General features: G+C 73.2%; 100 protein-coding genes and 1 pseudogene (2 of these 101 only partly in view). 48 read left to right on the top strand and 53 right to left on the bottom strand.

Going from position 1 to position 113451, the window contains the following annotated elements; all coding sequences use genetic code 11:
• A protein-coding gene (gene rlmC / locus AC3RJ8_RS01060) for a 23S rRNA (uracil(747)-C(5))-methyltransferase RlmC (RefSeq protein WP_489714127.1) crosses the window boundary here: on the top strand, positions 1–1068 show its 3' portion. Its footprint begins 216 nt before the window's first position; 1068 of the gene's 1284 nt are visible here — the last part of the coding sequence; the start codon falls outside the window, past its left edge; its stop codon occupies positions 1066–1068.
• Between the two features lie 4 nt (positions 1069–1072).
• On the opposite strand, the gene AC3RJ8_RS01055 is transcribed toward rlmC, so the two are convergent.
• The 3 genes from AC3RJ8_RS01055 to ddaH all read right to left on the bottom strand — a co-directional run bounded on the left by AC3RJ8_RS01055 (position 1073) and on the right by ddaH (position 4709).
• The gene (locus AC3RJ8_RS01055; RefSeq protein WP_489714126.1) at positions 1073–2533 is read right to left on the bottom strand and encodes a zf-HC2 domain-containing protein; all 1461 of its coding nucleotides are present in this window, start codon (positions 2531–2533) and stop codon (positions 1073–1075) included.
• 134 nt (positions 2534–2667) lie between these two features.
• Entirely contained in the window at positions 2668–3735 is a 1068-nt protein-coding gene (gene ocd / locus AC3RJ8_RS01050) for an ornithine cyclodeaminase (protein ID WP_489714125.1), read from the bottom strand.
• A 2-nt stretch (positions 3736–3737) separates the two neighbouring features.
• Positions 3738–4709: a dimethylargininase gene (ddaH, locus tag AC3RJ8_RS01045; RefSeq protein ID WP_489714124.1), complete on the bottom strand. Its 972-nt coding sequence runs from the start codon at positions 4707–4709 to the stop codon at positions 3738–3740.
• Positions 4710–4832: 123 nt separating this feature from the next.
• On the opposite strand from ddaH, the gene AC3RJ8_RS01040 reads away from it, so the two are divergent.
• Together AC3RJ8_RS01040 and AC3RJ8_RS01035 are read left to right on the top strand one after the other, a co-directional pair.
• Positions 4833–5288 carry an Lrp/AsnC family transcriptional regulator gene (locus AC3RJ8_RS01040; RefSeq protein WP_489714123.1) on the top strand — a complete coding sequence of 152 codons (456 nt, stop codon included), beginning with the start codon at positions 4833–4835 and terminating at the stop codon, positions 5286–5288.
• On the top strand, positions 5285–6256 hold the full coding sequence (locus AC3RJ8_RS01035; protein ID WP_489714122.1) for a hypothetical protein: 972 nt from the start codon (positions 5285–5287) through the stop codon (positions 6254–6256). The genes AC3RJ8_RS01040 and AC3RJ8_RS01035 overlap by 4 nt, the downstream gene beginning before the upstream one ends.
• 89 nt (positions 6257–6345) lie before the next feature.
• On the opposite strand, the gene AC3RJ8_RS01030 is transcribed toward AC3RJ8_RS01035, so the two are convergent.
• Complete coding sequence (locus tag AC3RJ8_RS01030; RefSeq protein WP_489714121.1) at positions 6346–8646, bottom strand: 5'-nucleotidase C-terminal domain-containing protein; 2301 nt, start codon at positions 8644–8646, stop codon at positions 6346–6348.
• An 81-nt stretch (positions 8647–8727) separates the two neighbouring features.
• Positions 8728–9129 carry a DUF3817 domain-containing protein gene (locus AC3RJ8_RS01025; protein WP_489714120.1) on the bottom strand — a complete coding sequence of 134 codons (402 nt, stop codon included), beginning with the start codon at positions 9127–9129 and terminating at the stop codon, positions 8728–8730.
• 172 nt (positions 9130–9301) lie between these two features.
• On the opposite strand from AC3RJ8_RS01025, the gene AC3RJ8_RS01020 reads away from it, so the two are divergent.
• Entirely contained in the window at positions 9302–9991 is a 690-nt protein-coding gene (locus AC3RJ8_RS01020; protein ID WP_489714119.1) for a GH25 family lysozyme, read from the top strand.
• Positions 9992–10016: 25 nt separating this feature from the next.
• On the opposite strand, the gene AC3RJ8_RS01015 is transcribed toward AC3RJ8_RS01020, so the two are convergent.
• The 3 genes from AC3RJ8_RS01015 to AC3RJ8_RS01005 form a co-directional block, all read right to left on the bottom strand.
• Positions 10017–12005, bottom strand: a complete 1989-nt coding sequence (locus AC3RJ8_RS01015; protein WP_489714118.1) for a thioredoxin domain-containing protein — start codon at positions 12003–12005, stop codon at positions 10017–10019.
• 46 nt (positions 12006–12051) lie between these two features.
• Positions 12052–12774, bottom strand: coding sequence for a spermidine synthase (locus AC3RJ8_RS01010; protein WP_489714117.1), 723 nt, complete (start codon positions 12772–12774; stop codon positions 12052–12054).
• Between the two features lie 281 nt (positions 12775–13055).
• On the bottom strand, positions 13056–13502 hold the full coding sequence (locus tag AC3RJ8_RS01005; RefSeq protein WP_489714116.1) for a methylglyoxal synthase: 447 nt from the start codon (positions 13500–13502) through the stop codon (positions 13056–13058).
• Positions 13503–13613: 111 nt separating this feature from the next.
• On the opposite strand from AC3RJ8_RS01005, the gene AC3RJ8_RS01000 reads away from it, so the two are divergent.
• The gene (locus tag AC3RJ8_RS01000; protein WP_489714115.1) at positions 13614–14183 is read left to right on the top strand and encodes a GNAT family N-acetyltransferase; all 570 of its coding nucleotides are present in this window, start codon (positions 13614–13616) and stop codon (positions 14181–14183) included.
• Between the two features lie 12 nt (positions 14184–14195).
• On the opposite strand, the gene AC3RJ8_RS00995 is transcribed toward AC3RJ8_RS01000, so the two are convergent.
• Positions 14196–14606 carry a nitroreductase/quinone reductase family protein gene (locus AC3RJ8_RS00995; protein ID WP_489714114.1) on the bottom strand — a complete coding sequence of 137 codons (411 nt, stop codon included), beginning with the start codon at positions 14604–14606 and terminating at the stop codon, positions 14196–14198.
• An 81-nt stretch (positions 14607–14687) separates the two neighbouring features.
• Here AC3RJ8_RS00995 and AC3RJ8_RS00990 point away from each other — a divergent pair, with 81 nt between their 5' ends.
• From AC3RJ8_RS00990 to AC3RJ8_RS00970, 5 genes are all read left to right on the top strand, one after another.
• Positions 14688–15914 (top strand): MFS transporter, encoded by a 1227-nt coding sequence (locus AC3RJ8_RS00990; protein ID WP_489714113.1) that lies wholly within the window; start codon positions 14688–14690, stop codon positions 15912–15914.
• 17 nt (positions 15915–15931) lie between these two features.
• Positions 15932–16324, top strand: a complete 393-nt coding sequence (locus tag AC3RJ8_RS00985) for a YchJ family protein (protein WP_489714112.1) — start codon at positions 15932–15934, stop codon at positions 16322–16324.
• A gap of 118 nt (positions 16325–16442) precedes the next feature.
• Complete coding sequence (locus tag AC3RJ8_RS00980) at positions 16443–18284, top strand: DUF3352 domain-containing protein (protein ID WP_489714111.1); 1842 nt, start codon at positions 16443–16445, stop codon at positions 18282–18284.
• Positions 18285–18356: 72 nt separating this feature from the next.
• Complete coding sequence (locus AC3RJ8_RS00975) at positions 18357–19736, top strand: NAD(P)-binding protein (protein ID WP_489714110.1); 1380 nt, start codon at positions 18357–18359, stop codon at positions 19734–19736.
• Positions 19737–19855: 119 nt separating this feature from the next.
• Complete coding sequence (locus tag AC3RJ8_RS00970) at positions 19856–21109, top strand: ATP-binding protein (protein ID WP_489714109.1); 1254 nt, start codon at positions 19856–19858, stop codon at positions 21107–21109.
• 116 nt (positions 21110–21225) lie between these two features.
• On the opposite strand, the gene AC3RJ8_RS00965 is transcribed toward AC3RJ8_RS00970, so the two are convergent.
• On the bottom strand, positions 21226–22173 hold the full coding sequence (locus AC3RJ8_RS00965; protein ID WP_489712824.1) for a transposase: 948 nt from the start codon (positions 22171–22173) through the stop codon (positions 21226–21228).
• A complete protein-coding gene (locus AC3RJ8_RS00960; RefSeq protein WP_489712823.1) occupies positions 22170–22487 on the bottom strand; it encodes a transposase in 318 nt (105 codons plus the stop codon). The genes AC3RJ8_RS00965 and AC3RJ8_RS00960 overlap by 4 nt, the downstream gene beginning before the upstream one ends.
• Positions 22488–22815: 328 nt before the next feature.
• Between AC3RJ8_RS00960 and AC3RJ8_RS00955 the strand changes: the two genes are divergently transcribed.
• A complete protein-coding gene (locus AC3RJ8_RS00955; protein ID WP_489714108.1) occupies positions 22816–23664 on the top strand; it encodes a Fic family protein in 849 nt (282 codons plus the stop codon).
• A 117-nt stretch (positions 23665–23781) separates the two neighbouring features.
• Complete coding sequence (locus tag AC3RJ8_RS00950; RefSeq protein ID WP_489714107.1) at positions 23782–24198, top strand: hypothetical protein; 417 nt, start codon at positions 23782–23784, stop codon at positions 24196–24198.
• On the opposite strand, the gene AC3RJ8_RS00945 is transcribed toward AC3RJ8_RS00950, so the two are convergent.
• Complete coding sequence (locus AC3RJ8_RS00945) at positions 24171–24743, bottom strand: hypothetical protein (RefSeq protein WP_489714106.1); 573 nt, start codon at positions 24741–24743, stop codon at positions 24171–24173. The two genes, AC3RJ8_RS00950 and AC3RJ8_RS00945, sit on opposite strands and share 28 nt — an antisense overlap.
• A 104-nt stretch (positions 24744–24847) precedes the next feature.
• Here AC3RJ8_RS00945 and AC3RJ8_RS00940 point away from each other — a divergent pair, with 104 nt between their 5' ends.
• Both AC3RJ8_RS00940 and AC3RJ8_RS00935 read left to right on the top strand, forming a co-directional pair.
• Positions 24848–25150, top strand: a complete 303-nt coding sequence (locus AC3RJ8_RS00940) for a putative quinol monooxygenase (RefSeq protein ID WP_489714105.1) — start codon at positions 24848–24850, stop codon at positions 25148–25150.
• An 81-nt stretch (positions 25151–25231) separates the two neighbouring features.
• Entirely contained in the window at positions 25232–26482 is a 1251-nt protein-coding gene (locus AC3RJ8_RS00935) for an endonuclease/exonuclease/phosphatase family protein (protein WP_489714104.1), read from the top strand.
• A 61-nt stretch (positions 26483–26543) separates the two neighbouring features.
• On the opposite strand, the gene AC3RJ8_RS00930 is transcribed toward AC3RJ8_RS00935, so the two are convergent.
• On the bottom strand, positions 26544–27059 hold the full coding sequence (locus AC3RJ8_RS00930) for a GNAT family N-acetyltransferase (protein ID WP_489714103.1): 516 nt from the start codon (positions 27057–27059) through the stop codon (positions 26544–26546).
• Positions 27060–27275: 216 nt separating this feature from the next.
• Between AC3RJ8_RS00930 and AC3RJ8_RS00925 the strand changes: the two genes are divergently transcribed.
• Complete coding sequence (locus tag AC3RJ8_RS00925; protein ID WP_489714102.1) at positions 27276–28088, top strand: hypothetical protein; 813 nt, start codon at positions 27276–27278, stop codon at positions 28086–28088.
• A gap of 21 nt (positions 28089–28109) precedes the next feature.
• On the opposite strand, the gene AC3RJ8_RS00920 is transcribed toward AC3RJ8_RS00925, so the two are convergent.
• The 3 genes from AC3RJ8_RS00920 to AC3RJ8_RS00910 are packed head-to-tail and all read right to left on the bottom strand — an operon-like array spanning position 28110 to position 33030.
• A complete protein-coding gene (locus AC3RJ8_RS00920; protein ID WP_489714101.1) occupies positions 28110–29222 on the bottom strand; it encodes an NAD-dependent epimerase/dehydratase family protein in 1113 nt (370 codons plus the stop codon).
• Positions 29219–32014 carry an alpha/beta fold hydrolase gene (locus tag AC3RJ8_RS00915; protein ID WP_489714100.1) on the bottom strand — a complete coding sequence of 932 codons (2796 nt, stop codon included), beginning with the start codon at positions 32012–32014 and terminating at the stop codon, positions 29219–29221. Before AC3RJ8_RS00915 ends, AC3RJ8_RS00920 begins: the two co-directional genes overlap by 4 nt.
• On the bottom strand, positions 32008–33030 hold the full coding sequence (locus AC3RJ8_RS00910; RefSeq protein ID WP_489714099.1) for a 3-oxoacyl-ACP synthase III: 1023 nt from the start codon (positions 33028–33030) through the stop codon (positions 32008–32010). The genes AC3RJ8_RS00915 and AC3RJ8_RS00910 overlap by 7 nt, the downstream gene beginning before the upstream one ends.
• A 194-nt stretch (positions 33031–33224) precedes the next feature.
• Here AC3RJ8_RS00910 and AC3RJ8_RS00905 point away from each other — a divergent pair, with 194 nt between their 5' ends.
• The 3 genes from AC3RJ8_RS00905 to AC3RJ8_RS00895 all read left to right on the top strand — a co-directional run bounded on the left by AC3RJ8_RS00905 (position 33225) and on the right by AC3RJ8_RS00895 (position 36229).
• Complete coding sequence (locus AC3RJ8_RS00905) at positions 33225–34448, top strand: threonine aldolase family protein (RefSeq protein WP_489714098.1); 1224 nt, start codon at positions 33225–33227, stop codon at positions 34446–34448.
• 102 nt (positions 34449–34550) lie between these two features.
• The gene (locus AC3RJ8_RS00900; protein WP_489714097.1) at positions 34551–34997 is read left to right on the top strand and encodes an SRPBCC family protein; all 447 of its coding nucleotides are present in this window, start codon (positions 34551–34553) and stop codon (positions 34995–34997) included.
• On the top strand, positions 34994–36229 hold the full coding sequence (locus tag AC3RJ8_RS00895) for a glycoside hydrolase family 3 N-terminal domain-containing protein (protein WP_489714096.1): 1236 nt from the start codon (positions 34994–34996) through the stop codon (positions 36227–36229). Before AC3RJ8_RS00900 ends, AC3RJ8_RS00895 begins: the two co-directional genes overlap by 4 nt.
• A 72-nt stretch (positions 36230–36301) precedes the next feature.
• On the opposite strand, the gene AC3RJ8_RS00890 is transcribed toward AC3RJ8_RS00895, so the two are convergent.
• The 3 genes from AC3RJ8_RS00890 to AC3RJ8_RS00880 all read right to left on the bottom strand — a co-directional run bounded on the left by AC3RJ8_RS00890 (position 36302) and on the right by AC3RJ8_RS00880 (position 38734).
• Positions 36302–36583, bottom strand: coding sequence for a hypothetical protein (locus AC3RJ8_RS00890; protein WP_489714095.1), 282 nt, complete (start codon positions 36581–36583; stop codon positions 36302–36304).
• Positions 36580–37848 carry an inorganic phosphate transporter gene (locus AC3RJ8_RS00885; protein WP_489714094.1) on the bottom strand — a complete coding sequence of 423 codons (1269 nt, stop codon included), beginning with the start codon at positions 37846–37848 and terminating at the stop codon, positions 36580–36582. The genes AC3RJ8_RS00890 and AC3RJ8_RS00885 overlap by 4 nt, the downstream gene beginning before the upstream one ends.
• Before the next feature lie 130 nt (positions 37849–37978).
• The gene (locus AC3RJ8_RS00880) at positions 37979–38734 is read right to left on the bottom strand and encodes an NUDIX hydrolase (protein WP_489714093.1); all 756 of its coding nucleotides are present in this window, start codon (positions 38732–38734) and stop codon (positions 37979–37981) included.
• A 108-nt stretch (positions 38735–38842) separates the two neighbouring features.
• On the opposite strand from AC3RJ8_RS00880, the gene AC3RJ8_RS00875 reads away from it, so the two are divergent.
• On the top strand, positions 38843–39859 hold the full coding sequence (locus AC3RJ8_RS00875; protein ID WP_489714092.1) for an SPFH domain-containing protein: 1017 nt from the start codon (positions 38843–38845) through the stop codon (positions 39857–39859).
• Positions 39859–40803, top strand: coding sequence for a hypothetical protein (locus tag AC3RJ8_RS00870; RefSeq protein WP_489714091.1), 945 nt, complete (start codon positions 39859–39861; stop codon positions 40801–40803). Before AC3RJ8_RS00875 ends, AC3RJ8_RS00870 begins: the two co-directional genes overlap by 1 nt.
• A gap of 13 nt (positions 40804–40816) precedes the next feature.
• Here AC3RJ8_RS00870 and AC3RJ8_RS00865 read toward each other — a convergent pair whose 3' ends face one another.
• Positions 40817–43102 carry a S9 family peptidase gene (locus tag AC3RJ8_RS00865; RefSeq protein WP_489714090.1) on the bottom strand — a complete coding sequence of 762 codons (2286 nt, stop codon included), beginning with the start codon at positions 43100–43102 and terminating at the stop codon, positions 40817–40819.
• 319 nt (positions 43103–43421) lie between these two features.
• Here AC3RJ8_RS00865 and AC3RJ8_RS00860 point away from each other — a divergent pair, with 319 nt between their 5' ends.
• From AC3RJ8_RS00860 to AC3RJ8_RS00840, 5 genes and pseudogenes are all read left to right on the top strand, one after another.
• On the top strand, positions 43422–44846 hold the full coding sequence (locus AC3RJ8_RS00860) for a branched-chain amino acid ABC transporter permease (protein WP_489714089.1): 1425 nt from the start codon (positions 43422–43424) through the stop codon (positions 44844–44846).
• Positions 44847–44859: 13 nt separating this feature from the next.
• The gene (locus tag AC3RJ8_RS00855; RefSeq protein WP_489714088.1) at positions 44860–45861 is read left to right on the top strand and encodes a branched-chain amino acid ABC transporter permease; all 1002 of its coding nucleotides are present in this window, start codon (positions 44860–44862) and stop codon (positions 45859–45861) included.
• Positions 45851–46762, top strand: a complete 912-nt coding sequence (locus tag AC3RJ8_RS00850) for an ABC transporter ATP-binding protein (RefSeq protein WP_489714087.1) — start codon at positions 45851–45853, stop codon at positions 46760–46762. The genes AC3RJ8_RS00855 and AC3RJ8_RS00850 overlap by 11 nt, the downstream gene beginning before the upstream one ends.
• Positions 46759–47541: pseudogene (locus tag AC3RJ8_RS00845) on the top strand (ABC transporter ATP-binding protein); the annotation flags it as partial. The gene AC3RJ8_RS00850 and the pseudogene AC3RJ8_RS00845, both read left to right, overlap by 4 nt.
• A 457-nt stretch (positions 47542–47998) precedes the next feature.
• Positions 47999–48964: a type IV toxin-antitoxin system AbiEi family antitoxin domain-containing protein gene (locus tag AC3RJ8_RS00840; protein WP_489714086.1), complete on the top strand. Its 966-nt coding sequence runs from the start codon at positions 47999–48001 to the stop codon at positions 48962–48964.
• A gap of 164 nt (positions 48965–49128) precedes the next feature.
• On the opposite strand, the gene AC3RJ8_RS00835 is transcribed toward AC3RJ8_RS00840, so the two are convergent.
• Positions 49129–50430, bottom strand: coding sequence for an ABC transporter substrate-binding protein (locus tag AC3RJ8_RS00835; protein WP_489714085.1), 1302 nt, complete (start codon positions 50428–50430; stop codon positions 49129–49131).
• 187 nt (positions 50431–50617) lie between these two features.
• Entirely contained in the window at positions 50618–51463 is an 846-nt protein-coding gene (locus tag AC3RJ8_RS00830) for an aldo/keto reductase (protein WP_489714084.1), read from the bottom strand.
• Between the two features lie 232 nt (positions 51464–51695).
• Between AC3RJ8_RS00830 and cspE the strand changes: the two genes are divergently transcribed.
• Both cspE and AC3RJ8_RS00820 read left to right on the top strand, forming a co-directional pair.
• Entirely contained in the window at positions 51696–51899 is a 204-nt protein-coding gene (gene cspE / locus AC3RJ8_RS00825) for a transcription antiterminator/RNA stability regulator CspE (RefSeq protein WP_407320086.1), read from the top strand.
• Between the two features lie 218 nt (positions 51900–52117).
• Complete coding sequence (locus tag AC3RJ8_RS00820; RefSeq protein ID WP_489714083.1) at positions 52118–52834, top strand: hypothetical protein; 717 nt, start codon at positions 52118–52120, stop codon at positions 52832–52834.
• Positions 52835–52838: 4 nt separating this feature from the next.
• Here the strand turns inward: AC3RJ8_RS00820 and AC3RJ8_RS00815 are convergent, their stop codons facing one another.
• The gene (locus AC3RJ8_RS00815) at positions 52839–56522 is read right to left on the bottom strand and encodes a TM0106 family RecB-like putative nuclease (RefSeq protein ID WP_489714082.1); all 3684 of its coding nucleotides are present in this window, start codon (positions 56520–56522) and stop codon (positions 52839–52841) included.
• Between the two features lie 85 nt (positions 56523–56607).
• On the opposite strand from AC3RJ8_RS00815, the gene AC3RJ8_RS00810 reads away from it, so the two are divergent.
• Positions 56608–57564, top strand: coding sequence for an excalibur calcium-binding domain-containing protein (locus tag AC3RJ8_RS00810; RefSeq protein ID WP_489714081.1), 957 nt, complete (start codon positions 56608–56610; stop codon positions 57562–57564).
• A 60-nt stretch (positions 57565–57624) separates the two neighbouring features.
• Positions 57625–58311 carry a hypothetical protein gene (locus AC3RJ8_RS00805; protein WP_489714080.1) on the top strand — a complete coding sequence of 229 codons (687 nt, stop codon included), beginning with the start codon at positions 57625–57627 and terminating at the stop codon, positions 58309–58311.
• Between the two features lie 9 nt (positions 58312–58320).
• Here AC3RJ8_RS00805 and AC3RJ8_RS00800 read toward each other — a convergent pair whose 3' ends face one another.
• The 3 genes from AC3RJ8_RS00800 to AC3RJ8_RS00790 form a co-directional block, all read right to left on the bottom strand.
• The gene (locus AC3RJ8_RS00800) at positions 58321–58794 is read right to left on the bottom strand and encodes a hypothetical protein (protein ID WP_489714079.1); all 474 of its coding nucleotides are present in this window, start codon (positions 58792–58794) and stop codon (positions 58321–58323) included.
• Positions 58795–58952: 158 nt separating this feature from the next.
• Positions 58953–59390 carry a type II toxin-antitoxin system VapC family toxin gene (locus tag AC3RJ8_RS00795; RefSeq protein ID WP_489714078.1) on the bottom strand — a complete coding sequence of 146 codons (438 nt, stop codon included), beginning with the start codon at positions 59388–59390 and terminating at the stop codon, positions 58953–58955.
• Positions 59387–59704, bottom strand: coding sequence for a FitA-like ribbon-helix-helix domain-containing protein (locus AC3RJ8_RS00790; RefSeq protein ID WP_489714077.1), 318 nt, complete (start codon positions 59702–59704; stop codon positions 59387–59389). Before AC3RJ8_RS00790 ends, AC3RJ8_RS00795 begins: the two co-directional genes overlap by 4 nt.
• Before the next feature lie 119 nt (positions 59705–59823).
• On the opposite strand from AC3RJ8_RS00790, the gene AC3RJ8_RS00785 reads away from it, so the two are divergent.
• Positions 59824–60561, top strand: coding sequence for a response regulator (locus tag AC3RJ8_RS00785; protein WP_489714076.1), 738 nt, complete (start codon positions 59824–59826; stop codon positions 60559–60561).
• Positions 60558–61571, top strand: coding sequence for a sensor histidine kinase (locus tag AC3RJ8_RS00780; protein ID WP_489714075.1), 1014 nt, complete (start codon positions 60558–60560; stop codon positions 61569–61571). The genes AC3RJ8_RS00785 and AC3RJ8_RS00780 overlap by 4 nt, the downstream gene beginning before the upstream one ends.
• A gap of 35 nt (positions 61572–61606) precedes the next feature.
• Here the strand turns inward: AC3RJ8_RS00780 and AC3RJ8_RS00775 are convergent, their stop codons facing one another.
• A complete protein-coding gene (locus tag AC3RJ8_RS00775) occupies positions 61607–62392 on the bottom strand; it encodes a hypothetical protein (protein ID WP_489714074.1) in 786 nt (261 codons plus the stop codon).
• The gene (locus tag AC3RJ8_RS00770; RefSeq protein WP_489714073.1) at positions 62389–62931 is read right to left on the bottom strand and encodes an RNA polymerase sigma factor; all 543 of its coding nucleotides are present in this window, start codon (positions 62929–62931) and stop codon (positions 62389–62391) included. The genes AC3RJ8_RS00775 and AC3RJ8_RS00770 overlap by 4 nt, the downstream gene beginning before the upstream one ends.
• A gap of 202 nt (positions 62932–63133) precedes the next feature.
• Between AC3RJ8_RS00770 and AC3RJ8_RS00765 the strand changes: the two genes are divergently transcribed.
• Positions 63134–63883, top strand: coding sequence for a hypothetical protein (locus AC3RJ8_RS00765; RefSeq protein WP_489714072.1), 750 nt, complete (start codon positions 63134–63136; stop codon positions 63881–63883).
• A 16-nt stretch (positions 63884–63899) separates the two neighbouring features.
• Here AC3RJ8_RS00765 and AC3RJ8_RS00760 read toward each other — a convergent pair whose 3' ends face one another.
• From AC3RJ8_RS00760 to AC3RJ8_RS00715, 10 genes are all read right to left on the bottom strand, one after another.
• Positions 63900–64667 carry an amino acid ABC transporter ATP-binding protein gene (locus AC3RJ8_RS00760; RefSeq protein ID WP_489715544.1) on the bottom strand — a complete coding sequence of 256 codons (768 nt, stop codon included), beginning with the start codon at positions 64665–64667 and terminating at the stop codon, positions 63900–63902.
• Between the two features lie 44 nt (positions 64668–64711).
• Entirely contained in the window at positions 64712–65704 is a 993-nt protein-coding gene (locus tag AC3RJ8_RS00755; RefSeq protein WP_489714071.1) for an amino acid ABC transporter permease, read from the bottom strand.
• Between the two features lies 1 nt (position 65705).
• Positions 65706–66644 carry a transporter substrate-binding domain-containing protein gene (locus tag AC3RJ8_RS00750; protein WP_489714070.1) on the bottom strand — a complete coding sequence of 313 codons (939 nt, stop codon included), beginning with the start codon at positions 66642–66644 and terminating at the stop codon, positions 65706–65708.
• Positions 66645–66889: 245 nt separating this feature from the next.
• Positions 66890–67057 (bottom strand): methionine/alanine import family NSS transporter small subunit, encoded by a 168-nt coding sequence (locus AC3RJ8_RS00745; protein ID WP_489714069.1) that lies wholly within the window; start codon positions 67055–67057, stop codon positions 66890–66892.
• Complete coding sequence (locus AC3RJ8_RS00740) at positions 67054–68631, bottom strand: sodium-dependent transporter (protein WP_489714068.1); 1578 nt, start codon at positions 68629–68631, stop codon at positions 67054–67056. The genes AC3RJ8_RS00745 and AC3RJ8_RS00740 overlap by 4 nt, the downstream gene beginning before the upstream one ends.
• A 233-nt stretch (positions 68632–68864) precedes the next feature.
• Complete coding sequence (locus tag AC3RJ8_RS00735; protein WP_489714067.1) at positions 68865–70118, bottom strand: FAD-binding protein; 1254 nt, start codon at positions 70116–70118, stop codon at positions 68865–68867.
• A 4-nt stretch (positions 70119–70122) separates the two neighbouring features.
• Positions 70123–71280 (bottom strand): winged helix DNA-binding domain-containing protein, encoded by a 1158-nt coding sequence (locus tag AC3RJ8_RS00730; protein WP_489714066.1) that lies wholly within the window; start codon positions 71278–71280, stop codon positions 70123–70125.
• A 115-nt stretch (positions 71281–71395) separates the two neighbouring features.
• Complete coding sequence (locus AC3RJ8_RS00725) at positions 71396–71767, bottom strand: STAS domain-containing protein (protein WP_489714065.1); 372 nt, start codon at positions 71765–71767, stop codon at positions 71396–71398.
• Between the two features lie 131 nt (positions 71768–71898).
• Positions 71899–72393, bottom strand: coding sequence for an aminoacyl-tRNA deacylase (locus tag AC3RJ8_RS00720; protein WP_489714064.1), 495 nt, complete (start codon positions 72391–72393; stop codon positions 71899–71901).
• 28 nt (positions 72394–72421) lie between these two features.
• Positions 72422–74728 carry a D-alanyl-D-alanine carboxypeptidase family protein gene (locus AC3RJ8_RS00715; protein ID WP_489714063.1) on the bottom strand — a complete coding sequence of 769 codons (2307 nt, stop codon included), beginning with the start codon at positions 74726–74728 and terminating at the stop codon, positions 72422–72424.
• A 178-nt stretch (positions 74729–74906) separates the two neighbouring features.
• Here AC3RJ8_RS00715 and AC3RJ8_RS00710 point away from each other — a divergent pair, with 178 nt between their 5' ends.
• The 3 genes from AC3RJ8_RS00710 (at position 74907) to AC3RJ8_RS00700 (ending at position 77886) form a co-directional block, all read left to right on the top strand.
• Positions 74907–75692, top strand: coding sequence for a LamB/YcsF family protein (locus AC3RJ8_RS00710; protein WP_489714062.1), 786 nt, complete (start codon positions 74907–74909; stop codon positions 75690–75692).
• Positions 75689–77341 carry a 5-oxoprolinase subunit B/C family protein gene (locus tag AC3RJ8_RS00705; RefSeq protein WP_489714061.1) on the top strand — a complete coding sequence of 551 codons (1653 nt, stop codon included), beginning with the start codon at positions 75689–75691 and terminating at the stop codon, positions 77339–77341. Before AC3RJ8_RS00710 ends, AC3RJ8_RS00705 begins: the two co-directional genes overlap by 4 nt.
• Positions 77342–77415: 74 nt before the next feature.
• On the top strand, positions 77416–77886 hold the full coding sequence (locus AC3RJ8_RS00700; protein ID WP_489714060.1) for a hypothetical protein: 471 nt from the start codon (positions 77416–77418) through the stop codon (positions 77884–77886).
• A 3-nt stretch (positions 77887–77889) separates the two neighbouring features.
• On the opposite strand, the gene AC3RJ8_RS00695 is transcribed toward AC3RJ8_RS00700, so the two are convergent.
• Positions 77890–79161, bottom strand: coding sequence for an amidohydrolase (locus tag AC3RJ8_RS00695; RefSeq protein ID WP_489714059.1), 1272 nt, complete (start codon positions 79159–79161; stop codon positions 77890–77892).
• A gap of 57 nt (positions 79162–79218) precedes the next feature.
• Here AC3RJ8_RS00695 and AC3RJ8_RS00690 point away from each other — a divergent pair, with 57 nt between their 5' ends.
• The 3 genes from AC3RJ8_RS00690 (at position 79219) to AC3RJ8_RS00680 (ending at position 81528) form a co-directional block, all read left to right on the top strand.
• Positions 79219–79497 (top strand): YrhK family protein, encoded by a 279-nt coding sequence (locus AC3RJ8_RS00690; RefSeq protein WP_489714058.1) that lies wholly within the window; start codon positions 79219–79221, stop codon positions 79495–79497.
• A gap of 131 nt (positions 79498–79628) precedes the next feature.
• Positions 79629–80057, top strand: coding sequence for an Hsp20/alpha crystallin family protein (locus AC3RJ8_RS00685; RefSeq protein WP_489714057.1), 429 nt, complete (start codon positions 79629–79631; stop codon positions 80055–80057).
• Positions 80058–80229: 172 nt separating this feature from the next.
• Entirely contained in the window at positions 80230–81528 is a 1299-nt protein-coding gene (locus AC3RJ8_RS00680; protein ID WP_489714056.1) for an ABC transporter substrate-binding protein, read from the top strand.
• Positions 81529–81600: 72 nt separating this feature from the next.
• Here AC3RJ8_RS00680 and AC3RJ8_RS00675 read toward each other — a convergent pair whose 3' ends face one another.
• Positions 81601–82962, bottom strand: a complete 1362-nt coding sequence (locus AC3RJ8_RS00675) for a M20 family metallopeptidase (RefSeq protein WP_489714055.1) — start codon at positions 82960–82962, stop codon at positions 81601–81603.
• A 142-nt stretch (positions 82963–83104) separates the two neighbouring features.
• Here AC3RJ8_RS00675 and AC3RJ8_RS00670 point away from each other — a divergent pair, with 142 nt between their 5' ends.
• Complete coding sequence (locus tag AC3RJ8_RS00670; protein WP_489714054.1) at positions 83105–83893, top strand: class I SAM-dependent methyltransferase; 789 nt, start codon at positions 83105–83107, stop codon at positions 83891–83893.
• A gap of 15 nt (positions 83894–83908) precedes the next feature.
• On the opposite strand, the gene AC3RJ8_RS00665 is transcribed toward AC3RJ8_RS00670, so the two are convergent.
• Complete coding sequence (locus tag AC3RJ8_RS00665) at positions 83909–84763, bottom strand: VOC family protein (protein ID WP_489714053.1); 855 nt, start codon at positions 84761–84763, stop codon at positions 83909–83911.
• Between the two features lie 33 nt (positions 84764–84796).
• Positions 84797–85645 carry a siderophore-interacting protein gene (locus AC3RJ8_RS00660; protein WP_489714052.1) on the bottom strand — a complete coding sequence of 283 codons (849 nt, stop codon included), beginning with the start codon at positions 85643–85645 and terminating at the stop codon, positions 84797–84799.
• 81 nt (positions 85646–85726) lie between these two features.
• Between AC3RJ8_RS00660 and AC3RJ8_RS00655 the strand changes: the two genes are divergently transcribed.
• On the top strand, positions 85727–86242 hold the full coding sequence (locus AC3RJ8_RS00655; RefSeq protein ID WP_489714051.1) for a DUF4190 domain-containing protein: 516 nt from the start codon (positions 85727–85729) through the stop codon (positions 86240–86242).
• 67 nt (positions 86243–86309) lie between these two features.
• Here AC3RJ8_RS00655 and AC3RJ8_RS00650 read toward each other — a convergent pair whose 3' ends face one another.
• Positions 86310–87437 (bottom strand): epoxide hydrolase family protein, encoded by a 1128-nt coding sequence (locus AC3RJ8_RS00650; RefSeq protein ID WP_489714050.1) that lies wholly within the window; start codon positions 87435–87437, stop codon positions 86310–86312.
• A 121-nt stretch (positions 87438–87558) separates the two neighbouring features.
• On the opposite strand from AC3RJ8_RS00650, the gene AC3RJ8_RS00645 reads away from it, so the two are divergent.
• On the top strand, positions 87559–88515 hold the full coding sequence (locus tag AC3RJ8_RS00645; protein ID WP_489714049.1) for a helix-turn-helix transcriptional regulator: 957 nt from the start codon (positions 87559–87561) through the stop codon (positions 88513–88515).
• Here the strand turns inward: AC3RJ8_RS00645 and AC3RJ8_RS00640 are convergent.
• Entirely contained in the window at positions 88485–89387 is a 903-nt protein-coding gene (locus AC3RJ8_RS00640; RefSeq protein WP_489714048.1) for a DMT family transporter, read from the bottom strand. The genes AC3RJ8_RS00645 and AC3RJ8_RS00640 overlap by 31 nt on opposite strands.
• A gap of 68 nt (positions 89388–89455) precedes the next feature.
• Between AC3RJ8_RS00640 and AC3RJ8_RS00635 the strand changes: the two genes are divergently transcribed.
• The 4 genes from AC3RJ8_RS00635 to AC3RJ8_RS00620 all read left to right on the top strand — a co-directional run bounded on the left by AC3RJ8_RS00635 (position 89456) and on the right by AC3RJ8_RS00620 (position 95835).
• Positions 89456–90067, top strand: a complete 612-nt coding sequence (locus tag AC3RJ8_RS00635) for a TetR/AcrR family transcriptional regulator (RefSeq protein WP_489714047.1) — start codon at positions 89456–89458, stop codon at positions 90065–90067.
• 29 nt (positions 90068–90096) lie between these two features.
• Entirely contained in the window at positions 90097–94827 is a 4731-nt protein-coding gene (hrpA, locus tag AC3RJ8_RS00630; protein WP_489714046.1) for an ATP-dependent RNA helicase HrpA, read from the top strand.
• A gap of 107 nt (positions 94828–94934) precedes the next feature.
• Positions 94935–95498: a DUF421 domain-containing protein gene (locus AC3RJ8_RS00625; protein ID WP_489714045.1), complete on the top strand. Its 564-nt coding sequence runs from the start codon at positions 94935–94937 to the stop codon at positions 95496–95498.
• A gap of 112 nt (positions 95499–95610) precedes the next feature.
• Positions 95611–95835 (top strand): PspC domain-containing protein, encoded by a 225-nt coding sequence (locus AC3RJ8_RS00620; protein ID WP_489714044.1) that lies wholly within the window; start codon positions 95611–95613, stop codon positions 95833–95835.
• Positions 95836–95883: 48 nt separating this feature from the next.
• Here AC3RJ8_RS00620 and kduI read toward each other — a convergent pair whose 3' ends face one another.
• The 8 genes from kduI to AC3RJ8_RS00580 all read right to left on the bottom strand — a co-directional run bounded on the left by kduI (position 95884) and on the right by AC3RJ8_RS00580 (position 104941).
• Positions 95884–96702, bottom strand: a complete 819-nt coding sequence (gene kduI, locus AC3RJ8_RS00615; RefSeq protein ID WP_489714043.1) for a 5-dehydro-4-deoxy-D-glucuronate isomerase — start codon at positions 96700–96702, stop codon at positions 95884–95886.
• A 47-nt stretch (positions 96703–96749) separates the two neighbouring features.
• Positions 96750–97514, bottom strand: a complete 765-nt coding sequence (gene kduD, locus AC3RJ8_RS00610; protein WP_489714042.1) for a 2-dehydro-3-deoxy-D-gluconate 5-dehydrogenase KduD — start codon at positions 97512–97514, stop codon at positions 96750–96752.
• On the bottom strand, positions 97511–98773 hold the full coding sequence (locus AC3RJ8_RS00605; protein ID WP_489714041.1) for a glycoside hydrolase family 88 protein: 1263 nt from the start codon (positions 98771–98773) through the stop codon (positions 97511–97513). Before AC3RJ8_RS00605 ends, kduD begins: the two co-directional genes overlap by 4 nt.
• Before the next feature lie 47 nt (positions 98774–98820).
• A complete protein-coding gene (locus AC3RJ8_RS00600) occupies positions 98821–99531 on the bottom strand; it encodes a ferredoxin-NADPH reductase (RefSeq protein ID WP_489714040.1) in 711 nt (236 codons plus the stop codon).
• A gap of 176 nt (positions 99532–99707) precedes the next feature.
• Positions 99708–100598: a carbohydrate ABC transporter permease gene (locus AC3RJ8_RS00595; protein ID WP_489714039.1), complete on the bottom strand. Its 891-nt coding sequence runs from the start codon at positions 100596–100598 to the stop codon at positions 99708–99710.
• On the bottom strand, positions 100598–101560 hold the full coding sequence (locus tag AC3RJ8_RS00590; protein ID WP_489714038.1) for a carbohydrate ABC transporter permease: 963 nt from the start codon (positions 101558–101560) through the stop codon (positions 100598–100600). Before AC3RJ8_RS00590 ends, AC3RJ8_RS00595 begins: the two co-directional genes overlap by 1 nt.
• A gap of 83 nt (positions 101561–101643) precedes the next feature.
• Entirely contained in the window at positions 101644–102948 is a 1305-nt protein-coding gene (locus AC3RJ8_RS00585; protein WP_489714037.1) for an ABC transporter substrate-binding protein, read from the bottom strand.
• 61 nt (positions 102949–103009) lie between these two features.
• Complete coding sequence (locus AC3RJ8_RS00580) at positions 103010–104941, bottom strand: DUF2264 domain-containing protein (RefSeq protein WP_489714036.1); 1932 nt, start codon at positions 104939–104941, stop codon at positions 103010–103012.
• A 170-nt stretch (positions 104942–105111) separates the two neighbouring features.
• Between AC3RJ8_RS00580 and AC3RJ8_RS00575 the strand changes: the two genes are divergently transcribed.
• Together AC3RJ8_RS00575 and AC3RJ8_RS00570 are read left to right on the top strand one after the other, a co-directional pair.
• Positions 105112–107085: a heparinase II/III domain-containing protein gene (locus AC3RJ8_RS00575; protein WP_489714035.1), complete on the top strand. Its 1974-nt coding sequence runs from the start codon at positions 105112–105114 to the stop codon at positions 107083–107085.
• Complete coding sequence (locus AC3RJ8_RS00570; RefSeq protein ID WP_489714034.1) at positions 107082–108203, top strand: LacI family DNA-binding transcriptional regulator; 1122 nt, start codon at positions 107082–107084, stop codon at positions 108201–108203. Before AC3RJ8_RS00575 ends, AC3RJ8_RS00570 begins: the two co-directional genes overlap by 4 nt.
• A 114-nt stretch (positions 108204–108317) precedes the next feature.
• Here the strand turns inward: AC3RJ8_RS00570 and AC3RJ8_RS00565 are convergent, their stop codons facing one another.
• Complete coding sequence (locus AC3RJ8_RS00565; RefSeq protein ID WP_489714033.1) at positions 108318–112337, bottom strand: carbohydrate-binding protein; 4020 nt, start codon at positions 112335–112337, stop codon at positions 108318–108320.
• A gap of 230 nt (positions 112338–112567) precedes the next feature.
• Here AC3RJ8_RS00565 and AC3RJ8_RS00560 point away from each other — a divergent pair, with 230 nt between their 5' ends.
• Positions 112568–113451, top strand: partial view of a LacI family DNA-binding transcriptional regulator gene (locus AC3RJ8_RS00560; RefSeq protein WP_489714032.1) — the 5' portion only. The gene runs 286 nt beyond the window's last position; 884 of the gene's 1170 nt are visible here — the first part of the coding sequence; its start codon is at positions 112568–112570; its stop codon lies off the right edge, out of view.

Genomic DNA, 113451 nt, shown 5'->3' with positions numbered 1-113451 from the left:
GGGATCGTCGGCCCGCCCGGACCATACGCCGGGCAGAGCGTCGACCTCACGGACTGCGGTCTCTACCCGGCCCGCCTCCAGGCGGCGTTCGGTCCGCTGGCCGAGCTGGTCACCCGCGCCCGGCTCCAGCCGTACGACCTGTCACCCCCGGCGGAGGACGGTGGCGCGCCCGGCGCCCCGCGCCGCCGCCGCAAGGTGACCCCCCGCGACGCCGCCCGCCGCGGCGAGCTCAAGCACGTCCTGGTGACCCTCTCCCCAGACGGCGAGCTGATGGTCCGCCTCGTGCTGCGCTCCACCGAGGCGGTGGCGCGGATCCGCAAGCACCTGCCCTGGCTCCACGAGAAGCTGCCGGGCCTGGCGGTGCTCAGCGTCAACGTCCAGCCCGTGCACGCCGCGGTGCTCGAGGGCGAGCAGGAGATCGTGCTCACCGACCGTCAGACCCTGCCGATGCGCGTCGACGGCATCACGCTGCACCTGCGCCCGCAGAGCTTCTTCCAGACCAACACCGAGGTCGCCGCAGCCCTGTACCGACAGGCCCGGGAATGGGTGGATGCGGCAGACCCGGCCTCGCTGTGGGACCTGTACTGCGGGGTCGGCGGGTTCGCGCTGCACTGCGCGGCACCCGGTCGGTCGGTGACCGGGATCGAGATCTCGGCGGAGGCCGTGACGTCCGCCGCCACGACGGCGGGCGAGCTGGCCGCACTGCCGCCGGACGCCGTCGTCGGCGGGCACGACGCCGCGTGGTGGCGCGCCGCGATGGCGGACGCGCGGTTCTCGGCGGCAGACGCGACCAGGTTCGCGCTCGGGAAGGACGCCGATCCCGAGCTCGTGGTCGTCAACCCGCCGCGGCGCGGGATCGGGCCGGACCTGGCGCACCGCCTGGAGACCTCGCACGCCCGGCACGTGCTGTACTCGAGCTGCCACGCCACGACGCTCGCCCGCGACCTGGCCGCGATGCCGTCGCTGCGGCCCCGACGGGCGGTGCTGCTCGACATGTTCCCGCAGACGGACCACTACGAGGTGCTGGTCCTCCTCGAGCGCGAGGTAGCGCAGCTCGGTGCGAGGTAGCGCGTCAGCCTCGGTCCCAGCGCACGAGCTCCACGCCGGGGTCGGTGCCGGGCTCGCCACGCAACGTCACGTCGATCCCGCCGGGTCGCCAGCTCGCAGTCCACACCCGCCAGTACCCCGTCCAGCCGTACTCGGCCTTGGTCTTCTTGCTCGTCGGCGTGACGGACACGATCTCGGCGCCGTCGGTCGGCACCACGCGGAACCACCCGATGCCCTCGACGGTGACGCTCACGGTGACCTCCTCGGGCGTGGGGGCCGGCGTGGGGGGCGGCGAGGGTTCCGGCTCGGGTTCCGGCTCGGGTCCGGGCTCGGGCTCCGTGGGTGGCGTCGCGCCGGTGTCCGGGTCGGCCGGCGGGCTCTCGGGCCCCGTGCCCGGCGTCGGCTCCGTCGGCTGCGTCTCCGGCCCGGTCGGCTCCGGCTCGGTCGGCTCCGGCCGAGGCGTGGGCTCCTGCGGCGGCGGCTCGTCGTCCGGCGTGGTCGACGGGTCCGGTGCGGGTCCCGGCTCCCAGACAGTCTGCGCGGGAGGGTCGCCCGCTTCCTCGGTGGGAACCGGTGTCGGTCCGTCCGACGGTTCCACGGGGTCGTCGGAGGGCGTCGGTTCCGCCGGCGACGGCGTCGGGGCCGACGACGGGGACGACGACGGGACAGGTGACGGCGCGTCCGGCGCGGCCGGCGGCTCCGCGACCACGGGTGGCGGCTCCTGCGGCGAGGAGCCGGTACCGGTGCCCCCGACGAGGGCCGCCGCGGCCACCGCCACGGCGGCGACCCCCACGCCGGCGGCGATGCCGACCGGCCGGCCGAACACCTGCCGCAGGCCCCGCACGACCCACTCGCCCCCCGCCGTCAGGGTGGCACCGGCGGCGCCCCACCAGGCGACCAGCCCGGTGCCGGACGACGCCGCACCGGACGCGCCGATCACGACCGGCCAGGACGTCCCCACGGCGAGACCGCCCAGCAGCAGCGGAGCGGTGTCACGCAGCGCCCACGCGGCGTGACGGACGTCGATGAAGGCGCGCATGCAGCCCGCGCACCCGAACAGGTGGTCCTCGAGCAGCTGCCGTCGCCCGGCGCCGAGGTGGTGGCGGACGTAGTCGTGCAACGCCCCCCGCGTCTCCATGCAGACCTGCTGGCCGGCTCCGCGCGCGTGCGCCGCCGTGAGAGCCCGGGCCAGCCGGTCCTCGGCGGCGCGCAGCCGACGGGCCGCCGCCCGGGCGTGCACGCCCAGCTCGCGCGCCACGACGTCCATCGTCCGGCCGAGCACGTGCCGGTCCCACAGGAGCCGCTGGTCGTCGTGCGGCAACGTCGCCAGCGCCGTCCGGACGACGTCCTGGTCGCCGCTCCCCCGCGTCCCGCGGCCGCGCTCGGCCGCGCCGTCGGAAGCCTCCACCGCGGCGAGCATGCGCCGGACGGCATCGTCGCTCGCGGGACGGCTCGACGCGGCCGAACCGTCGTCGCTCGCGGTCATGCGGTCCCTCGTTCCGTGCCGTCACCTGGGAGGTGGCACGACGCGGAGCGCTGTGCCGGCGTCATTCTGGCAGCGGTCGGGCCCCGGGCGGAAATCACCCGCCCGGGGCTACCGGAGGTGCCGGGAGTCGCGGGCTACGGTTGCGGCGTCAGCACCTGCGCCGCCACGAGCGACCACAGGTCCTTGGGGTCCGTCGGCTCGGCGATCAGGTCGATCTGCTGGAGCAGCCCGCGGGTCGCGGGGTCCGCGAGCACGGCCGCGTGGACGTGGCGCAGCGTGGTCCAGTCCTCGACGGCGAAGCCGACGGAGTCGAACACGGTGACCTGGTCGGGGCTCGTGCGACCCGGCGCGTCGCCGGTGAGGATCTCCCACAGCTCGGTCACCGGGGACGTGGGCGGGAGCTGCTGGATCTCGCCCTCGATGCGCGTCTGCGGCTCGTACTCCACGACGACGGCGGTCCCCGGCGCGGTGAGGATGCTCGCCTCGAGCTCGGTCTTGCCCGGGCAGTCGCCACCGATGGCGTTGACGTGCACGCCCGACGCTGCGTCGGCGAGCAGCGCGCTGGTGAGCACGGTGGCGTTGCGCTTGTCGGCGGTGCAGGTGGTGACGACGTCGGCGCCCCGGACGGCGTCGGCCGCGCTGGTGGCCTCGTGCACCTCGAAGCCGAGGCCGCGGGCGTTGCGCACGAGCTTCTCGCGCGCGGCCGGGTCGACGTCCCAGGCCCGCACGTGGGTGATGCCGAGCGCGGTCCGCATGCCGAGCGCCTGGAACTCCGCCTGCGTGCCGGTCCCGAGGAGGGCGAGCGTGCGCGAGTCCGGCCGGGCCAGGGCACGGGCGGCGAGCGCCGAGGTGGCGGCCGTGCGCAGCGCGGTGAGCAGCGTCATCTCGGCGAGGAACGTCGGGTAGCCGTTGTGCACGTCGGCGAGCACGCCGAACGCGGTGACGGTCTGGAACCCTCGCGCCGGGTTGACCGGGTGCCCGTTGACGTACTTGAAGCCGTACGTGACGCCGTCGGACGTGGGCATGAGCTCGATGACGCCCTCGGCGGAGTGCGAGGCGACACGGGGGCGCTTGTCCAGCTCGGGCCAGCGGCGGAAGTCCGTCGCGAGGGCGTCGGTGAGCTCGGCGATGATCCGCTCGGGGCCGCGCGCGGCGATCCAGCGCGCGGTGGCGGCCACGTCCAGCAGGTCCACGGTGGTCATGGTCAGGCCTCCTTCGCGGTGCGCGGGGCGGCGGCGCTCGGGGCGGGTCGCAGCTCGAGGGTGCAGCACTTCACCGAGCCGCCGCCCTTGAGCAGCTCGGACAGGTCGATGCCCACGGGCTCGAAGCCACGCTCGCGCAGGGCGGCGTGCATGCCGGTGGCGCGGTCGGAGAGGAACACGTGCCGGCCGTCGCTGACGGCGTTGAGCCCGAGCACGGCGGCGTCCGCCTCGGTCGCCTCGATGGCGTCCGGGTAGCGTTCGCGCAGCACCGCCCGGGACTCCGGGGTGAAGGCCTCCGGGAAGTAGGCGATCTCGGCCCGCGCTCCGCCGTCGGGCACCGTCCCGTCCATGCCAGGACCGACCGGGCTGAGCACGGCGAGCGCCGTGTCGAGGTGGTAGAAGCGCGGGTCGACGAGCTCGAGCGTGACGACCTCGATGCCGAGGCGCGCCGCGACCTCGGCGTGCGCGGCACGGGTGGTGCGGAAGCCGGTGCCGGCGAGCATGACCTCGCCGTCCCAGAGCAGGTCACCCTCTCCCTCGTTGCGCTCGACCGCCTGGCCGAGGCTGGTCATGCCGCGCGCCGGGCCGGAGTCGCGCAGCCAGGCCTCGTACGCGGCGCCCTCGGGCTGCCGCTCGGGAAAGGTGAAGCGTGCGGCGAGCGCGCGCCCGCCGACGACGACGCCGCCGTTGGCCGCGTAGACCATGTCGGGCAGGCCGGGCACGGGCGAGATCACGTCGACGGTGTGCCCGCGCTGCTCGTAGGCCGCCTTGAGCGCCTGCCACTGGACGACCGCGTGCCCGGCGTCGACCGGGACCGTGACGTCCATCCACGGGTTGATCGCGTAGACAACGTCGAAGTGGACGGGCGGGCACATGAGGAAGTGGCGCGGGGTCGCGGTGCGGTCCGTGGGCGTCGCCGTGGTGGGCAGCGGCGCGGGCGCCGCGGGAGCGGCGGAAGGTGTGATCAACGTCATGCGGCGACGGTAGGGGGCCAGCCGTTGCCCCCGTTGTTCCGAATCCTGCTTCTTCATGGCCATCCGTGCAGGATTCGATACCCTGAACACAAGAAATCACCGCATCGACGCCGAGGACGAGCCATGGACGACACCAACCGGAAGATCGTGGGCCTGCTGCTGCGCGACGGACGCGCCTCGTATGCGGAGATCGGCGAGGCCGTGGGCCTGTCGGCTCCTGCGGTGAAGCGACGGGTGGACCGCATGCAGGCCCGCGGCGAGATCTCCGGCTTCACCGTGCGGGTCTCCCCCGAGCAGCTCGGCTGGCGCATCGAGGCCTACGTCGAGGTGTTCTGTCGGGGCAACATCTCCCCCGCCGCGCTGGAACGGGACTTCGGCTCCATCCCCGAGGTGGTGCGCGTCGACACCGTCACCGGCGAGGCGGACGCGCTGGTGCAGATCATGGCGGACTCGATGGCCGAGGTGGAGCGCATCGTCGAGTCGTTCCGGGTGGGCGCGCGGGTGGACAAGACGCGCACGGCGATCGTCATGTCCCGGGTGATCGACCGCCCGGCCCGCGCGGACGCGGGGGCGGTGTGACGATCCGCGGCCGCAGACCCGCCCGCGCGGCCGTAGCGCTCGCGGCGGCCGTGGTGCTCGGGGCCGCACCGGCGGCGTGCACCCCGGCGGGCGAGCCACCGGCCACCGCGCCGCCAGCCGCCCAGCCGTCTGCCGCCGGACCGGTCCCCGACGCCGTCGCCTCGAACCTCCAGGTCGAGGTCCGTCAGGACCGCACCCAGTACGCCGCCGGCACCGCGAAGCTGCACGTGACCAACGGCTCCGCCGAGGCCCTCACGCTCCTGGCCGGACAGCTGGAGGCCGACGGTTTTGGACCGAGCAGCCCGGACGGCTCCCACCGGGCCGGGACGCTGCGTCCGGGCGCAGCCCGGGACGTGCGGATCGCGCTCGGGGAGGTGGACTGCGGCGCCCGACCTCCGGCGTCGGGCACCCCGGGCGGGGCAGACGCCGCGGGTACCGTTCCGGTGCGTGTGACGGTCGCGCTCGGCGAGGCCGCCGCGCAGGGACCGCCGCGGCAGGTGGCGCTCACCGCGACCGATCCGCACGGGCGTCTCGCCGCCGTCCACGCCCAGGAGTGCGCGCGGCGGCTCGTGGCCTCGGGAGCCGACCTGCGGGTGCTGCCTGACCTGGGGATCGAGCAGCGCGGGGACCGCCTCGTGCTGCTGCTGCGCGTGCGCGTGGAGCAGGTGCCCGGCGGCCCGGTGGTCGAGGTGGAGCGGGTCACCGGCACCACGCTCCTTTCCCCTGCTGACGGTTCCGAGGCGTGGACGGGTGAGGCCCTGGATCCGGACGGCGCGGGCGAGGTCGTCCTCGACGTCGTCCCGCAGCGGTGCGACCCGCACGCCGTCGCCGAGGACAAGCGCGGCACGTTCGTGCCCGTGCTCACCACGGTGGACGGCGCCGAGCAGCCCCCGGTCTACCTGCCGATGCCCGAGGAGGCGCAGCCGACGTTCTTCGACTGGCTCGGCGAGGCCTGCGGCTGGGACTGACGCGGCGAGCGCCCGGAACGCCTCCCCGTCCGAGCCGGTCGGGGAGGCGTTCCGGGCGCGCGTCGCCGCGGGTCGGGTGCGACCCGCGGTCAGCCGATGAGCTGCCAGGGGCCCCACTGCGAGCCGCCGGGCTCCTGGTTCCGCGTCCACCACTGCGCCTCGAACGTCGCGCCGTCGTGCTCCACGACGTCACCCGCGGTGAAGACCCGCGAGGAGGTCCACACGGCGGTGCCGTCGGCGGTCGTGGCGGTCTCCTGCCACGAGCCCCACGGGGAGGCGCCCGGGGTCTCGGTGGTCCACCACATCGCCTCGAAGGTGGCGCCCTCGTGCTCGACCAGGTCACCCGCGGTGTAAGGCTTGCCGGGGGTCCAGTCCGGCTTGCCGCCCTTGGCCTGCACCTCGCCGACGGCGACCTCGGTGCCCGTGGCCTCGCCGACCAGCGTCAGGGCCCCGCCCTGCTTCTTCGGCAGCCGCAGGTCCACCGACGCGGTGCCGACCTCGTCGTACGGGTCGGAACCGACCGTGCTGTCCACGGCGAACCGGCCGATCTCCTCGCCGTCGAGCTGGACGACCAGCTCGTCGTCCGTCACGTCCGCCGCGGTGGACATCGACCACGAGGAGACGTCGAACGCGGTCTTCTTGCCGGCCTTCAGCTCCTCGTTCGCGGTGAACGACACGCCGACGGCACGCTGGCTCGCGTCGACCGCGAGCGGCTCGTCCGTGGCGTGCTCCGCCATGTAGTCGACGAACGCCGTCAGGTCGATCTTTCCGGTGTCGCGCGCGTCGGCGCCCTCGGCGAAGACCCGGAAGTTGTCGCCACCGGCGGCCAGGAACGAGTTCACCGTGACCGAGTACGTGGCGTCGAGGTCGATCGGCTCGCCGTCGAGCCACATGCCGGTGATGCGGTCGCCCTCGTCACGCGCCGGGTCGTAGGTGTACTCGAAGCCCTCGGAGACCCCGAGGCGCAGGAAAGGCCGCGACGGGACGTTCCCGGCGGCGTCGCGCTGCCACTGCTGCTCGAGCGCCGTCCTGACCTGCTCGCCCGTGAGATCCATGTTGACCAGCGTGTTGGCGAAGGGCTGCACGGCCGCGGCCTGCTGGTAGGTGACCGTCCGGGGGAAGTCGGTACCGGAGGAGCCGGTCAGGTCTGCCCGCAGACCTCCGGGGTTCATGAACGCGATCTGCGCGGAGCCCGCTTCCTCGGTCTCGGTCGCCCACCGCTGCACCTCGGCGACGAGGTTGCCGAGCGTGGACTCGCCGCCCCGGTTCTCGGTGCGCACAGGATTGCCGTCAGCGTCCGTCGCCGTGAGCTGCGCCCGGTTGTGCACCCCGTCGATCTGGCCCAGGGGCTGGGCGCCGAGCTCCTCGGCGACGTCGACGGCGTCGGCGACGATCTGCTCCACCTCCGGGTCGGCCGGGTAGTTGCCGATCAGCGGCAGCACGGCGGACTCGAGCCCGAGCACGTCACCGGACTCGGGGTCCATCGTGAAGACGAGCTGGTTGAGGTTGACGCCGTACTCGCCACCGGAGACGACCGGTCGCTCGGTCACCGGGCGATCTGCCCAGGCGTCGACCGGGACACGGCAGTCGTACTCGAGGTGCGTGTGGCCGGAGACGATGGCGTCGACGTCGCCGTCGACCCCCGTGACGATCTCACCGAAGGAGCCCTCGGTGATCTGGTCGCAGCCGTCGGTCGCGGCGCCCTCGTGGATCAGCGCGACCACGAGGTCGACACCTTGCTCACGCAGCACGTCCGCCTCGTCGTTGACCGCCTCCGTGATGTCGGTGAACTCCAGGCCGGCGATGCCGTCCGGGCTCACGAGCGACGGCATGTCCTCGGTGATCGCACCGACGAACCCGACCTCGACGCCGCCGACCTCGGTCACCCAGGACGGCGGGGTCGCGTGCTCCCCGGTCTCGCTGTCGATGATGTTCGCCGCGATGTACGGCCATTCGGCCCCGCCGTACGGGTTGTCATCGGCGTCGTAGGGCGCCGTGATCCGGTCGGTCAGGTCGTCGAAGCCTCCGTCGAGCTCATGGTTGCCGACCGCCGAGACGTCGAGGCCCGCAGCGTTGAGGGCGTCGATCGTCGGCTTGTCCTGCTGGATGAACGACTCGAAGGTGGAGGCACCGAGAAAGTCCCCGGCCGAGGCGAAGACCGTGTTCGGGTTCTCGGTCCGCAGCTGGTCGACCGCCCCGGCCAGGACGGCTGCTCCGGCAGCCCCACCGTAGGAGTCCTCGAGGATGCGGCCGTGGAAGTCGTTCGTCTGGAGGATCTGGATGTCGACAGGGTCGGCGGCCTGGGCTGGCAGCGCGCCGACGGTGACGACACCCGCGAGCGCGAGGCCGAGGGTGGTCGCCCCGGCCACCTGCTTGCGCATGGTGTGCATGTGTGATTTCTCCCACTGTTCGAGTTGGATGAAGTCACACTAGCCAGGGACGCCGACCTGCGGGCGCCGAACGGGTAACGATCAGGAGAACGACGGTCGGCGCTCCGGTGCGCCAGGAATCTGCGCCGGTTCGCTGAGGTGACCGGTCCGCCGCAGCCACCACTCGGCGAGCAGCGTGGTCAGGGGCGGGACGGCGGCGGCCAGCGCTACGAGGGTGCGCCAGACCCCCCAGCGGTACCTGACGGCGACGACCAGCGCGACGATCCCGTAGGCCACGAACGCCCCGCCGTGCAGCCGCCCGAACAGCCAGACCCCCGCCTCGGTGGTCTCGGTGACGTACTTGAGGAACATCCCCACCAGGAGGCCCGCCCACGTGAAGGCCTCGAACCAGGCGACGACGGCGTAGAGCCGGCCGAGCCTGGACAGCGGGGGCTTCCCGGCGGGTCGTGCCGTAGCGGGCCGGGGGTCGGCGGGCGCGGTCATGGAGGGTCCTTTCGGGCGGGTGGGATCGCCGGGTTCAACGCTCCACCCGGCGTCCCGGTTCCCGCCGTCCCGGTCAGCGCTGCGCCGCCGGGCGGTCTGCCATGATCTCCCGGTGAGCGAGAGCGGTGCACGGCGCCGGTGGTGACTGCTGGGTGTCCTGGGGACGGCCGTCGTGGCACTCGCCGTCGTGGCGGCCCTCGTCTGGAACGGCGTCCTGTGGCCGAACCGGCTGGCGGCGGACGACTACGACGTCCGCGGGGTGGACGTGTCCGCCTACGAGGGCGAGATCGACTGGCCGGTGCTGGCGGGCCAGGACCTCGACTTCGCGTTCATCAAGGCGACCGAGGGGTCGAGCCACGTGGACGAGCGGTTCGCCGCGAGCTGGGCGGACGCCCTGGAGACGGACCTGCTGGTGGGCGCGTACCACTTCCTCAGCTTCGAGAGCCCGGGCGAGAGCCAGGCCGCGCACCTGATCGAGCAGGTGCCGGCGACGGCGGGGACTCTGCCACCGGTGGTCGACGTCGAGTACTACGCCGACTTCGCGGCGGACCCGCCGTCGGTGGACGAGCTGCGCGGCATCCTGGACCCGATGCTCGACGCGCTCGAGGAGCACTACGGTGCCGTGCCGATCATCTACACCACCCAGGAGGTGCGCAGCCGCTACCTGGGCGAAAGCTACGACCGCTACCCGCTGTGGATCCGGTCGATGGCGCTCGCCCCCGAGGTGCCGCGCCGCGACTGGGAGTTCTGGCAGTACTCCGACCGCGACGTGCTCGACGGGTACGCGGGCGAGGAGACGCACATCGACATGAACGTGTTCGACGGCACGCTGGACGACCTGCGCGCGATGACGCTCGGCTGAGCCCGAGCCGTCCCGACCGCTCCGCTCAGCGAGCGAGCGCCGCCGTCAGCTCCGCCGTCGTGGTCACGGGACGGTCGCACACGAACCCGCGGCACACGTAGGCGGCCGGGCCGCCGGCCACGAGGGGTCGGTCCGCCAGGAGCGGCACGTCGTCGGCGTCGGAGGGTCCGTGCACGACGACGGCACCCGCGGTGGGCGTGCGGCGCGCGGTCCGCGCGAGGTCGGCCGCTGCGGGGCCGCTGCCGACCACCGCGACCTGCAGCGGACCGGCCGCCAGGGCCTCGGCGGCGGCGAGCGCCCAGCCGGCGAACCGTGGCGCCTGCCGGGCGAGCGCCCCGGAGGCCTCCACGGCGGACTCGGCGGCGGCGCGGTGCCGCGCCGAGCCGGTCAGCGCGGCGTGGGTGACGAGCGCGGCGGCCAGCGCCGACTGCCCCGACGGCTCGGGTCCGTCGCTGGGATCGCGGGGCCGCACCACGAGCCGCTCCGCGTCGTCGGCGACGTCGAAGAAGCCGCCCCCTCGCGGATCGCTGAAGTGGTCCAGCGCCACGTCGAGCACCTCTCCGGCGGTCGCGAGCCAGCGCGCCTCACCCGTGGCCTGGTGCAGGGCGAGCAGACCTTCGGCGAGGTCGCCGTGGTCGGCGGCGACCGCGGCCGGCGCACCCACCACGCCGTCACGGGAGGCACGCCGAAGCCGCCCGTCGACGACGTGCCGGTCGAGCAGCAGATCCGCACACTCCCGGGCCGCACGCACCCAGTCGGCCTGTTCGAGGAGCGCCCCGGCGTCGGCGAGCGCCGCGACCGCGAGCCCGTTCCACGCGGTGACGACCTTGTCGTCCCGGGCGGGCTGGGGACGCTTCTCCCGCGCGGCGTGGAGCCGGGCGCGGACGTCCGCCCACCAGGCGGGATCAGGGTCCTCGGGCAGCTGGAGCGTCGAGGTCCCGCCCTCGAAGGTGCCCGCCTCGGTGACCGCGAGGACCTCTGCCGCCCCGGCGCCGTCATCGTCCCCGAGCACGTCGCGCAGCTGCGCGGGCGTCCAGGCGTAGGTGAGGCCTTCGACGCCGTGGCCGTCCACCACCGTGTCGGCGTCGAGGGCGGAGGCGAAGCCACCCTCGGCGGTGCGCAGGTCCCGCAGCAGGAACTCCGCGGTCTCGCGGGTCACGCGTTCGGCGAGCGGCGACCCGGTCGCCCGCCACAGGTGCGCGTAGGCCCGCAGGAGCTGGGCGTTGTCGTAGAGCATCTTCTCGAAGTGCGGCACCACCCAGCGCGCGTCGACGGAGTAGCGCGCGAATCCTCCGCCGAGCTGGTCGTAGATCCCGCCGCGCGCCATCGCCTCGCAGGTGCGCTCGGCCAGCGCGAGGGCGGAGTCGTCGCCCGTGCGGGCGTGGTGGCGCAGCAGGTGCTCGAGCGTCATCGACGGCGGGAACTTCGGCGCTCCGCCGAACCCACCGTGGACCCGGTCCGCGTCGCGCGCGACGGCGGACACGGCCCCGGCGAGCGCCGCTTCGTCGAGGGGTGCACCCGGCAGCGGTCCCGTCGTGCGGGCGATCGCCGCGGTCACGGCGGCGCCGTGCTGCACGACGGCGTCGCGCCCGTCGGCCCACGCGTCACGGACCGCGCCGAGCACCCCGAGGAAATGCTCGCGCGGGAAGTAGGTGCCGCAGTGGAAGGCCTCGCCGTCCGGGGTGAGGAACGCCGTCATGGGCCAGCCGCCCTGGCCCGTCATGGCCTGGGTGGCCGCCATGTAGACGGAGTCGACGTCGGGCCGCTCCTCCCGGTCGACCTTGATCGGCACGAACGCGCCGTTGATCACCTGCGCGACCTCGTCGTCCTCGAACGACTCGTGCGCCATGACGTGGCACCAGTGGCAGGCGGCGTACCCGACCGACAGCAGCACGGGGACGTCGCGGCGCCGGGCCTCGGCGAACGCGTCGTCGCCCCACTGCCACCAGTCGACCGGGTTGTCGGCGTGCTGGCGCAGGTACGGGGAGGTGGCGGTGCGCAGACGGTCAGCCATGGTTCCAGCGTGTCACGGCACCCGGTATCCAGGTCGGCCGGGGTGGCTACCCGGACGCGACGTCGCGGACGCCGCGGGCGAGGTAGACGGTGTTGCTCGACTCGCCGCCGGTGAGCGGGTTCGCGAAGGGCACCGGGTGCGACGAACGCTCGGCGAACACCTGGTCCAGCTCGGCCTCGAACGCGGCGTCGGGCGGGTCGTCCGACCAGAGGGCGAACACGCCGTCGTCGGCCAGGTGGCGGGTCATCGCGCGCAGGCCGGGCGCGTCGTAGAACGCCGCGTGGCTCGGGTGGAGCACGTGGCGAGGGCTGTGGTCGATGTCGAGCAGGATCGCGTCGTACCGGACCTGCGGCTCCTCGCGCACTCGGTGGAAGAAGTCGCCCTGGACGAGCCGGCAGCGCGGGTCGGAGGCGAGCCCGGCGACGTCCGGCAGCAGCTCACGCCGGTGCCAGTCCAGCACCGGGCCGGAGTACTCGACCACCGTCGCCTCGCCGACCCGCGGGTCGGCGAGCGCCGCCTGCGCGGTGTAGCCGAGCCCGAGGCCACCGACCAGCACGCGCAGCGCGGCCCCGTCCGGCGCGGTGAGCCGGTCCAGGGCGAGGGTGGCGAGCTTGCGCTCGGCCACCGTGAAGAGGCTCGACATAAGGTACTCGTCGCCCAGGCGGACCTCGTAGACGTCCTGCCGCGCGGCCGGGTCGTACCGGCGGCGCAGGCTGATGTCCCCCATCGGCGTCGGCTGGAAGTCGAGCTCCTCGAAGCGCAGCGGCATGGCTCAGGGTCTCACGCGGCTCCTGACCTCGATCACTGCCCCGGTGACGGCAGGTCCTCGGGTGTTCAGATCGAGGGTTACCGCAGAGCGTGAAGGGCTCCCTCACAGCGCTCGGTGATCACGTCCGACGTGATTCTCACGCTGTGCGTGATTCGATTCTGCCCAGGCATCACCGATCACGCCCTGCGGACACCTCCGTTGTCATCACCGACGGCTGTGGCGCGCCGATGCCGCCGGATGTCACGCCGGGCCGCGGGCAACCACCTTGGCGTCGTTGGCGCTCAGGCCGGCTGGCCGCCCTCCCAGGCACGGGCGCCGATCACGGGGCGACCGGCGGTGTAGTCCTGGCGCATCATCGGCGAGGAGATCATCATGTCCGCCGTGGTGACGTTGCACGCCATCGGCACGTTCCACACGGCAGCGAGCCGCAGCAGCGCCTTGACGTCCGGGTCGTGGGGCTGTGCCTCGAGCGGGTCCCAGAAGAAGATCAGCATGTCGATGACCCCCTCGGCGATCTTCGCGCCGATCTGCTGGTCGCCGCCTACCGGACCGGAGAGCAGCCGGTGGACCGGCAGCCCCAGCTCGAACTCGAGCATGGTGCCGGTCGTGCCGGTCGCCCAGAGCTCGTGCCCGGAGAGGGTGCCCCGGTTGAACTCGGCCCAGCGCAGGAGCTCGACCTTCTTGTTGTCGTGCGCCACGAGGGCGATGCTGTGCCGAACGGTGTCCATGGAGCACTCCTCACCCGGGCGCGGTCACACCCGTCTGGCTGCCATGCTTCCACGCCCGGCCCCGATCGATCGCCGGGTGCGCAGGGCCGCGCCGGGTTAGGGTTCGTCACCGTGACCGAGGCGACCCCACCCCAGCCTGCTCTCCTGCCCGTCAGGACGAGCCGCCTCGTGCTGCGCACGTACCAGGAGGACGACCTCGAACCGCTGCTGGACTACTACGCAGACCCCGACGTCGCCCGGTTCCTGCTCGAGGAGCCGTGGACGCGCGAGGTCGCCGAGACCCAGCTCGCGCTGCGCCGGCAGCGCACGGGCATCGACGGCCCCGCGTCCGCGCTGGCGCTGGTCGTCGAGCACGAGGGCACCGTCGTCGGCGACATCGCCCTGTGGACGACCGGGGACACCGTGTCCCGCGGAGAGGTCGGGTGGGCGTTCCACCCCGGCCACGGCGGCCGCGGGTTCGCGACGGAGGCGCTGCGCTCCCTGCTCGGGATCGCGTTCGACCGGTACCGGATGCACCGGGTGGTCGCCCAGCTCGACGCGCGCAACGAGCCGTCGGCCCGCCTGTGCGAGCGGGTGGGGATGCAGCGCGAGGGTCGGTTGCGCGCGGACTGGTGGTCCAAGGGCGAGTGGACCGACACCCTGGTCTACGGGATGCTCGCCCGGGAGTGGCAGCGTCCCTGACCTGCGGCAGGTTCAGCGGCGCGTCAGCCGGAACACGGGGATGACGCGTGACGTCTTCTCCTCGTAGCGCCGGAACCCGTCCGACATCTGCTTGAACCGCTCCCACGCGGCGTCCCGTTCGGCGCCGGCGAGCTCCACGGCACGCACGTCGAGGGTGCCGTCGTCCGGAGTCTCGATGGTGACGTCGGGGTGAGCGAGCAGGTTGTGGTACCAGTCCGGGTTCGTGTCGGCGCCGCCGGCCGACGCCGTGATCAGCCAGGACACGTCGGACTCACGGATCGCCGCGAGCGGGTTGACCCGCTCCGCGCCGCTCTTCGCGCCGACGTGGTGCAGGAGCACGAGGGAGCGCCCGAAGCCCATCGTGGTCACCGTCCCGCCGTTGTCGCGGAACTCGTCGACGATCTGCTGGTTCCAGTCGGCCATGGCACCCAGTATCGACCGGCCGGCGCAGCCCGGCCAGCCCACCGGACATCCCACCGACGGCCGTCCCATAGAATCGATTCGATGACTACCGTCGGCCCCGCCGTCGACCCCCGCCGCGCCACGATCATCCTCGTCGCGCTGGCCGCCTCGACGTTCCTCTTCGTGACCGTGGAGTCGCTACCCTCGGGGCTGCTGACCCTCATGGCGCCGGACCTCGGTCGACCGACCTCCCAGATCGGGCTGCTGGTCACCGCCTATGCCCTCGTGGTGCTCGTCAGCTCGGTCCCGCTGGCCCACGTCACCCGGAGCATCCCCCGGCGGTGGGTGCTCTCGGCCTGCGCCGGCGTGGCCGCCGTCGCGACCCTGTGGGCCGCGGTGACGCCGTCGTACGAGCAGCTCATGGTCGCCCGGGTGGTGACCGCGCTCGCCCAGGCGCTGTTCTGGGTCGCGGTGGTGCCCGCCACCGCCGGCCTCTTCCCTCCCGGCGTGCGCGGCAAGGCCATGGCGCGGCTCGCGATCGGCAACTCGCTCGCCCCGGTGCTCGGGGTGCCCGCCGGCACCTGGCTCGGCGAGCTGACGTCGTGGCGGGTCACCTTCGTCGCCGTCGCGGTGCTCTCCACCATCATCACCGTCGTCGTCATCGCCCTGTTCCCCTCCGTGGCGCCGTCGGCCGGCGGGGCGAGCGAGGCGCCGTTCCCGTCGGGGCGACGGTTCGGGTTCCTCATGGTCACCACCGTCCTCGTGGTGACCGGGGCGTTCGGCGTCATCACGTTCGTCACGCAGTACCTGCAGGACGTCGCGGGATACACGCAGTCCGACATCCCGGCCCTGCTCCTGCTCCAGGGCGGCGCGGGCGTGGTGGGCGCCGTCGTCGTCGGCAGGTTCCTCGACAGGCGGCCCGTCGGCGCCTACCTCGTCGGAGCGGCGGTGCTGGTCCTCGCCCTGGCCGGGCTGTGGACGTTCGGCGAGTCCCGGGTCGGGGTGGTGGTGTGCCTGGCGCTGTTCGGGTTCGCGTTCTCCACGGTGCCACCCGTGCTGTCCCACCGCGTGCTGCTCGTCGCCCCGCGCGGGACCAACATGGGCCAGGCGATCTCGTCGTCGCTGTTCAACCTCGGCATCGCCGCGGGGTCGGGACTCGGCGCCCTGCTGGTGTCGATGGTCGGGGTGCGGGACGTGCCGCTGGTAAGCGCGGGCGTGGTGCTGCTGGCGCTCGCCGTCGCGTTGCTCGAGGAGCGGGTATGCACGCCGCTCGCCTCGGTGGAACGGCGGGCCGTCGACGAGGTCATCGAGGAGGATCTCTCGGCGTAGGGCGGCATCATGTCCTCATGGACGACGCCGCACACTGCCCCTGCCAGTCCGGCCTGTCCTACGGCGAGTGCTGCGGGCCGCTGCACACGGGGTCGCGGGTGGCCGGCACCGCCGAGGCGCTGATGCGGTCGCGGTACGCGGCCTTCGCCGTCGGCGACGCGTCGTACCTCCTGCAGACGTGGCACGTGACGACGCGCCCCTCCGTCCTGGAGCTGGACCCGGAGCAGCGGTGGCGCCGGCTCGACGTCCTGGCCACGCGCGGCGGCGGCCCGTTCGACGACGACGGCGTGGTGGAGTTCGTCGCGACGTTCCGGTCGGGATCGGGCGCTCGCGGGCGGCTGCACGAGGTGAGCCGGTTCGTGCGCGAGGGCGGCCGGTGGTTCTACGTGGACGGTGACGTCACCGGGTGACGTCCCGGGTGAAAAGGAGGGGGCCGGGGAGTTCTGCCCATGGACGGCGCTTCCGGCCCGGTCGGCGCTTCGGTACGGTCAGCATCCCGCCATCCACGACCTTCAAGGGGACACCTTCGTGACCGACCACCCGCCGTACCCCGGCACGCCCGCCGGCCCGACCTCGCCCGCGGCGCCCACCGAGCCCGCAGAGCCCACGGGCCCCGCCCGGCGCTCGCGCAAGGGCCTGGTGATCGGCGGCTCGGTCGCTGCCGGGGTCCTGCTCCTCGGCGGGGCCGGTGCTGCCGCCTACGCCATGCTGGACGGCGGTGGGTCCCAGCCGGAGGCGGCGCTGCCCGCCTCCACGATCGGGTACGTGCGCGTGGACCTCGACCCGTCCGCCGAGCAGAAGATCAACCTGCTGCGCCTGGCGGACCGCCTGCCGGACCTCTCCGAGGACCTGGGCGTCGAGGTCACCGAGGACTCGGACCTCAAGCAGGTCATCGTCGACGCGCTCGTCGCGAACGGCGAGTGCGAGGTCGACTACGACGCCGACGTCGCCCCGTGGATCGGTGACCGCACCGCACTCGCCGCGGTCCCCGGCGTCGACGGCGAGCCCCAGCCGGTCTGGGTGCTGGCCGTCACGGACGAGGACGCCGCCCGCCCCGCGCTCGAGTCCGGCCTGGGCTGCGGCGAGGCCCTCGACGCCGGCCAGCTCGCCTTCACCGAGGGCTACGCGCTCATCACCGACGGCACGGCCGCGGCCGACGTCGTGGCCGACGCCGAGGAGGGCTCGCTCGCGGACGACGAGGTCTTCGCCGCGGACATGGAGGCGCTCGGCGACGCCGGGCTCGTGTCCTTCTGGGCCGACGCCGAGGCCGCCCTCGACTGGTCGCTCGACGCGGTTCCCGAGCTGACCGAGGGCACGCTGGCCGAGAGCGACCTGGAGGACCTGGAGTCCCTCACGACCATGGCCGGCGCCCTGCGCGCCAACCCCGACGGGATCGAGCTGGAGACCCTCTCGGCCGGTGACGAGGCCGTCCTCGCGCCGTACCGGGCGACCGGCACCTCCGTGACGGCGGCCCTGCCGGACACCACGCTGGCGGCGGTCTCCGGCTCCACCGCTCCCGGCGCCGTCGACGACGCGTGGGAGCAGTTCCGCGAGCTGTACGACTCCATGGCGACCCTCGGGGGCGGGGCGCTCGGCAGCGACGCGCTGATGCCGGGCACCGAGGACGCCGCCGCGACGCCTGCCGAGGTCGACCCGGAGATGCACGACTACTGCGTCCAGGCCGCGTACGACACCTTCGGTCTCACGGAGGACGCGCTCACCGCCGACGACGAGATGCTGGTCGACATCTTCGTGGACTCCTGTACCGGCGCGTCGGCGGACGTGTCGGCCACCGCCACCGACGACCCCTGGGGCGGGGCCGGCCAGCCCGACCTGGACGGCATCGTGGCGCTGCTCGAGGACGAGTACGGCGTCCGCCTGCCCGACGACCTGGTGACGCTCGCCGGCGAGCAGATCGCGATCGCCGTCGACTCCCGCGGCCTCGACTCGCTGGACACCGTGGCGAGCATGGCCGACGTCTCCGTGGGCGTGCGCACCGTCGGGGACACCGCGGCCCTCGAGGACCTCGCCGGCCGCATCGACGGCCTGCTGACCGACTCCGGCATGGACCCGCTGGCGACCTCGCCGGCCGACGACGGGTTCGTGTTCGCGACGAACGACGCGTACGCCACCGAGATCGCCGGGGACGGCGGCCTCGGCTCCACGGACGCCTACCGCAGCGTCGTCAGCCCCGAGGACGCGAGCGGCGTGCTGTACGTCGACCTCGACCTGCTGACGGACGTGCTGCGTCCCGTCCTCGAGTCGGACCCGTCGAGCCTCGGCTACCTCGAGCCGCTGCGTGCGGCGGGCATGACCACCAGCGCCGACGACACGCACGCGAGGGCGACGTTCCGCGTCAGCTTCGACTGACGACCGGCCGGTCGTGGAGCGGGCCCGCGAGGGGCCGCTCCACGATCTGGCTCGCTGAGGGACACTGGCCCCATGGGCCGAGCCCTGGAGACCGACTACCTCGTCATCGGCGCGGGGGCCGCCGGCATGGCGTTCACCGACGCGGTGCTGGACCACAGCGACGCGCACGTGACGCTCGTCGACCGGCGTGACGCCGTCGGCGGCCACTGGCGCGACGCCTATCCCTTCGTCCGGCTGCACCAGGCGTCGCCGTTCTACGGGGTGGCGTCGACGCCGTTCGGCGGGGCGTTCCAGACCTCCGGCCCCGAGGCCGGCCTGCAGGAGCGCGCCACCGGCCCGGAGGTCTGCGCCTACTACGGGCGCGTGCAGCGCGACCGGTTCGAGCCCAGCGGGCGGTTCACCTTCCTCAGCGGCCATGACGCGTCCGACGGCGGGCGGGTGGTCGCGCTCGAGACCGGCGCCGAGCGGGACGTGCGCGTCCGGCGGCGCGTCGTGGACGCGCGGTACCTGTCGCCGCGCATCCCCGCGCTGGAGCCGCCACCCTTCGAGGTGTCCGACGGCGTCACCTGCGTGCCGGTGGGTGAGCTGCCGTTCGTGGGGGAGTCGGCCAGGTCGTTCGTGGTGGTCGGGTCGGGAAAGACGGCGACCGACGCGATCGTGTGGCTGCTGGGGCGCGGGGTGTCGCCCGAGGAGGTGTGCTGGGTGCGGCCGCGCGACCCGTGGATGCTCGACCGGGCCGTGGTGCAGCCTGACCCGGCAGTCTTCCTGTCGATGGCGACGTCGCTCATGGAGGCAGGGGCGTCGGCGGCGTCGGTGGACGAGTTCTTCCTGCGGCTCGAGGACGACGGCGTGATGCTGCGTCTGGATCGTGAGGTCATGCCGACCATGGCGCGCGTGCCGACGCTCGCGCGCTGGGAGCTCGAGCTGCTGCGGACCGTGGAGAACGTGGTGCGGCTCGGGCACGTGCGGCGGGTGTCGCCGGGGCTGGTGTCGCTCGAGCGCGGGGACGTGCGGGTCGGGGCGGGCGCCGTCGTCGTGCACTGTGCGGCGGAAGGGCTGCGGCAGCGGCCGGCCGTGCCCATCTGGTCCGACGGGCGGATGGTGCTGCAGCCCGTGCGGGCAGGGTTCCCATGCTTCGGGGCGGCGCTGGTGGGGTACGTCGAGGCGACACGGGCGTCCTGGAGCGACGCTGCGCTGAACGCGCTGTGCCCGGCGACGCCGTACTTCTCGACACCGGCCGAGTGGGTCGCGTCGCAGGCTGCCGGGGCGCGTGCGGTGGGGGCGTTCATGGCGGAGCCGGACGTGGCGGCGTGGTCGCACTCGACGCCGCTGAACCCCACGCGGGTGACGATGGCTGATCGGGAGCGGGACGAGGTGGTCGCGGCGATCGCGCAGTTCAAGGCGGTGTCGGAGGCCGGGGTGCGGGGGATGGCGCGGCTCGGCCGGGCATGAGGAGCCGGGCTGGCGACGCTGCGGAGTGGCGAGAATCAGCGTGCAGAACGGCGAGACCGGTTCTGCAAAACGGCGAGTGACATCGTGCAGAACGGCGAAAACGCGGATACCCTGGCAAGATGCCAGACACGCTGCAGTACGACCGCCTCGTGCTCCCTGGCGTTCACACAGCCCTGAACGACACTCGCGTCGTCGTGCTGCAGGGGGCGCGCCAGGTCGGCAAGTCGACGCTGGCGGAGGAGATCGCGGCCGATCGCGACGGACTGCTCGTCACCCTGGACAACCCCGGGGCCCGCGCTTTCGCCACGGACGACCCGGTCGGGTTCGTGAACCAGTACCCGGACGGCCTGCTGCTGATCGACGAGGTCCAACGGGTGCCCGAGCTCGTGATCGCCGTCAAGGAAGCCGTCGACCGAGACAAGCGGCCGGGACGTTTCCTGCTGACGGGGTCGGCCAACCTGCTTGACCTCGCCGCCACGCACGAATCGCTTGCCGGCCGCGCGGAGACTCATGTGCTCTACCCCCTGAGTCGCGCTGAGATCGAGGCGGCACCGGGCAGCTTCATCGATGCCATCATGGAATCCTGTCGGCTCCGCAGGTATACGAGTGACCTCACGCGCCAGGACTATCTCGACATCGTCTGTGCGGGCGGGTACCCCGAAGCTCTCTCGCGGCACGGGCGCCGTCGTCGCGACTGGTACCAGCAGTACGTCCAACAGATCGTCAACCGCGACGCGGTAGACATCTCCGGACTCCATCGGTTGCGTGATCTCCCGACGATCCTGCGCCTCATCGCCGCACGCGCGGGGTCACCGATGGTCTGGTCGGGCCTTGCCTCCGACGCCGGGATGCCCCGCCGAACCCTCGACCCCTACGTACGGCTGCTCGAGTCGCTGTACCTGGTCCACACGCTGCCTGCCTGGTCGACAAACCTCACGTCGCGTGTGACGAAGCAGCCCAAGCTCCACGTCGTCGACACGGGGCTCGCGGCGGCACTGCTCCAGGCATCCGCCGACTCACTGCACCCGGCAGCGCCGGGGAACCTCGCCGGTTCCCTGCTGGAGAGCTTTGTCGTCGGAGAACTCGTGCGGCAGGCGACATGGAGTGCGCAGGAGGTGGCGCTCTCCCACTTCCGCAGCAACCAGGGTGAGATCGACGTGATCCTCGAGGCGCCGGACGGCCGCGTCGTCGGCGTCGAGGTCAAGGCTGCCGCGACCGTGTCGGCCCGCGACGTTCGCCACCTGGTCACACTCCGCGACAAGCTCGGCGAACGATTCGTCGTCGGCGTCGTCCTGTACACGGGCCGCGAGGCCCTCGCCGTCGGCGACCGCATCCTGGCGCTGCCGACCGACGCCCTCTGGCGATGGCGTTGAAGCACGTCAGCGGCTGATACCCGACCCGACTGGTGACCTCGGCTCAACGAGTCGTCGAGCCGCTCGGGTAAGAAACGTTCAGTAAGAAGCGTCAGAAGCGTTGAGTATGTCCCGCGTCAAGCTGCTGGCAGATTCTGGGTCTCGGGAAAGTTGGGGATGAGGGGGTCGGCGTAGCCGAGGTGGACCTCCAGGGGCCGGTTCCAGGCGATGGCCTCGTGGGGGCGCACGGTGTTGTACTCGGCCCGGTAGTCGTCAGCGTGGGCGACCAGGGCCAGGACGTCGTCGACCTCCTCGAGGTAGAGCCGCTCGTACTTCAACGACTGAAAGCCGCGTTCGCGTGAGCCGTTCTGTCCGGGGGTCTTGACCCTCGTGCGCACGTGCCGCAGCTCGGGGTGGGCGATGATGAACGCCTCGAACCGGAACGAGCGGAACGGGCCGCCGTTGTCCGTCACGATCGTGACCGCCGGGATCACGTTCCCGTCGGCGTCGCGTGAGCAGGTGCCGATCAGCGGGCTGCCGAACATCGCCTCGTAGTCCGCTAGCGCGAGCTCGATCGCCGCGATCGCGTCGTGCTGGTTCGCCGTCGGGGACACGTGCCACGGATGCTCGTACTTGGACCAGTAGTCCCGGCAGCCCGCGATCCGCCACGTGCCTCCGGTCGTGGTCTCGAACTCGGAAAAGTCGAGCTGCCACACCTGGTTCGGGCCGGTCGGCTCGGTCGCGAACGCGGCCTTGCGCCGCTGGGCGAGCTGGCGGCGTTCACGCTGGTAGGCCGCCGGCAGGATCAGTCCTTCGTCGCGCAGCAGCAGCAGCACCGTGGCCTGGGAGACCCGGTGCCCGTCGTGACGCACCATCGCCCACACCTTGCGGTGCCCCCACGCCGGATGGGCGAGCGCGTGCCGGCGGGCCGCCTCTCGCACGCCCTCTCGCGCGGGACGTGGCCACGGGCCCTTGACCGGCGCGCTGGCCCGGGCGCGAGCCTGCCAGCGTCGCCACGACCGCTCGGGCACGCCGACCAAGGAGCAGAACCTCGTGGTCGGCATGCCCGCCTCGACGCGGATCACCTCGAGGTCCTCGAAGGGCCCAGGCGGCCCTCCGCGGACTTCTTCCACACCCGGGCCTCCAGGTGCGCCTCTCCGAGCGCCTGGGTCAGCTCGGCGATCTCGGCCTCGAGCTGCTGCTCGCGGGTCGAGGGACCGGACTTCCCGGCGGCCAGTCCCGTTCTGCCGGCCTCGAGAAACTGCCGCTTCCAGTTCCCGACCGACTGCTCCGACACCTTCGCCCGCCGGGCGGCCTCGGCGACGGTGACCTCCCCGGCCAGGACCGACAACACGATCCTGGTCTTCTCCTCAGACGGAACGGCTGGTGGTCTCGCCATGAACGATCAGACTCCTCACAGGTCAGGCCCGAAAGCAACGGGCCCTGCCACTAAGTCTGACGCGCGACAAGTAGAACCGGTTGAGAAGGTTGGATAGATGGCTTGACCAGCCAGTATGCGTGCCGCCCTGAACAGGGTGTTCGCGATCCCCTCGCCCTGATCCTCCGCATGCCGCTGCGCTCAATGACCCAGGCATGCGCCATCCAAGGGTCCGACACCATCGAGGGCTACACCGTGTCGGACCAGGACGCTCTGGCCGCCGTGGACGACGAGCCTCCCCCTGACAGCAGACCAGCGCACCTGGTCCGAGATCCTGGGCAACCGCCGGATGATGACGTACATCCTGCGGATGTCGCCTGAGCCCGGATTCGCCGTGGACTCCCAGACCTTGCGGTCGCTGCACTTCATGCTGATGGAACACGACCGGTCGGTCGATCCGGGAAGGTTCCGTCCCGGATCGACCGACGTCCGCGACGACACGGCCGATGTCACGGTCTACGAGGGACCGCCGGCCGAGATGGTGACGGAGCTCGTCGACGAGCTGGTGGGCTCGTTGCGGACGGACGGGACCGACACCCTGGTCGATGCCGCCATGGCACACCTCAACCTCGTGATGGTCCACCCGTTCAGGGACGGCAACGGACGGATGGCTCGCGCGCTGCAGACGCTCGTGCTCGCCCAGGACCGCGTGCTCGAACCGACGTTCTCCAGCATCGAGGAATGGCTCGGCAGCAACACCGACGACTACTACCGCGTCCTGGCCGTGACCGGAGCCGGCGCCTGGAATCCGCAGAACGACGCCGGACTGTGGATCAAGCTCAGCCTTCGCGCCCACCACATGCAGGCACAGACGCTGCAGCGGCGGTTCGACGAGGCCGACCGGACGTGGGTGGCGCTCGACGAGCTCATCGCGCGGTTCAGCCGGCAGCCCCGCGTCGCCGATGCATTGTTCGACGCTGTCCGCGGATTACGGGTCGTTCGACCCACCTACGTGAAACAGAGCGGCCTCGAGGAGCAGACGGCGAGCCGCGACCTGCGAGGGCTGGTCTCGGCGGGCCTGCTCGAAGCCCACGGGCAGACGCGGGGGCGCTACAACACGGCGAGCGGAGCGCTGCGAACGCTCGGGACGAGATCCGGGCCGACCGGCCGAAGCTCGTCGACCTGTACCCGTGGCTGATCGGGGAACTGCGGCGGCGGGCCGGGCGGCACAGCTGACGAAGTCTCCAGCTCGCCACCTGCGACGCTAGTGCTCGCGTGAGCTGACCCGTCGGGCCGTTCAGATGACCCTGAACACATGACAGACACCAACATCGACCGCCATGCCGTTCACGTAGGAGTTCACTACACCCAGATCGTCGGCACGCTCCGGGCGCTCCGCGAGGCAGGTGAAGACGCAGTCGTTGAAGGTGACGGCTGGTTCGCTTGGGGCGAGGCACTCGGTGATGACGTGAACGATGCGACGTCCTTTCACGTCTTCATCGTGACGACGAACGTCATCCGCACGCTTCGGCACCTGGTCACGATGGGCGTGAACCTCATCGAACTGGGGCCTCGTGGCTACGCGGAACCTGGGACGGTCGCGGTCGTCACCGAGGAGCGCGATCACGCCGAGGCCATCGCTCCGATCACCGAAGGGCTCCTGGCACTGTTCACCATCGACTGGCTCCGTACCGACCACCATTTTCAGTCTGGAGGCGCCGCTCGGCCGTAGCCGAAGATGTGGACACTGAGCACGTCGATCTCGCGGCGCTCGTCCCCGAAGAACGCGCCAAGGCGCTGCACCACTCGAGGGAACGGCTTGTCACGGGCAGAGCCGTCGGACTTCCAATTCGCCATCGGAACCACGAGGAAGAGGTGCTGTGCGTCTGGCGACACATGGGCCTTCCACAAGTCCTTGAGGTCGTGGTTGTTGAGCGTCGTCCCACCGCGCTCGACTTCGGCAAGGATGCCACGCCCGTCGCTCAAACGAAGGAAGAAGTCAGGTCGCGCCTGCGTGACGAGGCCATCTTGGGGAGTGAGCACCACCTCCGTGCCGAACCCGAGGTGACCGCAGAGCAGTTCGGCGACAACATCCTGCACGTCCTTGCTCTGGGCACCATGTACGTGGATCAGATCTATATCGGCGGCGCGCTGAGTCAGATGGCTCTGCAACTGCTGCGCGAGTCCATCGACTGACGCCAATTCGCGTTGCTCGACTGTTGTCAGGCGCGCTCGGGCATAGCGCTCGTACCGGATCGGCATGATGCGCAGCTTCACAGCTCCTCGGCGGCTATGCCAAGGCGACGTTGACCTCACCAGCCAAGACCGGCTGGCCACCGGGATGTGAGGCGGTGTCGCACCCCGCCGCTACCGTCGCCACCATGACCTACGCCAACGTCGGCACGCTGGGTGCCGCCCCCGGGAAGCGCGACGAGCTCGTGTCCCACCTGACCGGCCGCAGCCAGGAGCTGGCCGACGCCGGCTGTCTCCTCTACGAGGTCGGCGTCCACGACGACCACCCCGACACGGTCTACGTCGCCGAGCTGTGGACGTCGGCCGACGCACACCGCGCGTCACTCCAGCTCGCGAGCGTCCAGGCCTCCATCGCGGCGGCCCGGCCGCTGCTCTCCGGGGAGATGGGCGGGTTCGACTTCACCATCGTCGGCTCGCCGCTGCGCGACTGAGCCCACGCCGCAGCAGGAACCGCCATACCGCCGACACCCCGGCGTCGTCCCGATGTCACCCCCGCGGCCTACCGTGGCGACATGACGATGCGACGAGGCACCACCCTGTCCGGCGCCACCGCTCTTGCCCTGACGCTGTCGGCCGCGCTCGCGCCGGCCGCCGTCGGCCACCCGGACCACCACGGCGGCCATGGCGGCCACGGCAAGGACGAGCTGCGCGTGGCGACGTACAACCTGTCGCTCAACCGCGCCACGGCGGGCGAGCTGCAGGCCGACCTGGCCACGGGCGACGACGCGCAGGCCGCCACGGTCGCCGAGGTCATCCAGCGCGCGAACCCGGACGTGGTGCTGCTCAACGAGTTCGACTTCGACGCCGCGGGCCACGCCGTCGACCTCTTCCGTGAGAACTACCTCGAGGTGAGCCAGGGCGGCGCCGAGCCGGTCGAGTACCGCTACGCCTACTCCGCGCCGTCGAACACCGGGGTGCCGAGCGGTTTCGACCTCAACAACGACGGCACGGTCGGCGGCGGGGACGACGCCTTCGGCTTCGGGACGTTCGAGGGCCAGTACGGCATGGTCGTGCTCTCGAAGTACCCGATCGCCACGGACGGCGTCCGCACGTTCCAGCACTTCCTGTGGAAGGACATGCCGGGCGCGCTCCTGCCGGACGACCCGACCACCCCCGAGCCCGCCGACTGGTTCAGCGACGAAGAGCTCGACGTCGTGCGCCTCTCCAGCAAGTCGCACTGGGACATGCCGATCCGGGTCGGGCGCACGACGGTGCACGTACTCGCCTCGCACCCCACCCCGCCCACCTTCGACGGCCCCGAGGACCGCAACGGCCGTCGCAACCACGACGAGATCCGCTTCTGGGCGGACTACGTCACCCCCGGCAAGGCGTCGCGCTACATCGAGGACGACGACGGCGGCCGCGGCGGTCTGCACCCCGGCGCACCCTTCGTGATCCTCGGCGACCAGAACGCCGACCCGCACGACGGCGACTCGTACGACGTCGCGATCGACCAGCTCCTGGACCACCGACGCATCGTCGACCCGTTGCCGACGTCGGACGGTGCGGCCGAGGCGGCGACGCTCCAGGGCGCGGCGAACCTGACCCACACGGGCGACCCGGCGCTCGACACCGCCGACTTTGCCGACACCGCTCCCGGCAACCTGCGCGCCGACTACGTGCTGCCGTCCCAGCACCGGCTCCGCGTCCAGGACGCCGGGGTGTTCTGGCCGGCCCAGGACGACCCGCTGTCCGCGCTGACCGGCACCTACCCGTTTCCGAGCAGCGACCACCGGCTGGTCTGGGTCGACCTCACGGTCTGACCGTGCGGCCGGGCCTCACGGCCGGGCCGCGATCTGGCCACCCGGCCCGGCGGCGATTCCGTCAGCCGACGGCCGCCCGGGCGTCGATCCAGTACCAGCGCTTGGGCGCGACGCCCTCGACGGCGCGCACGTCCTCCAGCACGCCGCCGCACGCCTCGATGACGGCGGCGGACCCGGCGTTGTCCTCGTCGCAGGTCACCAGCACGCGGTCCACGCCGGCGTCGGCGAGCCGCGCGAGCGACTGCCGGAGCATCTCGGTGGCGTACCCCCGGCGGCGGTGCGCGGGTGCCACGCCGTAGCCGACGTGCCCGCCGACCTCACGCAAGAACTCGGTGAGCGCGTACCGGATCGACACGCGGCCCACCGGCTCGCCGTCGACCTCCGCCACGAGGAAGTCGGCCCGGACACGGCCCGGCGGCAGGTCGGTGCCCACCGCCTCACGATGCACCTGCTCGAGCACCTCGTCCCACGTCCCCTCGGCGAGCAGGAAGTCGAACCCGTCGGCAGCGAGCTCGTCGTGCAGACGGCGCAGCACGGTCTCGTCGTCGGGCAGCGGCGGGCGCAGGATCAGCGACATGCGGGGATTCTGCCCGACGCCGGCCGGGCGGTGCACAGGAATTCAGGTCCGCCCGCCGGTGCTGTGGACGGATCGCCCTGCCCGGGGTACGCGGTGCGGCAGCGGGTGCGCGGCGCGGCCCCGCTGCCTAGGGTCGTCGTGACCGACCGGTGAGAGCGGGTCGACGAACCGCTGCGGAGCGACCAGTCCGGGCGACGACGCACAGCAGAGGTGACGATGCGCACGACCGTCAGGACGGACAACGGGACGACGACCCACCACGTGGACGACCGCCTCGTCCATCTGGAGGCTTCCGCGGACGGCCGCACGCAGGCGTGGAACGGGCGGTGGCACCGCAAGGCACGCAGCGCGGACCGTTCCGACCCGCGCTCGCGCCGTCAGCAGGCCGTCGCCCGGTGGCTCGGCGCGCTGTTCGCCGCGGGGTCGGTGCTGTTCGTCGTCGGCGGTCCGCTCAGCCTCGCCGGGTCGGGCTGGGGCACCACGCTCGACCTCGCCGGATCGATCCTGTTCTCGATCGGCGCCGTGGCGGCGGTCCTCGAGGCCGTCGGCGCTGCCCGGACCCTCGGTCCGGCCGGCGGCTGGTGGCGCACGACGGCGGGCAAGGCCTCGCTCATCCAGCTCGTCGCCGCGGGCGTCGTCTTCCAGACCTCGACGATCGCCGCCCAGCTCGGCGCGACCGGCGCGACGGCCCTCTGGACGGTGTGGTTCCCGAGCGCGCTGGGCGGCGTCGGGTTCGTCTGGTCCAGCCGCCTCTACCTCGCCGAGGCCCGCCCGGCGCACGACCTCGGCACCCGGGTCGCGGCCCTCAACCTCGCCGGCAGCTGGATGTTCCTCCTGTCGGCCCTGCCCGGACTGGTCGACCCGGACCTCGGGGAGCGGTGGGCCGATGTCGTGGTCAACGGCGGCTACACGATCGGGTCCGTGGCCTTCCTCGTCGGTGGCATCGGTGCCGTCGTGGAGGTGTCGAGCCCCCTGCCCGTCGCCGCCGGCCGGTTCCCGTCTCCTCCGCCGGGTTCCGTCGCGCGGTGAGGGCGCACGGTCGGCCGGGCCTCAGTCCGCCGTCCCGCCGTAGTGCGCGGCCAGCCTGCGCATCCCCTCGTCGATGCCCACCGCCGGACGCCACCTGAGCTCGGCGCGCACGGCCCGCTGGTCGAACCAGTGGGCGGTGGACAGCTGCTCGGCGAGGAACCGGGTCATCGGCGGCTCGTCGGCGCCGGGGCGCACCCGCCAGACGGCCTCGATCACGCCGCCGGCCGTGCGGGCCAGCCCCGCGGGCACACGCCACCGCGGCGGCTCCACGCCGCCGGCCCGGCAGATGCCGTTGAGCAGGTCCGCCACGGTGCGCGGCTCACCGTTGGTCAGCACGTAGGCCCGCCCGCGCACCACCGTGGCGCTGTCGTCCAGGCGGTCGAGCGCCGCGACGATACCGTCCGCCGCGTTGTCCAGGTAGGTCGTGTCGATGAGGGCGGCACCGTGGCCCAGCAGCGGCAGCCTCCCGGACGACGCGCGGTCGATGACCCGCTCGATCAGCTGGGTGTCACCCGGCCCCCACACGACGTGCGGCCGCACCGCCACGACGCGCAAGTCTCCGCGGCCGGCCGGGGCACCGCCGTCGGCCCCTGGTTGCGAGCGTCTCTGTTCGTCAGGATTCCCGCCCTGATTCCTGACGGACAGAGACGCTCGCGCGGCACCGGCACCGGCACCGGCAGCGCTTCGGTCCCGGGACAGGGCCAGCAGCTCCGCGGCCGCCTTGGTGCGCGCGTACTCGCCGCGCGCACGCTGCGGGTCGGCCGGCTCCGCACCGACGCCCATCAGGGAGGCCCCTGCGTGCGCCACCGACGGCGAGGACACCTGCACGAACCGCCGCACGCCCGCCCGCTCAGCGGCGTCCAGCAGCGTCCGCGTCCCCTCGACGTTGACCGCGGCGAACTCCGCCGGGTCCCCCGCGAGCGAAACCTTCGCGGCGAGGTGCACGACGGCGTCGACCCCGTCCAGCGCACGGGCCACGACCGCCGGGTCGGTCACCGACCCCGTCACGTCCTCGACCCCGGTCACGCCGGACGGACGGCGCTGCAGGGTCCGCACCGCTTCACCGCGCGCGACGAGGGCCTGCGCCACCGAACCGCCGAGGAGCCCCGACGCGCCAGTGACCAGCACCGTCACGGCGCGCTCACCCGGCCACCGGCGAGCACGCCCGACGCCCAGCCGGCCAGTCGCGCCCGGTCGATCTTCGAGTTGTGGCGCACGTCGGTCGGCATCTGCGGCACCACGAGCACCGCCGCGAGCGCCACCGACGACGCCGCCCGCACGGCCGCGTCGAGAACGACGGGCGCGAGCCCCGGACGCCGCACGCCCTCGACCAGCTCGACCACCGCGACCGCCTGCTGCACGCCCGCCGGTCCGACGCCGACCACGGCCGCCCGGCGCACCGCCTCGACCCGCTCGATCGACTGCTCGGGACCCACCGGCGCGAGCGGTCCGTCGGCCGTGGTGAGCACGTGCGCGAGCCGCCCCTCGATCCACAGCCGCCCCTCGCCGTCCAGGTGCCCGACGTCCCCGGTGCGGTGCCAGCGCCCGGGCGGGGTGTCGCGCTCGGCGGCCCGGTCGGTGAGCCAGAGCCGGTCGTAGCGCTCCTTGAGGTGCGGTGCGCGCACCAGCACCTCGCCGAGCACGCCGTGCGTCTCGACCTGCACCTCGGTACCCGACGACGGCGCCCCGGTCGCCGCGCCGTCGTCGTCCAGCGCGCTGATGGTCACCCCGCCGGCGGCGCCGTCCGCGAAGGGGCGGCCGACGCACACGCCGTCGTCGGGTGCGTCGGCGACCTCGCGGATGCCGTCGAGGTCGATGTCGGTGACCAGGAGGCACTCCGTCATCCCGTACGGGGTGTGAGCGCTCGCGGTCGGCATCAGCGACTGCGCCGACCCGAGCAGCTCGGCACTGATGGGTGCCCCGGTGGACAGGAAGGTCTCGACGCGCTCGAGGGCGCTCCGGTCGACGTCCTGCAGCGACCCCGCGGTGGCGACGACGTTGAGGATCGCCGCCGGGGACAGGAACACGATGCGCGCGTCCGACGCCCGCACGGCGTCGGCCACCGCCCGGGCGGTGAGGGTGCGCGGCGCGGACACGTCCATGTCCGGGGTGACGGAGCGGGTGCCGAGCGCCGGCCCCAGCAGCGCGAACGGCGCGAACCCGGTGACGAGCCCCGACGAGGGACGCACGTCGTAGTGCTCGGCCAGCACATCCCGCAGCGCCGAGAGCTGCCCGTGCGTGTACACGACGCCCTTGGCGGGACCGGTCGACCCGGAGGTGAACAGCACGGCGGCCGCGTCCTGCGGCCCCGGTTCGGCGGGGAGGCCGAGCCCCTCACCGGCCCGGGCGACGTCGACCAGCTCGTGCTCCACGCCGAGCGCCCGGCGCGTCACGGCGTCCAGCGGGTCGGCCGCGATCCGCACCCCCGGCCAGCCGCACGCCCGTGCGGCCGCCAGCGCCTTCGTCTGCCCGACCAGGTACTGCGGCCAGGCGCCCCGCTGGGCGCGGGTCAGGCCACGGACGCCGAGGCCGGCGTCGGCCACGACCACGACCGCGCCGATGCGCAGGCAGGCGTAGACGAGGGCGGTCAGCGTCGGTCCGGGATGGACCAGCAGCGAGACCCGGTCCCCGCGGCGCACCCCGATCGAGTGCAGGCCGGCGGCGATGCGCCGCACCTGCCGGTCGAGGGCCTGCCAGCTCACGGCCGCCGGACCGGTGCGGGACATGTCGAGCACGGCGGCCTCGGTGCGTGTCGCGTCGTCGGCGGCGCGCTCGTCCAACCCGGCCCACATCGGCCGGAACTCGCTGTCCGACGGCGAGGCTACCGGCCCGGACGCAGCGGAGGTGCGGTCGGGCGAGTCGCGCGCCGACGTCAAACCCGAAGTGGAGGGCCCCCCGGGGCCCGTGAACGCGTCGGCGCGCGACTCGTCCGTCCGCACCGAACCCAACCAGCCGAGAACAGGGCCCGCGTAGTCGACGTCCTCCGCGACCAGGTGCCCGGCGCCCTCGAACCGGTGCACCCGGGCGTGCGGGAGCCGTCGGACCAGGTCGTCGAGGTACCGGTCCGAGAACACCGGGTCGCGCGGTCCCCACAGCAGCAGCGCCGGGACGTCCAGCCCCGCCACGCCGGCCGCGATCCGGTCCAGCTCCGGACGACTCGGGTGCGACGCCGACGCCGGGATGTCCGCGACGAACCCCTCGATCCCGGCACGGTCGTCGGCGGTCCGGTACGGCAGCCGGTAGGCGTCCGCGACGTCGGCCGCCAGCCGCGGGTGGGCCAGCGCCAGGGTGGTCTCGAGGAACGCACGGGTCGTGCTGGTCCCCAGCCGGTGCACCGGCGGGGCGAGCGCCAGCCGCAGCGGCGCCGGCACCGCCACCCCGTCGGGCTGGTGCACCGCGGTGTTGAGCAGGGCGACACCCGCCAGGAGCTCGGGGTGGTCCACGGCCCAGCCGAGGGACACCACGCCGCCCCAGTCGTGCCCGAGCGTCACCACCGGGCCGTCCAGGCCGAGCGCGTCGGTGAACGCCCCGAGGTCGGCCACCCGTTCGGGCAGGCCGCGGAACCGCCCGGAGCGGGCGGACAGCCCCATCTCGAGCTGGTCGACGGCGACCACCCGCCACGCGTCCGGCACGCCGCCCGGCCGCTCACCGGTCGCGGCGGCCTCCTCGACCGCCCGGTCCGTGGCCAGGGTCAGGAGGTCCCGCCACAGGTACGACCACGTCGGGTTGCCGTGGACGGCCAGCACCGTGCCCACCGGCTCGATGCCGCGCGCGGACAGCTCCGGCCCGTTGTCGAGGTAGTGCCACTCGTCGCCACCGGCAGCGTTCACCGGGGTACCGCCGTCGGGCACGCGCAGCACATGGCTGAACCGGGGGTCGAGGCCGGGCAGACCCGGCGGGACCGTCCCGGCGCCCGACCTCACCACGCGAGCTCCATCATCGCCGTGTTGATCCCGGAGCCGACGCCCATGAGCAGCACGCGGTCACCGGCCGTCAGCGTCTCCTGCTCCTCGACGAGCGTGAGCGGCACGGAGGCCGGCCCGACGTTGCCCAGGTGGCCGAACGTGGTCGGCACCGCCGACCGGTCCAGGCCCACGGCCTCCACGATCGCGTTCGTGTGCACGCGCGAGACCTGGTGGGTGATGTACCGGTCCATCCCACCCCAGCTCCAGTCCGCCGTCGCGTCCTTCCAGGCGTCGACCACCAGCTCCAGGCCACCCTCGAGCAGCCCCTGGGCGTCGGTGAACATGCCCTCCGTGCTGCCCACGCACAACAGGTGGTGCTGCGTCGCGGCACGGGTGACACCGCCCAGGACCCGGTGCCCCTCGGGGTGCTCGTCCGCCCGGCCCAGCACCGCCGCCGCGGAGCCCGAGCCGAGGGTCAGCGACGCGAACTCGGTCATGAAGTCCTCGCGCCCGACGTCGTCCCGCAGCAGCCGCTCGACCGTCACGTCCTGGATGTCGTCCGCGTCCTCGCCGGCAACCACCACCGCGTACCGCACCTGACCCGACTCGATCATCCCGGCGGCGATGCTCATGCCGTTGATGAAGCCCAGGCAGGCGTTCGCCACGTCGAAGTTCACCGCCGAGCTCGGCAGCCCCAGCCCGTGGTGCAGCCCGACCGCCACCGACGGCTCCAGGTGCTTGCGCGTCACGGACGTGTTGATGAGCAGGCCGACGTCGTCCGGCTCCACACCGGCCTCCCGCAGGGCTGCGGCCCCCGCCGCGACCGTGGCATCGTTCGCGTCCTCGTCCGGACCCCAGTTGCGCCGCGCCTCGACGCCCGCGACCCGCTCGAGCAGCGTCGTCGGCAGCTTGAGGCGGGACAGGGCAGGCGCGAGACGCTCCTGGACGTCGGCCGAGGTCGTGACCCGGGACGGCAGCCGGCTCGTCACGGACAGCAGCGCGACGTTGCCGAACCTGGTGGTGGCGTTTCCAGACACTCGAGCTCCAGACATCCGGTCGCTCGAGGCGCCGGAACGACGACGATCCGCCGGGTCCTGGGTCAGGCCCCGGCGCGGTGGGCGTGTCGACACCCGTCCTTGAGGTTAAGCCGCTCAGGGCCTCCTTGCCGTTCCGGCCGCACTGTGGATCGCGACACGTCCCGGTGCGGCTCGCCGGGTCCTAGCCTGGACCGGTGACCAACCCGCTCCCCCCGTTCGCCTCCGACAACTACGCCGGCACGCACCCCGAGGTCCTCGCCGCGATCACCACGGCGAACGACGGGTTCGCGGTCGCCTACGGCGACGACCCGTGGACCGCTCGCCTCGATGCCCGCGTGCGCGAGGTGTTCGGCGCCGGCGCCCTCGCGTTCCCGCTGGTCAACGGCACCGGCGCGAACGTCGTCTCGCTCATGGCGCTGTCCGAGCGGTGGGGCGGCGTGGTGACCTCCGACGTCGCGCACGTCAACACCGACGAGAACGGCGCGCCGGAGCGGGTCGGCGGGCTCAAGGTGCTGCCGTGCCCGTCCACCGACGGCCGGATCGAGCCGTTCCACGTGGAACGGTGGGCCGGGCAGCGGCACGACGTGCACCGGGCGCACCCGGGCGTGCTGTCGCTCACCCAGTCGACCGAGCTCGGCACCGTCTACTCCGTGGCGGCTCTGCGGAGGCTGGTGGAGACCGCGCACGGGCTGGGCATGGCGGTGCACGTCGACGGGTCGCGTCTGGCCAACGCCGCCGCCGCGCTCGGCTGCTCCCTGCGCGCGCTCACCACCGACCTCGGCGTGGACGTCGTCTCGCTCGGCGCCGCGAAGATCGGCGGCATGATCGGCGAGGCCGTCGTGGTGCTCGGGCCGTCCGACGCGCCGGTGGTGCCCGGGTCGGGGTACGACGGCGGTGCCTTGCGCGAGCACGCGGCGTCAGCGGTCCCGTACCTGCGCAAGGCGACGATGCAGCTCGCCTCCAAGACCCGGTTCGTCTCCGCGCAGCTCCTCGCGCTGCTCGGGGAGCCCGGCACGCCCGTGGGTGCGGGAGCGGTCGCGGAGCCGGTGACCCCGGAGGTGACGGCGACGACCGCCGTCGAACCGCTGTGGTGGCGCAACGCCACCCATGCGAACGCGATGGCCACCCGTCTGCGGGACGGTCTGCACACGGCGAGCGTGCTCGACCCCGCGGCGCCCGCGCCCGCGGCGGGTGCCGACGTCGGCGGCGTGCGCATCACGCGCCCCGTCGAGGCGAACGCGGTGTTCGCGACGCTCCCCCGCGCGGCGGCCGACCGCGTGCGGGAGCAGGCCCGGTTCTACGACTGGGCGCCCGGCGAGACGCCCGACCGCGTCGAGGTGCGCTGGATGTGCTCGTGGGACACGCCGGTCGAGGCGGTGGACGCCTTCGTCGCCGCCGTCGCCGCCGCCCTCCGGTGAGCAGGGGCGGCCGTGGATTCGGCCGCGTCGCGGGGCCCGCGTTACCGTCGTGCTGACAGGCCGCGACGGGGCGGCCCGCCCGAGCACGACCCAGGAGACGCCATGACCGAGCACACCGACGGGTTCACCGCCACCGCGTCGACCCACGTCGCCGAGCCGCCGGAACGTGTCTGGGCGGAGCTCATGCACCCGGGTGCGCAGTGGATGCTGGGCGCCAACATCGAGACGGACTTCCGTCCCGGCAGCCCGGTGACCTTCGAGGGACACTTCTTCGGCCGCCAGTTCGCGGACAGGGGCGAGATCATCGCCGTCGACCGTCCGCACCTGCTGCACTTCACCCACTTCTCGCCGCTCGGCGAGCTCCCCGACCTGCCCGAGAACCACCACGACATCCGGATCACCCTGGACGCCGACGACGGCGGCACGCTGGTCACGGTGGTGCAGGGCAACATCGACACGGCCGAGCACGCCCACCGCTCCGAGCAGCACTGGCGCGAGGCGCTTTCCACGCTCGCGCACCGGGACTCCGCACCGACCTCCGGTCCGTGAGGCGCGCCCGGGCGACGGTCGTCGTCGCGCTGACCTGCGCGACACTGGCGGCCTGCAGCGGCCCGGGCCCGTCGTCGCCGACCCCGGAGCCTGCCCCGGAACGATCCACGGGTGGGCCACCGCCGTCGGGCACCACGGGCGCCACACAGCCCGGCAGCCCGTCGCCGAGCCCTTCCACCACCGCGTCCGACGGCGGCACGCCGGCACCGCGGGACACGGTCGCCGGGTGGAGCCTCGAGCGCAAGGTGGGTCAGCTCCTCGTGGTGGGGACCCCGGCGGACTCCGCGACCGTCAGCGACGCGACCCGCACGGCGATCGAGGATCACCAGGTGGGCAACGTGTTCCTGCACGGTCGCAGCGAGGCGGGCGTCGACGCGACCCGGTCGCTGGTGACCTCGATGACGGACCTGGCCCCCGACGACGCACCTGCGATGCTCGTCGCGACCGACCAGGAGGGCGGGAGCGTGCAGGTGCTGCGCGGCCCCGGCTTCTCGGAGCTGCCGGCGGCGACGGAGCAGGCCGGGTGGGAGCCCGCGGCGCTGGAGGAGGCTGCGACCGGCTGGGCCGCCGAGCTCGCGGACGCGGGGGTGAACCTCAACCTGGCGCCCGTGATGGACCTCGTGCCCGCCGACAACCAGCAGGCGAACGCCCCGATCGGGTACTTCTCGCGCAACTACGGCAACACGGCGGGGTCCGTGGTGCGCTCCGCGACGGCGTTCTCCGCGGGCATGCAGGCCTCCGGGGTGGAGCCGGTGATCAAGCACTTCCCGGGGCTCGGGCACGTCACCCAGAACACGGACACCACGAAGCACGTCTCGGACGACACGGTGACCGCGGACTCCGCGTCGGTCGAGGTGTTCGCCGAGGGCATCGACTCCGGGGTGCGGTTCGTCATGCTCTCGAACGCCGTGTACACCCGGATCGACCCGGAGAACCCGGCGACGTTCTCTCCGGCGGTGGTCGACCTGCTGCGCGACGACCTGGAGTTCGACGGGGTCGTGGTGACCGACGACGTCTCCGCGGCCGCCGCGGTGGCGGGCCTCGCTCCCGCCGAGCGTGCCGTCGAGGCCGTGGCCGCCGGGGCGGACCTGGTGCTGGCGTCCGCCGACCCGACCGTCGTCCCGGCGATGGCGGAGGCCCTGGTCGCGCGTGCCGAGCAGGACCCCGCCTTCGCGAGCCAGGTCGACGACGCCGTCGCCCGGGTGCTGGCGTCCAAGGCCGAGCTGCCCTAGCTCATCAGGTACACCCAGCGTCCGGCGCCCGGCCGACCGGTGGTCGCCGGCGCCCGGCCACCCGGTGGCCTCCTAGCTGTGCCCGCCCGCGGCGAGGAACACCAGCCCTGCGGCGACCGCCCCGACCACGGTGCCGAAGCACAGCAGGGCGCCGACCATCCGCCACGGCGAGGGCCGGGCGATGACGACCGGTCCCCTGCCGTCCCGCCCGGCGCCCGAGCCGCGACGCGGCGACTCGGCGGTGCCGGCGACGAGCCGCAGGCCCAGGGCGAACAGCGCGGGGATGCCCGCACCGACGATGACGCCGGCCACGACGACCTGGCCGAGCGAGCTCCACTCGATGAGTCCGTTCATGGCTGCTCTCCGTCGGTGCCGGTGGTGTTGGTGCGCGTCGCCGAGATCGCCGGGGCCACGGAGGCGGCCAGGCGCTCCTCGACGACGGGGCCGACCTGCGGGTCGCCGACCTCGCCGGTGGTGGCCACGGTCGTCCGCAGCCGGGCGCCCTTGGCCTCGTCCCACTCCTCGTTGACGTTGCTGTGGTCGACGGGCTGGCGGCGAGACGCGACCCAGATGGTCACGGAGGTGCCCACGAGCAGCGCGAAGACGAGGAACGTGCCGAAGAACCCACCGATGACGTGCTGGATCCAGAAGCAGACCGCACCGACGAGACCGGCGGCGGGGAGCGTGAGGCCCCAGGCGGCGAGCATCCGGCCCGCGACGCCCCACCGCACCGTGGCGCCGGGCATGCCGACGCCGGAGCCGAGGATCGACCCCGTGGCGACGTGCGTCGTCGACAGCGAGAAGCCGAAGTGGCTGGACAGCAGGATGACCGCGGCGGAGGAGGTCTCGGCGGCCATGCCCTGGCGGCTGTCGATCTCGACCAGCCCCTTGCCGAGCGTGCGGATGATGCGCCAGCCGCCCAGGTAGGTGCCGAGCGCCATGAAGAACGCGCAGGACAGGATCACCCAGAACGGCACGCTGGAGTCTGCGGGGACCGCGCCGGCGGTGATGAGGGCCAGCAGGATGATGCCCATCGACTTCTGGGCGTCGTTGGTGCCGTGCGCCAGGGAGACCAGGGAGGCCGACCCGACCTGCCCCCACCGGAAGCCGCGGCTGGTGACCTCCTGCGCCACGCCGCGGGTCAGCCGCGCCACCAGGAAGGTGCCGAGCCCGGCGACCCCGATCGCGATGACGGGGGCCAGCAGGGCGGGCAGCAGCACCTTGGACAGCACGCCGGACCAGATGACGCCGGACGTGCCCGCGGCGGCCAGGACGGAGCCGATCACCCCGCCGACGAGCGCGTGGGACGAGCTGGACGGTAGTCCGAGGAGCCAGGTGAGCAGGTTCCAGACGATGCCGCCCACGAGACCGGCGAACACCACCTCGAGGCTGATGGCGCCGGCGTCGACGAGGCCCTTGGCGATGGTCGCTGCGACGGCCAGGGACAGGAAGGCCCCCGCCATGTTGAGCACGGCGGACAGCAGCACGGCGGTCTTGGGGCGCAGGGCACGGGTCGCGATGGACGTCGCCATGGCATTGCCGGTGTCGTGGAAACCGTTCGTGAAGTCGAAGGCCAGCGCGGTCACGACGACGAGCACGAGGAGGAGTGTCTCGGTCACGGGACCATGGTGGCGCCCGGCCCGGGGCGATTTCGGACGTCGAGTGTCTTCCGGGTGAACTGTTCGACCAGAGTTCACCTGATGTTCACTCAGGGTTCGAGTGTCGGCCGCCGCGGGTCGAACGCGAGCGTCAGCTCCCCGGGCGGAGCAGCGGCGGGTTGAGGACGGCGGGGAGGGCCGCGGGATCGCCCTGCTCTGCCGCGGGCCGCACCACCGGGCGGACCGCGCGGTACAGGGCCGCCGGGCGACCGGCACCGCCGGACGTCGAGCGCCCGGTCGCCTCGAGCAGCCCGGGGGTGCCGAGCGCCTTGCGCGAGAAGTTGCGCGGGTCGAGCCCGACGCCCCAGACCGCCTCGTAGACGCGGCGCAGCTCGGCGACGGTGAACTCCGGGCCGCAGAAGGCGGTCGCGAGCGGGGAGTACTCCAGCTTGGCCCGCGCCCGCTCGACGCCGTCGGCGAGGATCCGGGCGTGGTCGAAGGCGAGCGGCGGCCCGCCGTCGAGCAGGTCCGCGACGGGGTGCCAGGCGACGGCGCCGGCGTCGGACCCGGCCCGCACGACACCGAAGTGCGGGGCCAGCAGCAGGTGGGCGACGGACAGCACGGGACCGCGGGGGTCGCGGTCGAGGGGTCCGTAGCTGCGCAGCTGCTCGAGGTGCCCGGGGGGCGCGACGCCGGTCTCCTCGGCCAGCTCCCGGGTCGCAGCGCCGACGAGCCCCTCACCGGGCAGCACGAAGCCGCCGGGGAGTGCCGGCTCGCCCCGGAAGGGCTCGACCGCACGCTCCACGAGGAGCACCTGCAGCGTGTCGTCGCGGACGGTCAGCGCGACGACGTCGACGGTCACGGGCAGCAGCGCGGCGGTCGGCGGTACCGGGATCTCGGCGGTCACGAGCCCACCATAGCGGCATCGCGTCAGGTTGACGATAACCCGGTCACCGGTTATCGTCACTGCGACAGCCATTAATTGTCATGCCGACACAAACACCCGGAGGAACCCATGGCCACCATCCGCACCTACCCCTGGGTCCGGCACTTCCTCGGCAGCCCGACCGGTCACGTCGTCCACCTGCGCCGCGGCCGGGTCGCGCACGAGGGCGTCGGCCAGGCCTTCTGGTTCCGCCCGAGGACGTCGGTTCTCAGCGAGGTCCCGGTCGACGACCAGGAGCTGCCCGTCTTCTTCCACGCCACCACCGCCGACCACCAGGACGTCACGGTCCAGGCGAACGTCACCTACCGCTTCACGGACCCGGTCACCGCCTCGCAGCGGCTCGACTTCGCCGTCGACCCGCACGACGGCGCCACCAGCACCGCGGGCCGGGACCAGGTCACGACCATCGTCGGGCAGCTCGCGCAGAGCCGCGCCGCCGACGTCCTGGCCACGATGAGCCTGGACGAGTCGATGACGGCGGGCGTGCCGCGCGTGCGTACCCTGCTCACCGACGCGCTGCCCGCCCACCCCCGCCTCACCGCGACCGGGCTGGCCGTCATCGGGGTGCAGGTGCTGGCGGTCCGCCCCGAGAAGGACGTCGAGCGCGCCCTGCAGACCCCCGCCCGCGAGCACGTCCAGGCGGAGGCCGACCGCGCCACCTACGAACGGCGTGCCCTCGCCGTCGAGCGGGAACGCGCCATCGCCGAGAACGAGCTCGCGAGCAAGATCGAGCTCGCCACCCGCCGCGAGCGCCTCGTCGCCCAGGAGGGCGCCAACGCCCGCCGCGAGGCCGAGGAGCAGGCCGCGGCCGCCCTCGTCGAGACGCGGTCCGACGCCGAGCGCTCACGCCTGACGAGCGAGGCCCAGGCCGAGTCGGTGCGCACCGTCGGCGAGGCCGAGGCCGCCGCCGAGCGCGCACGGATGGAGGTCTACCGCGAGGCCGGGCAGGGCACCCTGGTGGCCCTCGCCCTGCGGGACGCCGCCCGTTCGCTGCCCGACGTGGAGCACCTCACCGTCACGCCCGACCTGCTGACAGGGGCCCTCGGCTCGCTCGTCGCCGCGACCCGACCCACCGCGGAGGCGTGATGCTGCGCCGACGTGCCGTCGTCGTGCACCGGCGCACCGAGCTCGACGACCTGCTGGACCGGCACGGCACCCGAGGCCAGGCCGAGTTCTTCCTGCGCAGCCGGGGACGGGACCTGGCCGAGGTGCAGGCGCGGCACGACGCGCTCGCCGCCGCCCGGGACGCCGTCGTCGGCGCGCTGCCGCCCGAGTGGGCCCGCGCCGACGTCGAGCGGGCGGACCTGCCGCGGTTCCTCGTCGCCCCGGAGGACGTCGTCGTGGTCGTGGGCCAGGACGGGCTGGTGGCCAACGTCGCCAAGTACCTGCGCGGGCAGCCCGTGCTCGGGGTCGACCCCGAGCCGGGGGTCAACGCGGGCGTGCTCGTGCGGCACACGGTGGCTGCGGCGACGGCGCTGCTGCGCGGCCTCGCGGGCGACGCGACGGGCGGGCGGACGGACGGCGCGGCGAGCGCCTCGGCGTCCGACCCCGCCGCTCGGCTGGCCGTGGACGCCCTGACCACCGTGCGCGCCGAGCTCGACGACGGCCAGCACCTGACCGCGCTCAACGAGGTGTTCGTCGGCCACCCGACCCATCAGAGCGCCCGGTACACGCTGCGGTGCGCGGCAGGGTCGGAGCGCCAGTCGTCGTCCGGCCTGCTCGTCGCGACGGGCACGGGTGCCACCGGCTGGTGGGCGTCGCTCGCGCACGACCGTGGCGGACGACGCGCTCCCGGCCGGTCGGACGGACACCTCGGCTGGTTCGTCCGCGAGGCCTGGCCCTCCCCGACCACCGGCGTGCGGTGCACCGGGGGGGGCGTGGAGCCCGGCGACGACGTCGCCCTCACCGTCGCGTCCGACCGTCTCGTCGTGTTCGGCGACGGCATGGAGGACGACCGCCTCGTCGCCGGCTGGGGGCAGACGGTGACCGTGCGCACCGGGGACGAACCGTTGCGGCTCGTGCGTCCCTGACGCCGCGAGCGCCTCAGGACCCGTCGGCGAGCCCGAGCACGTCCAGCGTCCAGGCGTGCTCGAAAGCGATCTCCTCCCAGCGGGCGTAGCGCCCCGAGACGCCGCCGTGCCCGGCGGACATCTCGATCTTGAGCAGCGCCGGCGCCCCGGCGGCCCGCAGCCGGGCCACCCACTTGGCCGGCTCGACGTACAGCACGCGCGTGTCGTGCAACGACGTGACCGCAAGGATGCGCGGGTAGTGCGAGGCGTCGTCGGGCACGTTCTCGTACGGCGAGTACGAGCGCATGTACGCGTACACCTCCGGGTCGGCGAGCGGGTTGCCCCACTCGTCCCACTCCACGACCGTCAGCGGCAGCGACGGGTCGAGGATCGAGGTCAGCGCGTCGACGAACGGCACCCCGGCCAGCACACCCGCGAACATCTCCGGTGCCAGGTTCGCGACGGCGCCCATGAGGAGTCCGCCGGCGCTGCCGCCGTCGGCCACCATGCGCTCCGGCGTCGTCCAGCCCGTGCCGACCAGGTGCCGGGCGCACGCCACGAAGTCCGTGAACGTGTTGCGCTTGTGCTCCAGGCGCCCCTGCTCGTACCAGGTACGGCCCATCTCGCCGCCACCCCGTACGTGCGCGACGGCGAACACGACCCCGCGGTCCAGCAGGGACAGGCGCGGCACGCTGAAGTAGGGGTCCATGCTGATCTCGTAGGCGCCGTAGCCGTACAGCAGCAGCGGCGCCGGGTCCGCGCCGGTGCCCGCCGCGTCCAGCGTCACGGCATCCCGCTTCCACACCAGCGAGATCGGCACGCGGGTGCCGTCCTCGGCGGTCGCCCACTCGCGGCTCTGGGCGTAGTCGGCAGGGTCGTAGCCGCCGAGCACCTCCTGGCGCTTGCGCACGATCCGCTCGCCGGTGGCCAGGTCGATGTCGTAGACGGTGGCGGGCGTGACGAACGAGGTGCCGTGCACGCGCAGCGCCGGGGTCGCGAACTCGGGGTTGGCGGCCAGCGCCGCGGAGTGCAGCGGCTCGTCGAACTCGAGCTCGCGGGCGGTCCACGGAACGCCCGGCACGAGCCCGTCGAGCGCGACGACGGCGACGCGCGGGGTGGCGTCGCGGCGCACGCCGAGCACCACGTGCGTGGCGAACGCGTCGACCGACTCCAGCCGCACGTCCGGGTCGTGGGGGACGACGACGGCGGCGTCGGCGGGGTCCGCCGGTCCGGCGCCGGCGGCAGGCACGTCCGCCACGACCAGCTCGAAGTTCTGCGCGCCGTCGTCGTGCAGGATCAGCAGCGCCTGCCCGCGCCCGGGGAGCACGGCCGGCTCGACCGTGTACTCGACGCCCTCACGGCGCTCCCACACCACGCGGAACTCGCCCGCGGCGTCGTCGGACTCCAGGAGCCAGGACTCGCTGGTGTTCTTGGAGCCCAGCTCGATCTGCACGAAGCGGCCGTCGCGGGAGAGGCCCGCCCCGACCCAGAACCGCTCGTCGGGCTCCTCGAACACCAGGACGTCGTCGGCGGCGGGGGTGCCGACGACGTGCCGCCAGACCCGGTACGGCCGCCACGCCTCGTCGACCGTGGTGTAGAACACGTGGCGCCCGTCCGGGGTGATCACCGCACCCGGGAACGTCTCCTCGATCACGTCGGACAGGTCCTCGCCCGCGGTCAGGTCGCGCACGCGCACGGTGTACCGCTCGTCGCCCGTGGTGTCCACGGCGTAGACGAGGCGGCTGCCGTCGCCGGAGAGCGCGAAGGACCCGAGCGAGAAGAAGTCGTGCCCCGCCGCGGCCGCGTTCTGGTCCAGCAGGAGCTGTTCGCCGGCCGGCACCTCGCCGGGCGCGAGCGACGGCGGCGCCCAGTCGTCCGGACCGGCGACCGGCACCCGGGCGTTCAACGGGTACTGCTGCCCCTCGACGGTGCGCACGTAGTACCAGTACGCGCCCTGGCGGACGGGCACGGACAGGTCGGTCTCGAGGGTGCGGCCCTTGATCTCGGCGAAGACCCGCTCGCGCAGCGGCGCCAGGTGGGCGAGCTGACCCCGGGTCCACGCGTTCTCGGCCTCGAGGTGCGCGACCACCTCGCGGTCCTCCTTGGCGCGCAGCCACTCGTAGTCGTCGACGAACGTGTGGCCGTGATGGGTCCGCTCGACCGGGCGGCGGGCCGCGGCCGGGGCGGAGCCCGGGACGGCGGTCGGGGCGGAGCCCGGGACGGCGGCCGGGGCCGGCCGCGGCTCCGCGGTCGTCGGGGTGGCGGGGGCGGCGGTCTCGTCCGCCGCGGCGGACAGGGCGCGGGTGACGTCGTCAGGCACCCGCCCAGCGTACGGCGCGAGGCCAACAGCAACGGTGTACCTCCGGCGTCGGGTACGGAGCGCTCACGGGTCACGGCTCTGCAACAGTTTGCGATCCGTGCACGCCGAGATCCGCACGTCTGGCCCGATATCGCCCGCTCCTGGAACGCAGCTGTGATCCAGGAGTGTCGTCCAGGTCACACCACGCCGCTACACTTCCCGCACGTTCGCACCGCGTGTCGGTCAATGGGGGCTTCAGCATGCCTACATGACCGTGCGGTGCGTCGCCGTCCCGGGGGTGACCCCGGACCTGACCATGACCCGACGGAGGACCCGTCCGATGACAGCGGACCGACCCACCATCACGAGCCGATGGAGCCGCCTCCTGGCGGCGCTGGCGCTCGTGCTCCTACCGGCGATGCTCGTCGCACCACCAGCGACGGCGAGCACCGACGACAGCCCCTGCGAGCCCGACGACGGAACAGCCTGCATCGCGGTGCTCGTGCTGAACGCGGACAACGACCGCCTCGGCGACGTGGCCGTGACCGTGGCCGGTGGCGGCTTCACCGCCGAGCTGACCACCCCGGCCGACGGCCCCGCGACCGTCGCCGCACCGGAGGTCGGCACGTACACGGTGACCATCGACCCGGCCACGCTGCCCGCCGACCAGCAGCTGCCAGAGGGGGCGGAGACCGAGCTCACCGTCACCGCGCAGACGGGAGCCACGGCCCGGGCGGCGTTCCGCGTCGGACCCGGCGTCGAGGCACCGGCCACCCCGAGCGACGACGGCGGCGCCGACGGCGCCGAGGGGGAACCGGCCGTCCCGGACGACGGCGAAGGGGTCGGGGCGGCGCCGGAGGGCGACGCCTCCGAGCGGGCGCTCACCTTCGCCCAGGTGTGGCAGCAGATCGGCTCGGGGCTCCGCTTCGGTCTTCTCCTGGCGCTCGCGTCCATCGGGCTGAACCTCGTGTTCGGCACCACCGGGTTGTCCAACTTCGCGCACGGCGAGCAGTTCGCGCTCGGCGCTGCGGTCGGGTTCATCACCATCAACCAGATGGGCATGTCGATCTGGGTCGGCGGCCTGCTGACGCTGGCGATCTGCGCCTTCACGGGCTTCGCGCAGGACTCCGCCATCTGGCGTCCGCTGCGCAAGCGCAACGTGCCGGTGATGCAGCTGATGATCGTGTCGATCGGTCTCTCGATCACCCTGCAGTACGTCATCCAGCTGATGATCGGCGGCGGGTCCGAGCGCATCCTGTCCCGGAACCCGCAACCCCTCAACATCGCGGGCATCACGCTCAGCACCGCGTCGTGGCTCTCCATGGTCGTCGCCCTCGTGTGCGTCCTGGGCATCGCGTGGTTCCTCACCCGCACCCGCATCGGGCGGGCCACCCGCGCCGTGTCGGACAACCCCGCCCTGGCCTCGGCCACCGGCATCGACCCCGACAAGATCATCCGCATCGTGTGGGTCATGGCCACCGGCTTCGCTGCCCTGGCCGGCCTCATGTGGGGCGTCTCCTTCGGCTCGTTCAACTGGCAGCTCGGTGTCCAGCTCCTGCTGCTCATGTTCGCCGCGGTGACGCTCGGCGGGCTCGGCACGGCTCTCGGTGCGTTCGTCGGGTCGTTGCTCATCGGACAGGTCGTCGAGCTGTCCAACCTCTTCATCCCCAGCGACCTGCGGTACGCCTCGGCGCTGGTGATCCTCATCCTCGTCCTGCTGTTCAGGCCGCAGGGGATTCTCGGCCGCCGCGAGCGGATCGGCTGAAGGGAAACCCATCATGGAAGAACTCCTCCGCATCCTCACGCAGTCGCTGGGCGAGCTCCTCGCCCCGACGACAGCCGCCTACGCGATGGCCGCCATCGGCCTCAACCTGCACTTCGGGTACACCGGACTGCTCAACATGGGCCAGGCAGGCTTCATGCTGCTCGGCGCCTACGGGTTCGGCATCACGCTCACGTCGGGCGGGTCGTTCTGGCTCGCCCTGCTGGTCGCCATCGCCGCCGGGGTGCTGTTCGCGCTCATCCTCGGCATGCCAACACTGCAGCTACGCGGCGACTATCTGGCGATCGTCACCATCTCCGCCGCGGAGATCGTCCGCTGGTTCGGCCGCTCCACCCTCTGGCAGGAGTGGACCGGTGGCGCTTCCGGCCTCCAGGGCCGCTACTACAAGGAACCGTTCCAGGAGCTGTCGTTCCTGCCGGACGGGCGGTGGGCGCTCGGACCCCTCGAGTACATCAACACCGGCTCCGACTCCTGGTGGACGCGCATCGTCGCCTGGGGGCTCGTGGCCCTCGTGCTCGTGTTCGTGTGGCTCATCACCCGCAGCCCGTGGGGCCGCGTCCTCAAGGGCATCCGCGAGGACGAGGACGCCGTGCGCGCCCTCGGCAAGAACGTCTACTCCTACAAGCTGCAGGCGCTGGTCATCGGTGGCGCCATCGGGGCGCTCGGTGGCGTGATCTTCGCGCTGCCCGCGGCGATCGTGCCCGACTCCATGGGTCGCACCATGACGTTCTTCGTCTGGACGATCCTGCTGCTCGGTGGCGCCGCCACCGTGTTCGGTCCCGTCCTGGGATCGATGATCTTCTTCGCGGCTTACATGTTCATGCGCACCGGCATGCGGGCGCTGGCCGAGAACACCGGCGTGGGCGAGGTCATCACGACCACCAACGTCGAGCAGATCGGCGGCATGCTCGTCGGTGTGACCCTGATGCTGCTGGTCATCTTCAGACCACAGGGCATCCTCGGGAACAAGAAGGAGCTGGCGTTCAATGTCCGTTGACGAGACCGCGACCGGCGCAGCCGACGTGCTGCGCTCCGTCGAGCACGTCCCCGGCGCGGCCAAGCCGAACCCCTTGCTGGTGGCCGACCACGTCACCCGCCGGTTCGGCGGCATGACGGCCGTCGACGTCGACCACCTCGAGGTGCAGGAGGGCGTCATCACCGCCCTCATCGGGCCCAACGGTGCCGGCAAGACCACGCTGTTCAACCTGCTCACCGGGTTCGACCGCCCCAACACGGGCGAGTGGAGCTTCCAGGGGAGGTCGCTGAGCGGCAAGAGCGGTGCCGCCGTGGCGAAGGCCGGCATGGTCCGCACGTTCCAGCTCACCAAGGCGCTGTCGCGCCTCACGGTGCTGCAGAACATGCTCCTGGCCTCGCCGTCGAACCCCGGGGAGAAGCTCGCGCTCTCCTGGCTGCCCTTCCTGTGGAAGAAGCACGAGGCCGAGACCACCGAGAAGGCGATGGAGATCCTCGCCCGGTTCAAGCTCGACGCCAAGGCCGCGGACTACGCCGGTTCGCTCTCCGGCGGTCAGCGCAAGCTGCTGGAGATGGCCCGGGCGCTGATGACGGACCCCACGATCATCATGCTCGACGAGCCGATGGCCGGCGTGAACCCTGCCCTGGTGCAGTCCTTGCTGGGGCACGTCCAGGCGCTGCGCGACGAGGGCATGACCGTGCTGTTCGTGGAGCACGACATGCATGCCGTGCGCCACATCTCGGACTGGGTCGTCGTCATGGCCGAGGGACGGATCGTGGCGGAAGGGCCACCCGGCAGCGTCATGAAGGACCAGGCGGTGGTGGACGCCTACCTCGGTGCCCACCACGACACGGACCTCGGGGACGACTCCCTGCTGGATCCGGAGATCCTGGCCCGGCTCGAGGCAGAGGAGGAGAAGCGATGAGCACCACCGCCACGGCCCCCGGGGAGAGGATGTCCGCCGCAGGGGTTCCCCAGAAGGACCTGCTGCTGCACGCGGACAACCTGATCGCCGGGTACATCCCCGGGGTCAACATCCTCAACGGCTGCTCGCTCGAGGTCGCCAAGGGCGAGCTGGTCGGCATCATCGGCCCCAACGGGGCGGGCAAGTCGACGCTGCTCAAGGCCCTCTTCGGCCTGGTGAAGATCCACTCCGGCACCGTCACGCTGGAGGGCCGGGACATCACCGGGATGAAGGCGAACCAGCTCGTCGCGAACGGCGTCGGGTTCGTGCCCCAGAACAACAACGTGTTCCCCTCGCTGACCGTCGAGGAGAACATGCGGATGGGGACCTACCTGCGGCCGAAGATCTTCGACGAGCGCTGGTCGTTCATCGGAGACCTGTTCCCCGTGCTGCACGACCGCCGGACGCAGCGCGCAGGCGCGATGTCCGGTGGTGAGCGGCAGATGGTTGCCATGGCCCGAGCGCTCATGATGAACCCGTCGGTGCTGCTGCTGGACGAGCCGTCCGCCGGATTGTCCCCCGTGCGCCAGGACGAGACGTTCCTGCGCACGCGCATGATCAACAAGGCCGGCGTGTCCGTGATCATGGTCGAGCAGAACGCCCGCCGCTGCCTGCAGATCTGCGACCGCGGCTACGTCCTCGACCAGGGCACGGACGCGTACACCGGCACCGGGCGGGAGCTCCAGGCCGATCCCAAGGTCATCTCGCTGTACCTCGGCACCCTCGCCGAGGACGTCGACGACGCCGCGGTCGCCGCTGACGCCGCGGAGGCGGCCGAGGCGGAGACGGCCGCGACAGCGGCCACGGCGGAGGCGACCGACGCAGCCGAGGCGGAGGCCGCGACAGCGGCCACGGCGGAAGCGACGGCGGAGGCGACCGACGCGGAGGCCAAGGACGAACGCGGCAGCTGACACGGCGTCGGGCACGACGCCCGACCAGTGACGACGACGGCGGGTGTCCCGGGTGAACCGGGTCGCCCGCCGTCGTCGTCCTCCCGGCGCGAGGTAGCGCTACCCGGCGCGAGGTAGCGGACGCCCTCCCGCGCATCCCCGGCTCTCGAGTCTGCCCGCAGCCGATGAGCGTCCACATCCCGACCCACGGCGGCCTCAGGCGCACTCCCAGAACGCCACAGTCGTCGCCATGACAGTCCCACCCCACGCGGGCGCGATCCGCCGAATCTGCGACATCCTCGCGAGCATGAGGGCACCCGGCTCACGACTCCGCGCCCTGCTGAGCGCCGATGTCATCGACCCACCACGGGTTCCGGTACCGGCGAGCATGGAGCATGCCGACCCGGCGGTCGTGGCGGCACGCGTCGAGAGCGGCGAGCTCTTCGCGACCCGCGGCGGGGTGATCCCCGACCTGCCGGTTGAGGAGTCGTCACCGTACTCTCGGGAGATCCTCCGCGTGGCTGGCACGCTGGCCGCCAATGCCCGCGGCATGTTCTGGTTCAGTCATGCCACCGCTGCCCACCTGCACGGCGCCTGGACGTACGCGACGCCGCTGCTGGTGCACGTGACGCACGACTTCCACCCGCACGTCGCGCGGACCACCGAGCCACTGGTGCGCCGCCATCACACCCGACTACGCCCGGGCGAACGGACCGTCGCTGCCGGTGTCCCGGTGACATCGCCCGAGCGCACACTCGTCGACTGCCTCCGGACGCTGCCCGCCGCGGGTGCCCTCGTCGTCGCCGACTCCCTGTTCCGCCGGGGTGCCGACCCGGACGAGGTGTCGAGGATCATGAGCGCCTCCAGGGGCAAGCGGGGGATCGTCCAGGCGCGCCGGCTCCTCGAGGTCTGCGACCCACGCTCCGGATCTCCGGGCGAGACGGCCACCCGGCTCGTCGCCATCGACCAGGGGCTGCCACGGCCGGAGTGCCAGATGGAAGTGAGGACACCGACGACGACGCGGTTCGTCGATTTCGGTTGGCCCGACGTCGGAGTCGGCGTGGAGTTCGACGGGGCGGTCAAGTACTCCGGAGGGGAGTACGGGGACCCGGAGGACGTTCTGCTGACGCAGCGGCTCCGCCATGACGAGCTCGAGGCGACAGGCCTCACCCTCCTGCGCGCCGGGTGGCGCGATCTCTCCGACCCGCTCGCCCTCGGTCGCCGCATGACCGTCGCCTACTGCACCGCGCGGCGCGCGCGAGGCCTCTCGTAGCGCTACCTCGCGCTACCCAGCGCTACCTCGCGCTACCTCGCGCTACCTCGCGCCGTCCAGCGCTACCTCGCGCCGTGTCGGGGGACGACGACGGCCCGGTCATCGCGAGGATGACCGGGCCGTCGTCGTCCGACCTCGCCGACCCTGCGGTCAGCGGCGAAGCGTCACTCGATCGAACCCTCGATCTCCCGCACGAACGAGTACTCGTTGGAGTCGTCGTACGAGTAGATCCCGATGAACGCGGACGACGGGTCGTTCGCCTCGTTGAGAGGACCGGTGCCCGACACACCCTGGTAGTCGATCTCCTCGCCGGCATCGAGCGCGGCGACCGCGTCCTCGAAGGTGGAGACCTCCGTGCCGCCGTTCGCACCGGACACCGCGCGGATGTTGTCGGCGATGGTGCGGCCGTCGGTGGCGCCACCCTTCACCGCGGCGAGCGCGGCGAGCATGGTGGCGTCGTAGGACTCGGCGGAGTACGAGTAGTCGGCCAGCTCGCCGCCCTCGTTGTCCGCGTACCAGGTGTTGAGGCGCTCCTTGAAGTCGTCCTCCGCCTGAGCGCCGGGCAGCGTGCCCTGGACGCCGGCCAGCGTGCCCTCGTCGAACTGGTCGCCGTAGTTGGACAGGTTGCCGTCGCAGAAGTACGTGGTGCCGTCGAACTCCCAGCCCTGGGCCACGAGCTCGTTGACGATCGCCACGGTCTCCTCGAACGCGATGATGACGATCGCGTCCGGCTCGGCGGCGAGCGCGGCCGTCACCTGGGCGCCGAAGTTCGTCTCACCGGGAGGGAACTCCTCGCCGGCGCCGCCCGCACCGTAGACGACCGAGCCGCCGCCTGCCTCGATGGCCGACTGCGTGTGGTCGCGCAGGCCGGTCCCGTACGCCTCGTTCTGGACGAGCATCGCGACGTCCATGTGACCGTCGTCGAGGATCAGCGAGCCGAGCGCCGCGCCCTGCACGGTGTCCGGCGGGGCGGTGCGGGCGAAGAAGTCGCCGTACCCGGAGAGGTCGGCCGCGGTGTTCGCGGGCGAGATCTGCATGACCTCGGCCTCGGCGAACGTGTCGACGACCGAGAGCGAGACGCCGGACGAGGCGGCACCGATGACGGCGGACACGCCGTTGCTGATGAGGTCGGTGGCCGTCGAGCTGGCGACGGACGGGTCCGTCGTGTCCCCGGAGTCGCCCCACTCGACCGTGACGTCGTTGCCGAGGACGCCGCCGGCAGCGTTGATGTCCTCGATGGCGAGGCCGACGCCTGCGATCTCGGGCGGGCCGAGGAACGCCAGGGTGCCGGTGACAGGCAGGATCGTGCCGATGGAGAGCGGCTCGGCGTCGCCCATCGCCTCCTCGGTCATCTCCTCGCCGGTCGACTCGCCCTCGGGCTCGCCGTCGGAGGCGCAGGCCGCGAGGCCCAGGCTGAGAACTGCGGCAAAGGCGATGCCCTTGGCAGCCGTCATGCGTCGATTCATGTGCTTCCCCTTCGGGGTCGGACTTCCTACGGCCACTCAATGCCGCATGTAGTGGCGCTGAACCTAACTCGATTGTGTGACGCACATGTGTCAGATGCGCCACATCGCCGGGATCGTGACGAACCTGTTATGTGTCTCACATTCGGGCCGGCCGCGCATGCCGCCCGCGCGCCCGCCGAGCCGCGCGTCAGTCGCGGAGCTGGGTGAAGGAGGCGGTCTCCGGGTCCGCACCGGTCCGTCCCTGCACGCCCGCCTCGAGGCCCTCGACGGCGGCCGTCTGCGCGTCGTCGAGCTCGAACGAGAAGACGTCGATGTTGGTGGCCTGCCGCTGGGCGGAGAGCGACTTCGGGATGACGACGAGCCCCTGCTGGACCTCCCAGCGCAGCACCACCTGTGCCGGCGTCACGCCGAGCTCGGTGGCGATCTCCGTGACCGCGGGAGCCTCGAGATCCGCGCCCCGGCCCAGGGGCGAGTACGCCTCGACGGCGACACCGTGCCGGCGGCACGCCGCCTGCACGTCCGCCTGCTGGAAGGTGGGGTGCACCTCGATCTGGTTGACCGCGGGCACGACCTGCGACGCGCTGACCAGCCGGTCGAGGTGGTCGGGCAGGAAGTTCGAGACCCCGATCGCGCGGACGGCACCGTCGTCGAGCAGCTTCTCGAAGGCCCGCCAAGTCTCGACGTAGAGGTCCTTGCTCGGGACCGGCCAGTGGATCAGGTACAGGTCGACGACGTCGAGCCCCAGGGCGCGCCGCGAGCTGTCGAACGCGCGCAGCGCCGACTCGTATCCCTGGTCCCCGTTGCGCAGCTTGGTGGTGATGAAGAGCTCGTCGCGCGGCACCCCCGAGGATCGCAGCGCGGCGCCCACCCCGTCCTCGTTGTCGTAGCCCGCCGCCGTGTCGACGTGGCGGTACCCGAGCTCGAGCGCCTGCTCCACGTTCGCCTGGGTGCCGTCGTCGGGAACCTGGAAGACGCCCAGGCCCACCTGGGGGACCTCGACACCGTTGTTCAGGGTGATACTGGGAACTGTCATGCACGACATGGTGTCTTGTGCTGGTGCGATGGCGCGCGCTCGCGTACCGTTGGGGCTGTTGCAGTGTGTTGCTCGTACCGGGACGGTTCGCCGTCCTGCGTCGGCGCGGACGCGTCGTCAGGATTGACGCGGTCCGTCGGCGGACCTTGGACTCTCAAGATCAAGAGTTGGCGACGAACACCGTGATGTGCGCCCCCGACAAGCGGGGACGCCGACTCTTGAAGGAGTACCCATGGCCACCGGGACCGTGAAGTGGTTCAACAGCGAGAAGGGCTACGGCTTCATCGCCCCCGAGGACGGCACCGCTGACGTGTTCGTCCACTTCTCCGCCATCCAGTCGCAGGGCTACCGCTCGCTGGACGAGGAGCAGAAGGTCGAGTTCGACGTCACGCAGGGCCCGAAGGGTCCGCAGGCGGAGAACGTTCGCCCGGTCTGATCGACCGAGTGACGGCCGCCTGACGGCGGCCCACCTCGAACGGACGGCCCGTCCCCGTCGCCTCACGGCGGCAGGGACGGGCCGTTCGTCGTTCCCGGAGCCGTCCGGTCTTCGCGGCCGGCCGGGAACCGTGGCGATGCACCGCGCGTTCTCGGGACATGGGCTTCCTCGACCGACTTCTCGGCAGGTCACGCGACGAGCGTTCCGACGTCCCCGGCATGACGCACGGCAGCACGCCGCGCGTGCACCGGTCCTCCGCCTGGACCTCCCCGGACGGGACGTACCAGCAGCCGACGACGGCGCGGCCCGCCCCGTCACCGTCGGACACCTCGAGCGGCGGGCCCGGGGCGGCACGCACCCCCGACGACGTGGCGGTGGGCCGCTACCGGTACCTGCTGCGGACGGCACCGCCGGACGCCGTCGAGCAGGCCCACACCGAGGCCTTCGCCCAGCTCACCCCCGAGCAGCGCCGGCAGGTCCTCGCGGAGGTCGGCGCCGCGGTCCCCGCCTCCGAGCGCGCCACGTCCGACGACCCGCGGTCGCTGGCCCGGATGGCGACCCGCGCGGAGATGCGCAACCCCGGCACCCTGGAGCAGACGTTCCGCGGCCAGGGCGGCGGCAACGGCTCCCCCGGCTTCGGCGCCATGGTCGGTTCCAGCCTGCTGGGCACGGTGGCCGGCGTGGTGATCGGTTCGGCCGTGGCGAACGCCCTGTTCGGTCCGATGTTCGGCGACCCGACGACCCGGGTCGCCGAGGACGCCGCCGCGGCCGACGGCGGAGAGGCGGGCGCCGACGCCGACGGCGGCGACGCAGGTGCCGACGCCGGGGCCGATGCCGGCGGCGACGAGGGCTTCTTCGGCGGGATGTTCGGTGGTGACGGCGGCGGGTTCTTCGGCGGCGACGGCGGCGGGTTGGACGGCGGGTTCGACATCTGACCCGCTATCTCGCGGGCTCCAGGAGGCGGAGGAAGGCGCCGAACTGCTCCAGGTCGCGCACGGACGTCGGCAGGTAGTCCGTCAGCCGCGGTGACCGGATCACGACCGCGCACCACTGGCCGCGCGAGACCGCGACGTTGACGCGGTTCCGGCTCAGGAGGAACCCCATGCCGCGCGGTACGTCCTCCGGGGAGGAGGCCGCCATGGAGAGGATCGCCACGGGAGCCTCCTGTCCCTGGAACTTGTCCACGGTGCCCACCGGGACGTCGTCGAGCCCGGCGGCCTCCAGGGCACGCCGGACCGCCCAGACCTGCGCGTTGTAGGCCGCGACCACGATGACGTCCACCGGCTCGACCGGTCGTCCCGCGGCGCCGGGAGCTTCGACCCAGGTCCGTCCGAGCACCGCGCGCACCTGCCGCACCACCTCGTCGGCCTCCTCCGCGGACGAGACGGCGCGGCCCTCGTGCGGCACGAGCACCTCGTGCACGCCGGGCTCGACCCCGGCCAGCGACCGGCCGTGCGCGGTCGCGTGGGCGTGCAGCCGCCCGTCGTACGCGAGGTCCGACACACCGGCGCAGAGCGCCGGGTGCATGCGCCGGGAGGCAGGCAGGAAGTACCCGAGCCCCTCGGGCAGGGTCTCGTGCCCGTCGGCCAGCCACCCGAGCGCGGAGCCCGCGACCGCCGGGTCCGGATGCGTCCCCTGGGACACCTGGGGCAGCTGCTGGGGGTCGCCGAGGAGCAGCAGCCTCGAGGCCGCGCGCGCGACCGCGATGGTGTTCGCGACGGCGAACTGACCCGCCTCGTCGACGACGAGCAGGTCCAGCTCGCCCTCCGGCCACCGCTCGTGCGCGAAGTCCCACGCCGTGCCGCCCAGGACGCACCCGTCGCCGTCGTCCCCGGCCGTCGCGGCGAGCTTCTGCAGCGCGTCGGGCGACATCGGCTGCCAGGGCACGTCGTCCGGGTCGCCGGCGGACGACTTCTTGGCGACCTGCTCGGGCGGCACCCCGGCACGGAGCACCCCGCGGAGCAGGTTGCCCACCACGGCGTGCGACTGCGCGACGACGCCGACGCGCCAGCCGCTGCCCACCAGCGCGGCGACGACGTGCGACGCCAGGTACGTCTTGCCGGTCCCGGGCGGCCCCTGGACCGCGAGGTAGGACCGGTCGAGGCGCCGGACCGCCTCCTCGACGGCCGCCACGACGTCGGGCTCCCCGTCGCCACCCACCACCGGTGCCGGGAGCCCTCCGACGACGCGGGGCGCCCGTCGCTGGAGCAGGTCGGTCATGGGCCCGGCGGGCAGACGGTCGGCCGGCGGCGTCCCGTCCTCGGCTCCCGCACGCCATGCCTCGAGGGCCGCCGACGCCGCCTCAGCGGTCGCCCGCTCCTGCGGTCCCGCCCGCACGAACCCGTTGATCGAGAGGGCCGACGGGGCGTCCGCGTGCGGCTCGTGGCCGCGGCCCACCGCCTCCCGGACGGTGAACACGTCGCGCTCGCGCCCGCCCTCGGCGACCCGGCGCACGCCGATGATCTCGACCTTGTCGTGGCACCCGCGCACCGCGCGCGGGCCGATCTCCCCCACCACCTCGGGCCCCGGGGCGTCGTACAGCAGGAAGGCTCCCGCGCCGACCCGCAGCTCGGAGCCCTCGACCGGCGGGCACCTCAGCTCGAGGACGCGGGCAGGCGTCTTCCGGCCCGGTTCGACCTCCCAGTCGCGCACCACCCGGCAGCTCTCGACCACCGAGGCCGACCTCCGGCCGGGCCACTCGTCGGGCGGCAGCTCGAGACGGGCGTAGTGCGCGTGCCAGAACGGCTTACCCTCCCGCCGGTGATACCCGACCGCCGCCCCGAGCAGGCTCAGCGCGCGGACGGCCGCGGCCTCCTGCGGGGTGTGCGGGTGGGCGTGCTCGACGGCGGCCCGCACGTCGGCCTCGAGCTGGTCGCGGGCCGCCCGCGCCTCGTCGACGGCGATCTCCTCGGGCACGGCCAGCGGCGCGGCCACCGCGACCTCCACGGGGCCGACCACCTGGTCGTGGGCCCACCGCAGCCAGTCGAGCAGCCGCAGCGTGGAGAGGCAGTCGTACCGGTTGTACTCCAGGATCTCCGCACGCCGGGACGCCGCATCGTCCTGCGCACCGGCCGCGACGAGGTCGCAGTACTCCGCGTACTCCACCACCGATGTGGCGGCGTCGGTGACGCCGGACCGTGCGGCGTCGTCGCCCATGTACAGGGGCTCGAGCTTCTTGATCGACCGCGACCGGTGCGAGATGCGCAGCCCGGACCGGACCGTCGCGTACAGGTCCACGAGGACCCCGGCCCGCAGGAGCTCGTCGACCTCCTCCTCGTAGACGCCGTGCCGTGCCGCGATGGACAGCAGATGGGTCCGCTCGTAGGCGGCGTAGTGGTAGACGTGCATGTCCGGCCAGCGACGGCGCCGCTCGGCCATCTCGTCCACGAACGCCACGAGCGCACGCGCCTCGTCGGCCAGCGAGTCGGCCCACAGCGCGTGGAACGCCGGCCGCCCCTCGTCGTCCAGGTCCCGCGTGACCCAGCCGAAGAGGTAGTCGATGCCTGACGCCGCGGGCGCCCCCACGCCGTCGGCGGGCGTCCACAGCGGGTCGCCCTCGAAGTCGAAGAAGACGTCGCCCTCGCTGGGCGGGGGCAGCCGCTCGACGGACCGCGGGTCCGTGAGCGCCCAGCGCAGCTCGTCCGGACCGTCCTCGGTCTCGATCTTCACCGACCCGTGCCCGGGCTCGGTGCCGAGCTGCAGCCCGGCCTGGAGCCGCAGCCCGGCGAACCGGTCGGCGCTCATCCCGGCGGGCGCCTCGGTCGCGGCGGCCAGCGCCTCCCTCGTCGTGATGCCGGCGTCGCCGAGCCTCGCCCGCTGCGACGCGTACACCCCGGCGACGAGGAGCACGTCGGAGTGCGCCTCTGCGTCCTCCGCGCAGTCGGGGCACTGCCCGAGGCGACGACAGGCGGTGTGCCCCGGGGCGTCCCACTCGACCGGCGCACCGCGACCGACGTGCCGTTCGACGATCTCGAGCAGACGGTCGCGGCGTGCGCGAAACACCGGCAGCACCTCGGCCAGCAGGTGGTCGGTGCGCTCACCCGTGCCGAGCACCAGGTGGGCGTGCTCGGTGGGATCGATGCCGGCGGCCAGGAGCTGGTCGGCGTAGGCCGCGAGCTGCAGCACGGCCCGGACCTTCTCGCGGCGTGCCAGCTTGGTGTCCCACACGGCGTAGCGGAGGCCGCCGTCGCGCACCAGGAAGTCCGCGCGGCCGTGGAACCGGCCGTCGAAGAACGAAGCCTGGTAGACGACGTCGGCGCCTCGCTCGAGCGCGGCGAGCGTGCGGTCGTGCGCGGCGGCGAGGTCGTCGACGTCCGTCCGGCGCGGCGTCTCGATCGCGGCGACGCCGCCCGGGCCGTCACCCGAGGACCAGCCGAACCTCTCGACGAGCTCGCCGAGGACGGCGCGTTCGTGGGACTCCCCCAGGGCGGCCGTGCGCTCGAGCATCTCGTCCGGAGCACGGACCCGGCCGGGGGTCCGGCCGAGCACCTCGTCGAGACGACGCAGCAGCGCGTGCTCGCACTCCGCGGCGACGACCAGGTCGCTCGCCGAGTGCACCAGCCGCCGTTCGGTGGCACCCGTCGGCGGCAGGCCACCACCCTCGCCGTCGTTCAGCAGGAACATGCCACAGGTCTATCAGCGCCCTCCGACATGGACCTCGGGCCGCGCGTCCGCCATAGTAGGGCCCGCGCGATCACGAAGGAGCTCCATGTCCGTGCGGTTCAACCCCCCTCCAGGCTGGCAGGTGCCACCGGGCTTCCGGCCCGAGGCCGGCTGGTCGCCCGACCCCGCGTGGCCCCCGGCACCGCCGGGCTGGGAGTACTGGGTCGAGGAATCGGCGGCGCCCGCCCCGTCGTACGCCCCGGCCTCCGCCGCGACGGCTCCTCCCGCACCCCGGCCGCCGCAGGACGTGAGTGCGACGGCGGTGCTCGCCCCGGTCACGGCGTCCGCGGCCTCCGCACCGGCGCCCGCCGTCCCCCCGGCGGCGCACCGGCCGGCCGACCCGGCGCCCGCACCACCGCCACCACCGGCGACGCGAACCGACGGCCCGCCCGCGCCGTCGTCGGGCCCGGCGCACCCGACGGAGCAGGCGACGACGCCGGTGCCTCCCCCGGGCCGTGCCCAGCAGACGCGCAGCACGACGGACCCCACGGAACGCCCCGCCCGCAAGCGCCGTCCCCCCACCATGCTGGTCGCCGGGGTGGCTGTCGCGTGCCTGGCGCTCGGCATCATCGTCGGGGCCGTGTTCTCGATGGGTCAGACCTCCGACGCCCGCCAGGCCGTGGCCGACGCCGACCGCGAGGTCGAGGCCGTCCGGGCCCTCGAGGAGCAGCTCGAGGCGGACCGCACCGCGCTCGACGAGCGCAGCGACGCCCTCGACACCCGGGAGAACGAGCTCAAGGAGCGTGAGTCGGCGGTCGACGAGCGGGACGCGGAGCTCACGAACCGCGAGAACCAGATCGCCGAGGCCGAGGAGCAGCGCCAGCAGGAGGAGCAGCAGCAGCAGGAGCAGAATCAGGGCCAGCAGGGCGACGGCAGCTGGTGGTACTGGGACTGCCAGAGCGCCCGGGACTCCGGGGCGGCGCCGATCCAGCAGGGTCAGCCCGGCTACCGCAACGGCCTCGACCCCAACGGCAACGGCGTCGCCTGCGAGCCCGGGGAGTAGCTCCGGATCTCGGGGTGATCCCCGATGCCCGGCCACGGTGGTCGCCCGTACGGTGAGCACGTGGTCGACGTCCTCGGGGCCCAGCTGTACGCCTGGTCCGCCCTCATCGCGCTGCTGCTGTTCGCCCTGTTCGTCCGCCGGGTGATCGGCGTCCGGCTCGGGCTGCCGCGCACGCTGCTCGCCGCGGCGGTCGGCACGACGCTCGGCCCCGCACTCGTCACCGGGATGCTGCCGGTCCCGGATCCGTCCGCCGACACCCTGGACCTGCTGCTCTACACGGCCCTGCTCTCGGTGGTCGCCCTGGTCGTCGCGCTGTTCGCGCTGGCCGTGATCGAGATGCTGGTCCCGCACGGCACGCTGCCCGGGCCGGTCAGCACGGTCCGCGCAAGCCTCGAGTCGGAGCTGGCCACGCTCGTCCCGGTACTGCGTCGCCTGCCCCGCCGCGTCGACCGCATCGCCGACGCCGTCGAGCACGGCCGGCTGCGGGTGAACGTGCGGCTCCTCGCCGATCCCGCCGACCGTCGGTTCGTCACCCGGCTGTGGCACCAGGCGCTGCTCGTCGTGCTCGCCTGCACCGCCGGCCTGATGTCCGTGGCCCTCTACCTCGCGGCGCCCGGCCCGATGGTGACCGACGACGTCGGCGTCTTCCACGTGCTGGCCACGGCCCTGCTCGCCGGGTCGGTGATCCTCGTGATGCGGCTGCTCGTGGTGATCTTCCGCGGCGTCGACGCCGAGGGGCCGGGCTGACCGGCGGGGTCAGACGCCCGCCAGGTCGGACCCGACCACCGCCAGCGTCCCGAACGCGACGCCCCACAGGACGATCGACACGATCTGCCAGCCGATGACGGCGTTGCGCGACGCGCCGAACGAGACCATGGCCGCGGCGGTGATCTGGCTGGGCAGCACGGTCTGGCCGAGCAGGCTCACGCCGGGCACTCCGAAGCGGTCGAACCGCTCGCGGAGCTTGGCACGGCGCGGCGAGTCCGGCTTGCCGCGCCGTGCGACGGCGGCGGTGCGCACCCGGGACGTGGTCAGCACGAACACCAGCATGGAGATCACGTTGCCGACGACGGCGGCCGCGACCGCGACCACGGGGTTCAGCCCGGCGAGGACGCCGAGCACCGACCCCGTGTAGGACTCGATGAACGGGATCGCCCCGGCGAGCATCACCCCCACCCACTGCAGCAGCGGCGGCAGGGACTCGGTGAAGCTCTGCAGGTTCTCGATCATGTGGTGCTCCCAGGTCGTGGCGTTCGGACGTGATCCCATCCTGGGGGCGCCATCGCGCGGAGAGCAGTGCCTGGACGCACCGGTTCGCGTGGCCCTCTCACGGTTGCGGGATGACATCCGTCATGCCACCGGCACCGGAGCCCTCAGGCCGCCTGGAGTCAGCCCGTGACCCGGGACGCCGGGTCCCTCCATGGGTCCACCGTCTCGACGCCGGCGTCGGCGAAGTGCCGCGTGTTGCGGGTGACCACCACCGCGTCACAACTCCGGGCGACGGCGGCGATGATCGCGTCGAGGTCGCCGCTCGGCCGACCGGCATCCTCCTGCTGGTGCCGCACGGCGGCGTACTCGACAGCGGCGTGCTCGTCGAAGGGCAGCACACGGTCATGGAACCGCTCGGCCAGGATCGCGAGCACGGCCTCCCCCAGGGCGTCCCGGCGTCGCCCCGCCGGCAGCCGTGCCAGGCCGAAGAGCAGCTCACCCACGACCACCGACGTCGTCCAGAGGTCCTCGTGCTCTCGCAGCCACGCCATCACCCGGACGTCTGGTTCCCTGCGCGTGAGCTCGGAGATCACGTTGGTGTCGACGAGGTACCTCACCGGCCGAGCTGCGCGGGCGGTCGCGACGGGGACGCAGCGCGGTCCGGGATCCAGTCGTCGTCCCAGCCCGGGTCGTCGTGAACCGCGGCGAGCAGGGCGCGCGCGCGATCGATCCAGTCCTCGCCGCGCCTGCCCGAGGCATGCGCGCCGCCCGAGGGAGGTTGCCAGGACAGATCGACGCCGGTGGCCGACACGCCCCGTGCCAAGATGTCGCGCGCCTCGGCCTCCATGGACCGGCGATGCTCCTTCGCCTGGTCCTTCATCCGCGCGTGCAACGCGTCTTCGAGCCCACGCACCGTGATGGTCTTGGTCATCGCATCCTCCATCGTGACAGCACAATGCTAGCACTCGGGATCTGACGAGGTGGTGACGGTTCCCCTCCCGGATCCCCCGAGGAGAACAGGACGGCAGGCCGCCGCCCTACGCTGGGCGCATGGTCCGGGTCCTCGTGGTCGACGACGACGCCACCGTCGCCGACGTGGTGGTGGCGTACCTGGAGCGCGCCGGGCTGGAGGGCGAGCGGGCCGCGGACGGCATCGACGCCCTCACCGCCGCCGCGGCCCACCCGCCCGACGCCGTGGTCCTCGACCTCATGCTCCCCGGCCTGGACGGCATCGAGGTGTGCCGCCGCCTGCGCGCCGACCGCCCCGGGCTGCCGATCATCATGCTCACCGCCCGCGGCGAGGAGGACGACCGCATCGCCGGGCTCGAGGTCGGTGCCGACGACTACGTCACGAAGCCCTTCAGCCCGCGTGAGCTCACGCTGCGCGTGCAGTCCGTGCTGCGACGCGCAGGCGTGCAGCCGACCCCGCACCCGGCCGGACCGGGCGACGGGACGTCCGCGCCGCCGTCGGGCACCCTGCGCGACGGCGACCTGGAGCTGGACGTCGCCGCCCACCGGGTGCTGCGCGACGGCGTCGAGCTCGCCCTGACCGTGCGCGAGTTCGACCTGCTCGCCTGGTTCCTGGCGCGACCGGGACAGGTGCACGATCGCGAGTCGCTGCTGCGCGAGGTGTGGGGGTGGGAGTACGGGGACCGTTCCACCGTGACCGTCCACGTGCGGCGGGTGCGCGAGAAGGTCGAGGACGACCCGTCCCGCCCGGTCCGGCTGGTGACGGTGTTCGGCGTCGGCTACCGCTGGGACACCGGTGGCACCGGGGGCCCGGCGTGACCCCGCTCGCCGGCGTCGCGCTCGCGGCCGGGGTGGCGGCCGCCGTGGGCGCGCTGGGCGCGGCGGGCGTCGTCGCGATCGGACGACGGCGGCCGGCGGCCGCGGCGGTGCTCGCGCCTCTGGTGGTGGTCGCCTCGGTCGCCGCGGGCGTCTACGCGAGCGCGCGGGCGATGTTCCTCTCGGAGGCGGACTCGGCGACGGTCCTCTGGCTGCTCCTCGCGACGGTGCCGGTGGCGCTCGGCGTCGGGGCGGCGCTCGGCGTCCGCACGCACCGCATCGCCGCCGAGCGGACCGCGGCGCTCGCCGCCCGGGACCGCGACCGGGAGGTCGAGGAGCACCGGCGCGAGCTGGTCGCCTGGGTGTCGCACGACCTGCGCACCCCGCTGGCCGCGGTGCGCGCCCTGACCGAGGCGATGGAGGACGGTGTCACCCCGCCCGCCGACGCCGCCACGGGGATCCTCGCCGAGAACCGCCGGATGAGCGACATGGTGGACGACCTCCTGGCCCTGTCCCGCCTGCAGTCGGGCACGCTGCGGCTGCGCCGCGAGCCGACGGACGTGGGTGACCTGGCCTCCGACGCCCTGGCCGCCGCAGGCCCGGTCGCCGACGGCGCCGGCGTCCACCTGACCGGGGACGTCGCCGAGGGGACCGTCGCCGCCGTGGACGCCCGGGAAGTGGCCCGCGCGCTGGGGAACCTCGTAGGCAACGCGGTGCGGCACACCTCGCCGGGCGGCACCGTGTGTGTGCGGGTGGAGCGCGGACCGGCGGACGACGTCGTCGTGCACGTCACCGACGGGTGCGGCGGCATCCCCGAGAACGACCTGCCCCGGATCTTCGAGGCGGGGTGGCGGGGCACCACGGCCCGGACACCGAGGTCCGGAGGTGCGGGCCTCGGGCTGTCCATCGTGCGGTCCGTCGCGGAGGCGCACGGCGGGCGCGTCGAGGTGGGCAACGTGACGCTGCCCGACGGCGGACGCGGCTGCCGCTTCACGCTCACCCTGCCCCGCTAGGGCCGGCCCGGGCGGGCGGACCGGGTGCGCCCCGGCTACCCGACCGGGACCTGCGCCGTCGTCCCGTCGGCGTACGTCACCCAGGCGGTCGAGCCCAGGGCCGAGCCGCCGGGGGCCCACACGGCCCACCAGCCCTCGGAGACCGTGGCCTCCACCCGCTCGCCCGAGGTGAGCGTGAGCTCCACCGCCGCGACGTCGTCGCCCGCCTGGCCGAACGCCGACGTCAGGGCGCCCTCGGTGCCGTCGCCCTCGGACCACGACGCCGTCCCGTTCTGCCGCGTGGTGAGCTCCCGGTCCCCCGGAGCGGTCAGCTCGGGAACCACGGCGCTCGACGTCACGACCTGGGGCTCGCCCCCGTCACCGTCCGCGGTGACGAAGCACTCGCCGTACGCGTCCTCGCCCGCCACGACCACGTAGGTGTAGTCGCCACGCACGTCCGTCAGGACGGGGTCGACCGCGACCTCCTGGACGTCAGGGCCGTCCGGACCCTCCACGATCTCGGTGACCGTGCCTCCGCACGGCTCGCTGCGCTGCGCCGCCTCCGCCTCGTCGACGGCGGCCGGGACCGCCGTCCAGGAGGCGTACGCCACCGGCGCGTCCAGCACGACCGTGGTGACCACCACCGCCACGACGACGGCCGCGGCGGCGCTCGCGACGGCCGCCGCGCGACCTCGACGGCGGGCCGGACGCCGCTCACCGGCGGGTGCGACGCGCGGCTGGGCGAGGATCTCGGCCAGGGCGTCGTCGTCGGCGCTGCCGGGTGCTCGCAGCTCGCGTGCCGGGTCGAGCGCGGAGAGCTCGGCCAGCATCGGGGACTTCATCTCGCCTCCTGGAGCTTCTGCAGAACCTCCGCCGTCCCGCACGGCACCTCCGAGAAGGCGAGGAGACGCTTGCGGGCGCGGGTGAGACGGACGGAGAACGTCGACGGACGGCAGCCGAGGACCCGGGCGGCCTCCACCGACGTCAGCCCGTCCCACGCGACGAGGGCGATGACCTCACGGTCGCCGTCGGAGAGGAGCTCCCACGCCTGGCGCAGGTCGGTGCGCTCCGCGGCGACGTCGTCGGCGCCCTCCCGGGCCGGTTCGGGCTGCTGCTCGAGCCGCACGCTGAGCGCTCGCCACCGACCCTGCGTGCGCAGGTGCGTCGCGAGGACGTTGCGCGCCACCGTGAAGAGCCACGGGCGGGTCTCCCCCGCCTGCGCCGGCACCTCGTCGAGCCGGCGCCACGCCACCAGGAAGCACTCCGAGACGACGTCGTCGACCAGCTCGGGGGCCACCCGGCGCGCGACGAAGCGCGTGACCTGCTCGTGGTGCTCGACCCACAGCCCGGTCAGTCGCTCCTGCGCCTCGGCGTCGTCCACGCTCCGTAGCCTTCCACCCATCACCCTGTTCATTGCCGGCAGGGACCCGATTGCTACACCGTAAGGGACGATCTGTTGCGCCAGGCAGCCCGGCCGGTACGCTCGCACCCAACTCGTGCACGCGAAACCACCACCCGACACGCCGATACCGGCCTCGAGCGACGACGCTCGGGATGACGCTCGACAGGGCGAGGAGAACGACATGAGCCGCAGCACGTCCCCCCGGACCACCGCCCGGCGTCGCGCCGCCGTGTGCCTCGGGGCTGCAGCCTTGGTCCTCGGCCTCGCCGTCGCCCCGACGTCGACCGCCGTCGCGGCCGCCGAGCCGGAGAACCTCCCCGGCGTCCCGGACCGCGGCAGCCCCGCGGACGTCTGGGAGGCCTGGGCCGCCGACTCACGCGCCGAGGCCGAGGCCACCGACTGGGACGCGAACGCGGCCGCGCGCGGCTGCACGGTCGAGGAGGTGCAGATCGTGGACGAGGTCGACGCCGACTACAACCGGGCCATGGGCGCCCCGGCCGATCTCGCCACGCACCGCGTGGAGCTCGTGGAGGACTGCTCGTCGGCACAGGCCGAGCGCCTGATGGGTACCGAGCAGGAGGCGTCGACCGACGTCTCCACGCTCGCGCTGTCGAGCGGGACGTCGTGCCGCTCGACGCACGGACCCGGCACCGCCTGCGTGTACAAGAGCAGCGGGCGGATCTACGCCTCGTGGAAGTACCGCGGCTCCGGCAGCGTCAACGGGTTCCTGCGGATCTACCAGATCCCGTCCTCGTCCTCGTCCTGCTACCGCGGCAGCACCTGGCTCACCGGCCCCTCGCGGTCGTGGAGCAGCGGGATGACGCGGAGCATCTCCAAGACGAAGACCACGACCACCGGCTACTCGGCACACATCTGGAAGAAGGTCGCCATCGGGCACACCGACTGGGGCTCGGCCTGCTCGAAGCTCTGACCCGCGAGATCGCGGATCAGAGGACGTGCGCGAGGAACTCCTGCAGGCGGGGCTCGTTCGGATGATCCAGCACCTGGGCGGGCGGCCCCTGCTCGACGACGGCGCCGTCGTCCATGAACACGACGTGGTCGGCGACCTCCCGGGCGAAGCCGATCTCGTGCGTCACCACGACCATCGTCATGCCCGACGCCGCGAGGTCCTTCATCACCGCCAGCACCTCGCCCACCAGCTCGGGGTCCAGCGCCGAGGTCGGCTCGTCGAAGAGCATGGTGTCCGGGTCCATCGCCAGGGCCCGCGCGATGGCCACGCGCTGCTGCTGACCGCCGGAGAGCTGCGCCGGGTAATGGCCCATCCGGTCGGCGAGCCCCACCTGTTCGAGCAGCTCGACGGCGCGCGTGCGCGCGTCCCGCTTCGACAGCCCCCGCACCTGGACGGGCGCCTCCATGACGTTCTCCAGCGCCGTCATGTGCCCGAACAGGTGGAAGCGCTGGAACACCATCCCGATGCGCGAGCGCTGGGCGGCGATCCGGCTCGGGTGCAGCCGGTGCAGCACTCCCCGGGCGTCCTCGCGGTAGCCCAGCAGCTCGCCGTCGACGTGGACCGAGCCCGCCGTGATCTCCTCGAGCTCGTTGAGGCAGCGCAGCAGCGTGGACTTGCCCGAGCCCGACGGGCCGAGCACCACGGTCACCGAGCCGCGTGGCACGGCGAGGTCGACGCCGCGGAGCACGTGCAGGGCGTCGGCGCCGTGGCCGAACGCCTTGTGGACGCTGCGGGCCTCGATCATGGGACGGTCGGCGCCGGAGGGCGCGGGGGTCGGCCGGTCGTCGGTCACGGGGTCACCTCGGCAAACGGGTCGTCACGGGTGGTGCCGGCCGCGCGGATCGCGGCCTGCCGGCTCGGGCGCCCGTCGCGCCGTCGGCCCCTCCGCCGGTGCGAGGAGCCGTCGACCCCGCGCCCGTAGTACTGCTCCAGGTAGTGCTGACCGACCATGAGGACGGACGTGATGAGCAGGTACCACAGCGCCGCGACGATGAGCAGCGGGATGGGCTCGAACGTCCGCGACCCGATGGCGCTGGTGGCGTAGGTGATCTCCAGGGTGAACGGCACGGCGACCACCAGGGACGTCGTCTTGAGCATGGAGATCGTCTCGTTGCCGGTGGGCGGCACGATGACGCGCATCGCCTGCGGCAGCACGACGCGCCGCATGATCGTGCGCTCCTTCATGCCGAGCGCCCGGGCGGCCTCGGCCTGCCCGGCGTCGACCGACCCGAGACCGGCCCGCACGATCTCGGCGAGATAGGCGGCCTCGTTGAGCGCCAGCCCGACGAGGGCCGCCCAGAACGCGGTGATGACGGTGCGGGTGTCGAAGACCAGCAGCTCGGGCCCGAACGGCACACCGAGGCTGAGCCGGGGGTAGAGCACGGAGATCAGGCCCCAGAACACGAGCTGGGTGTAGATCGGGGTGCCGCGGAAGAACCAGATGTAGGTCCACGACACCCACCGCATGACCGGGTTGTCGCTGCGCCGCATCACCGCGAGCAGCACTGCCAGCACCACGGCGATCGCCATCGAGCCGAAGGTGAGCACGAGCGTCCAGCCCACGCCCCGCACGACGTTGACGTCGCGCAGGTACAGCCAGACGGTGTCCCACCGGAAGTTCGGGTTGGTGACGAGGGCGTTGACGGCCATCGCGGCGAGCACCAGCACGACCGCCCCGGAGACCCACCGCCCCGGGCGGGGCACGGGGCGGGCACGCAGCGGGGCGGGCACGGCGGGCGGCGGCGCTGCGGACGTCGATCCGCCCTGAGGGAGCCCGGTCATCTCAGACACCCGGGTCGAGCTCAGCGGTCGTCAGCGCACCGTCCGCGTTGCCCCACGCCTCGAGGATCTCTGCGAGCGTGCCGTCGTCCATCAGCTGCTGCAGCGCGCCCTGGACGGCCTCGGCGAGCTCCGGGTCCTCGTGGGAGACGACGGCGCCGTAGGGCGCCGCGTCGGTGATGTCGCCGAGCGTCTCGATCGAGCCGTCGGCCTGGGACACGGCGTAGGCGGTGACCGGAGAGTCGGCGTACATCGCCTGGACCTTGCCGCCGGCGAGGTTGGTCGTGACGTCCGCCTGGGAGTCGTACGGCAGGACCTCGACCGGCTCGGCACCGGCGGACGCGCAGTCGGCGGTGACGTTCTCGAGCTCGCCCTGCTGGACGGTCCCGGTCTGCACACCGACGACGACGCCGCACAGGTCGGCCGGGTCGATCCCGTCGGGGTTGCCCGCCGCGACCGCGAGCTGGGAACCGGCATCGAAGTAGCTGACCATGTGCACGACCTGGAGGCGGTCGGCGTCGATGGTGAAGCCGGAGATGCCGACCTCGTACTTGGTGCCGACGGCCGGGATGATCGCGTCGAACGTGGACGGCTCCACCGCGGACTCGAGCCCGAGCGTCGCGGCGACCGCGGCGGCGATGTCCACGTCGAACCCGACCGGGGTGACGCCGTCGGCGGCGACGAACTCGGCCGGCGCGTAGGAGAGCTCCGCGCCGACGGTGAGCACGCCGTCCTCGGCGACGTCGTCCGGCACGAGCGCCGCGAGCTCCGGTTTCGCCTCGATGCCCGAGACGTCGAAGCCCTGGGTCGCCTCGGACGCACCGTCGGTGCTGCCGCCGGTGCTGCCCGAGGTCGAGCCCAGGTCCTGCGAGGCGGTGGTGCAGCCGGCGAGCAGCGCGACGACGGCGAGCGCGGACAGGGACAGGGCGGGGCGAGCACGCATCACGGTCTCCGGGGGTCGTAGGAGGGGACGACGCCGGGACCCGGTCGGGTCGGTCAGCGTCTATGCAGGAGTATGCATAACTATTCCTCTGGGCACCAAACCGCCGGGGCATGACGTGCGTCACGCCCGTCGCCAGCGCACAGAAATGCCGATGTCGGTAGTTCGTGTCGAGGTCGGCAGTGCGCGCTGCCGACCTCGACATGAACTACCGACATCGGCAGAACGGTCAGAGGAGGAGGGGAGGCCTACGTGTCGTGCTCGATGATCCCCGCGTCCTCGCGGTGGTCGTCCTCACCACCGGCGGGCAGGTCGTGACGCTCGGGGTGCGCCCGCAGCGCCACGATGCTGACGATCAGACCTCCCCAGATGATGACCATGGCGACGGCCATCATGAGGATCGCTTCGGTGTTCATCGCTGGGCCTCCTTCGACGGGGTGGCGGTATCGATCGGCGGGTAGGGGGGCCACGCCGTGAACGCCTCCCGGCCGCGCCAGCGCGGCAGGGAGAAGAGGATCGCGCCGAGGAGCAGCAGCGCGACCGAGCCCCAGCCGGCGAACAACAGGTACGTGGTGTCGTACCCCTCGTACGGCTCGCCGATCCGTGTGATGACGTACTGCACGAGCATCACGATCAGCATCACGGGGACGATCGCGCCCACGCAGGCGTACCACCAGCGGCCGACCGTCGTCGTCGACACCGCGTTGAGGTGGAAACGCAGCTCCGGGCCCCGGCGGTAGATCCAGATCACGAAGACGCACATGAAGATCGCCGAGGCGACGATGCCGATGTTGTTGACGAACGCGTCCACCGTGTCGAGCAGGATCAGGCCCGTCGTGGTGCTGAAGCCGAGCACCGAGACCACCCCGAGCACCAGACCGAGCCCGGTCGTCGCCGCCCGGCGGGACAGCGCGAACTTCTCCTGCAGGGCCGCGGAGACCACCTGCAGGATCGACACCAGGGACGTGAAGCCCGCCATCACCAGCGAGCCGAAGAACAACGCGCCGAAGAACGCGCCCCCCGGCATCTCGGTGACGATCGTCGGGAACGTGACGAACGCGAGGAGCACACCCTGGAAGTTGAGGTCGGCGACCGTCACGCCCTGCTGCGAGGCCAGGAACCCGAGGGCGGAGAACACCCCGATACCGGCGAGCAGCTCGAACCCGGAGTTCGAGAACGCCACGACCAGTCCCGGACCGGTCATGTTCGAGCGCCGACGGCGGTACGAGGCGTAGGTGATCATGATGCCGAACGCGACGGACAGGGAGAAGAAGATCTGACCGTAGGCCGCGATCCACACCGACGGGTCGCCCAGGGCGCCCCAGTCCGGCGTGAACAGCACGTTGAGCCCGTCGACCGCACCCTCGAGGAACAGCGAGCGCACCACCAGGATGCCGAACGCGACGACCAGCAGCGGGATGAAGATGATGTTGGCCCGCTGGACGCCCTTGACGACACCGGCCGCCAGCACGGCGATCACGGCGACCCATACGAGGACCAGCGGGATGAGGACGGCGGCGACGAAGTCGAACGTGAGCCACGGGTCCGCGCCTCCGACGTCGGCGAGCTGCAGGTGCTCCCCGACGAAGAACGCCGCCGCGTCGTCGCCCCAGTCCAGCCCGAACGAGTAGACGAAGAAGCTGGCCGCCCAGGCGACCACCGCCGCGTAGTAGACGGCGATGAGCACGCAGATCATCACCTGGAACCAGCCGACGCCCTCCAGCCACCCCTTCACCCGGCGGAACGCCTGGGGCGCGCCGCCGCGGAACCGGTGGCCCAGCGCGTAGTCGAGGTAGAGGATCGGGATGCCCGCCGTCAGCAGCGCGACGAGGTAGGGGACCATGAAGGCGCCCCCGCCGTTCTCGTACGCCACGCCGGGAAATCGCCAGATGTTGCCCAGGCCTACCGCCGAGCCGATCGCCGACAGGATGAAGCCCACCTGTCCGGTGAACGCCTCACGTGGCGCCGCTGTGTTGTTCGCTGTACTCACGAGTCCCACACCCTCCGCGTCGATCGCCGTCGAGTCAAACCGCGTCACCTGCGATCATGCGCGATGCGCTACGGACAGGCAACGTGTCGGCGGTCGAGCCGACAGCCGAACCCCTCGGCCCCCCACCCTCCGCTGCGCCTCCATCTCAGCCGATCCGTCGTCGGCCGAGCCTACGGCTCCGCTCCGGGCGCGTGCCTCGTCCCTCGGCCCCCACCCTCCGCTGCGCCTCCGTCTCAGCCGAGGAGCCGGGCGAGGTAGCCGCCCTGCAGCCGCGCGCCCGGGTCGAACCGCTCGGCGAGCGCCCGGAAGTCCCCGAACCGCGGGTACAGCCCGCGCAGGTCCACCGGGTCGATCGCGAACAGCTTGCCCCAGTGCGGGCGGGCACCGAGCGGCAGCAGCGCGTCCTCGAGAGCGGGCAGCACGGCCGCCACCTCGGTGTACCGCTGGTGCCAGGTGAAGTGCAGGGCCACGGAGTCCTCGGCGAACGGGCTCAGCCACAGGTCGTCGGCGGCGACGGTGCGGATCTCGCAGGTCTGCAGCAGCGGCGCGACCCGTGGCGCGAGACGCCGGACACCCTCGATCGCCGCGACGGCATGGCGGCGCGGCAGCAGGTACTCGGTCTGGAGCTCGTCCCCGGACGACGGGGTGAACTCGAGGCGGAAGTGGCTCAGCCGTTCGTGCCACGGCCCGGCGACGCCGAGCTGCTCGGTGCAGGCGGCCGGGTCGACGCCGGGCAACGGGTGCACCGGGACGGAGGCCCAGCTCAGGTCGGCGACGGGTGCCGGGCGCTCGCCCGCGCCGGTGGGCACCAGCGACTTGAACAGCGCCTGCCGGACGGTCGGCTCGTCCCAGCTCGTGAAGAGGCTGACGGAATAGGCCGCGCCGGTCAGCGCGTCGAAGGAGTCGAGCACGGTGTCCCACGGCACGTCGACGGCGACGTCCTGGCGCACGTCGAAGGTGGGCACGGTCGTCAGCTCGACGCGCGTCACGATCCCCAGGGCGCCGAGCGACACGACGGCGCCGGGGAACACCTCCGGGTCGTCCGCGCGCGTGAGGCGGCGCAGCTCGCCCGCCGTCGTCATGATCTCGAGGCCGACGACGGCGCTCGCCAGGGAGGGGTTGTCGTTCCCGGACCCGTGGGTCGCCGTGGCGACGGCGCCGGCGACCGAGATGTGCGGCAGCGACGCGAGGCTGCCGAGGGCGCGGCCCTGGAGCTGTAGCGCGCGAGAGAGCTCGCCGTAGCGCAGCCCGGCGTTGACCGAGACGACGCCCGTCTCGGGATCGAGGTCGGCCGCGGGTCGCCCGTCGTCGAGCCGGTCGACCTGGATCTGCGTGCCGGTGGTGTCGGCGATGTCGTTGAACGAGTGCCGTGAGCCCAGCGGCCGGACGGGACCGGCGGCGGCCAGCACCTCGGCGAGCTCGTCGAGAGTGGCCGGCCGAGCGAGCGCCTGCGCCGCGTACTGAAGGTTCCCTGCCCAGTTCTGCACGCGCCTAGCCTGCCACGCCGCCGGCCAGGTACACCGCCAACCGGGTCGCGGCGTCGCGGACAGCGTCGAGCTCGGCCGGTTCCGGCTCGCGCTGCCACTGCAGCTCGAGGTCGCCGCCGGCCGGCGGCCGCGCCGGCCAGCGCCACCGCGCGGCGAGCAGCCCGTCCACGGCGACGGTGTGCACGAAGGCGCCGACGCGGCCGGGCTGCGGCGCGCGCGGGTCGGCGACAACGCCCCGCGTCTGCCGGTAGGAGGAGATCAGCTCGTCGTAGCCGCACAGCAGGTCCACGACCGGGCCCGACGGCGGCGCCTCGGCCTGGGGCGTCACGGTGCGGTGCGTCGTGGCGGCGTCGTGCACCGCTGGCGTGCTGACGAGCGTGAGCCCCTCGAGGCCACCCGCCCCCGCGACCTCGACGGCCTCGCCGTCGTCGAGCAGGTCGGCGAGGCCGGCCCGCAGCTCGGTGAGCGTCAGCCCGCTCCACTGGCCGAGGTCCTTGACCGTGGCGTACGCGCGGCCCGGCAGGTAGCGCCGCCACAGCTCCCGGACCGCCGTCTGCCGGTCGAACCGGCTGCCGAGCGGCCCGTACCCGGCCGGGACGCGCGCGTCGAAGGCCGCGTACGTGTGGTGCCCCTCCGCCGTCGGACCGCTGACCACGACGCGGCGCAGCTCGGCGTGCATGAGGACGTGGGTGACGGTGATGCCGGGGGCGTCCGCCGCGACGAGGCCGCGAGCGACGAGCGCGGCGGTGAGCTCGGCGCGGCTCCGCGGTCCGGCGCTCACCTCGTCGGCGACGGCGTCGATCGCGGCGGAGGGGTCGGCGAGCCCCCACTGCTTCTCGGTCGAGGCCATGGTGCGCGCCACGCGGGGCCCGGTGAGCTCGAGGAGCCAGCGGGCGTCGTCGGGCCGCACGAGGTGCCAGGTGGGCCGCAGGACGTGGGTGCGCAGGAACCGGCCGCGGTCGAGGTCCGCGAGTGCCCCCGCCTCGTCGGGGCGCGCGCCCGGCGTGAGCCGTCCGGCCAGGCCCCAGAGCGTGGGCCGCAGCTCCTGGCCCTGGACGGCGAGCAGGTACCCGACGGCGGAGGGCACGTCGGGCAGGCCGGGCTCGCGCAGGTGCTGGGCCCGCAGCCGGACGCTGCGGACCGTGCTGGCGTCGACGTGCAACCCTCCCCCTCCGTCGGCCCGATCCGTCGTTGCTGCGGCCTCGTTGCTGTCGGTATGAAAGCTACGTTCTGGACGGGTCCAGAACAGGAGATTTCATACCCACAGCAACGACGGGTCAGGCTCCTGCGGGCTGTTCCTCACGCAGCACCGAGATGCGACCCGACATCCCGACCATGTCGAGGACCTCGGTGACCGCCTCGGAGGGCTCGTAGAGGTGCACCGGCGAACCGGTCTCCTGCCCGAGCATGTAGATCTGCAGGATGAACGCGACGCCTGACGAGTCGAGGAACGTCACGTCGCGGACGTCCAGGACGATCGGGGTCGTTGCGCGCCGCGCGACGACGGTGGACATCGCGTCGCTCGCCGCCTCGCGCAGGGCGGCGTCCACCTCGCCCCAGAGGGTGAGGTAGGTCCCGTCGTCCTGGTGCTGGCACGAGATGCCTGAACCAGGGTCCGGTTCGAGTTCCGTGGTGCGGTCGGTATCCATGGGGTGTCAGGGCTCCCGTAGTGCCGTCGGCGGCCGAGCGTGGCTCTCCTCCCCCGACGAAGGCCACGGGGTCGAGTGTTCACCCGTCTCGTTGATTCGTCCAGTGGAGGATCTCGATCGTCACACGAGGTTCATGCCCCGGACGGTGGGTCCGGCTCCGTGACGTCGGCGACCTGCGCCCCGAGGACCCGCACCAGATCGTCGGCGTCCAGCGTCGCCGCCACCCCGTGGCCCCCCGCGCCGATCGACACCTGGCCCGACCCCGGGATCGAACCGTCGGCGACCACGGGCCACCGGGTCAGGGCGCCGAACGGAGTGATCGTGCCGCGGGCGTATCCCGTGACTTCCCGAGCCACGTCGGCGTCCGGCATGGACAGCCGGTTGACGCCGAGGTACGCACGGAGCCGGGCCCAGTGGATGGCACGCCCGCCCGGGACGAGCACGAACAGGAAATCACCCTCTCCACGGCGGACCACGAGCGTCTTGAGCACCTGGTGCGGGGCGAGCCCGCGAGCGGCGGCGGCCTCTGCCAACGACCCGACCGGGCCGTGCCGGGTGACCTCGAACGCGATCCCCGACGCCTCCAGTCCGCGCCGTGCCCGTTCCTCGGTCTCGGGCCCGGTCATGGTCGCTCGACCGGGCGGCGGCGTCGAGTCACTTCCCGTCCGCCGGCTCACCGTCAGGGTCCTCCGGGTCCTCCTCCTTGGCGTCGTCGAGGCCCAGCAGGCGGCTGACGATCCCGCCGTCGTCGGCCTCCTCGTCGTCGGTGCTCTCCGACGGTTCGCCCGAGGGCTCCGACGAAGCGCTGGGAGACGGGCTCGGCGTCGGCTCCGTTGGCGCCTCGGACGGCGCGACCGTGGGGTCGTCGGTGGGCGGGACGGAGGGATCCGCGGTGGGCGGGTCCGTCGGTTCCGCGGTGGGCGGGTCGGAGGGATCCGCGGTGGGCGGGTCCGTCGGTTCCGTCGTGGGCGGCGTCGGTGACGGTGACGGCTTCGGGGACGTGGACGGCGTCGGGCCCGGGCTGGGCTTCTTCGTGCCTCCGGGCTTCTTCGTGTCGTCGCTCCCGGGCTTCTTCTGCCCGTCGCTGCCCTTCTTGTCGTCAGACTTTTTGCCGTCAGACTTCTTGTCGGTCTTCTTGCCGTCAGACGTCTTGTCCTTGGCGTCGTCGCCCTTCGTGTCGGCCGGCGTCGCCTTGTCCTGACCACCTCCGGACGACCCGTTGCCGTCCGACGAGCTACCGGCCGTCTCGAAGTCCGCGGTCGAGGTGGCACGGTCCGGCACCGGCCCGGCGGCGAAGAACTCGAAGTGCCACGGCTCGGGCTTACGACCGTCCGGCCGCGCCCAGGTCGGGTTGTCCCAGCCGTAGTCGGGCCCGTGGACCCGGAGCCAGGCGTACTCGGCGGAGGCGCCGCCCGCGATCGGGTGGGAGAGGTCGACCGCGAGCCCCCACCCGTGGTTCGACGTCCCCGGTACCGCGGCCAGGTGCGGCTTCGCCGCCCGGACGGCGACCTGCGAGGCGTACGAACGGTACGAGTCGGTGAGAGGGATGTTCGTGCCGAAGCGGTCGCGGTACGCCTCGTTGAGCTTCTCGAACTGCACGGCGGCGTCGCAGCGGAGCATGTGCCCCGGTGCCCACGGGACGTCGCACAGCACGGAGGCCGGGATCCGGCCGTTGCCGTAGCCGGCCGTCGAGCCCGCGTGCTGGTCCACGACCGCCCGGAGCGCCGCGGACAACGAGGCGGTCGCGGCGTCCAGCGGCTGTCCGTCGGCCGTGACCGGCGTGCCGTCGCTCAGCACGAACGTCCCGTCCTCCAGCTCGGTCACCGCCGGGCGCACGTCGACGACGTAGGTCGCCGACGCCGGGTCCAGGAGCGTGGCGAGCCGCGTCGCCGCCACGACGACGTCGTCGAACGTCACCGCCGCGTGCGCGTGCCCGTGCTCCTCGCCGTCGGTCTCCCCGTCCGCGGGCAGGTCGGCGTCCGCCACCGGGGCGTCCTCGCCGTGGCCGTCCACAGCAGGGTCCCTCACGACCAGTTCATCCGCAGCGGGCTCGTCCGCCCCGCCGGTGGAGACGTCGTGCTCGTACGGACGCGCGACGGGCAGCGTCCCGTCGTCCGCGAGCAGCTCGTCCAGGGTGGGGAGCTCGAGGGTCGGGACCTCGACGGGCTCGACCGGCTCGAGGTCCGCCGTCGCCCGCGGCCCGTCGCCGTCCTCGCCACCAGCAGCGTCGTCGTCGGCCCCCGCAGCGGCAGCACCGTCGGCGGCCTCGCCACCGGAGGCGTCGTCGCCGGCCGGGTCCTGGTACTCGATCTGGGGCGCGCCGAGCTCGCTCTGGTCCTGCGGCCGTAACGATCCCGCGTCGGACTGGTCGGGGTCCTCGGCCGGGTCGGCCTGCGCCGGTGGCCGCAGGTCCTCGTCACCGAGACCGTCCGTGTCGACGATCTCCTCGACGTCGTCCGCGGGCTCGTCGGCCGTCGCGGGCTCGTCCGGCACGTCCTCGACGACGTCGTCGCGGTGGTCACCGAGGCCCGGGCGCGGGTCGAGGGACGCCTCCTGCTGGGCGACGTAGATCGTCAGGAGCGAGCCGAGCTCGGCGGCGGCCTGCTGCACCTCGGGATCGAGCGAGCGCCCTGCCTCGACGGCGGCGAGCTCGGCACGCTCGATGACGTCGAGCACCTCGCCGACCGACCTCGGGCCCGTGGGCGACGACGCACCGACGACACCCACGACCACCGGTTCCGGCTCCACCGGCGCTGCGAACGCGGGATGCTCGGTGAACTCGTTCCACGGGACGTCCGCCATGGATCCGGCCATGATGCCCGCGGCGAGCGCGAAGGCTGCCGAGCCGGCACCGAGAGTCCGCAGCACCGGGTGGATCCGTGAGGGGGACGGAGCATGCTCCGAGGAGCCCTCGTCGACGCCGTCGCGTCCGCCCAGGTCACCGTTCTTGTCGAGCGCCACGTGAACCCCTCTGCCAGCTGCTGTGCTGCCTTCCGCATCCTCGCACATCATGGTGCCCCGATGCTCCCGGCAACTCCCCCTGTGGACAACTGTGCGGCACGACGTCACGGCGCGCCACTCGTCGTGCGGGCGATGTTCCCGGCCCCGTCGGAGCGGCGTCGCGGGCACACTGGGGACCATGACCGTGCTTCCGACGCCGATCCCGCGGATCGACCTGAACAGCGACCTGGGCGAGGTCACGGGTCCTCGCGGGCTGGACGACGACCGCATGCTCGCCGTGGTGTCCAGCGCCAACGTCGCGTGCGGGGCTCACGCAGGCGACCCCGCGACGATGCGGCGCACCGTCCGCGGCGCCGTCGCGCGCGGGGTGGCGGTCGGGGCGCACATCTCTTACCGCGACCTGGCCGGGTTCGGTCGGCGGCAGCTGGACGTCCCGAGCGACGTGCTGCGTGCGGACGTGATGTACCAGCTCGGCGCGCTGCGCGCGATCGCCGAGGCCGAGGGGACACGGGTCCGGTACGTCAAACCGCACGGGGCGCTGTACAACACGTCCGCGATCGACGAGCGGGTCGCGGAGGACGTCGCCGCCGCGGTCGCTGCCGTCGACCCGATGCTCGTGCTGCTGGGTCTGCCCGGCAGCGTGGCGCTGTCCGTGGCGGACGGGGCCGGTCTCGCCACCGCCACGGAGGCGTTCGCCGACCGCGCCTACACCCCGGCCGGGACCCTCGTGCCGCGCGGCGAGCCGGGCGCGGTGCTCGACGACGCCGAGGAGGTCGCCGCTCGGACGCTGCGGCTCGTCGTCTCCGGCCTGGTGACAGCGGTGGACGGCACGGACGTCGCCGTGCGGGCGGACTCGGTGTGCGTGCACGGTGACACCCCGGGAGCCGTGACGATGGCGCGCCGGGTGCGCAGCCTCCTCGCGGAGGAGGGCGTGGCGCTGCGTTCCTTCGTCGACGACGCATGACCGGGGGCCGCGACGACGCGACGCAGCCAGGTCGCCCTCGCGACGGCGTGCGGGTGCTCGTCGCGCGCGACGACGCGCTCCTGGTGGAGGTCGCCGACCTGGACGCAGCGACCGCTCTGCACCGGTCGCTGGCGGCAGACCCGGTGCCCGGCACCGGCCTGCCGGTGCCGGGCGCCCGCACGGTGCTGGTGCCGTTCGACCCCTGGGCGGTGCCGGTCGCGACGCTCGCCGCCGAGCTGCGCGCGAGGGCCGGGACGCCGCCGTCGGGCACGGGACGGCCGGGACGCCGGGTGGAGGTCCCCACGGTGTACGACGGCGCCGACCTCGACGACGTCGCGGCGCACCTCGGGTGGAGCGCGGCGGAGGTGGTGCGGAGGCACACCACCGCCCGCTGGACGGTTGGTTTCGTCGGGTTCGCCCCGGGGTTCGGCTACCTGGTCGGCGACGACCCCGGACTGGTGGTCCCGCGCCGGGCGACCCCGCGCACGCGCGTCCCGTCAGGGGCGGTGGCGCTCGCCGGTGAGTACGCCGGTGTCTACCCGCGCGAGAGCCCCGGCGGGTGGCAGCTCGTGGGGCGGACCGACGTCGCCACCTGGGACCTGCGCCGCGACCCGCCGGCCCTGTGGGTGCCGGGCGACGAGGTGCGGTTCGTGGCGGTGCGGGAGTCGGTGCGCGGCGCCGGCGCCCCGTTCGGCACGTCCGGCCCCGTTCGGCAGTCCGTCCTGCCGAACGACGCTGCCGGTGCCGAACGCGACGGGCTGGAGGTGGTCGAACCCGGCCTGCAGACGCTCGTGCAGGACCTCGGCCGCCCCGGGCACGCCGACCTCGGGGTCACCGCGTCCGGGGCCGCCGACCCGCGCAGCCTGCGCGCGGCGAACCGCGCCGTCGGCAACCCGGCCGGCTCGGCCTGCCTGGAGACGCTCGGCGGGCTGCGGCTCCGGGCCCGCGGGTCCGGCGTCGTCGCCGTCACCGGCGCGCCCGGCACCCTCCACGTGGTGCCCGACGACGGCGGCCCGGCCCGTGAACCGGCACCCGGCACGGCGTTCGCCCTGGCCGACGGCGACGAGCTGGCGGTCGGCCCGCCGACACGCGGGCTGCGGCGCTACGTCGCGCTGCGCGGCGGACCGGACGTGCTGGCCGTCCTCGGCTCCCGCTCCACCGACGTCCTCTCCGGGCTCGGACCCGACCCCCTGCGGCCCGGCGCGTTCCTGCCCGCCGCGACGACGACGTCGGGCACCGTCGCCGCCGGAGACTCCGGCGCACCCGACCCGCAGCACCTGCCCGCCCCGGGCGAGACCCTGACCGTCCACGTGACGCTCGGGCCCCGCGACGACTGGTTCACCGCCGACTCCCTGCGGCTGCTGACCACCCAGGCCTGGGAGGTGACGGCTCGCTCCGACCGGGTGGGGCTGCGCCTCGCCGGCGACGCCCCGCTGGAGCGCCGGCCCGCCGTCCGCGGCGCCGAGCTCCCGAGCGAGGCCTGCGTCACCGGCGCCCTGCAGGTCCCGCCGGACGGCCAACCCGTCCTCCTCCTCGCCGACCACCCGGTCACCGGCGGCTATCCCGTGGTGGCCGCGGTGACCTCGTCGGACGTCTGGCGTCTCGGCCAGGTCCCGCCCGGCGCACGGCTGCGCCTGCGTGTGACGTGAGTGTGCGCAAGATCTCCACCAACTCTGTGGTGGCGGCCACACACAGATCACCGGATCCCGGGCAGAATCGGGGCATGACGTCAATGACGACCAGCACCTCGACCGGTCGAGCACCGGGCCGCGCCGCCGCGGCCGGCCTGCTCGCCGTCACCCTCACCCTCGGCGCGTGCTCCGTCCCGAACGACGTCGAGCAGTACATCGCCGACGCGCAGGTGCAGGCCGAGACCCTCGACGCCGATCTTCAACAGCTCGCGGACCAGACCTCCGAGCTCACCTCAGGACTCGGGGAGGACGTCACGCACGCCGTCGACTCAGCACAGGCCGCCACCGACGAGGCGCTCACCGCGCTCGACAAGGCCGCGGAGTCCTCCGACAGCGCGGTCGTGGCGCTCGCGGACGCCCAGGTCGCACTCGAGGCGGCCTCGGCAGAGCTGAGCCACGTCATCGAGCACGCGGACACGACCCCGGAGGTCGCCGCGGCGCTCACCGAGCTCCAGGAGCAGATCAACGCGCTGCGCGGCCAGACGGAGAACGCGGGCGAGTAGCACTCAGGAGAGCCACTCCCGGGCCGCGGCGACAAGCAGGTCCACGCCGATCTCCAGCGTCGGCTCGGGTGCCGGCGCGAAGAACGGCGAGTGGTTCGGCGCGACCGCCTCCGGCAGGTTGCCCATGCTCGCCGTCGACGGGTCGAACCCCTCGAACAGCGCGGCGTCGAACCCGCCCAGGAACCAGTAGACGAGCGGGACGCCCGCCGCGGTCGCGAGCACGCCGACGTCCTCCGAACCGGCCACCGGCGGCAGCTCCACGACGACGGGGCGCCCGCCCGCGGCCTCGATCCGCTCCCGCCCGGACTCCAGCGCGCGCTGCAAGACGCCGCGGGTGCGTCCGGCCGCCTCCGGGTCGTTCACCGTGGGACCGAACGAGGAGACCTGCTCGTGCTCCGGTGGCTCCGGGGCGCCGGACGCCACCGCCTCGGCGTCCACGATGCGGCGGATCGCGGCCAGCACGCGCTCGCGGACCGCCTCGTCGAAGGTGCGGACGTTGACCAGCAGCTCCGCGCGGTCCGGGATGATGTTCGCCTGCGTCCCCGCACGGACCGAGCCGACGGTGACCACCGCCGACTCCCGTGCTCCGATCTCGCGGGACACGATGCCCTGCAGCCGCTGGATCGTCGCGGCCGCCAGGAGGACGGGGTCGATCGTGCCCTCCGGGCTGGACCCGTGGCCACCCTTGCCGTGCAGCACGATCCGCAGCGAGTCGGCGGCGGCCATCGCGGTCCCGGAGGTGAGGTTGACCGTCCCGACCGGCAGCGGCATGACGTGCTGGCCGAGGACGACGTCGGGCGTGCCGACCCGCTCGAACAGGCCGTCGTCGACCATGGCGCGCGCCCCGGCACCGACCTCCTCGGCCGGCTGGAACAGCACCTGGAGCGTGCCCGGCCACTCCTCGCGATGCTCGGCGAGGTGCGCGGCCGCGCCGAGGAGGCACGTCACGTGCACGTCGTGGCCGCAGGCGTGCATGGTCCGCGTCTCGTGCCCGTCCGGCAGGGTGGCGGTGTGCGTCGAGGCGTACGGCAGATCCGTGCGCTCGGCCACCGGCAGGCCGTCCATGTCCGCGCGGAGCAGCACCGTGGGGCCGTCGCCGTTCGCCAGGACGCCGACGACGCCGGTCCCCCCGATCCCCTCGTGCACCTGGTAGCCCCCGGCGCGCAGCCGCTCCGCGACGATGCCCGCCGTGCGGTGCTCGGCGAACGCGAGCTCGGGACGGGCGTGCAGGTCGGTGTAGATCGCCGTGAGCTCCGCGGCCGTGAGCGTCGTCATGGGGCTCATCCTGCCCCCTCGGATGCGTCGGAGCGCCTCGACCGGGAGAGTGGCAGGATGTCCGACGACCACAGCCTGCACCTGCGCATCGGTGGCGAGGAGCTGATCGTCCGCCGTCGCTACGAGTCCGCCAGCATCGCCAACGACATCCTCATCGGACTCTGGTTCGTGGTGGGAAGCGTCCTCTTCTTCAGCCCCTCCACCGAGACTGTGGGCATAACGCTCTTCCTGCTGGGAAGCCTGCAGATGCTCGCCCGGCCCATGATCCGGCTCGCCCGCCGCGTCCACCTGCGGCGTATCGGCTCGGCGGACGCCGAGACGGCCCGCGACTTCTGACCGCCACCGCGCGCGACGCCGCCGCTGCCGATCGCGAGGGCTGCCGACGCCGTCCGCCGTCGGCGAACCCGGAATTGAGTCACCCCCGCTCAGGTTGCACCCCTCAGCAGCACCCACCCTGAGGAGGAAGCATGATCGCCACCCTGAACCGCCCGGCGTTCGCCGACGTCCGCATCCGTGACCCGCGTCGGCTGCCGCTCGCGGCCGAGCGCCGGCCCTCCGAGCGCCAGGCCGCACCGGCCGACGTCTACCGCGAGGACGAGGACCTCGTCGCCCGCTTCGACCTGCCCGGCATCGACCCGGCCGAGGACGTCACCGTCGAGGTCGAGGGCCGCCAGCTGGTGGTGCGCGGCGAACGCAAGGACCACCGCGACGAGGACGCCGAGGGCCGTCGGTACTCGGAGGTCCGCTACGGCGAGTTCCGTCGCGTCGTTCCGCTGCCGAAGGCCGTGGACGGTGCGGCCGTGACCGCTTCCTACGACGCCGGTGTCCTGACGGTCACCGTCGCCGGGGTCTTCGCGGGCACGACGCCGCAGCGCATCGAGGTCACCACGGCCTGACCTCGGCGAGCACCTGACCGACGGGTGGTGGCGCGCATCGCGCCACCACCCGTCGTCGTCCCTGGCGACCGTGTCGGGACACACTCCTGGGCAGCGTCGACGGGATGTTGTATCGTTTCAAGCCGTGTGGTTGAACCACACGTCGACGAACATCCCGAGCAAGGAGGCTCAGATGAGATTCGCCCGTGTGCCCGCCGGCGCCGCAGCCGTGGCCGCCGCAGCCCTCGTCCTGACGTCGTGCAGCAGCGACACGGACCCGGGAGAGGACGGTGACAGCGGGCAGGTCACGCTGACGGTCGCCTGGTGGGGCAACGACGACCGCGCCGAGCGCTATCAGGAAGCCCTCGCCCTCTTCTCCGAGCAGCACCCCGACATCACGATCCAGTCCTCCTTCACGTCGTTCGACGACTACTGGACCGCCCGCAACACCGAGGCGGCCGCCGGGGCGCTGCCGGACGTGATGCAGTTCGACTCCTCGTTCCTGCGCCAGTACGCGGGCACGGGCCAGCTCCTCGACGTCGGCCCCTACCTCGGCGAGCAGATCGACACGTCGCAGCTGAACGACCAGCTCATCGACTCGGGTCGGATCGAGGACGCCGTCTACGCCGTCCCGACCGCCACGAACACGCTCGCGATGTTCTACAACCCCGCCGTGGTCGCCGAGGTCGGCATGGAGCCGCCCGCGGAGGATCTCACCTGGGACGAGTTCGCCGACTGGGCCGCCGAGTTCAGCGCAGCCGGTGGCGACCACGACCCTGCCCTGTACGGGACGAACGACTACACGGGCATCTTCTGGGCGTTCCTGCAGCACCTGGTCCAGGAGGGCGTCACACCGTTCACGGACGACGGCCAGATCGGGTTCACCGAGCAGGACATGGCCGACTGGCTCATCTCCGGCGACGCGCTGCGTGAGGCCGAGGCGTTCTTCCCGATCGAGCGCAACGAACAGCTCGCGCCCGAGGGTGGTTTCACGGTGAACGAGCAGGCCGTCGAGATGTCCTGGGACAACTTCCTCGCCGGGTACGTCGCGAGCTCCGGCCAGGAGGACATCACCATGCTGCCCGTTCCGTCCGGGGCCGACGGCGAGAAGCACCTGTTCTCGCGGACGTTCCAGATGGCCGCGTCGGGCACCACCGAGCACCCGGAGGAGGTCGCCACCCTGCTCGACTTCTTCGTCAACGAACCGGAGGTGGGACGCATCTTCGGCACCTCCAAGGGCGTCCCGGCCGTCGAGGCGCAGCGAGACGCGATGGAGCTGGAGCCCGGGTCCGTCGACCAGCGGGTCGTCGACTACGAAGAGTCCGTCGCCGACCAGATCACCGAGCCGGCACCCCTGCCCGTGGAGGGCTTCGGCTCCATCGAGGCTGAGTACAAGCGCCTCGGGGAGGAGCTCGCCTACGGCAGCATCACCGTCGACGAGTTCGTCGAGCAGTGGTTCGCCTTCGCGGACGACGCCGTGGGAGCGATGTAGACCGCCGGACGTCCCGGTCCGGCACGAGCTCGTGCCGGACCGGGACGTCCGGCGGCGGCTCGGTCGAGGCTCTCAGTCGAAGTAGCCGGGCACGTCGATCGCGCCGCCCGCCGCCGCGAACTCCGCGTCCACGGCCTCGCGCAGCGCCGGGTCGCAGAGGTAGTCGAGCGCGACCTGGGCGAGCCCCGCGGCGCCGTCGACGGCGGCCCGCTCGGCGTCCGGCCCGCCCGCCGCCGCGGCGAACGCCTCGGTGTGCAGCGCCACGGAGGGGCCGGACACCTGGATCAGGGGATGGATGCCCGGCACACGGAAGCTGACGTTGCCGAAGTCCGTCGACGCCGCCAGCGTCTCCGAGACGACCCCGCCCGGCAGCACGTCGCGGCCCCGCGCCTCCTGGGCCGCCACCCACCGCCGGGTGAGCGCCTGGTTGGTGCGCACGGGCAGCGACGGGTGGGCGCCGTCGTCCCAGTCGATCTGCACCTCGGTGCCCGTCATGAGCGCCGCACCCCGGGCGACGTCGTCCAGGCGGCGGGACAGGTCGCGCAGCGTGTCCGGATACTTGGAGCGGGCGTAGAGGTGCATCACCGCGCGCTCGGTGATGATGCTGGGCCGCGTGCCGCCCTCCACGATCGTGGCGTGCACACGGTCCGACGGCGGCATCTGCTGCCGCAGCAGGCCGATGCCCTGGTAGGCCAGGTTCGCCGCGTCCAGGGCGTTGCGCCCCATGAACGGCTGCGCGGAAGCGTGCGCCGCCCGTCCCGTGAAGGTCCACGTCAGCAGCCGACGACCGAGCCAGACCTGGTCCGCGACGTCCACCCCGTACGGGTGCACCATGATCGCGGCGTCGACGTCGTCGAACGCGCCGGCGCGAGCCATGACCTCCTTGCCGCTGTGCCCCTCCTCGGCCGGCGTGCCGAGCAGGACGACCCGGCCCGACGGCGCGTCCGGACCGGTCATCACCCCGTGCAGCGCGAGGAACGCCCCCACGCCGGCGGCCGCGATGACGTTGTGACCGCAGGCGTGCCCGATCCCCGGCAGGGCGTCGTACTCGGCGCAGACGGCGATCGTCGGCCCGCCGGACGGACCGGGAGCTGCCAGCTCCGCCCGGAACGCGGTCGCGGCGCCGTGCACCCCGAGCTCCGCCTCGATGCCGTGCTGCGCGAGGAGGTCGACGAGCAGGCGGGCGCTCTCGTGCTCCTCGAAGGCGGTCTCCGGGTGGGCGTGCAGGGTCTGCACGACCCGCACCAGGTCAGGGCCGAGGGCGGCGGCCGCCGTCTCCACCGCGGCCCGCAGCGCGGGCGGCGCCCCGCCGTCGCCCACCGGCACGGGCCGTGCGGCCTGCGCCGCGAGAGCGACGCGACGGCGTTCCTCCGTCTCGTCGACGACGTGGTCGAGGTACGCGGTGCTGGGCGGGGGCAGTCCATCCACAGGCATGCCGTCATCGTACGGATCCGTCGGTCGACGAGGGTGCCCGCCGTCCGGAACGCACGGAACGCTGTTGCCGGTCCGGCAACGTCGTTTCCGCTGCGCGACCGGGCGGTGGAGCATGGAACCGCCCGCACCCTCAGGAGGCCCGATGCCCCGCGAAGTCCGTCTGCTCGACGACGTCCGCCCGGACGAGTCCGACCACGAGTTCCTGCCCGGCATGTCCCGCGCCTGGCTGATGCCCTGGTACGACCTCACCGCCCGCTTCCGGGGCCTCGGCCGCCTGTGCCGCCGCACGGTCGAGCTCGCCCAGATCGCCTCGGGAGAGCGGGTGCTCGACGTCGGTTGCGGCACCGGCAACCTGTCGCGCGAGGTGCTGCGCGCCGCCCCGGACGCGGTCGTCACCGGATTGGACCCCGACAGCGAGTCCCTGCGCCGCGCGGCCCGCAAGCTCCGCCGCCGGCGGCGTGGTGAGGTCACGCTGGTGCGCGGGTTCGCCCACCGCCTGCCCGTGCCGGACGCCAGCCAGGACCACGTGGTCTCGTCCCTCGCGCTGCACCACGTGCCGGCCGAGGAGAAGGAGCGCCTCGCCGCGGAGGTCGCGCGGGTGCTGCGGCCGGGCGGTCGGGTGACCGTCGCGGACTTCGGCGGGGACCACGCGAGCGCCCACGGTCACGGGGACGAGACGTCAGGGCACCGCCACGACGGCAGCACCGACGGCGGGCACGGCACCCACCGGCCCGGGGGCCACCGGCACCGGCCGGGAGCGTCGGGGCGACAGCCCGGGCACGGACCGGGCAGCGGCACCCACGACGCCGACAACGCCGACGGCGGGATCGAGCGGCTGCTCACGACGGCCGGCCTGGCGGACGCACGCACGCTGGAGCGGATGCCGCTGCTCGGCGACTCGGTGGTGTTCGTGCAGGCTCGCCGCCTCTGACGGACGGGCCGCGCCTCAGGCGCCGTCCGACGGAGCGAACTGCGACAGCACGAGCACGGCACCCTGCGGGTCGCGGACCTCCGCCTCCCGGGTCCACTCCGTCTCGGTGGAGGAGAGCACGGTCGCGCCCGCGCTCTCGGCCGCCGCGACAGCGACGTCCCGGTCCGCGACCGCGAACGCGACCGACCACCGGGCGGGGCCACCGTCCTCGACGACCCCAGCGACTACGTCCGCGAACCCCGGTGGCGCGAACGCCTGCCGCTCGAAGATGTCGGGGTCCGACGTGGCGGCCAGGTGCTCCCCGTAGCCGGGCACGCGAGCCATGCCCACCGCCAGCTCCGGGTCGACCTCCCAGCCCAGCACCGGCCCGTAGAAGTCCAGGGCCGCCACCGGATCGGGCGTGAGCAGGTTGCTGAAGTTCCACGTGCCGGGCGCGTTGACCGTCTGCGCGCCGAGCCGGGTCCCGGCCTCCCACAGCCTGCTGGGGGCTCCCTGCGGGTCGCGGATCCGCGCCATCCGGCCGGCGAGCCGGTCGGAGGGTCCCACCGCCTCCGGCCCGGTCTCGACCACGCCACCGGCCGCCGCGACGCGCGCGGCCACCACCACGACGTCGTCCACCGCCAGGTAGGTGTTCCAGGCGAGCGCGCCGTCGGCGGGGACGTCGGGGGTCGCGACGGCAGCGACGGCCGTGGCGTCCGTCCCGTCGAGCGACGCGACGACGTAGCGGCCGGGCACACCGGGTGGCAGCTTCTCCGTGAAGGTCCAGCCGAACAGCGCCCCGTAGAACGCGAGCGCCGCGTCCACGTCCGGCGGCTCGAGGTCGATCCAGCACGGCACGCCGTGCGGGTAGGTGTGCGGTGTCGTCGCCATGGACCCAGCGTGCCGCGCGCCACCGACACTCCGTCAGTCCGGGTCGGTCGGGTCCAGCGGCTGGTCGTGGTCGAGGTTGACGGTGCCGCGCCGCCAGTAGCCGGAGATCGCGAGCTGGTCCGGGCGCGCACCGGCCTCGTGACGCAGGTACCGGCGCACGGGTACCAGCTCGCCGGCCTCACCGAGCGCGACGAGTAGCTCGCCGTCGTCCAGGCCGCCCAGCGAGCGCACGGCCTCCTCGAGCTGACCGGGGCCGTCGGTGCGGTAGAGGATCTCGACGTCGGCGTGGCCCAGCTCGGCCTCCACGAACGACTCGTCGACGTCGTCGCCGATCTCCACGACCGCCGTCACGCGGACGTCCGGCCCCACGGCCTCGACCCAGCGCGCTGCGGCGGGCAGCCCGGTCTCGTCGACGACGACGGTCAGCCGCTCGACGCCCTCCGGCACGGCGACGCTCGCACCCGGCCCCACGAGCACCACCTCGTCGCCCACGGCGGCGCGCGACGCCCAGGCCGAGGCCGGGCCCTCGTCGCCGTGCAGCACCCAGTCGACGTCCACCTCGGCCACGCCGTCCACGGTGCGCCGTGCCCGCACCGTGAGCTCGCGCGAGATCGACACGGCGCCGGTGGGTCGCTGGATCCCGCCGTCGGGGGCGACGGTCGGCGCGTGCAGCTCACCGGTGGCCGGGTCGGGCAGGAAGACCTTCACGTGGTCCTCGGGCCCCGGGGACCGCAGCGCCGCGAGGGACGACGCCGCGGCCGGGTCCGCGCCGTCGGCGTCCCGGAACGTGGTGCGCACCATCGAGCCGGTGAGCCGGCGGACGGCGTGCACGCGCACACGACGGGGGACGAGGTCGAACGAGGTGCGAGGTCGGGTGAACACCTCTCGATCCCATCACGGCCGGTCGGCCCCGCGGAAGGGCGGCCCTGGTGCGCAGGCCCCGCGTCCGGGACACTGGGGCACATGACCGATCCGCACCAACCGCCCCAGCCGTCCTCGACGCCCGGCGGGGAACCTGCCCCCGGGCCGCAGGGTTCCGAGCAGCCGCAGGACCCGTCGCAGCCCGCGTCCGGGTACGGCCAGCAGTCGGGCACCCAGCCGGGGTACCAGCAGCCCGGACCTCAGCCGGGGTACCAGCAGCCCGGCTACCAGCAGTCCGGCTACCAGCAGGCGGGCTATCCGCCGGCCGGGTACCAGCAGCCGGGGTACCCGGCGCCGTATCCGCCGGACCCCCCGGGCAGGACGATGGGGATCGTCGGCTTCGTGCTCGCGTTCGTTCTCGCACCTGCGGGCATCGTCGTCTCCGCGATGGCGCTGTCGGAGTCGAAGAAGGCCGGTGTCGACAACCCGCTGGGCACGTGGGGGCTGTGGTTGTCGATCATCTTCACGGCCCTCGCCGTCCTCGCCGTCCTCGCCTACATCCTGTTCTTCGTCGTCATGTTCGGAGCGATGGTCTCGACCACCAGCGGGGTCTACTGACCCGCGGCGGCACGTCGGGCGGCGCCCGGAGGAACCGGACGCCGCCCTCCGCCGTGCCGACGGCCCCTCAGCCGAAGAAGACCCGCAGGTCCGCCACCACGTCGTCCGGGACCTCGAGGGCGGCGAAGTGGCCGCCGCGCGGGAGCTCGGACCAGTGCTCGATGTGGGCGTTGTCACGCTCGGCGAGGCTGCGGATCGTCTGGAAGTCGTCGGCGAAGACGGCCACCCCGATCCGACCGGTGCTGACCACGGGCTCCGCCTGCGCGCGCTGCTCGGCGCGGTACTGGCGCACCGCCGTCGCGTAGGTGTTGGTCAGCCAGTACAGGGTCGCCTGGGCCAGCACCTGCTCGGGCCGCACCAGCGACGTGCCGTTGCCGAAGCTCTCGAAGAGCTCGTGGTAGGCCAGCACCGCGACAGGCGAGTCCGCGAGACCCGCGGCGATCGTCTGCGGCCGCGACGCGTTCATGGTGTTGTAGGCGCCCACCGACCGGAACCACTGCATGTGCTCCAGCGCCGCGTACTCCCGCGGGCCGAAGGAGTCCATCTCCCCCTCGGCCCCGGACGGGAACGAGAACAGCTGGAGCACGTGCGCCCCGAGGAACCCCTCCGGGTCGACGACGGCGAGCTCCCGGCCGACGAGCGCGCCGTTGTCGCTGCCGTGCACCCCGTAGGCGTCGTAGCCGAGCGCGCGCATGAGCGTGTCGTACGCCCGCGCGACCTGCGCCGTCGTCCAGCTCTCGCCGACCAGGGGCGTCGAGAAGCCGAACCCGGGCACGGACGGGATCACCAGGTGGAAGGCGTCCTCGGCCCGGCCGCCGTGGGCGACCGGGTCGACCAGCGGGTCGATCATGTCGAGGAAGTCGAGCACGGATCCCGGGTAGCTGTGGGCGAGCAGCAGCGGCGTCGCGTCCGCGTGCTCGGAACGGACGTGCAGGAAGTGGATCGGCTGGCCGTCGATCTCCGTGCGGAAGCCCGGGTAGGCGGCCAGGCGGGCCTCGACCGCGCGCCAGTCGAAGCCCTTCCACCGTTCGACCATGTCGCGCAGGTAGGACTCCGGCGTGCCGTACTCCCACGAGTCGCCGGGGGCGGCGGGGGCGAAACGGGTGCGCTCGAGGCGCTCGTGCAGGTCGTCCAGGTCCGCCTGCGGGACCTCGACGGCGAAGGGGCGGACGGTGAGCTGAGCGGTGGTGTCCATGGCGGTTCTCCCGGTGTCGGCGCGGGGCTCGTGCCCTGCTGATGTCTCCGACACTAAGAGGGGTTCAGGAACGTTTCGCTCCGGTATTCTGCACCGGTCGCGATGATCTCGGAGGAACCTCATGACGGCCACCTCGGCCCGCCTGCTCGCGCTGCTCGGCCTGCTCCAGTCCCGCCCAGACCGGAGCGGCGCCGAGCTCGCCGCACGCCTCGGTGTCACCGACCGCACCGTCCGCCACGACGTCGCCCGGCTGCGCGAGCTCGGCTACCCCGTGGACTCGGTACGCGGCCCCGGCGGCCGGTACCGGCTCGGTGCCGGCGCGCGCCTGCCCCCACTCCTGCTGGACGACGCCGAGGCCGTCGCCGTCGCCGTCGGACTCCGCTCCGCGACGGGGACCGCCGGGTTCGAGGAGTCCGGGCAGTCCGCCCTGACCAAGCTGGAGCAGGTCATGCCGGACCGGCTGCGACGCCGGCTCGCCGCCCTGCGCTCGGCCAGCACGGCCGGCCCCGCCAACACCGACTCCGACGTCGAGGACCCGCCGGTCGATCCCGACACGCTGACCGCCGTCGCCGACGCGATCCGCGACCACCAGGGGCTGCGGGCCTTCTACCAGGGCGAACCCGTCGAGATCGAGCCGTACCACCTCGTCGCGTGGCAGCGGCGGTGGTTCCTGGTCGCCCGTGACGTCTCGGGCGCGGGCTGGGCCCCGTACCGCGTCGACTGGTTGGAGCTGCGCACCCCCGGCGGGCGGCGCTTCGCCCCGGCACCGTTCCCGGGCGACCTCACCGACTTCGTGGTCCGCGAGGTCGCCCGGACCGGCTGGGCCGTGCACGCCCGGATCGTCGTCGACGCCACGGCCGAGGACGTGCTCGCGCGGATCAACCCGGCGGTCGGCACGGTCGAGCCGCTGCCCGACGGCCGCTGCGTGCTCGTCACCGGCGGTGACAGCGTCGAGACGGTCGCGGTGTGGAGCGGCATGCTCGGGTTCGACTTCCACGTCACCGAGCCGCCGGAGCTGGTCGAGCACGTGCGCGTGCTGGCCGCCCGCTACGCGCGGGCGGTGGCCGGCTCCGGCTGACGAGACAGGTCCCGGCGCGTCACCAGCCAGACCGCCCCCGCGCACAGCAGCGCTCCCGGGAGGGCGAGCAGCCCCGGGACCTGACCGAGCTGCAGCGCGGCCCACAGCGCGGTGGCCGGTGGCGTGAGGTACAGCAGGGCGCTCACGGTCTGCGGCCCGCGCCGTCGCAGCACCAGGAAGTAGCACCCGTACCCGCCGACCGTCGACAGAACCACCACCCACACCACGGCCGCCCAGAATCTCGGGGCGCCCGCGGGCGCGGAGATCTGGCCGGTCGCGGCAGCGAGGCCGACGAGGGCCGCACCCGCCGCCAGGGTGTGCACGGCCAGGTCGGCGACGACGTCCCCGCCCTCGGGCGCGCGACGTTCCAGGAGCGTGCCCACGGACAGCGACAGCATGCCTCCGAGCGGGAGCAGGTACACCCACGCCGGCGCCGCTCCCTGACCCAGGTCGCCGAGGACGACCAGCAGCACGCCGGCCAGGCCGACGACCAGCCCGACGCGCTGACCCGACGTCGTGCGCTCACCCCACGCCACCTGCGCCAGCACGGCGACCACCAGGGGCTGCAGCGCGGCGACGAGGGCCGCCGTGCCGGCGTCGACACCCAGCGCGACGCCGCCGACGATGCCGCCCAGGTAGCCGGCCTGGGTCAGCAGTCCGACGACGACGGCGTGGCGCGCGCGCCGACGTGTCACGCGGCGTCGTCGTCCGGCCAGCACGGCGAGGAGCACGAGGGCCAGCGCCCCGGCGAGCAGGTACCGCCAGGCGAGCAGGGTCAGCGGAGAGGCGTCGCGCGTGCCCAGCTCGGCCCCGACGAACCCGGAGCTCCAGAACACGACCAGGCCGACGGCCGCCAGAGTGTCTCGTCTCATGGCCTCGACGTAACCATACCGGTCTGTATACTCGCAGTACCCTCTTTCACCACCCCGTGGAGGTCACCATGACGACCACCCTCGAACCCCCCACCCCCGTCTTCACCGAGCCGGTGCTCACCCCCGCCGGCCACAGCCTCCTCGACGCCGCCAGCGAGCTCTTCTACACCCGCGGCATCCGCGCCGTCGGCGTCGACCTCGTCGCCCTCGAGGCGGGGACGACGAAGAAGACGCTCTACGACCGCTTCGGTTCCAAGGACCGGCTCGTCGCGCAGTACCTCACCCGCCGCGGCGCCCGGTGGCAGCACCACGTCCTCGAGCTGCTCGCGGCCCAGCCCGACCCCCGGCGGCGCGTGCTCACCGTCTTCGACGCCCTCGAGGAGTGGCACGCAGGCCAGGACCGCGGGTGCGCCTTCGTCAACGCGTACGCCGAGGTGGGCGCCGGAGACGACGCGACCCGCGACGTCGTCCGGCGCGAGAAGGACTGGATGCGCCGGCTCTTCGTCACCCTCGCCACCGCGGCGGGCCTGCCCGCGCCCGAGGCGACCGGCGCCTCCGTCCACCTCGTCTACGAGGGGACGCTGGTCCTGTCGACGGCCGGTGGCCGCCCGGCCGCACTGGCCGAGGCCCGCGCCACGGTCGAGACGCTCCTGGCCGCGTCGGCGCCCAGCGCCGAATGAGGTTGCGAGGACTGGGAGAATGAGGGGTCGTGAGCACTGAGCCATCCCCCGCCCCGCAGCCCGCCGACGACGGCGGTGCGCGCGGCGACCGCCCGGACCGTCGCAGCGGTGACCAGCAGGGCGGGCGGCGCACCGGCCAGGACGGCGCCCGACGACGGCGCGGCCGCGGGGCGCGGAAGTCGGGGGCCGCGCGGAACGGCGGCAACCCGAAGGGCGGCGCCCGGGACGGTGCCGCGCGAACCGGCCGCGGCCCGGCACGGGTGAGCCGCGACCAGCTCGACCGGGCAGCGGCGGCCCGGTCCGCCGTCGTCGTCCCGCCCATCACCTATCCCGAGCAGCTCCCCGTCTCCGCGCGGCGCGAGGACATCGCCGCCGCGATCGAGAAGCACCAGGTCGTGGTCGTCGCGGGTGAGACCGGCTCGGGCAAGACGACGCAGCTGCCCAAGATCCTCCTCGAGCTCGGCCGCGGCCGGAAGGGCCAGATCGGGCACACGCAGCCGCGCCGGATCGCGGCGCGGTCGGTCGCCGAACGGGTCAACGAGGAGATCAACGGAGCTCGGCCCCAGCCTCTCGGCGGGGTCGTCGGCTACCAGGTGCGGTTCACCGACACCTCCAGCGCGGACACCCTGGTCAAGGTGATGACCGACGGCATCCTGCTCGCGCAGATCCAGCGCGACCCGGAGCTGCTCGCCTACGACACGATCATCATCGACGAGGCGCACGAGCGGTCGCTCAACATCGACTTCCTGCTCGGGTACCTGTCCCGGCTGCTGCCGCGCCGCCCCGACCTCAAGCTGATCATCACCTCCGCGACGATCGACTCGGAGCGGTTCGCGGCGCACTTCTCGCCCGCCTCCTTGGAGCGTTGGGCCGCAGCGGAGAGGACGGTGGAGGCCGAGCGCAGCGCGGCATCCGCCGGCAGCGGCGCGCAGGCGCAGAGCGACCAGAAGGATCGTGCGCCGGTCATCGAGGTCACCGGGCGCACCTACCCCGTCGAGATCCGCTACCGGCCGCTCTCCCCGGACAGCGACCCCGACCGCCCCCAGAAGAAGAAGGGCGAGGAGAAGGACCTCGTCACCGGCATCGTCGAGGCGTGCGACGAGCTCATGCGCGAAGGTCCCGGCGACATCCTCGTGTTCCTCTCCGGCGAGCGCGAGATCCACGACGCCGCCGACGCCCTCGAGGGCCACCTCAAGGAGCGCGCCCGCGACCCCAAGCACCCCCAGCACGTCGAGATCCTGCCCCTGTACTCGCGGCTGTCCGCCGCCGAGCAGCACCGCGTGTTCCAGCAGCACTCCTCGCGACGCATCGTGCTGTCCACGAACGTCGCGGAGACCTCGCTGACCGTGCCCGGCATCCACTACGTCGTCGACCCCGGCACCGCCCGCATCTCGCGCTACTCCAAGGCCACCAAGGTGCAGCGGCTGCCGATCGAGCCGATCTCGCAGGCCTCGGCGAACCAGCGGTCCGGCCGCTCCGGCCGCGTCGCCGACGGCGTCGCCATCCGCCTCTACGCCCAGGACGACTTCGAGAGCCGGCCCGAGTTCACCGAGCCCGAGATCCTGCGGACCTCGCTCGCGTCGGTGCTGCTGCAGATGATCTCGGTCGGCGTCGTCACCACGCCCGACGACGTCGCGAAGTTCCCGTTCGTCGAGCCCCCGGACACGCGCGCCGTGCGCGACGGCGTCCAGCTGCTCACCGAGCTCGGCGCGCTCTCGGTGCAGGAGCGCGACGGCAGCGGGACGAGAGAAGCGCGGCTGACCGACGTCGGGCGCACCCTCGCGCAGCTCCCCATGGACCCGCGTCTGGCCCGCATGATCATCGAGGGCGCAAAGCACGGCGTCGCCCGCGAGGTCGCGATCATCGCCGCCGCGCTGTCCATCCAGGACCCGCGCGAACGCCCGGCGGAGTCCCGGGCACAGGCCGACCAGATGCACGCCCGGTTCACCGACCCGACGTCGGACTTCCTCACCTACCTCAACCTGTGGGAGTACCTGCGCTCCCAGCAGCGCACGATGGGTTCCTCGGCGTTCCGGCGCACCTGCCGGGCCGAGTACATCAACTTCCTGCGGGTGCGCGAGTGGCAGGACGTCGTCGCCCAGCTCCGGCAGATGTCCGGCCCGCTCGGCATCGACCTGTCCCGCCCGGCACGGGAGGCGCAGCCCGCCGACCCCGAGAACCCGGACGACTGGCGGCACGCCTGGGACGGCGACACCGTCCACCGGTCGCTGCTCGCCGGGCTGCTCTCCCAGGTCGGCATGCAGGAGACCAGCGACGTCAAGGCGTCCTCCGTGGCGCACCTGCGCGGCGAGGCCCGGGCCCGGGCGCTGCGGCAGGCCGCCAAGCGCGCCCGCAACGAGTACCTGGGGGCGCGCGGCGCGCGGTTCGCCATCTTCCCCGGGTCGCCGCTGAGCAAGAAGCCGCCCGCCTGGATCATGGCCGGCGAGCTCGTGGAGACCTCCCGGCTGTGGGCCCGCGACGTCGCCCGCATCCAGCCCGAGTGGGCCGAGGAGCTCGCCGGAGACCTCGCCAAGCGCACCTACGCCGACCCGCACTGGTCCACCAAGCAGGGCGCCGCCATGGCCACCGAGAAGGTGCTGCTCTACGGCGTGCCGATCGTCGCGGACCGCAAGGTGCTGTTCGGGAAGATCGATCCGGTGGGTGCCCGAGACCTGTTCATCCGCCACGCCCTCGTGGAGGGGAAGTGGACCACGCATCACCGGTTCTTCGCCGAGAACCGCCGCCTGCTCGCCGAGGCCGAGGAGCTCGAGGCGCGCTCCCGCCAGCGTGGGCTCGTCGCCAGCGAGGACGACCTGTTCGCGTTCTACGACGAGCGCGTGCCGGCGTCGGTGGTCAGCGCCCGGCACTTCGACACCTGGTGGAAGAAGGCCCGGCGCGACGACCCCGAGCTGCTGACCTTCACGCTCGACCAGCTCGTCGATTCTGCCGATACCGCTGCGCTCCCCGAGATGTTCCCCGAGACGTGGACGCAGGGCGACGTCACCCTGCCGCTCACCTACCAGTTCCAGCCCGGCACGGACGCCGACGGCGTCACGGTCCACATCCCGCTGTCCATCCTCAACCGGGTCGCGCCCGAGGGGTTCGACTGGATGGTGCCCGGCCTGCTGGACGAGCTCTGCGTCGCCACCATCCGCTCGCTGCCCAAGGCGGTGCGGCGCGAGCTGGTCCCCGCGCCCGACGTCGGTGCCGCCGTCGCGCACTGGTTGCGCGAGAACACGCCCGCGTGGGCGGACATGGCGCGGGCCGGTGACATGGCGTCGCCGTTCCACGTCGAGTTCTCGCGCGCCGTGCGCGAGCTGCGCGACGTCGTCATCCCCGACGACGCCTGGGACGCCGAGCGCGTCGAGCGGCTGCCCGCCCACCTGCGCATGACGTTCCGCGTCGAGGACCCAGCCGGCTCCTCGGGTGACGGGCGCGGGCGCAGCGGCGGCAAGAAGGGGCGCTCGAAGCGACCTGCTCCCGTGCCGCTCGACGAGTCCAAGGACCTGCTGTCGCTGCAGAAGCGGTTGGCCCCGCAGGCGGAGGCGGCGGTGCGGGCGGCCGTGAAGGGGGCTGTGGGGGTCGCGCTCGAAGAGGCGGCGCGGGCAGCGTCTGGGTCGGGTTCGGGGCCGTCGGGGGTGGGTGCGGCAGCCGGTCCGACGTCGGACACGCCCGGGCGTCCATCCGCCTCGGTCGTTCCTCCCTCGGCTCCCGCCAGGCCCAGCCAGCCCGGGCTTTCGTCCGACGCCGGACCGGCCGCCTCCGCTGCGTCGTCCCCATCCGCTGACTCCCGTCCGGGTCACGGCGTCGTCGTGGCGGAGGAGACCGGGCTGTCGACGTGGCCTTCCGTGCCTGGTGGGGAACTGCCTCGGGTGGTGTCGACCGACCTCGGGGGCGGGGTCGTGGTGCAGGGGTATCCCGCGCTGGTCGAGGAGCGGGACGCGAAGGGTGCGCCGTCGGTGGCGCTGCGGGTGCTGGCCGACGCCGCTGCGCAGGAAGCGGCGCACGAGCGCGGGGTGCGGCGGCTGCTGCTGTCGGAGACGGCGCTGGCGACCGCGCGCATCACGTCACGATGGTCGTCGAAGCAGTCGCTGACTCTCGCGGCGGCGCCGTACCGGAACACCGAGGCGTTGGTCGCCGACCTCCAGCTGGCCGCGGTCATCGCGCTCACCAGTGCCGACGAGCTGAAGGCTCCCGGGACGCCCGTCGGCGGACCGGTCGCTGTACAGATTCGGGACGCCGAGACGTACAAGGAGTCCGTGGCGTTCGTGCGCCAGCACCTGGAGGACGAGGTGCACCGCGTCGTCGGCCATGTCGTGGCCGCGCTCAGCGCGTGGCGGACCGTCGAGGGCGAGGTGCGGGCGTCGTCGTCCCTCGCGCTGCTCAACACGCTGCAGGACATCCGCGACCACGTGGCCGGGCTGGTCCGCGACGGGTTCGTGGCCGCGACGCCACCGCGACGGGTGCCGCACCTCGTGCGGTACCTGCGGGCGGCGTCGTACCGGCTGGAGAAGGCACAGTCGAATCCGCACCGCGACGCCGAGCTCGCCTGGAAGGTGCACGACGTCACCGAGGCGTACGACCGCGCCCGGGCCGCGTACGCCTCGGGTGCCGCGGATCCCGCGCGGGAGACCGAGCTCGCCGAGGTGCGCTGGCTGCTCGAGGAGCTGCGGGTGTCCCTGTTCGCGCAGCAGCTCGGCACCGACGGCGCGGTGAGCGAGAAGCGGATCCGCAAGATCCTGACCCCCGGCGGCTGGTGACTCCGTTCGGCACTTCCTGCCTCGTTCGGCAGCTTGAACTGCCGAACGGAGCACGAAGTGCCGAACGCGCGCCGACCGTCCCCACCCGACCCCCCGGAGACACCTCGATGCTCGACCCGCTCGCCGACCTGCTCTGGCTCACCCCGACCGAAGCGCTCGCCGTCGTCCTCGCCACGACCGGCATGTACCTCGCGATGATGCTGCTGGTGCGAGTGATCGGGCAGCGGATGCTCGGCGCGATGTCGAACTACGACCTGGTGGCGATCATCGCGTTCGGGGCCATCCTGGGGCGGGCGGCGCTGGGCGACGTCGCCGTGCTGGGCGGCGGACTGGTGGCGATGCTGACTCTCGTCGCCCTGCAGTCGGTCGCCGGGGCGCTCATCGTGCGGCCGCTCGGCGCCCGGGCGATCACGACCCGGCCCATCGTGCTCATGGCCGACGGCCGCGTGCTGGAGGATCAGCTGCGCCGCGCGCACGTGGCGGGGACCGAGCTCGCCTCGCAGCTCCGGATCGCGGGCGTCCACCGGCACGACGACGTCGCGGTCGCCCTGCTCGAACCGACGGGTGCGATCAGCGTCCTGCGGCGCGGGACGCCGATCGACGCGGAGCTGCTGGAAGGTGTCCTCGGCGCCCGCCTGGTTCCGGAGCACCTGCTGGGGCGGCGCAGCTAGCGTGAGCCGGTCGTGAGCCCGGGGTACTGACCGGCGGTCCTCAGGGCGGCCCAGGGTCGAATCCGGGGGTCACCGGATACCGAGGTACCGCCGTCGTGCCTAGTGTCGAAGCATGAGCAATCCTCAGACCGTCCAGCAGCCCCGCAAGCTCTACCGGCCCGGCAACGGCCGCGTGATCGGCGGGGTCTGCGCCGGCATCGCCGACTACCTCGGCTGGAGCCGGGGACTCGTGCGCCTCCTGACGGCGCTCTCGATCCTCATCCCCGGCCCGCAGGTCCTGGCGTACATCGTGTTCTGGATCCTCATGCCGGACGAGCGCAAGGTCTACGGGGCCTGAGCGCTACCTCGGCGCGAGTAGCGCTACCTCGCGCCGAGGGGCGCTACCTCAGCGGAGGTCGGTGGGGGGCACCGCGTCCATGTCGGTGAAGTCCTGGTTCTCCCCCGCCATCGCCCACACGAACGCGTACGACGACGTCCCCACGCCCGAGTGCACGGACCAGCTCGGCGAGATGACCGCCTGACGGTCGGCCACCACGAGGTGGCGCGTCTCGGTCGGCTCGCCGCACAGGTGCAGCACGCGCGCGTCCGCGTCGAGGTCGAAGTACAGGTAGCACTCGGTGCGCCGGTCGTGGGTGTGCGCGGGCATCGTGTTCCACATGGAACCCTCGTGCAGCCGCGTGACGCCCATGACCACCTGGCAGGACTGCACGCCCTTCGCGTGGACGACCTGCTCCAGGGAGCGGCGGTTCGACGTCACCTGGTCGCCCAGCTCGAGGGTGTTCCCGTCGCCCGGGAGGTTCAGCACGGTGGGGTACGAGGTGTGCGCCGGCGCGCTGAACAGGTAGAACGCGGCGCCCTCGCCGGCGAACGACACGTCCTGGGTCCCGCTGCCGATGTACAGCACGGCGCAGTTCGGCAGCTCGTACGTCTCGCCGTCGGCCGTCACCGTGCCGGTGGACCCGACGTTGACGATCCCGACCTCCCGCCGCTGCAGGAAGTAGTCGGCGCGCAGCTCGGCCGGGTTCGGCAGGGCGACGGGCTCGCTCCCGGGCAGCACGCCACCGATCACGATGCGGTCGTGATGGGTGTAGACGGTCCGGGCCTCGCCGGGGACGAACAGGTCCTCGACGAGGAACCGGTCGCGCAGGCCCTGGGTGGTCAGGCCGGGGACCTCGGTCGGGTTGGTGGCGTAGCGCTGTTCCATGGGTGGTGCTCCGATCGGTCGTTCGGGTCAGGTCGGCGGTCGGCGCCTCAGCGCACGAGCCAGCCGCCGTCGACGGGGACGACGGCGCCGTGCACGTAGGCGGAAGCGGGCGAGGCGAGGTAGACGAAGAGGCCCGCGAGGTCCTCGGGAGTACCCCACCGGCCGGCGGGGATGCGCGCCGAGATCGACTGCTCACGCGCCTCGTCCGCCCGGATGGGTGCGGTGTTGTCGGTGGCCATGTAGCCGGGGGCGACGGCGTTGACGTTGACGCCGCGGCCCGCCCACTCGTTGGCGAGCGCCTTGGTCAGGCCCACGACGGCGTGCTTGGACGCCGCATAGCCCGGCACGAGGATGCCGCCCTGGAACGAGAGCATCGAGGCGACGTTGACGATCGAGCCGGCGCCCCGCTCGAGCATCCCCCGGCCGACGGCGCGCGACAGGTGGAACACGGCGTCGAGGTTCACCGTGAGCACGGTGTCCCAGTCCTCGGCGGGGTGCTCGGCCGCCGGGGCGCGGCGGATGGTGCCCGCGTTGTTGACGAGCACGTCCACCGGGCCGAGGGTCGCCTCGACCTCCGCGACGGCCGAGTCGAGCTCCGCCGGTGTCGCGGTAGCCAGGTCGCGGCGCACGCTGAGCACCCGCCGGCCGAGGGCCTCGATGCGGGCGACGGTCTCGGTGGGCTCGCTGCGGTCCAGCAGCGCGACGTCGGCGCCCGCCTCCGCGAGCGCCACGGCGGCCCCCTGGCCGAGTCCGCGGCTGGTGCCGGTGACCAGCGCGACCTTCCCGTCGAGCCGGAACTGGTCGAGGATCATGCGTTCCCTCCGTCCGTGCCGCCGTCGGCCCGCGTGGCGGGCCACCACGGCGAGACCCAGCCGGGCAGCGTGAGGCGGGTCAGCGCCTCGAGGTAGTAGTAGTCGCCCCACAGGCAGCCCTCGTCGACCCCCTTGCCCTTGGGGGCGTCGTAGACGGCGTGCAGCAGCAGCGCGTCCGCGGCCGCGCCGTCGGCCGGGGCGTACCCGGCGACGAGCGCAGCGAGCATCTCCCGCCCGGCGGCCTCGTAGCGCGCCGCCCGCTCCCCGTCCGGCGAGACGGAGGCGAGCTCGAGCAGCCCGCAGGCTGCGATGGCCGCCGACGACGAGTCGCGGGGCGCGTCGGAGCCGTCGCCGTAGACGAGGTCCCAGTACGGCACCCCGTCGGCCGGCAGGTGGGCCAGGAAGTAGTCGGCGCAGCGCTCGGACGCCCGCAGCGACTCCCGGTCGCCCGAGGTGCGGTGGTGCAGGGCGAACCCGTAGATGCCCCACGCCTGGCCGCGGGCCCAGCAGGAGTCGTCGCCGGCGCCCTGCTCGGTGGCACCGCGCAGGGGCTCGCCGGACTCCGGGTCCCAGTAGAAGGTGTGGAACGTGGAGTCGTCGTCGCGCAGCAGGTGGGTGCGCACCTGGGCCACGTGCCGGTCGACCACGTCCGCGTAGCGGCGGTCACCGGTGGTCTCGGTGGCCCACGTCAGCAGCGGCATGTTCATGAGGCTGTCGACGATGGTGCGCCCGCGCTGCGCCGGGTCGGACAGGTCTCCCCACGCCTGGATGATCCCCGCCGAGGGCAGGACCCGCGTCAGCAGGTGGTCCGCCGCGGCCAGCGCGGCGTCCCGGGCCGCCTCGTCCCCCGCCAGCCGCCACGCGTTGACGCACGACAGCGTGTACAGGAACCCGAGATCGTGGGTGTCGAGGTCCTCCCCCGCGTGCACCCGCCGGGCGAAGTCGGCGGCGTGCCGCAACGCCGAGGCACGCAGCTCCTCGTCGCCGGTGAGCTCGACGGCGAGCCACTGCATCCCGGGCCAGAAGCTGGTGGTCCAGTCGCGGTTGGCGCCCTCCGCGAAGTCGCCCGTGGCCGGGCGCAACGGGTAGCGGTCGTCCCGCGTCGTGGAGTCGGGGTACAGCGTGCCGAAGGCCGTGGCGTTGCGCCGCACGGTCGCCACGGCGGCGGCGACGGCGCCCGGCAGGACGGTCGGCAGCGCGCGTGCGGCTCCGGGCGGCGGGTCGGTGGGCGCCGTGGCGCGCACGTCGGTGGAGGACATGGGTCGATCTCGCTTTCCGGCACACCGTGGTGCGCCGTCGGGATGGTTCAGGAGGCCGCGTCGGACGCGAGCCGGGGACCGCCGTCGGGCACGACGGACCGCAGCGCGAACCGGCACCCGCCCCAGACGACGAAGAGCAGCGGGGCGGCGACGAACCCCAGGCCGACGGCGGGCCGGGTGGCGACGATGCCGGCCAGGAGGCCCAGCACGGCCAGGGCGGGCAGGCTGAGGTACCAGCGCCGCACGGCCAGGTACAGGCTGGTGCGCAGCAGGTCCCGCAGCCGGACGCCCGGCAGCTCGGGCACGGCCGCGAGCGCCACGACGGCGGTGAGCACCGTCAGGACGATGAGGGTGACGAAGACGGGGATCGCCGCCGCGCCGATGCGGGCGCCCCACACGGCGGCGACGTCGACCGCGAGGACGACGACGGCGGCGCTGGTCGTCGCACCGATCGCCAGCGCCCGCCGGGCGTGGCGGCGGTAGGCGCGCCAGAACGTGCGCACCGCCGTCGTCGACCCGTCGGCCGACAGCGCGGCGAAGACGGCGAACGCGGCGACGAGGGCGGGCGCCACGAGCGGGGAGAGCGCCGCGAGCGCCGGCCAGGACGCGGTCGGGTCCGTGGCGAGCAGCAGCACGAGGACCGGCAGGCAGGCCACGACGAGCATCGCGTTGGTCGCCAGCCCGACGTACACGGTGCCGAACACCGTCTCGTACGCCTCCTGGCTGACGAGCCGACGGCGCGGCGTCCCGGCGCTCATCCTGTGCCCTTCTGGGCTGAGCGCTGCGGTGCCTCGCCCCCGGTACACCTCGTCCCTCAGCGTCCCGGCGCGGGGGCTCCCGGCGCTCATCCTGTGCCCTTCTGGGCTGAGCGCTGCGGTGCCTCGCCCCCGGTACACCTCGTCCCTCGGCGTCCCGGCGCGGGGGCTCCTCGCGCTCATCCCTTGACCCCCGCCGTCGCGATGCCCTGCACGAAGAACTTCTGCCCGAACAGGAAGATGACGGCGATCGGCAGCACAGAGATGACCGAGCCCGCCATGATGAGCGCGTGCTCCGCGTTGTACTGCCCGACGAACGTCTGCAGGCCGAGCTGCAGCGTCCACAGGTCGGGGCTGCGCAGGTAGATCAGCGGCCCGAGGTAGTCGTTCCACGTATTGACGAAGGTCAGCAGCGTCAGGCTGGCGATGGCCGGGGTCGACAGCGGCAGGATGATCCGCCGCCAGATGCCGTACTCGCTCATCCCGTCGATCCGGGCGGCCTCGCTCAGCGACTCGGGGATGGACTCGTAGTACTGCTTCATGAGGAACACGCCGAACGCGCTGAAGGTCTGCAGCGCCAGGATCGACCAGAGCGTGTTGGAGAGCCCGACGTTCGAGAGCATGACGAACTGCGGGATCATGTACGCCTGCCACGGCACGGCGATCGTGGCCACGTAGAGCAGGAACAGCGCGTCGCGGCCCGGGAACCGCATCTTGGAGAACCCGTAGGCCGCGAAGCTCCCGGTCAGCACCTGTAGGAACGTCACGCCCACCGACAGGACCAAGGTGTTCTTGATCCACGTCGTCATGTCGGACTTGGCCCAGATGTCGAGGTAGTTCTGCCACACGAACGGGTCGGGGATCCACTGCAGCGGCACTGTGAAGACCTGGTTGTTCTCCTTCAGCGAGGAGATCACCATCCACACGAACGGCAGCAGGATCCCGGCGGCGGCCACCGCCAGCGCGGTGTAGCCGGCCACGCGGGACGCCTGGCGCCGCCACCGTGCCCGCACCTGGGCGGGTCGCAGCGGCGTGGCCGACGGGTCGACGGGCGGGGAGACGGCAGCCATCAGGCGTCCCTCCTTCGGTTCCAGAGGAACTGGACGATCGTCACGGCGATGCAGAGGAAGAACAGCGTGACGGCGACGGCGGAGGCGTACCCGAACTGGTTCTCCTCGAAGCCCTTGGCGTAGATGAACTGGCTCAGCACCAGCGTCGACTGCCCGGGACCGCCGTCGGTCATCACGAGGATGAGGTCGAAGACCTTGAGGCTGTTGATCGTCAGGATCACGGTGACGAAGAACAGCGTGGGGCGCAGGCACGGGAGCGTGACGTTCCAGAACCGGGACCACGGCCCGGCGCCGTCGACGCGCGCCGCCTCGTAGAGCTCGGGGGGCACCGTCTGCAGCCCCGCGAGCAGGAGCAGCATGTAGTAGCCCATCTCGCGCCACACGCCGACGATGATCACCGCGGGCATCGAGGAGTCGGCCGACGTGGTCCAGCCGGGCGGGTCGTCCACCCCGACGAAGGTCAGGAACTGGTTGATCGGCCCGTACTCCGGGCTGAACAGCATGTTCCACACCACCGCGATCGCCACGATCGACGTGATGTACGGGAAGAAGGCGACCGTGCGGAAGAACGCGACACCGCGCAGCTTGCGGTTGAGCAGCAGCGCCAGGCACATCGACGCCACCAGCGTGGCCGGGATGTGCACGGCCGAGTAGTAGATCGTGTTCCACAGCGCGGTGCGGTAGCTGGGGTCACCGACGAGCCGGGTGAAGTTGTCGAGGCCGACCCACTCGGCCCCGCCGAACACGTTCCACTCCGTCAGGGACAGGTAGAACAGCGTCACCACGGGGATGAGGGTCAGCAGCGCGAACCCGACGAAGTTCGGCAGGATGAAGCTCCACCCGATGAGGGTGTTGCGCCGCTTGAGCCGGCTGCCCGGCCAGCGCCGGCGGGGGCCGGACGGCACGTCCGGGAGGGGGCCCGGTGGACCGCTGCGGCGGTCGTCGACGGCGGTCGTCGCCATGGGTGACTCCTGTGTCTCGGCGGGTGGGCCCGGGGGCGCCGCGTCGTCCGCGGCGCCCCCGGGACGGGGGCTCGGCCCGGGCCTCAGCCGACCTCGGAGGCGGCGCGGGACTCGGCTCCGGCAACGGCGTCGGCGACCGACGAGGACTCGGACATGATCTCCGAGTGGGTGTCGCCCAGGATGTTCTGCAGGGCCGCCGTGTCGGGGTCCACCGGGTTCTCCGGGCGCGTGTCGTGGGTGGCGAACGCGAACTTCGACAGCTCGTCGGTGGGCACGCCCTCCAGGCCGAAGTAGGTCTCCACGACGCCGTCGCTCAGCAGCGCCGGGGTGATGCCGATCTCGGCGAGCGCGTCGGCGCCGCCCTCACCGGCGGCGAACGCCAGGAAGTCCTTGGCGGCGGCGACCTTCTCCTCGTCGATGGACGGGTTGATGCCCAGGCCCGTCGGGTCGCCGAAGGTCACGGGGGTCGCGTCCATGCCGGTCGTGGCGGCGTCGACCTGCGGGATCGGGGCCATGCCCCACGCGAACTCGTCGGCCTCGCCGGACTCCTGCTGCGCGAGCAGGGTGGCGACGTACCAGGAGCCCATGGGCATCATCGCGGCCTGCTGGGTGCCGAACTGCGCCTGGTAGGTGAGCTGGTTGGTGGTGACCGTGCCGAAGTCGGCCTGCGCCCCGGCGTCCTGCAGGGCGACCGCCTGGTCGTAGAAGGGCTCGAGGTAACCGAAGTCGCCGCTGGTGAGGTCGGCCCCCTCGGTCTGGGCGAGGGCGAAGCCCTGCACCACCGACTGCCACGCGTGCTGGTAGGTGCCGAGGGCGTCGCTGTCGGCCTCCTCGAGACCGCTCGTGAGGTCCTCCGCGGCGGTCGCGTAGTTGTCCCACGTCCACGAGCCGTCCGGCTCGGCGACGCCGGCCTGCTCGAACAGGTCCTTGTTGTAGTAGAGGAACCAGGAGTCCTGCCGGTAGGGCACGGCCCAGCTCGCGCCGTCGACCTCGTAGAAGTCGGCGCCACCGGTGGCGGGGTCCAGGCCCTCGGTGACGTCGGAGACGTCCAGGAGCTGACCGCCGTCCTGGTACGTCCAGAAGTTCTTGAGGTTCTTCAGCACGTAGACGTCGGGAGCCGAACCGGCCGCCAGGTCCGCGATCATCTGCGTGTCGTACTCGGTGGCGTCGTACTCCGCCAGCTCGACCGTGACGTCGGGGTTCTCCTCGTGGTACGCGTCGGCGAGGGTCTGGAACTCGGGCGTGGTCGCCAGGCTCCACCCGGCCAGGGTCAGCGTGACCGGGCCCTCGGCCTCGGCGGGGGGCTCGTCGCCGCCGCCGCTGCTGCAGGCAGTCAGGGCCAGGACGACCGCGGCGGTGCCGGCCGCGGTGGGGATCATGCGCTTCATCGGTGCTCTCTCCTTCGAGTGGACGGCCCGCCGTCGGGCCGTCGTTGCCTGCGTGGTGTCGTCAGTCCAGACGGGTCGACGTGGTGACGCCGTCGGGCCAGCGGACGACGGCGTCGGTGCCGTCGAGCGTCAGGGTGGCGGGATCGTCCGCCGGGGTGGTGCCCGGGGCGGCGCCCCGGTCTCCGCGCAGGGTCACGAGGACGGCGAGCCGACGTCCGGGCTCGACCGCGGCGTCGAGCACCGGGACCCGCGCGGGGTCACCGAGCGGGCTCGCCCCCTCGCGCTCGACCGTGCCGGCGCTCCAGTCGCCGACGAGCGGCTCGAGCCGCGACTCGAGCCCGTCACCGGCGACCGCGGGCCAGCCGGACACGCGCAGCGCGACCGGTGCGGCGCCGTCGGGCACGTCGTCGACGCGGACGCACCGCACCTCCCACGGGCCGCGCACGAGCGAGACGGTGGTGATCGTGCCGGCCGCTGTGGCGGTGCCGCGCCGACCGGACCCGTGGTCGCGCTGACCGGGCTCGACGTCGAGCCAGTGGGCCGCGGCCCTGGAGGCCGCGACGGCGGTGCTGCCGTCGTCGAGCAGCTCCGGTGCGCGCAGGACGTCGAACCCGGTGCGGTGCGACGCCCGTCCGGCGGCGTCCAGCAGGACCACGGACTGCTCGGCGGGGGACTCCCAGCTCTGCTCGTCGAGCCACGGGCTGGTGGCCGTCGAGTAGCCGAGGCGTGCGTACAGCGGCGAGTCGCCCACCGCGGCACCGGGCAGCGCGTGGTCGGTGCCGTGGTTCACGACGCGCACGACGCCGTCGTCCCGGGTGCCGCTGACGATCCAGCCGGGTGCCGCGACGGTGCGCAGCACGTCACCGGTCTCGACGGGCAGCGGTTCGGCCGGGGCGGTCCAGGCGGGGTGGTTGGCGGGCAGGGCGAGGCCGAGCATCCCCTTGCTCGCCCAGTACGGCGAGCCCGGCCCGGAGTAGGCCTGGGCGATGCGGGGCCAGTCGTGGTGCCAGCCCAGGGTGAGCAGACCGTCGTCGTCGGGCGCGCCGTGGGCGGCGAAGTGGCCGACGACGGCGGAGGCGGCGTGGCGCAGCCGCCCGGGCGAGTGGGTGGGGACCTCGGCCAGGGCGCCGACCCAGAACGGTGCTGCCGCGGCGAAGCGGTAGGCGAGCGAGCGGCCCTGGACCAGGGGCGAGCCGTCGCCGCCGACCAGCGCGAGGGCGTCGCCGAGGAAGCGGTCGAGCTGGGCGACGTCGCGCTCGCGACGCGGGGCGGCCAGGTCGGCGGCGCCGGTCATGCGCGCCCACAGGGTCGGGTAGAGGTGCAGCGCCCAGCCGTTGTAGTGGTCGAAGGACCGCTCGGCGCCGTCGGCGAGCCAGCCGTCGGCGCGGGCGAACGTGTCGTGGGTGGCGAGGTCCTCGCGCATCTCGGCCACCGAGTGCGGGCCGCCGACGCCGCGCAGGAACGTCTGCACGACCAGGCGGAACCAGACCCAGTTGATGCGCGGGTACGTGTCGTCGCCGACGGCCTCGGCGAGGTAGTCGACGACCTGCTCCTGGACCCGGGCGTCGAGCCGGTCCCAGACCCAGGGGCGCGTCATGTCGAGCATCAGCGCGATCGACGCGGCCTCGACCTTGGCCTGCGCGTGCTCGGACAGGCGCTGCCACCGTTCGGGGGACGCAGGGTCCGTGCCGGCGTCGAGCCCGGCCGCGAAGCGCTCGGCGTACCCGTGCGGGTCCGCCCCTCGCTCCCCCGCGAGGCGGAACCCGGCGAGCAGGAACGTGCGGGCGAACCCTTCGAGGCCGTCGATCGCGCGACCGTAGCCGCCCTCGGCGCCCGGCAACGTGACAAGGGCGCCGACCGGCGAGGTGAACGGGGCGACGGCGGCGAGCATCCGGTCGGCGTGGGCGGCCCAGCGGTCGCGGTCCCAGGCGTCGGCCGTGGCGGCCCCCCGGTTCGCGCCGGGAAGACCGTGGAGCGCCGCTGACTCGAGCATGTCGTCCTTCGTCGTCGACCTGCGGTCGCCTCCGAGGCGACCGGTTCGGTCCTCTGCGACCGAACACGTTCGAAGTAAAGTAGTCACCTTCTGGCCATGTCAACTGTGTTGCTGTACTGTGATGATCGTTTCCGATCGTTTTGATGTTTTCCTGACCTCGATGAGGAGAGATGGGCACCGAGCACCCCTTCACCGGGCCCCTCGCCGCCGGACCCTTCGGCACCTTCGGCGCGGGGGCCGACTCCGCGCTCGCCGACCTGCTGCGACCCCCGGGCGAGACGCTGCCGCTCGCCCCCGCGACGGACCGTGCCGTGTGGGACCCGCGAGCCGGCGTCGTGGACCCCGCGGTGGTCGAGGCCACCGTCGCCCACGCCCGACGCGACCTCGGCACGCCGTGGCCGCAACCGCTCGCCAGCACCGCCGCCCGCGTGCACCGCGACGGCGACCGCGACACCCACGAACAGCTCGTGTTCGCCCGCCAGCACCGCCTCTCGCGAGCCGTGCTCGCCGCCGCGACCACCCTCGACGACGTCTGGGTCGACGAGGTCGCCGACGGGCTCTGGCAGCTCTGCGAGCAGAGCTCGTGGTGCTGGCCCGCCCACGACGACACCCGCGCCCGGCACGGCGGGGTGCTCCCCACGACCACGGACCCGTACCTCGACCTCGGTGCCGGGGAGGTCGCCGCGCAGCTCGCCTGGGCGGACCACGTGCTCGGGGCGACGCTCGACGAGCGCTACCCCGGCCTGCGGGCACGCCTCCGCCACGAGACGCGCACCCGGGTGATCGACCCGTTCCTGCGCCGCCGCGACTGGCACTGGCTCGGGCTCGACGGGCACGTCCACAACTGGAACCCGTGGATCCACGGCAACGTGCTGGTCGCCGCGCTGCGGCTGCTCGACGGCCCCGACGACGCCGCCACCCGCGTGCGCACGGTGGACCTCTGCCTGCAGGGCATCGACCGGTACGTCGCGTCCCTGCCCGACGACGGCGCGATCGACGAGGGGTACGGCTACTGGTGGAACGGGGCGTGCCGCACGCTGGAGGCCCTCGACGTGCTGCGGCACGCCACCGGTGGCGCGCTCGACGCCCTCGCCCCCGCCGTCGTCCCGACCGCCCTGCGCGAGACGGTCGCGTTCCCGCACCGCATGCACCTGGGCGACGACTGGCACCTGTCCGTCGCCGACTCCCAGGCCCGCCCCACCGACGTCCACCCCTGGCACGCCCTGCACCGCGCCGCCCGCCACGTCGGGGACACCGACGCGGCCGCCTACGCGGCGTCCCGCGTCGCGCCCGACGCACCGCCCGTCGAGGCCGAGGCCGGGCTGGGCCGGCTGCTGCGCGGCGCGACGGACACGGCCTGGCGGCGCGCCGTCGACGCCGGGGCGGCGGCGCCGCTCCCCCCGCACGTGTGGTGGAGCTCGACGCAGGTCCTGCTCGTGCGCGAGCGGGCCGGTGCGGCAGGGGGCCTCACGCTCGCCGTCAAGGGCGGGCACAACGGCGAGGCGCACAACCACAACGACGTCGGCTCCGTCGTCGTGGCCTCCGACGGCGTCCCGGTGGTCGTCGATGCCGGCCGCCCCACGTACACCGCGCAGACCTTCGGCCCGCACCGCTACGACATCTGGACGATGCAGTCCTCCTGGCACTCGGTGCCCGAGGTGGCCGGGACCCCGCAGGGAGCCGGTGCCCGGTTCGCCGCGCGCGACGTGCGCCGCGTGCGGGCCGGCGACGACGTCGTGGGCCTCACCCTCGACCTCGCGGGCGCGTACCCCGTGCCGACGCGCGCCTGGCGGCGCGAGGCCCGGCTGGAGCGGTCCGCCGTCAGGGGCCGCGTCGTCGTCGAGGACGCGTGGGAATCCGTCGCGGACGACGGCGCGAGGCCGACCACCGTACGGTTCCTGCTGGCCGGGGAGGTCGAGCTGACCGCGGGCCGCGCCGTCGTCGGACCACCGGACGGTGCGCCACCCGTCGAGCTCACCTGGCCCGCGGACGTGCCCGCCTCCCTGACACCGCGCGAGCTGGACGACCCGATGCTGTCCGCCGTCTGGGGCGCCCGGCTCGTCCGCCTCGACCTCGACGTCGCCGGCCGCCAGGACCTGCGGGTGGTGGCCACCGCCGTCCCGACCCCTCAGGAGACCTCGTGACCCTGGAGTCCCAGCGTTCCCCGCTGCCCGCCGAGCGACGCTCCCATCTGCTCGCCGCCCTCGAGCGCGACGGCGTCGTGCGGGTCGCCGACCTCACCACCGAGCTGGACGTGACCCCCGTGACGGTCCGTCGCGACATCGCCCGGCTGGAGCGCGAGGGCCTGCTGACCCGCGTGCACGGCGGGGCGGTCGCCGTGCGGACGCCCACCGCCGGACGGTCCGTGGAGGAGGACCCCGGACGCGACACCGTCCCGCTCGCCGACGGGGCCTCCATCGGGGTGCTCGTGCCGTCGCTGGACTACTACTGGCCCGGCGTCGTGCGCGGGATGGAGGCCGAGGCGAGGCGTCACGGCCTGCGGATCGTGCTGCGGGGCTCGTCCTACGACGTCGCGGACGAGCGCCCCGCGCTGCGTCGCCTCGTCGGGACGGACGGCGTGCGCGGCATCATCTGCGCCCCCCGCATCGACGGCAGCACCGTGCACGACGTCGCGGAGTGGCTGGTGACGTCGGAGGTGCCGTCGGTGCTGGTGGAGCGCGAGGCGGTGCGGGCGCCGCACCGGGACGCCCTGGAGGCGGTGATGTCGGACCACGCCCTCGGTGCGCTCATGGCGGTGCACCACCTGGCCGACCTGGGGCACCGCCGCGTCGGCCTCGTGCTGTCGCGCGAGTCGCCCACGTCGCGCAAGATCGCGGCCGGCTGGCGGGCGGCGTGCTCCGACCTGGGCCTGACGAGCGCCGAGCACTTCGAGCGGCTCGCCCCCGACCGCAACCGGCCCGAGTTCTCCGGCGTGGTCGACGAGGTGGTTGACACCGCCCTCGCCTCCGGGGTGACCGGGCTGCTCGTGCACTCCGACCCGGAGGCCTCCGCCGTCGCCCAGCGCGCGATGGACCGTGGTCTCTCCGTGCCCGGGGACCTGTCGATCGTGGCCTACGACGACGAGGTCGCGAACCTGTTCAGCCCGGCGATGACGGCCGTGCAGCCCCCGCGCGACGCCGTCGGGCACGCTGCCGTGGACCTGCTGGTGAAGCGGCTCGCCGACCCGGCCCGGCCCGTGCACCGCACGGCGATCAGCCCGCGGCTCATGGTCCGCGAGTCCACGGGCCTCGTGCGCCGCTGAGCGCCAACGCGCCACTGTGCCGCTGTGGGTATGAAAACTCCGAAGATCTCGCCTCGAGATCCGGAGACTTCATACCCACAGCGGCACGGGTGGCGCTTCAGGGGTCAGAGCGCGTCAGCCGGTGGTCAGCTCCCACGGACCCCACGCCGAGGCGCCGGGCTCCTGGTTCCGCGTCCACCACCGCGCCTCGTACCTCTCCCCCTCGTGGGACACCACATCACCCTCGACAAAGATCCTCGACTCCGTCCACACGGCCGTGCCGTCGCCGGTCGAGGCGATCTCCTGCCACGACCCCCACGGCGACGACCCCGGCTCCTGGTCCCGCGTCCACCAGGTCGCCTCGAACACGGCACCCTCGTGCATCACCCGGTCACCCGCGGTGTACACCACCGAGGCGTCCCACGCCGGGTGCTCCGGCTCCGCGCGATCCACGGCCGCCGCCCAGGAGAGCATCGGCGACTGGCTGTTCGTCGCGCGCAGCGTGATGGTGACGGGCCCGTCCTCGGCCAGCTCGACGTCGTAGGACAGCACCTCGCTCGGGTTGCCCGTGTCAAGGGTGACCATGCCGACCTCGTGGCTCTCGCCGTCGTGCTCGAGCAGGACGTCGGCGCTGCGGGCGTTGCCCGGCCACCACGAGTGGCTGCCCGCCACGATGGTGTGCGGACCGGCGGGCAGCGTGAACGTGTACGACACCTCGGCGCCGACCTGGTTGGCCGTGTACATCCCCGTGGTGGTCGTCTTGGAGTAGTCCCCCGCGACGATGCCCTTGTACTGGATGTCGCGGGTGCCCGCGGCGTTCCGGCCCCCGTGGCCCCACGCGTCACCCTCGTCGCGCACCTGGTCGGGAGTCTCGTTGGCGAGGCCGCCCACGAGCTCGTCGATCGCGAGGTACGACGGCGAGTCGACCCCGAGCCCTCCGGCGCTGGTGGCGTTGACGTCGGCGAACGCGACCGTCCCCGACGGCACGACCTCGACCACCGCCGTCGTCGTCGCGGCGCCGTAGGAACCGGTCACCTCGGCACCCGTCCACGGCTCGTCGAACGAGACCGCGTCGACGTCCCAGGTGACGGGCACGTCGCGGGTGGTGCCGTCGGTGAGCTCGGCCTCGAGCGTCGACGGCAGCTCCGGCGCGTCCCCGGCGTAGGTCGCCGTCGACACCGCCTCGAAGCCCACGATGCGTCCGGCCACCGGGGCGGCCGCCCAGCGGAGCCGCTCGACGAGCTGGGTCGCACCCTGCCCGTCGAGCCGGTAGGCCACCGGGTCGGCGAGCGCGTCCCGCGCGGCGTCGAGGGCGGACTGCAGCAGCGCCCAGTCGGCGTCGGTGAAGTCGTCCGAGCGCTCCACGTCCTCCGCCACGGCGACCGCGTCCGCGAGCGCCTCCGTGTCCGCGGCCCCGGAGGCCGGCTGCGAGACCACGCCGACCGCGTCGACGAGCAGGGTCCCGGAGGCCACCGTCAGGGTGACGGTGTGCTCGCCCCAGGGCAGACCCCGCAGCGCGTACGCCTGCTGGAACTGGCCGGCGTCCCGCGTCGGCTGGTTCACGGCCACGGGTTCACCGTCCACGGTCACGTCGAGCCGCGCCGAACCGTCGTTCGGCCCGAGCACCTCCAGACCGGACCCGGTGAACGTGTACGTCAGCGACGCGCCCTCGCCCTGGCTGGTCGAGGTGGACCGCATGTACTCGTACATCGAACCGCCGTTGGCGTGCCGCCACTCGCCGTCGTAGACGAGCTTCGTGACGGGCGGGTCGGCGAGGTCGTTCATCTCCAGGCCGTCGAGGTACTCGCCGTAGTACGGCACCTCGCCGGGCACCCGCTCCACGGTCAGGTCGTCGAACTGCGTCCAGTGGAAGCCGCTCGCCAGGTCCACCCAGCCCGAGCCGATCGGGTCGGGGTCGGTCCAGGCGAACACCTGATCGCCGTCGACCCAGCCGGTGACCTCGTCGCCGGCGACCTGGACGGACAGCTCGTGCCACGCCGCGGCGTCGAACCCGTCGAGGTCCCCGGACTCGATGACCGCACCGAACCGCACGAGCTGCCAGGTGCCGTCGGAGCCGAGCCGCAGCGCGTACGGCGTGCCGTCGAGCGAGTGCGAGGTGCCGCCACCGCTGGCACGGGCACCGAGCGCGGCGTAGTTGTCGCTCGCGGCCGCCCGCTCGAAGCGCACGTCCACCGTGGCCCGGTAGTTGGTCCACCGGCGGTCGCCGACGGCGGTGATGGGGTCGCCGTCGTTCCACGCCCCGCCGACGCCGGTCCCCTCGCGGTCCACCTGCTGACGCAGCACGCGCTCGCCGTCGTCAGTGAGATACGCCTCGAACGAGCCGTTGCGGTCCCACGTGAACAGCGGGATGGCACCCGTGTCGCCGCCGCGCGACGCGATGAAGTCCTCGGACTCCCCGGACAGCCCCTCGGCGTCCACCACCGGCACGGTGCGCCCGGTGTAGTCGAAGTCGTCGGCCCAGAGGACGCCGTCCTGCGGCTCGGCGTCGAGCACGGTGCGCTCGCCCTCGACCGGCAGCGGCGTCGTCCACCGCTCGTCACCGGTGACGTCGAGCGAGGTGACGGTGGCGATCGAGAAGGGCTGCACCGTGAACGTGTACCCGCCGTCGTCGTCGGCCGTGAGGTCCGCGACATGCTGCTTGTACCGGGAGTCGAAGGCCTCGCCCTCCTCGGCCGCGCGGGTCTCCCAGGCGGCGAGCGTCGGGTCGGCGCCCAGGTCGAGGTCCTCGGGGGTGATCCGGTACGTCCGGGGGGTCTCGGAGTCGTTGACGAGCACCGTGGAGAAGTCGGAGGCGTCGGGGGCGGCGAGGGTCATGTAGTTGGGTCCGCCGTTGCGCCCGTTCACCGGGTTGGTCCCCGTGGCCGTCGTCGCGCTCGCCTCCGGGACGGCCCGCCAGACGCCGGCCGTGTTGTCCTCGTTCTCCCACCCGGTGACGGCGAAGTTCGAGAAGTGCTGCAGCACGGCCAGACCGGCGTCGTAGTGCATCCACCCGGACCACGGGTCGCGGGCGCTGACGAGCTCCTTGAAGGAGTACTGCCCGCCCTCGTAGAAGGAGCCGATGGCCGGCTGGTAGACGAAGTGGGTGCGCCGGGAGTTCGTGAAGCCCTTGACGATGGTGTTCGCCATCTCCAGCGAGCTGAGGGTGCCGCCGAGGCCGGTACCCTCGACGGTCGGGTCCGCGGTGTTGTTGTTCGGGCGGAACGAGGAGTTGCTGAACGTCGCCTGCGCCTCGGAGTTCCAGATCTCCGTGTCGAACTCCTCGGCGAGCCGCGTGAAGTTCCCCGCGCCGTCGTCGTTGGTGTTGTAGTGGAACGCGGCGACGTCCACGGCGTCCCGCAGGGCGGCGTCCGCGACCATCTCGTCGCCGAACGTGCCGGTGCCGACCTCGTCGGAGATGACCACCTGGATCTGGTGGAACAGGTCGGCCTCGCCGTCGCGGAACCCGGCCAGGTCCGGGTCGTCGCTGACGTAGCCGGTGGAGTCGGTGCGCACGCGCTCGGCGTACTCCTGCGTCCAGGCCAGGTCCGCCGTGTGCTCGTTCACGCCGGGGTTCACGTAGTCGACCATGTACCCGTACTCGCGGTACGCGGCGAGGATCGTGTTCTTGTACCAGTCGTAGATCTTGTCGTCCGTGTCTGCCCAGGGCGCGGCGTTCCAGCGCAGGATGGAGACCTGGAGGTCCGGGTTGACGGCGGCGGCGTCAGCCGCGAGCTGGAAGCCCGGGTGGCGACGGACGTTCGCCGGCTCGTCCGCGGTGCGCATCGTCGAGACGTCGGAGCCGGTGGAGTTGTTGCGGTCGTCGCCCATCTCGATCTTGACGTGGTGCATGAGCGGGCGGTCGCCGCCGAACAGGACCTGCAGCAGCTCGGCGTACTTCTCGGGCTGCTCGGACTTGTAGTCCATCAGGACGGCGCTGGTGGAGTTGGCGCTGAGCACACCGAACCCCTTGAACGTCAGACCGTGGACGTTGTCCGCCGCGATGTCGTCGCCGTCGACGACGATCTCGGTGTCGGCGGCGGGCTGCTCGTCCGCCGCTGCGGGCCCGGCCGCTGCGGCCCCGGCGAGCGAGGCCGCGAGGAGACTGCTCGCGAGCAGTCCTGAGACGGCGGCCCGTGGCGCGCGTCGTGGTCTCATGGTGATCCTTCCCCGTTGAAGTGTGGGCGGGGTCTGCTCCGACCCGCGCCGTGACCCGCTCGGCCGGATGATCGTTGATGATCACTTCAGCCTGTTCCGAACAGGTTCATTCGAGAACCTAAGGTGGCCTGCGGCCGACTGTCCACAGAAGGGTCCGGTTCGATCACAACCGGTCATCAGCATGTCCGCGCGGACGTGGGACGCTGTCGGACACCGACCGAGGAGGACGAGTGAGCTCCGGGACCGACCATCGCTCCACGCTGCCCGCCGAGCGCCGCGCACGCCTGCTCGCCGCGCTGCGGCGGGACGGCGTCGTCCGCGTCGCCGACCTCACGGCCGAGCTCGACGTGACCGCGGTGACCGTGCGCCGCGACATCGTCCGGCTCGAGCAGGAGGGCCTGCTGCGGCGGGTGCACGGCGGCGCGGTCCCGACCGGGGGCGACGCGACCGACCCGGTCGGCACGACGGGCACGACGAGCACCGGCACGACCGAGGCGCCCGCGCCGAGCAGCGCCGCCCGACGCGAGCCCGCGGGCGCCGTCGGCATCCTCGTCCCGTCCCTCGACTACTACTGGCCCGGCGTCGTCCGCGGCATGGAGGACGAGGCCCGGCAGCACGGCCTGCGTGCGGTGCTGCGCGGGTCGTCGTACGGGGCCGACGACGAGCGCCCCGCCCTGGAGCGCCTCGCGCAGATCGAGAATGTGCGCGGGCTGATCGTCGCCCCTCGCGTCGACGGCAGCCGCGGCGCCGACGTCGCGCGGTGGCTGGTGGACTCCGGGCTCCCGCACGTGCTCGTGGAGCGGGAGGCGACGCTCGGTCCGCACCGGGAGGTCCTGGAGTCGGTCGTCTCCGACCACGCGCTCGGCGCCCTCCTGGCCGTCCACCACCTCGCGGGGATGGGCCACCGCCGCGTCGGCCTGGTGCTGTCCCGGGAGTCGCCGACGTCGCGCAAGGTCGCCGCGGGCTGGCGGGCGGCCTGCGCCGACCTGGGGCTGACGAGCGAGGAGCACTTCGAGCGGCTCGCCCCCGACCGGCTGTCGCCCGAGTTCCCCGGCGTCGTGGACGACGTCGTCGCCACGGCGGTGCGCTCGGGCACGACGGCGCTGCTCGTCCA

The organism is Isoptericola sp. MSGPD8_1_ISO-PGPR-S23-394 (assembly GCF_058072785.1).
This window is presented reverse-complemented; position numbering and strand designations above follow the sequence as displayed.

Excerpts from the sequence above, each read along its gene's own strand:
- AC3RJ8_RS01055 (WP_489714126.1), bottom strand. The coding sequence starts at position 2,533 with ATGACCGCGAGCGACGACGGTTCGGCCGCGTCGAGCCGTCCCGCGAGC.
- ocd (WP_489714125.1), bottom strand. The coding sequence starts at position 3,735 with ATGACCACCGTGGACCTGCTGGACGTGGCCGCCACCGCGCGCTGGATC.
- ddaH (WP_489714124.1), bottom strand. The coding sequence starts at position 4,709 with ATGACGTTGATCACACCTTCCGCCGCTCCCGCGGCGCCCGCGCCGCTG.
- AC3RJ8_RS01040 (WP_489714123.1), top strand. The coding sequence starts at position 4,833 with ATGGACGACACCAACCGGAAGATCGTGGGCCTGCTGCTGCGCGACGGA.
- AC3RJ8_RS01030 (WP_489714121.1), bottom strand. The coding sequence starts at position 8,646 with ATGCACACCATGCGCAAGCAGGTGGCCGGGGCGACCACCCTCGGCCTC.
- AC3RJ8_RS01025 (WP_489714120.1), bottom strand. The coding sequence starts at position 9,129 with ATGACCGCGCCCGCCGACCCCCGGCCCGCTACGGCACGACCCGCCGGG.
- AC3RJ8_RS01015 (WP_489714118.1), bottom strand. The coding sequence starts at position 12,005 with ATGGCTGACCGTCTGCGCACCGCCACCTCCCCGTACCTGCGCCAGCAC.
- AC3RJ8_RS01010 (WP_489714117.1), bottom strand. The coding sequence starts at position 12,774 with ATGCCGCTGCGCTTCGAGGAGCTCGACTTCCAGCCGACGCCGATGGGG.
- AC3RJ8_RS01005 (WP_489714116.1), bottom strand. The coding sequence starts at position 13,502 with ATGGACACCGTTCGGCACAGCATCGCCCTCGTGGCGCACGACAACAAG.
- AC3RJ8_RS00995 (WP_489714114.1), bottom strand. The coding sequence starts at position 14,606 with ATGGCCGACTGGAACCAGCAGATCGTCGACGAGTTCCGCGACAACGGC.
- AC3RJ8_RS00990 (WP_489714113.1), top strand. The coding sequence starts at position 14,688 with ATGACTACCGTCGGCCCCGCCGTCGACCCCCGCCGCGCCACGATCATC.
- AC3RJ8_RS00985 (WP_489714112.1), top strand. The coding sequence starts at position 15,932 with ATGGACGACGCCGCACACTGCCCCTGCCAGTCCGGCCTGTCCTACGGC.
- AC3RJ8_RS00975 (WP_489714110.1), top strand. The coding sequence starts at position 18,357 with ATGGGCCGAGCCCTGGAGACCGACTACCTCGTCATCGGCGCGGGGGCC.
- AC3RJ8_RS00970 (WP_489714109.1), top strand. The coding sequence starts at position 19,856 with ATGCCAGACACGCTGCAGTACGACCGCCTCGTGCTCCCTGGCGTTCAC.
- AC3RJ8_RS00960 (WP_489712823.1), bottom strand. The coding sequence starts at position 22,487 with ATGGCGAGACCACCAGCCGTTCCGTCTGAGGAGAAGACCAGGATCGTG.
- AC3RJ8_RS00955 (WP_489714108.1), top strand. The coding sequence starts at position 22,816 with ATGATGACGTACATCCTGCGGATGTCGCCTGAGCCCGGATTCGCCGTG.
- AC3RJ8_RS00950 (WP_489714107.1), top strand. The coding sequence starts at position 23,782 with ATGACAGACACCAACATCGACCGCCATGCCGTTCACGTAGGAGTTCAC.
- AC3RJ8_RS00940 (WP_489714105.1), top strand. The coding sequence starts at position 24,848 with ATGACCTACGCCAACGTCGGCACGCTGGGTGCCGCCCCCGGGAAGCGC.
- AC3RJ8_RS00935 (WP_489714104.1), top strand. The coding sequence starts at position 25,232 with ATGACGATGCGACGAGGCACCACCCTGTCCGGCGCCACCGCTCTTGCC.
- AC3RJ8_RS00930 (WP_489714103.1), bottom strand. The coding sequence starts at position 27,059 with ATGTCGCTGATCCTGCGCCCGCCGCTGCCCGACGACGAGACCGTGCTG.
- AC3RJ8_RS00925 (WP_489714102.1), top strand. The coding sequence starts at position 27,276 with ATGCGCACGACCGTCAGGACGGACAACGGGACGACGACCCACCACGTG.
- AC3RJ8_RS00900 (WP_489714097.1), top strand. The coding sequence starts at position 34,551 with ATGACCGAGCACACCGACGGGTTCACCGCCACCGCGTCGACCCACGTC.
- AC3RJ8_RS00890 (WP_489714095.1), bottom strand. The coding sequence starts at position 36,583 with ATGAACGGACTCATCGAGTGGAGCTCGCTCGGCCAGGTCGTCGTGGCC.
- AC3RJ8_RS00875 (WP_489714092.1), top strand. The coding sequence starts at position 38,843 with ATGGCCACCATCCGCACCTACCCCTGGGTCCGGCACTTCCTCGGCAGC.
- AC3RJ8_RS00870 (WP_489714091.1), top strand. The coding sequence starts at position 39,859 with ATGCTGCGCCGACGTGCCGTCGTCGTGCACCGGCGCACCGAGCTCGAC.
- AC3RJ8_RS00860 (WP_489714089.1), top strand. The coding sequence starts at position 43,422 with ATGACAGCGGACCGACCCACCATCACGAGCCGATGGAGCCGCCTCCTG.
- AC3RJ8_RS00855 (WP_489714088.1), top strand. The coding sequence starts at position 44,860 with ATGGAAGAACTCCTCCGCATCCTCACGCAGTCGCTGGGCGAGCTCCTC.
- AC3RJ8_RS00850 (WP_489714087.1), top strand. The coding sequence starts at position 45,851 with ATGTCCGTTGACGAGACCGCGACCGGCGCAGCCGACGTGCTGCGCTCC.
- AC3RJ8_RS00840 (WP_489714086.1), top strand. The coding sequence starts at position 47,999 with ATGAGGGCACCCGGCTCACGACTCCGCGCCCTGCTGAGCGCCGATGTC.
- AC3RJ8_RS00835 (WP_489714085.1), bottom strand. The coding sequence starts at position 50,430 with ATGAATCGACGCATGACGGCTGCCAAGGGCATCGCCTTTGCCGCAGTT.
- AC3RJ8_RS00830 (WP_489714084.1), bottom strand. The coding sequence starts at position 51,463 with ATGACAGTTCCCAGTATCACCCTGAACAACGGTGTCGAGGTCCCCCAG.
- cspE (WP_407320086.1), top strand. The coding sequence starts at position 51,696 with ATGGCCACCGGGACCGTGAAGTGGTTCAACAGCGAGAAGGGCTACGGC.
- AC3RJ8_RS00820 (WP_489714083.1), top strand. The coding sequence starts at position 52,118 with ATGACGCACGGCAGCACGCCGCGCGTGCACCGGTCCTCCGCCTGGACC.
- AC3RJ8_RS00815 (WP_489714082.1), bottom strand. The coding sequence starts at position 56,522 with ATGTTCCTGCTGAACGACGGCGAGGGTGGTGGCCTGCCGCCGACGGGT.
- AC3RJ8_RS00810 (WP_489714081.1), top strand. The coding sequence starts at position 56,608 with ATGTCCGTGCGGTTCAACCCCCCTCCAGGCTGGCAGGTGCCACCGGGC.
- AC3RJ8_RS00800 (WP_489714079.1), bottom strand. The coding sequence starts at position 58,794 with ATGATCGAGAACCTGCAGAGCTTCACCGAGTCCCTGCCGCCGCTGCTG.
- AC3RJ8_RS00790 (WP_489714077.1), bottom strand. The coding sequence starts at position 59,704 with ATGACCAAGACCATCACGGTGCGTGGGCTCGAAGACGCGTTGCACGCG.
- AC3RJ8_RS00785 (WP_489714076.1), top strand. The coding sequence starts at position 59,824 with ATGGTCCGGGTCCTCGTGGTCGACGACGACGCCACCGTCGCCGACGTG.
- AC3RJ8_RS00775 (WP_489714074.1), bottom strand. The coding sequence starts at position 62,392 with ATGAAGTCCCCGATGCTGGCCGAGCTCTCCGCGCTCGACCCGGCACGC.
- AC3RJ8_RS00765 (WP_489714072.1), top strand. The coding sequence starts at position 63,134 with ATGAGCCGCAGCACGTCCCCCCGGACCACCGCCCGGCGTCGCGCCGCC.
- AC3RJ8_RS00760 (WP_489715544.1), bottom strand. The coding sequence starts at position 64,667 with ATGATCGAGGCCCGCAGCGTCCACAAGGCGTTCGGCCACGGCGCCGAC.
- AC3RJ8_RS00755 (WP_489714071.1), bottom strand. The coding sequence starts at position 65,704 with ATGACCGGGCTCCCTCAGGGCGGATCGACGTCCGCAGCGCCGCCGCCC.
- AC3RJ8_RS00750 (WP_489714070.1), bottom strand. The coding sequence starts at position 66,644 with ATGCGTGCTCGCCCCGCCCTGTCCCTGTCCGCGCTCGCCGTCGTCGCG.
- AC3RJ8_RS00745 (WP_489714069.1), bottom strand. The coding sequence starts at position 67,057 with ATGAACACCGAAGCGATCCTCATGATGGCCGTCGCCATGGTCATCATC.
- AC3RJ8_RS00725 (WP_489714065.1), bottom strand. The coding sequence starts at position 71,767 with ATGGATACCGACCGCACCACGGAACTCGAACCGGACCCTGGTTCAGGC.
- AC3RJ8_RS00720 (WP_489714064.1), bottom strand. The coding sequence starts at position 72,393 with ATGACCGGGCCCGAGACCGAGGAACGGGCACGGCGCGGACTGGAGGCG.
- AC3RJ8_RS00710 (WP_489714062.1), top strand. The coding sequence starts at position 74,907 with ATGACCGTGCTTCCGACGCCGATCCCGCGGATCGACCTGAACAGCGAC.
- AC3RJ8_RS00705 (WP_489714061.1), top strand. The coding sequence starts at position 75,689 with ATGACCGGGGGCCGCGACGACGCGACGCAGCCAGGTCGCCCTCGCGAC.
- AC3RJ8_RS00700 (WP_489714060.1), top strand. The coding sequence starts at position 77,416 with ATGACGTCAATGACGACCAGCACCTCGACCGGTCGAGCACCGGGCCGC.
- AC3RJ8_RS00695 (WP_489714059.1), bottom strand. The coding sequence starts at position 79,161 with ATGACGACGCTCACGGCCGCGGAGCTCACGGCGATCTACACCGACCTG.
- AC3RJ8_RS00690 (WP_489714058.1), top strand. The coding sequence starts at position 79,219 with ATGTCCGACGACCACAGCCTGCACCTGCGCATCGGTGGCGAGGAGCTG.
- AC3RJ8_RS00685 (WP_489714057.1), top strand. The coding sequence starts at position 79,629 with ATGATCGCCACCCTGAACCGCCCGGCGTTCGCCGACGTCCGCATCCGT.
- AC3RJ8_RS00680 (WP_489714056.1), top strand. The coding sequence starts at position 80,230 with ATGAGATTCGCCCGTGTGCCCGCCGGCGCCGCAGCCGTGGCCGCCGCA.
- AC3RJ8_RS00675 (WP_489714055.1), bottom strand. The coding sequence starts at position 82,962 with ATGCCTGTGGATGGACTGCCCCCGCCCAGCACCGCGTACCTCGACCAC.
- AC3RJ8_RS00670 (WP_489714054.1), top strand. The coding sequence starts at position 83,105 with ATGCCCCGCGAAGTCCGTCTGCTCGACGACGTCCGCCCGGACGAGTCC.
- AC3RJ8_RS00665 (WP_489714053.1), bottom strand. The coding sequence starts at position 84,763 with ATGGCGACGACACCGCACACCTACCCGCACGGCGTGCCGTGCTGGATC.
- AC3RJ8_RS00655 (WP_489714051.1), top strand. The coding sequence starts at position 85,727 with ATGACCGATCCGCACCAACCGCCCCAGCCGTCCTCGACGCCCGGCGGG.
- AC3RJ8_RS00650 (WP_489714050.1), bottom strand. The coding sequence starts at position 87,437 with ATGGACACCACCGCTCAGCTCACCGTCCGCCCCTTCGCCGTCGAGGTC.
- AC3RJ8_RS00645 (WP_489714049.1), top strand. The coding sequence starts at position 87,559 with ATGACGGCCACCTCGGCCCGCCTGCTCGCGCTGCTCGGCCTGCTCCAG.
- AC3RJ8_RS00640 (WP_489714048.1), bottom strand. The coding sequence starts at position 89,387 with ATGAGACGAGACACTCTGGCGGCCGTCGGCCTGGTCGTGTTCTGGAGC.
- AC3RJ8_RS00635 (WP_489714047.1), top strand. The coding sequence starts at position 89,456 with ATGACGACCACCCTCGAACCCCCCACCCCCGTCTTCACCGAGCCGGTG.
- AC3RJ8_RS00625 (WP_489714045.1), top strand. The coding sequence starts at position 94,935 with ATGCTCGACCCGCTCGCCGACCTGCTCTGGCTCACCCCGACCGAAGCG.
- AC3RJ8_RS00620 (WP_489714044.1), top strand. The coding sequence starts at position 95,611 with ATGAGCAATCCTCAGACCGTCCAGCAGCCCCGCAAGCTCTACCGGCCC.
- kduI (WP_489714043.1), bottom strand. The coding sequence starts at position 96,702 with ATGGAACAGCGCTACGCCACCAACCCGACCGAGGTCCCCGGCCTGACC.
- kduD (WP_489714042.1), bottom strand. The coding sequence starts at position 97,514 with ATGATCCTCGACCAGTTCCGGCTCGACGGGAAGGTCGCGCTGGTCACC.
- AC3RJ8_RS00605 (WP_489714041.1), bottom strand. The coding sequence starts at position 98,773 with ATGTCCTCCACCGACGTGCGCGCCACGGCGCCCACCGACCCGCCGCCC.
- AC3RJ8_RS00600 (WP_489714040.1), bottom strand. The coding sequence starts at position 99,531 with ATGAGCGCCGGGACGCCGCGCCGTCGGCTCGTCAGCCAGGAGGCGTAC.
- AC3RJ8_RS00595 (WP_489714039.1), bottom strand. The coding sequence starts at position 100,598 with ATGGCTGCCGTCTCCCCGCCCGTCGACCCGTCGGCCACGCCGCTGCGA.
- AC3RJ8_RS00590 (WP_489714038.1), bottom strand. The coding sequence starts at position 101,560 with ATGGCGACGACCGCCGTCGACGACCGCCGCAGCGGTCCACCGGGCCCC.
- AC3RJ8_RS00585 (WP_489714037.1), bottom strand. The coding sequence starts at position 102,948 with ATGAAGCGCATGATCCCCACCGCGGCCGGCACCGCCGCGGTCGTCCTG.
- AC3RJ8_RS00580 (WP_489714036.1), bottom strand. The coding sequence starts at position 104,941 with ATGCTCGAGTCAGCGGCGCTCCACGGTCTTCCCGGCGCGAACCGGGGG.
- AC3RJ8_RS00575 (WP_489714035.1), top strand. The coding sequence starts at position 105,112 with ATGGGCACCGAGCACCCCTTCACCGGGCCCCTCGCCGCCGGACCCTTC.
- AC3RJ8_RS00565 (WP_489714033.1), bottom strand. The coding sequence starts at position 112,337 with ATGAGACCACGACGCGCGCCACGGGCCGCCGTCTCAGGACTGCTCGCG.